We start from the raw sequence: 110,578 nt of genomic DNA on the forward strand, positions 1-110,578 counted from the left end.
CCTGATCCTCCGTTGATCAAGCTCCACGACCGGCACATGCGGCCCCGCGACAGTGCAGGAATAGTCGCCTGACCTGCAAGACCGCGACTTTGCCGAGACCCTGCCTTGATCGTAGGGAAGGAGGCCTTCACGGACTTACTCGCGCGTTCCCTTGCCTTTCACCGGCACCAGGGTCCGCGGCTCGAGTGCCGCCAGCACCCGAGCCGCGAACGGTCTGGTGGCCAGCCCCTTGCGCACCTCGCCGACCTCCTGCCAGGCCCGCCGGACGGCGCCGTCGCCGACCGGGACCCCGGACCACAGCGTCACGTCCAGCACCTTGGCCAGCCTGGCGACCGGCTCGCGGATCCCTTCGCCGGCGAGTGAACCCGCCGATTCCGCGAGATCGCGCGGGGTCATCCCGATCCGGAACGGCACCCCGTGCGCGCGCAACCGGTCGCGGATCTCGTCCCAGGCGCCGAGCACGCCCTCCTCGCCGGTCCGGCGGCGACGTCGGCGAGCGCGGACGGCCTTGGCCATCGGGACACCGGCGAGCCAGCCGAGTCCTAAAAGGACGATCGCGGCGGCGAGCGCCACCCACCACCAGGCCGCGCCGGCGTCGGCGCTCTGGTCTTCGGGCGCGTCCGGCGGGGTGCCCGGCGGCAGCTGCGGCGGCCGCAGTTCCTGTTCGGCGGGCAGCTGTGCCCTCGCCTTGGCGACCGCCTTGCCGGGACCGGCCTGCTCCTGCCCCGCCCTGCCCGCGCCGGCGGTCGGGTCGAGCGCGACCCAGCCCGCGCCGTCGACCGCGACCTCGGGCCACGCCAGGACATCGCGGTTGCGGACGACGTTCATCCCGCCGTCGGTCTCCGCCGAACCGCGGAACCCGACGACCAGCCGCGCCGGGATACCGCTCATCCGCGCCAAGACCACGTACGCGGCGGCGAACTGTTCGCTCGTCCCCCGTTTGCTCTCCAGCAGGAAGTTCCGCAACTGCGGCCAGCCGTGCCCGGTCGGCAGATCCTCCTTGCCCACCGCGACCTGATAGTTCTTGCCGAGGAAGCGCTCCAGCTGCAACGCGGACTGGAACGTCGGGCGCAGACCACGCACGGCGTCCTTGGCCACCTGCTCGACCTCCGGCGGCACCGCACCGAGACCGCCGAGCCCACCCGGAGCCCGCGCGTCGACCTCCCCCGCGCCGAGGTCGACCTCGGGCGAGGACCAGTTGAGCCGGTAGTTCCGCGCCGGACCCGCCGACGGCGAGTCCATCAGCAAAGTGCCCGCGTCCTGGTCCACCAACGGCGTCAGGCCGTCGACACCGGTGAGATCCGCGTGGCTCGGCAGCCAGGGTCCCGCGAGCCCGCGCACCCGGAGTTCGGCGGAGCCCACCGCACCTTCCGGCGCGCCGTCGAGACCCGCGCCGAGCCGCCGGAACCGGGAGTCGGCCAGCCAGTTCGCGCCGTCGAAACCGTTCAGCACGACCAAGCGCCACTGGTCGACAGGGAGGTCGCTGCGGTAGCGGAACACCTCCTCGTCCGGCCGGGTGAGCCGCTGGGCGATCTCGTCGAGCGGATTGCCGATCCTGCTCCGCGGCGGCGGCGCGGCTTGGGTGTCCTTGAGCGTCAGCGGATCGCGGCCGACCGGATCGAGTCCGGCGAGCGCGACGGCCCCCGCAATGAGGGCGACCACAGTGGACAGTGCGGGCCAGACCGCCGATCCCGTCAACCGCCACGAGAACCGCGGCCCGCCGGGTGCCCTGTTCACCGCCGAGGTGCGACGGCTCGTCCACAGCAGAAGCCCGGCGGGCACCGCGTAGCCCAGTGCCGCCGCCACCGCGACGACACCGGTCAACGCCTGGTACGCCTGCGCGAGCCCGGCGACAGCCAGGCTCGGTACCAGCGCCACCAGCGGTTTCTTCAGGCGCAGCACCAATTCCACGCCGAGGACGACAGCGAGCAACACCGTCAGCGGGACGAACAGCAGTTGTTCCGGGACGGGCCGCGCCGGCCAGGTGGACTGCAGGGTGAGCTGCCAGCCCTCGGTGAATCCGCGCGCCACCCCCCGCAACGAAGCCACCGTGGGCAGGAAGGCGAGCGTGGTCGAGGTCAGCACCGTCTCGATCAAGCCGAGAATGCCGAGCAGCGCCACGAGCAAAGGCCGGAAGGGGGCCAGCTTCGGGAACTTCGCGGCCAGTTCGACGCAGCCATAGCCGACGACGGCGACCACGAGTACCGGAACGAGTAACGACTTGATGCCGAACACCGGCGCGAACAGCAGTCCCGCGACCGCGGTCGCGCCGAGGAGCCCGGCGACCGCGAGCCGGTCGAATCCCGCGCTCATGCCGTCCCCGCCAAGGAATTCCCCTTGGTCGAATTCCACTGTGCCGCGGCACCGGCGGCGTCGACCGCGATGATCAGACCGCTGGAACCGGCCGACGGCCTGAGGTCACCGAGCCGGATCACCGTGTCCGGCCGCCAGCGTGCGGCGTGGCCGAGGTCGGCGTCCGGGCCGGTGATCACGACCAGTACCCCACCGGGGCGGGGAGCGGCGGCCAGCACCGAGGGCAGCAGCGGCGCGTTGTCGGCGGCGTCCTGGGTGACGAGCGCGAGTTCGTCCAGCAACGTCCTCGCCGCGCGCACCCCGCTGTCGGTCAGGGTGTCGGCGCCCGTCGCGGTGATGAACCTGCAGTGCTGCCCGGCGGACGCCGACGCGTAGAACAGCGAGGCGGCCACCTCTACGGCCTCCTCGAAAACGACCGGGCTCATCGCCGAACGTCGCGTGTCGAGTACAGCGGTGAACCGCGGCTGAGCCGGATCGGCGTATTCGCGCACCATGAGCCGTCCGGTCCGAGCACTCGCCTTCCAGTGCAGATGCCGGACCTCGTCACCGACCACGTACTCGCGCACCGCGCGCAGATCCGCCGAACCACGCAGCGGCGGGTCGGTGATCGGGCCTTCGTGGTGGTGCCGCGGATGGCCTGCCTGCGCCGGACGCACCGCGTGCCGTCGCGGGTGGACCCACAACCACGCGGTACCGCCGACGGTCTGATCGCCGCGGGCGAGGTCGAACAGATCCGGCCGGTGCACCACGAGCGGGCCGACCCGCAGCTTTCCGCGAACCGTCGTCGGCAGCTCGTAGTGGTACGTCGCTTCCGTGCCGGGGGCGAGCGGGCGGACACGCAGCCGATGCGTTTCGGCGCCGATCCCGTCCCCCGCGGCGAATCCTCCATGCCGGCGCGAGCCGGTGTTGCGGACGACGAGTGAGGCCAGCGCGGGCTTCCCGCGTTCGACCCGGTCCGGCTGGACGGTCCGGCCGATCTCCACCTTCGGCCGGAACCTGGTGGTGGCCAAGGCGATCAGCACCGCGCCCGCCGCGATCCCCGCGAAGGCACGGAAGAAGGTGTACCCGGCCAGCTCGCCGACGGCGTAGAACCCGGCGGCGAAGGCGAGCACGATGACGCCGCGGCGAGTGAGCCGCACGTCTACCGCCCCATCGCGGCCATGGGAGCCGCTGTCGCACCCAGGATTTCGTCGACGATCTCGGCGGTCCGCCGCTGGTTGAGTTCCGCGTCGGGCGTCAGCACGAGACGATGGTCGAGTACCGGGTGCGCGACGTCCTTGACGTCGTCCGGGGTGACGAAATCGCGGCCGTAGGTGGCGCCGAGTGCCTGTGCCGCCCGGATCAGCGCGATACTGCCGCGCGGGCTCGCGCCGTAGCGGACGTCCGGATGCGATCGGCTCGCCGCGGCGAGGCGGACCGCGTAATTGACGATTTCCGGTGCCAGATGGGACTTCCGGACCTCGTCGATCACCCGCTGGACGTCTCCGATGCTCAGCACCGGCTTCAGTTCGTCCGGGGTCACTCCGGCACAGTCGCCCATCACCACGCGCATCTCGGACTCGAGATCCGGGTAGCCGACGGAAATACGCATGAGGAAGCGGTCCAGCTGGGCTTCGGGCAGCCGGTAGGTGCCTTCCAGCTCGATCGGGTTCTGCGTGGCCACCACGAGGAACGGCCGCGGCACGGCCTGGCCGACCGAATCGACGGTCACCCGGCGCTCGGCCATCACCTCCAGCAGCGCGGCCTGCGTTTTCGGGGTACCGCGGTTGATCTCGTCGGCCAGTACCACGTTGGCGAAGATCCCGCCGGGGTGGAACTGGAACCGCTCGTTGTTCTGGTGGTAGACCATCACGCCGGTGATGTCGCCGGGCAGCAGGTCGGGGGTGAACTGGATGCGGTTCCAGCGGCCGCCGATGCTGGCGGCGAGGCAGCGCGCGATCGTCGTCTTCCCGACGCCGGGCACATCCTCCATCAGCAGATGTCCCTCGGCGAAGAGCGCCGCGACGGTGAGGCGGACGACTTCGGGCTTGCCGCGCACCACCGATTGCACGTTTTCGGCGATCTGCTCGTAGGCGACCCTGGGTGTGAGTGTCACAGAACTTCCTTGTCCTTCCGTCGGCGCAAGCCGACCAACGCTAGCGGGCCGAACCAGAACAGCGCGCCGCCGTTCACCGTCGGCACTCCCTGCCAGTTGTCAGACGCGGTGCCCGCGGAGGTCTTGATGGTGGCCGAGACCGGGATGGAGCCGATCCAGGTGACGTTCTGGATGGTCAGGGTCGCGGCTCCGGAGCAGGCCGTCGCCTTGGACTTCGTGCCCAAGAATTCCGCCTGACAGGTCGCGGACCCGCCCTTGCCGTCGGCTTTCACGGAAACGAGCAGCGAGCCGTCCTTGCTCCGTACACCGGTGATGGTGATCGTCGGTGGCCCCGTGGCCACCGGCACGGTGACCTTTTTGCTGCCGGCGGCCCCGGTGAGCGTGGGTCCCGAACCGAACTTCGTGACCGCGCGGACCGTGACGGTGGCCGCCCCGGTGACCCCGGTGAATTCCGTGGAGGTGGCCGAAAGCGTGCGCTCTCCCTTGCCCGTGGCGCTCACCAGATAGTGCACCAGCGTGCCGCCCCGGAGGTCGGGTTTGGTCCAGCTCACCGAGACCTTGCCGTCGGCACCGGCGTTCGCGGTGACGACCGGGGCTCCCGCCGGTTTACCGGCCGGCACCGGGGTCGCCCTGGCGCTGGCACCCGCTCCGATACCGGCCGAATTCTCCGCGACCACGGTGATCACGTACGCGGTTCCGTTCGCCAGCCCGAAAACGGTGGCCCCGCGCGCCGATCCGCCGACCCGCATGGATCCGCCGGACCAGGTCAGCCGGTAGCCGGTGACCCGCGCGCCGTTGTCGGCGGCCGGGCTCCACGAGACCTTGATCGAACCGTCCCCGGCGGTCGCGCCCACGTTCCGCGGCGCGCCGGGCGGGGTCGCCTTCGCCACCGGTGGCGGGAGGACCTTCTTCGTGTTCGGCGGCGGCTGCTGTGGCTGTTGGGGTTGTTGTGGCTGCTGTGGTGGTGCTTCGTTGCCGGGCTGCGGCTCCGGATCGGGCGCCGGTTCGCCCGCGGTCTGGCTGTTGGCGGCCTTGTCGACGTCGACGTCGAGCACCTTGCCGTCGTCACCGTTGACGACCAGCACATGCGAACCGTCGGAGCTGTCGACGTAGATCCGGTTGTCCTCACCCTTGGCCAGCCGCGGCGGCGTGCCCTGCCCGGGCACCTTCGTGGTGGCCTTGAGCGTGCCGCCGCCGTCGTAGGTCAGCACCTCGCCGCGGGTTTCGTCGACCATGGCGACGACGTTCGACGACGAGACCGGGCCGTTGAACCGGCTGCCCTTGGTCAGCTCGACCGAAATCGGTTTCGCGGACGGGCGGTCCTGGTCGAGGCCGCTGATGTCGATCAGGTGGAGCTGGTTGCGCTCCGGGTCGGCGATGGCCAGCCGGTCACCGACCGCGCTGTTGGCCACCTGCGCCGACGGCGAGAGCTTGATGCCGAGGGGAAGGCCCTCCCCGAGCCCGCCCCGGCCGACGCGGTGGAGGCTGTCGCCGGTGGTGTCGAGCACGACCGGCCGGTCGTCGACCAGCGTGAGCCCTCCGGTGTGTCCCGGCGGGAGATGCGCGGTGCAGGTCAGGACGGCGGCGCCCTTCGGCAGTTCGCAGAGGGAGCCGTTGTCGACGCGGTGCACCCACACCGTGCCGTCGGCGGTCGCGACCGGCCGGGACAGTGGCCCCCCTGCGGGCACCGTCGCGGTCGGGTCGCCGAGCCGCACGATCTGGCCGGCGTTGCGGTAGACCAGGTACGGGCCGCCCGCGATCTCCAGCACGAACGGCGTCTCCGGCGCGGGCGGCGGAGTGGACTCCTCCACGCTCAAGGTCGCCTTGTCGAACTCCGTGATGCGGTTCCGCTCGACGACGTAACCCGAATCGTCCCCCTGGACGACCTGGCTGCCGCGTTCGGCGCCGGGCACGCTCGCGCGCGCGTCGACGCGGTTGGTCGAGCCGTCGACGTGGAACGCCGACTGGGCGGCGTCGTTGTAGACCCAGTGACCGACCTGGACGAACTCCAGCCCGTCCGTGGTCGACGCCTGCCCCGTCACGGCCAGGCCGACCAGCGCCAGGCAGCCCGCGACCACCAGCGCCACGGCCGCCCGGGTCCGCGCCACCACGCTGAACCGCTTCGTGCCCTGCTCCTCGGTGTTCACGCGATCAAGCTAGAGACCGACCATGAAATTTCGATGAAACCGCCCGTCCCGGGCTTGGCGGCTCGTGTCATCGAAACCTCATGTTCGCCCGGCACGCTCGGGCGGACACTGTGTGAGGAGGCTCGACGATGTCCGATCCCGGCGCGGCCAGGACGGGCGGGCGGTTCACCGCGCCGCCCCCGCCGCTTCCCCGGCTGGCACCGGCCGTACCGCGGCCCGTCGCCCCGCCGGACCCGCTCGCCTACGCCGCGCCCGCCGCACGGGCCGCGGCGCGCGAGGCCGCACTCGCCGCACTCGCCGCCGCTCGCCAGACCGAGCAACGGCCGTCCTGGCAGGCCGCTCCCGCACCGGTGCACGGCGCGCCGCCCCCGGCTCCGCGCCCGAATCCGCCCGCGCCCGCCCCAGTACGGCGTCCCGGCCGCTTCGGCGGTATCGGCGTACCGCAGATCGTCTGCTGGCAGCTCGTCCTCGTCGCGCTCGTCCTGGTGGCGGGGCGGCCATGGCCGCTGGCGGCGGCGGTGATCACCGCGGCGGTGGTGACCGTGGCGCTGACGGCAGTGCGGATTCGCGGACGCTGGCTCTACGAATGGCTCGGTTCGGCGTCGGGATACCTGACGCGCGACCGCGACCGGGATCTCCGGAACGCGGGCGAGGCGGGCCGGGCGTTGCTCCGCCTGCTGTCGCCCGAAGCGGCGGGGATCACCGGCGAGATCGGCGACGAGACGGTGTTCATGGTCAGCCGCGCCGAGGGGATCACCGCGGTGCTGCAACCGAAATCCGCCGCTCGCGAGCGGCAGCTGCCGTCTCCGGAGACGTTGCTGCCGCCGGGAGAACAGGCTTTGGACGCCGCCGCGCAGATCATCCAGCACACCGGCGCGGACCGCTCGCGGCCACCACGCGGCTGGGTCGCGCTGCAGGCGCTGCGCACGGTCGACGTCCACCGTGACGCCGATGTGCGGCAGGCACTCGGGAACACGGTCCGGCGCGTGCGGCGGCAGCTCCGTCGCGACGGGCTGCCGGTGCGGGCGCTCGCCGAGAACGAGGTCCTCGGCGCACTCGCGTCGCTGGCGCACGTCACGGCGGGCCGGGCGCGGATCCGGGAGGACTGGCGGTTCTGGCACAGCGGCCCGATCTGCCAGGCGACGTTCCGGATCGAGGGCTGGGCCTCGCTGTCACCCGTGCTCGCGGCCCAACTGTCGCGCCGCCTGCTCGCCGCCGCCCCGGGTGCCGCGGTGACCCTCGCCGTGACCGCGCGCCGGGGTGCCGCCGAGACCGAACCCCGGATCAGCGCGACGATCCGGGTCGCCGCCGCGGGAGCTCGTGCGGTGGACCACGCGGTGCGGGACCTGGAACTCGCCGCCCGCCGGGCAGGGCTCACCCTGGACCGGCTCGACGGCAGGCACGCCAGGGGGGTGGCCGCCACGTTGCCGATCGGGGTCAGTTGAGTACGACGAGCCGGTCCAGTGTCGAAACATCCGAGTATCCGCAGGAGGACAGCGCACATGAACCACAGCCAGCCCGGCCCGTCTGGACAGCAGCCCCAGTACGGCGCCGCTCCGGGCGGCTTCCCGGCTCCGCCGCCCGCCCCCAAGAAGAAGACGGGCCTGATCGTCACGGTCGTGGTCGCCGCCCTCGCGGTGATCGCCGGTGGCACGTATTTCGTGCTCGCCCGTGACAGCGGCGAGGTGAGCAACAGCGATGTCGCCGACAGCACCAAGGGTTACCAGGTCGTCGCCCCCGCGTCGGTCAGCGACTACAGCCGGAAAGCCGACTCCCCCGGCGAACTGAATGCCGCGCAGAAGGAGAGAGCCGAGGGCCTCGGGATCAAGAACGTCCGGGGGACGTTCGGCCAGTACTACACGGAACCCATCGACCGCGACGCCCGGAACCAGCACGGCACGCGGACGGATATGGGCAATCGCCTGCACTTCCATGGTTTCTCCGGCGAGATCTCCGATCCCGCCAAGGCACTCGACAACTACTTCGCCACTGTTGAGAAGCAGGGCCTCAAGGGCAACGGGAAGATCCCCCAAGGGACTGTGATGCAGCGCGTCGGAACCGCCGAGGCGGTGAAACCGGCAGGCTTCGAAGGCGCGCTGATGAAGTGTCAGCTCATCAAGTACACCGACGCGAAAGGGACTCCGGAGGGCAATGTCAAGGAGATCGAGTTCTCCGTCTGTGCCTGGGCCGACCACTCCACCGTCGGCGGCGTTGACGTCGTCGGCTTGGCGCAGTTGACGATCGGCGGCAAGGGCCCCGCGCGGGACGAGGTCGCCGCGCTGACCGCCGAGCTCTACAAGACGGCCCGCCAGAAGGGCTGACCCGCCACGCACCGATGTGGCGATCTCGGCTGTGGCGCGCGTCACGGAATGACCGGCGATCTTCAGCGCTACAGAGAGATAAGACCCGTTCTTACCCAAGGGAGTGACATGTCCGCCACCGCCACGCCGGAAGAAACCGCTCTGGCCGTCCCCGCACTCGACGACTTCGACTTCCCGCTCACCGACGGCGCCGCTTGCCGCATCGACGACCCCGACTGCGAAGCCTGCCAGTAAGTCCGCGCGGAAGTCCGTGAAGGCCCCCTTCCCTACCTTGAGGGGGCAGGGAGTCGGCATCGTGCAGGTCGGGCACCTCTTCGTCAGGGCGCAGGCCGACGTCTCACCCGGTTGCGAAGCTTGATCAACAGAACTTCAGGGGCATGCCCCTGAAGCCGGTACACCTCGAGTGTGGAGGATTTGGGACGTTCACCGTCCCAAATCCTCCACACTCGAACCCCGCAGGCATCAGCGATGCCACATCCAGACCACCGAGAACAGTGCCGACCAGCAACTCTGCGACTTTGCCGGGCCCCTGACCTTGAGAGTAGGGAAGGAGGCCTTCACGGACTTGTGGGGTCAGCCGCCCTTAAGAAACCGCGACGGGGTGGATCACGATGTCGTCGAGCCGCGTACGGGCGTGGATCTTCACCTGCTCGTCGAACCGGCCGTGGTCCTGGACGGGCAGGGTGCTGCGCACGGTCCCCTTCGTGCTCTTCGCGTCCACCAAGGCGGAGGTGCCTTCGCTGACGCCGACCTCGATGCCGCCACCGGCGTTCGTCAGGTTCGCCTGGCCACGGGTCAGCCTGCCGATCCGGATCGGGCAGTTGCCCGTGGAGGCGAGGACGTCGCCCTCGGCGTGATCGATGTCGAAGCCGCCGCCGGAGCCGCCGAGTTCGACGTCGGACCGGGCGTGGCCGATCCAGACCTTCCCGGTCGAGCCTTCGTACTTGACGACGCCGCCGGCCTCGCCGATTCGCACTCCGGCCGAGCCGCCTTCGATGTCGGCGGTTCCGGCGATGTGCCCGATTTCGACCTCTCCGGTGGCGAGGTGCGCCCGGAGCGCGGAGACGCGGTCGAGCCGGATCCGGCCGGACGAGGTGTTCAGCTCGCAGTCGCCGAGCCGTCCCTCGGCGTGTACGTCGGTGGTCGCCGAGTTCAGAATCAGCTTGGAACCGGCGGGCACCTCGATCGTGATGGCGACGGAACCGTTCTTGTCGCCCGATTTGGTCGTCTTGATCGACAGTTCGCCGTCGGAGAAGGCGACCTTGGTGCCCTCGGCGACCTTCACGTTCGACTTGTTCGCGCCGTCGACGGGCTCGACGTGCACCACCGTGTCCGATCGCTCGCTCGCGGCGATGCGCACCCGTGCCCCGGCGGTGGTCAGGGTGGCGGTGATCGGCTCCGGCGTGGTGAAAACGGTCATGACGATGTCCCCTTGTCGTGTGATCCCTTTGCCGCTCAAGGAATTCCTGTGCGGCGGTTCGTTGTGACCACATTCGCCGACGGGACTGACACCGGGCTGACACGACACTGACACCGAAAACTCACGGCGAGGACTGGCGATCCCGCCGGTTGTCGACGGCGTCCCGCCGGACCTGATCGGTATGCGCGCCGATCTCCCCGAGCCGTTCGGCGAAGCCGGTGTGCTCGCGGGGAAGATGGGCGCGCAGGTCGGCCAGCGGCGCCAGGAGACCGGTCACGTCGTTCTCGCCGAGTGCCGTGCTGAGCCTGTCCGCGCTTTCCCTGGCCCGGGCGTTCAACCCGTCCAGCGCGCCCGCCTGTCCGGCCAATTGCCGCAGGATCGCCGAGTTACGCCGGGCCCACTCCGCCACCGCGCGATCGCCCGCCCGCCGCTCACGTTCCGCGTCGACCCGTGCCTCGCCCGTGTTCTCCCCGGTCACCGACGGCCGCAACCGCAGGAAGCGCCGCTCCGCCGCCTGACGGCTGGCGACTCCCAGCGCCGGCGCGATCGCGGTCCAGCTGGTCCCGTTCGCCCTGGCGGCCGCGATCAGCTCCGGCTCCCACGCGGCCAGTTCTTCGCGCACCGCGCGCAACGTGGTCAACGCCGCCAGCAGCCGGTCCGGCTCCGTGGCGCCGGATCGGGCCTCGGCCACGACGTCGTGCACGGTGCGCACCATCCGTGCCGGGTCTGCGTCCATAGTTGTCATCCAATCGACGACTCGGTGGTTGTCATCGTTTCGATGACATGTTAGAACAGTAGTGCGTGTTGACACCAGAGACAGTGACTCCAGGAGGTGGAACCCGATGTTGATGCGCACCGACCCGTTCCGTGAGCTGGACCGCCTCACCCAGCAGATGTTCGGCGCCGCGACCCCGGGAACGTGGTCCAAGCCGGCCACGATGCCGATGGACGCCTACCGCGACGGGGAAGAGTTCGTCGTCTGCTTCGACCTTCCCGGCGTCGCCGCCGACGCGATCGAGCTGGACATCGAACGCAACGTCCTGACCGTCAAGGCGGAACGGCGGCCGACCCCCGGCAAAGACGTGCAAATGCAGGTTTCCGAACGCCCGCTGGGGGTGTTCTCCCGTCAGCTGTTCCTCGGCGACGCCCTCGACACCGAGCGCATCGCGGCCGACTACCAGGCCGGCGTGCTGACCCTGCGCATCCCGATCGCCGAGAAGGCCAAGCCCCGGCGCATCGAAATCACCGGCGCCGACACCGACCGCAAGGAGATCCAGGCCTGAGCACGCCGTCCGGTCCGGGGCCGCCGCGCCCCGGGCCGGACGGCCGAGGAAGGAAAGGGCAGCTCGTTGACCGCCACGCTCACCATGCCGGTCCGCAACCCCCACCCCGCCCTCGACGCCGTGTGGGGATACCTCGCCGAGGTCACCGGCGCGCTCGGTGTCGGCCTCGAATCCTGCACCGTCGACCACGACAGCCCCGTCTCGGCCTACGTCGCGCTCGACGAGCGGCTCCCCGGCCACCCCGACCGCGACGTCGCCCTGCTGTGGGACGAAATCCACGGCTGGGCCGCGGCGATCGAGACCCACTCCGGCGAGGACCTGATCGTCCTTCGCTACCTCGGCGGGAAGAGCGTCGTCCCGCCGCCCGCGCGGGTCTCGAGGTTCGTCAAGGCCTTGCGCGAAGACGACCACGGCCTCGGTCGGCTCACGCCGCCGTCGCTGCGCACGGCGTCCGGTCTGGCCGACCTCCAAACCGTTCTCGACAGGCGCGCCTGCCCGGTGTAGAGGTGGCCGGATGAGCACACCGTCAAAGCAGCGACGGATCGGCTTGCTGTACCCGACCAGAGACTGCGGTGAGGATGATTTCCTCGCACTGGCGGGAAAACTGGACCCGGCCGTCGCCGTGGACTTCGCCTAGGTGCCGTCGTCAGCTGGGCCTGCTCCAGTTGCAGTTTCACGCGCGGACTGGACGGCGCGTACGAACAGGCCCGCGCACTCGGCGAACGGCTCGGCGTTCCCGCGAGCAGCACTTCGCTGGCCTTCCTCGCCGCGCTCACCCACCTCGGTGTCGATCGCGTGGCGCTCGCCTCCGTCTACCACCGCGACACGACCGCGAGCTTCGCCGGTTTCCTCGCCGAGGCCGGGGTCGCCACCGTTCATTCGGTCTCCGCCGACGCGCCGTCGGATCGGGCGCTGGCCGGTTGGGACGGCCGCCGGATCACCGAACTCGCGGCCGCCGCCGATCACGCCGGAGCGCGAGCCGTGCTCGTCCCGGAGACCGCCTTGCATACGACACCGCTGCTGGACGACCTCGAACGTGCTCTCGGCAAGCCCGTGCTGACGGCCACCGCGGTCACCCTCTGGGATGCCCTGCGCCGGATCGGCACTTCACCGATCCGGCGCGGAGGGCTCGGCACGCTGTTCGCGGGCGAGCGTGGATGACCGAGACTCAAGCCTCGGAGCCGTCGAGGCGACGGCGCAGCTCGTGCAGGGTCTTCGTGAGCAACCGGGAGACGTGCATCTGGGAGATACCGATCCGCTCGGCGATCTGCGACTGGGTCAGACCGTCGAAGAAGCGCATCGTGACGATCGCCCGCTCCCGTTCCGGCAGCCGGTTCAGCAGCGGGACCACGGTGTGGCGGTCCTCGATGAGTTCGAAGCGGGAATCCAGCTCCCCCACCACGTCGGACAGCGGAACCGAACCTTCGCCGTCGTTGACGGGCCGGTCCAGCGACGACGTCTGGTAGCTGTTCGCGGCGAGGAGGCCTTCGCGGACGGTATCGACGTCGAGGTCGAGGTGCCCGGCGAGTTCGGTGGGTGTCGGCGCGCGGCCGAGAAGCTGGGTGAGTTCCGTGGTTCCCCGCGACAGCCGGGTGCGCAGTTCCTGCATTCCGCGCGGGACGTGCACCGCCCAGCCGGTGTCGCGGAAGAAACGCCGTACCTCACCCATCACCGTCGGCACCGCGTAGGCCAGGAACTCCCCGCCCTGCTCGGGATCGAACCGGTCCACGGCCTTCAGCAGCCCGACCCGGGCCACCTGTACGAGGTCTTCCCTGGGCTGGCCGCGTCCGCTGAACCGCACCGCGATGTGTTCGGCGATCGGCAAGAGTTCGAGGATGAGCCGTTCGCGCAGTTCTCCCCGCCGCGGGTGATCGGCGGGCAAGGCCGCCAGTTCCTCGAACAGGGGGCGGCAGTGTGAATAGTCGTCACTACGCCGCGTCCGACGGCCCGCTGGGCCGCGAGGCGCGGGAAGCGGCGGTTCCTCTCTCAGAATGGGTTCGACGAGTTCCTCCATCAGGGACGGCATGTTCATCGGTCCCTTCGTCCCACGTGGACACGCGTGGGCCCCAAGCGCACCCCGGTGCTCAACGCCGGCATGGATCCACTCCCATCGTCTTCGTCTCCCTCGTAATACCCGGAGGTCGGGTCCCGCAAACACGCTCACGGCAGGCACCCTGGGCGGGTGACGTCACGGTTTGCCGGTGCGCCGAGGGGGTATCCGCAGGTCAAGACGAAGGAGGAGCGATGCCGGAACAGAGCTGGAGCGACAAGCGAGAACGGCAGTACAAGCACATCAAGTCCTCGCAGAAGAAGCGCGGGGCGAGCACTGACCGGGCCGAGGAGATCGCCGCGCGCACGGTCAACAAGAACCGTGCGCAGTCCGGCGAATCCCGCACCGCGAGCAAGAGTTCGACGCGGGACACTTCACCGCAGAAGCGTGGCGGCAAGCGCTCCGGCAACCGCCAGGGCCCCGGCGGGCCGACCAAGGACCAGCTCTACAACGAGGCGAAGAAGCGCAACATCAAGGGCCGCTCCAGCATGACCAAGAAGGAGCTGCAGAACGCCTTGGGCCGCTGAATCCCTAGTCGGCGATCGTCAAGGTCGCCAACAGGCCGGTGAGTTCGATGGCCCGACGCACCACCTTGGACGGCCGGATACTCAGCGCGATACCCGACTCCGTGCAGTAGCGGTTCAGCTGGATCAACACCGACAGGCCCGAGGAGTCACAGAATCCGACGGCGGTCATGTCGATCACCGCGGCGCCGGGCCGCCTTTCCAGCAGCTCGAGGGCCTTCGCCCGAAGCCGTGGGCTGCTCGCGGCGTCGACATCGCCCGCCACCTCGATGGTGATGGCATCGTGCGGGTGCTCCGCCGCGGTCACGGCGAGTGGTGCGGGCTGCGCGGCCTCGGTGTCGAACGCCATTCCACGACGGTAAAAGGCCGGTGGCCGCCTCGCAACCGTCAGGCCCGGGCGGCGGGCTGTCGCTGCTAATCTCGCGCCATGGCCTGCCGCATCACCGAACTGGTCCTCGATTGCGCCGATCCGGTCCGCATGGCGGAGTTCTGGTGCGAGGTACTCGGTTACGTCGAACTCGGCAAAGAGGGCGCCGACATCGAGATCGGCCCGCCCGGAACCGGATTCGGCGGCCCGCAACCCACCTTGGTCCTCAGCCTCAGCGAAGACCCCAAGCCCGGCAAACTGCCCCTGCACATCGACGTCAGCCCCACCGACCGCGATCAGGACGCGGAACTGGAGCGGTTGCTCGCCGCGGGGGCGCGGAAGGCCGACATCGGCCAGACCGGGTCCGAGTCGTGGCATGTACTCGCCGATCCCGAAGGCAACGTGTTCTGTCTGCTTCGCCGTCGGGTCGAACCCTGAACTGGACGGTGCCCGATGACAGATGAACGACTATGGCAGCTCGACAAGACCGCGTTCGCTTCCGCCGACGGCTCCGGCCCGGTCGCGCCGGGCCCGTTGTCCGAGCAGTTCGTCGAACTCACTCGCCTGTTGCTGACAGCCTCGACGCCGGCACAGGTCCTGCAACAGGTCATCGACGCCGCGTACCGCGTGGTCCCGGGCGCGGATCTGGTGTCGGTCACCCTCCGGGCACCGGACGGGACCTTCCACACGCCGGTCGCGACCGAGAAGGTGGCCGTGGAGCTCGACGCGGTCCAGTACCGCGCCGGAACGGGACCCTGCGTCGACGCCGCCGCCAGCGAGAGCCCCGGCCACGTCCGTAGCGACGACTTGGCGCACGAGACGAGGTGGCCCGAGTTCTCCCGGGCGACGGTGCGGCACGGTTTCACCGCGATCCTGTCGACCGTGCTGCTGCCCGAAGCGACTCCGCCCCGGCTTCCCGGGGCGTTGAACATCTACAGCCGCCGCCCGGACGCCCTCGGTCCGGTCGCCCAGGACACCGCGCTGCTGCTGGCCACGCACGGCTCGCTCGCGCTCGCGAGCACCAGCGCCGTGAACCGGGCGGACCTGGAGGCGCGCCATCTGCGGCGTGCCATCGAATCCCGCGACGTGATCGGCCAGGCCAAAGGGATTCTCATGCAGCGGCGCGGGCTGACCGCCGACGAGGCCTTCGACCTGCTGCGCCGCACTTCCCAGGATCTCAACGTCAAACTCGCCGAGCTCGCGAGCACCCTCGCCGCCCGGCATACGGAGCTCGACGGCCACTGAAATCGCGAACGGGCCCGGCCGAAGGATCGGCCGGGCCCGTCGACGTCTCGACTCAGTCGAGGTCGAACCGGTCGAGTTCCATGACCTTGGTCCAAGCCGCGGCGAAGTCGGCGGCGAACTTCTCACGGCCGCTCTGGCCCGAGTAGACCTCGGAGAGCGCGCGCAGCTGCGAGTTGGAGCCGAAGACAAGGTCGACCGCGGTGGCGGTCCACTTCACCGCGTCCGTGGCGGCGTCGCGGATCTCGTACACGTTCTCCTCGGACTCCGACACCTTCCACCGGGTCCCCGGCGAGAGCAGGTTGGTGAAGAAGTCGTTGGTGAGCACACCGGGCCGGTCGGTGAGAACACCGTGCCGGCTGCCACCGAAGTTGATCCCGAGCGAGCGCAGGCCACCGACGAGGACGGTCATCTCGGGCGCCGTCAGGTCGAGCATGTAGGCACGCTCGACGAGCAGGACCTCCGGCTGGAGCTTCTCGCCGGACCGCAGGTAGTTGCGGAACCCGTCGGCACGCGGTTCGAGCAGCTTGAACGACTCGACGTCGGTGTCGTCCTGCGTCGCGTCGGTGCGCCCCGGGTGGAACGGCACGGTCACCTCGGTGCCCGCGTCGCGCGCCGCCTTCTCGACGGCGGCCGAACCCGCCAGGACGATCAGGTCGGCCAGCGAGATCTTGGCGCCGCCGGCGTCGTTGAACTCGCGCTGGATGCCCTCCAGAGTCTCCAGGACACTCGCGAGCTGCTTGGGTTCGTTGACCTCCCAGTCGCGCTGGGGCGCGAGGCGGATCCGGGCGCCGTTGGCGCCGCCACGCTTGTCGGTGGAGCGGAAGCTCGCCGCGGCCGCCCACGCGGTGGTGACCAGCTGGGCGACGGTGAGACCGGATTCGAGCACCTTCGCCTTGAGCGCGGCGATGTCGGCGTCACCCACGAGATCGTGGTCGACCTCCGGCACCGGGTCCTGCCACAGCTGCGGTTCGGGGACCCACGGTCCCAGGAAGCGGCTGACCGGGCCCATGTCGCGGTGCAGCAGCTTGTACCAGGCCTTGGCGAACGCCAGTGCGAACTCGTCCGGGTTCTCCAGGAAGCGGCGCGAGATCTTCTCGTACGTCGGGTCGACGCGCAGCGCCAAGTCCGTCGTGAGCATGGTCGGCTTGTGCTTCTTGGCCGGGTCGTGCGCGTCCGGGATGATCGCCTCGGCGTCCTTGGCGACGTACTGCTTGGCACCACCGGGGCTCGTGGTGAGCTCCCACTCGTAGCCGAAGAGGATCTCGAAGAAGCGGTTGCTCCACTGCGTCGGCTTGTCGGTCCAGGTCACCTCGAGGCCACTGGTGATCGCGTCGGCGCCCTTGCCGCTGCCGTGGGTGCTCAGCCAGCCGAGGCCCTGCGCCTCGATCGGGGCGGCTTCGGGCTCCGGGCCCACGTGGTCGTCGGCGATGGCGGCGCCGTGGGTCTTGCCGAAGGTGTGGCCGCCCGCGATGAGCGCGACGGTCTCCTCGTCGTTCATCGCCATCCGGGCGAAGGTCTCCCGGATGAAATGCGCGGCGGCCGCCGGGTCCGCGTTACCGCGAGGTCCCTCGGGGTTGACGTAGATGAGGCCCATCTCGGTGGCGCCGACGTCGGGCACCATCTCCGTGTCGCCGGCATAACGCTCGTCACCCAGCCAGGTGTCTTCCGGACCCCAGAAGATCTCCTCGGGCTCCCAGGTGTCCTCTCGGCCGAAACCGAAGCCGAACGTCTTGAAGCCCATCGACTCCAAGGCGACGTTGCCCGCGAGCACGAGCAGGTCGGCCCACGAGATCTGCTGGCCGTACTTCTCCTTGACCGGCCACAGCAGGCGCCGTGCCTTGTCCAGGTTGGCGTTGTCGGGCCAGCTGTTGAGCGGCGCGAACCGCTGAGCGCCGTCACCGGCCCCGCCACGGCCGTCGTGGATGCGATAGGTACCGGCGGCGTGCCAGCTCATCCGGATCATCAGACCGCCGTAGTGGCCGAAGTCGGCGGGCCACCAGTCCTGCGAGGTGGTGAGCACCTCGGTGATGTCGCGTTTGAGGGCTTCGACGTCGAGCTTGGCGAACTCCTTGGCGTAGCTGAAGTTCTCACCGAGCGGGTTGGACTTCGAGGAGTGGGCGTGCAGCACCGAGAGGTCGAGCTGGTTGGGCCACCAGTCCTTGTTGGTGCGCGGACGGCCACCCGACTTCGGCGTCGGCGAGTCGATCGCCGGGTTCTCGCTCTCGCTTCCGTGCGCGGTCACGGAGTCGTGGGCCACCGGGCAGCCCTTGTCCGGGGTGTCGCTCATTTACTTCCTTCCGAGCAGGCGAATCATCGCTGGATGGGTTCGGCCGCGCAGCCAGGGCAAAGACCCCAGTAGACGACCTCCGCCTCGTCGACCACGAAACCGTGGCCGTCCGAGGCGGTCAGACAGGGGGCGTGGCCGACGGCGCAATCGACGTCCTCGATCGCGCCGCAGGAACGGCACACGACGTGGTGGTGGTTGTCCCCCACCCGGGTTTCATAGCGGGCGAGCGCACCGGCCGGCTGGATACGCCGGACCAGGCCGGTTTCGGTGAGCGCGCGCAGGACGTCGTACACCGCCTGGTGCGAGACCGTGGGAAGTTCGGCCCGCACCAGCGCGATCACCGTTTCGGTATCGACGTGCGGGTGGTCGCGCAGCGCGGCGAGCACGGCCAACCTCGGCCGGGTCACGCGCAACGAGACGGCCCGCAGCTGTGCCTCGAAGTCCGACATCACCGACGACGATAAGAGCTTGTCTGGAATCGGTCAAATCAGGGCGGGCAATTCACCCGTCACGGGCCGAGTTCCGCGAGCGCGGCCTTCGCCGATCCGGCGTGGTCGGCGATGTCCCGCCACGGATCGTCCTTACGGGACAGTCGCCGCCGGAGTTTCGCCGGGTCCCAGCCGTCCGGCGACGCCTTGCCGAGTTCTCGCCACTCGATCGGGGTGGCCACCGCCGCACCCGGCCTCGCCCGGAGTGAATACGGCGCGACGAACGTCTGCGCGTAGCCGTTCCGGTTGGCGTCGAGGAAGATCCGCTCGCCTCGGTTGTCCTTGCGCTGGGCGGTGGTGAGCCGTTCGGGGTCGGCTTCGGCGACCCTGTCGGCGATCCGGCGCGACAGGGTCAGCACGGTGTCGGTGTCGGATCCGGCGTCGAGCGGCGCGACCACATGGAAGCCGCGGCCACCCGTCGTCTGGACGAACGCCGTCAGCCCCGACTCGGTGAAGCGGTCACGGATCCGGCGAGCGGTCTCGCGCAGGGCGCTCACCGGGATGCCGTCCGGCGGGTCGAGGTCGAGGACGATCCGATCGGGGCGGTCCGGCGCGTCCACTGTGGACAGCCAGACGTGGAACTCCAGTGTGCCCTGGCCGACCAGGTACAGCAGCGTGTCGACGTCCTCGCAGAGCACGTATTCGTCGGTGCCACCGTCCTGGCGAGGCACCCTTCCGACGCGGATCCAGTCCGGGAAATGCTTGCCGGGGTGTTTCTGGAACCACCCTTCACCGTCGATACCGTCCGGAAACCGGCGCAGGGTCAACGGCCTGCCCCGCAGATGCGGGAGCATCGCGCCGGCGACCGTTCGATAGTGCTCGGCGACGTCCGCCTTGGTCAGCCCGTCGGCGGGGTAGAACACCTTGTCCCCATGAGCGATCATGGCCCCTCCCGTACCACGTCGGCCGGTTTCTTGTCGGTGCGCAGGCCGAGGAACCTCGGATGCCGGAGGCGGCCGTCCCTTGTCCACTCGGAGAAACCGATCTGCCCGACCAGTTCCGGGCGAACCCAGTGCACTCCGCGTTCGCGGACCGGGTCCGCGAACGACGGCTCCGCCGTCCCGAGTTCGCTGAGCCTCGCGTGCAGGGACGTCAGCAGGTTCTCGTCGAAGCCCGTGCCGACCTTTCCGGCGTAGCGCAAGCCCACGTCGTCGTAGTAGCCCAGCAGCAGCGCGCCGAAGCGGTCACGGGAGCCCTGTGGATCGGTATAGCCGCCGATGACGAATTCCTGGCCCCGCGCGCACTTGAACTTGAGCCAGTCCGGCGTTCGACCGGATCGGTAAGGCGAGTCGGCGCGTTTCGCGATCAGCCCTTCCCAGCCTTTTCGACAAGCCTGCTCGAAGAATTCCTCGCCGTCGCGGTTCCGGTGCGCCGAGAGCCGCAGCGGGTCCCGGAACTCGAACACGTTCCGTAACAGCGACTTCCGCTCGCGCAGCGGCATCGCCGCCACGTCGGTCCCGTCGTGATGAAGTAGGTCGAACAGGTAGTAATAGACCTTGACGCCGGTCGCGCGAGCACGCTCCGGGCTCGTGAGGTGGATACGGGGCTGAAGAGCGGCGAAACTGGTGGCGGCGCCGTCGAACGCGACGATCTCGCCGTCGGCGACGAATCGAGGCCCGCCCTGGTCGGCCAGCGCCTCCACGATCTCGGGGAAGGCGGCGTCCATCACCTTGTGATTGCGTGAATAAAGCGTCGGGGTGGCACCGTTCCGGACGGCGATCGCCCGGACGCCGTCGAGCTTCCGTTCGAAGATCCAGGCGTCGTCGGAGAAGCGCCGATCGGTGAGCGTGGCAAGGGTCGGCTCGCGCCAGGCAGGGCCGTTCGTTCGAGCCATCGTTCACCTCCGTCCCAGGGGTGTTCCCTGATCAAGACGGCGTAAACGTTCATGGTCCGCCGCGCGCCCAGTCACCCATACGACGCCATGGCGGGCCGCGCACGTTCAACACGGCCCAGACGACCTTCCCGCCCCACCAGGACCGGCTGCAGCCCCAAACGCGTGCCGTCTCGGCGACCAGTCTCAGTCCCATCCCCGGCACGCCCGCGTTCCGCCGTTCCAGCAGCACGGCCTCGTGCGGGTCGTCGTCGGCGACGGAAACGGACAGCGATCCGCGGCGCAGCTCCAGCTTGAGTTTCGGCCGCGAAACGGTGTGCCGGATCGTGTTCTCCACGAGTTCGGTCGCGATCAGCGCCACGTCGTCGGCGTACTCGGTCAGCCGCCACTCCTCGCAGATCCGGGCGACGAAGCGCCGGGCGAGCGCGGAAGCGACGTCCGTGGCGACGAGATCCTGCACCGCCTGCCGCCGCGGCGGATGATCCCGTTCCCGTTCGGCTGTCACGACATCGGGGTGAACGGCCACGAACCTGTCGACAGCCGTGGACACCAGCAGCACTCGGTGTGCCGGCGAGGAGGAGACGATCGCGAACGGGATTCCCGGCCAGTCGCTGATCCGGCGGGCGATCACCGCGAACACGTTCACCAGCGAACGGTCGCGGATGGTGAGCCCGTCGATGTCGGCGATCACGAACTCCGGAGATCCGGTGGCGACCTTCAAGAGCCCGTCACGCAGTTGAGAGCAGTTGGCCCGATTCAGCCTGCCGGTCACCGTGAGCACCGTCGACTCCGGGCGGCTCTCCGGTACCAGCAGTAGTTCACCGCCGGTAGCGCTCATCAGGCTGGTCCCATACTCCGGGGTAACCCGGATCACGTAACCCAAACGTGGCCGCCGCATAGTCGTCCCGATTCCGGGTACTCGCCGACCGGGCCCGAAAACACGCGGCCCCACGACACACCCTCAAGGAGGCGCAGATGACCGACCGAAGCGACGCGTCCGCCGAAGGCGTCAAGGGCGCCGTCGAGGACATCAAGGGCAAGGTCAAGGAGACCGCCGGCACCTTCACCGGCAACGACTCGCTGGAGCGCGAAGGCAAGGCACAGCAGGAGAAGGCGTCCGCGCAGGAGAAGGTCTCCGAAAAGGAGACACAGGCGGACCGCGCGAGGGCCGAGGCCGATCTGGCCGAGGCACGCGAGCGCAAGGAACAGTAGCCGCGTAGCCCGCACGCACAGCGGGGAGCCGCCGGGCGGTCCGCCCGGCGGCTCCCCGCGCCCTCGATTTGTTCCAGTACGACCGATGCCCGACACGGACCTGCCGTGCCGGGCATCTCTTTCGCGTCCGCTACTGGGACAAGCGGCTGGCCAAAAGCTTCTTGCCCTGTTCGGCACCCTTGCGGCTCTCCTCTTGCGCGCGGCGGAAGAATCCGGCCAGTTCCTCATCCCCGTCGCGGTCCGCGTCCTTCGCGTAGGCCTCCATGCGCAGCGCGTTGGACAGGCAGGCCTCGGTGAACCAAATGAGGTTGTAGTGCTTGTCCTTGGTGCCGGTGATCTCGCCGGTCTCGGTGTGCGTCACGATCGCTCCTTTCCTCTCAGACTTTCTCCCGAACCGACCGCGTACCCGGCATCGGCCGGTTTCATGCCGGACCGGCGCCGGAATTTCGATGCTGAACTCATTCAGCCCAGTCGCCCGATAATGCCGCTACGAATTCCGCACCGTCGAATAGCGGCTCGGTATCTATTTCCGGCCGACAGGAGTAGGGTCGGAATCGGTCGTTTCATCGACCACCGATGACCGCTTTCCAGCGGGACGTTTGAGCTTCTTGCTCCTCCACCATCGGTCTCGGATCCAGGAAAGTCGAAATGCGACACAATCGCACTGTTTCCACCCTTGCCGGCGCCATGGTCCTCGCGGCCGGATCGGCCGTTCTCCTGCCCCTTCCGGCGCAGGCCCGTACCGAATCCGTCGCCTGCACCGAAGCGGCGTTGATCACCGCGCTCGACGCGGCCAACGCGGCAGGCGGGGGCACCGTCACCTTGACCCCTGGCTGCACCTACACCCTCACCGCCGCTCATGGTGACGACGGCGTGCACGGCCCGGCCGGGCTTCCGATCATCACCACGCCCATCACCCTCGACGGCAACGCCAACACCATCACCCGCGCCTCGTCCGCGGCCGCGTTCCGCATCGGCCAGGTCGCTTCCACCGGGGGCATCACACTCAAGGCGGTCACCTTCGGCAACGGCCACGCGGCCACCGCAGGCAGCAACGACGGCGGCGGCATTCTCAGCTTCGGCGCGGTGACCCTCACCGGAAGCGCGTTGTCCGGCAACACCGCCAACGGCCGAGGCGGAGCCTTGTCCAGCAGCGGAACCTCGTCTGCGGCGACGTTCACCAGCAGCACGGTCGACGGCAACACCGCCGGTCAGGGTGGCGGTATCGCGAGTGTGAACGGGACGCTCACCCTCACCAGCAGCGTGGTCACCTCCAACGCGGCGACGACGAATCCCGGCGGGATCTATTACGCGGCGGGTTCGGCGAGCTTGAACACCTCCACGGTGACAGCCAACACCGCGACCAACTGCACGGGCAGCCCCTCGCCGGTCCCCGGCTGCATCGGATGACTTTCCGTTCTTTCGTGATAACGAACTTGGCTATTTCTCCAGGAAAGAAGAAATGATGCGAAGAAGCCGTAGCGTTCTGCGGACCGTAACCGGCGCCGCCATCCTGACCGGCGGAATGATCGCGTTGGCGCCGATGGCCCAGGCGACCACCATTCCCGTGGCATGCTCTGAAAACGCCCTCGTCGACGCCATCAACCTCGCCAATTCCACCGTCGACAAGGACACCCTGACGCTGGCGGGCGGCTGCACCTACGCACTGACGTCCGCGCACGGCGGACCCGACAACGGCCTGCCGGTCATCACCACGCCGATCGAACTGCTCGGCCCGGCGACCGTCACGCGGAGCGCGGTGCTCCCCTTCCGGATCGCCGAAGTCGGCGCGGCAGGCAACCTCACCCTCACCACCTCGGTCACCTTCGCCAACGGCAACGTGGTCGGCGCCGGAGGCGGCATCCTCAACCGTGGCGCCGTGACGCTCACCAGCAGCAGCCTGAGCGGCAACCAGGCCACTCTCGCGGGCGGCGGCCTCGCCAACGTCGACACCCCGTCCGGCACCCCGCCCGCCGCGTCGTTCACCAGAAGTGACGTCATCGGAAACACCTCGCTGCTCCAGGGCGGCGGCATCTACAACGGTCTTCGCGGCACCTTGACCACGACGGGTGTCACCGGCAGCCCGATGCTCATCAGCGGTAACACCGGCGCGCAAGGCGGCGGGATCGCCGCGGTCGACTCGACGGCCACGACCATCACCCAGACCGCCGTGACCGTGAACCACGCCCTCCTGACCGCGGGCGGGGTCTTCCGGAGCAACGGGACCATGACCACGAACAACGCGCCGATCACCGCCAACACTCCCGGCAACTGCGTCGGCAGCGCCCCGGCGGTACCCGGCTGCACCGGCTGACCCGGCCGCACCACCGAATAAGGCGAGGGACCAGCAGAAAGCGCCGATCATCGTGATCGGCGCTTTCGCGCTGTCACCAAGGGCCCGTCCCCGGTGCCGGATCCACGGTGGCCCGGCGACGCGGAGTTGGTCACCGTCAGCCGGAGAGCGTCGCCGATGTAGGTGAGGTCCACATGCGCGCCTCTGGAAGCTCCAACGTGCGAGAGAACTCACGGTGAAAAGCCTTTCGGGAAGGAGGACGGTCGTCGACCAGCCTTCCCGTCCTGACCCTCCGCGGCGTCAGCCTCCGGCGGTCATCGGCGTACCGCACCCGCGGTACCGCAGGCCGCGACCACTAGCCCGCGGTCGCCGATATTCTTCTTACGTCGCAACGATTCCGTCACATGACCACAGTGGACGACAGTGCGATCACCTCGGACCGCCGGTCGATCTGGTACCGGAAACAGCGGTAGCCGCGGAAAAGATCGGCGACGCGATGGCTTCCGCCGAAATGCGAAAAGTCCCGACCGGTTCGGTCGGGACCTTTCGGGTTGAAGCTGTACGTACCCCCGATGGGATTCGAACCCACGCTACCGGCGTGAGAGGCCGGCGTCCTAGGCCGCTAGACGACGGGGGCTAGGAATTTTCCTCCTGCGAGAGGAGGTTTTCAGTTGTTGACTTGCCGTGTTGCTGCGGAGAAACTTACCAGACCGGGTTTCCCGCCTTCGCAGGGGGGTCACTCTGTGTTTCACTCCGGAGAGTTCTCCAGCTGGGGTACCAGGACTCGAACCTAGACTAACTGGACCAGAACCAGTCGTGCTGCCAATTACACCATACCCCAGTGAGGTACCGTTCCGACCTTGACCGGCTCGGTGCCGCACGAGAAAGAATACTAGAGCACGCCGTTCCGGACCGTGAAAGCGGGGGTCTCCGTAGCGCGCTGGGCCGGGACGCCGAGCTTCGCGAACTCGGAAACGAGCAGCTCAGGCAGCTCGTCGAGGCCGGAGATCGTGTGCACGCCCGCCGGAGCGCGCTCGGCGATGCCGTCCCGGTCGAGCCAGACGGCCCCCAGGCCGGCGTCGCGCGCGCCGATGGCGTCGGTGTCGAGCTTGTCCCCGACGTGGACCGCTTGTGCCGGGTCACAGCCGAGACCGAGGCAGACCGAGTGGAACATCACCGGATCGGGTTTGGCTACTCCGAGTTCACCGGCGATGGCGACGTGGTCGAAGAACCGCGCGAGGCCGAGATCGGCGATCTTCTTGCGTTGATGCACCCCGGACGCGTTGGTGACGGCCGCGACGAGGACACCGGCGGCGCGTAGCCATTCCAGACACGGAAGGACATCATCGAACAATTGCCACGAACGCGCGAGAATTTCACGTCGGCGTCTTTCAAAGCCGGTGACCTGGTCTTCGTCGGCCAAAATGCCGATCTCCGCGAGGAAGCATTCAGTACGCTTGTGATGCATGGTCGCGTAATCGATTTCGCCCGCGACCACCAGCGCGACGTGCTCTTCGGTGATGAGATCCCACAGTGGCCACAGGTCGTTCTGACCGGTGAGCGCGCGCAGGCTGAGCCGGATCGCCGCCGTGCAGTCGATCAAGGTGTCGTCGATGTCGAGACACACCAACCGCAACTCCGGGGGCTCCCAAGGGGCTCCGTCCGGAACGGCGGGCGCGGTTCGTGACGGGGTCCGGGGCACGAGAGCGAAATCCACCAAGTGAGGCTAGGGCACCCAGCGCGATCGCGACTCTGCCGATGAGGTGATTAAAGCTGCTCTGTTCCGGCGCGGGCACTCTACTCCCAGTTGGTGAGATGTCGTGTTTTAGTTACCGGGCAACGCCGAACGACGACGACCGAGTGAAAGGTCACCGTTCGGCACATTTCGGGCCCGGGAGGTCGCGCACACCCCGTAACGGACACGAAAGCCTTACGGGACTTGGGACCCGGACCGTCCACAAGGGCACCTTCATCCGCGTCCCTCTTCGACCGTCCTTCCGGGACCGATCCCGCCGGACCGAAGTCCTATTTGGACGGTGAATCCCGGCCGCTCGCGGATCACCACCGCACCGCCCACGGCCGTCCCGCGCCCGATCGGCGGCTCCGTCCGGATGGCGCTTGACGCACCGGCCGGACAGGTGCATGCTGAGCTTATTCAACAGGTGATGAATAAGGGATTCGAAGGGGTGGGACGGATGAACGAACGCACGAACTGCGTGGTCGTCGGCGGTGGCCCCGCCGGCATGGTCACCGGGTTGCTGCTGGCCAGGGCGGGCGTCGAGGTCACGGTGCTGGAGAAGCACAAGGACTTCCTGAGGGACTTCCGCGGCGACACCGTGCACCCGTCGACGTTGACCTTGCTGGACGAACTGGGGCTCGGCGAGAAGTTCCTCAGCCTGCCGCACAGTGAGATCTCCTACGCCGGCTTCCCCGCTGAAGACGGCACGATGATGCGGCTGGCCGACCTGACCCGGCTGAAGGTGGCGCACCCCTACATCGCGATGGTCCCGCAGTGGGACTTCCTGGACCTGCTCGCCGACGCCGGCGCGAAGGAGGCCACGTTCACGCTGCGGCAGAGCACCGAGATGACCGGGCTGATCCTGGAACGGGGCAGGGTGACCGGGGTCCGCTACCGCGACGTCGAAGGAAAGACCGGCGAACTACGCGCCGACCTCGTGATCGCCGCCGACGGCCGCTGGTCACTGGCCCGGCGAGAGGCCGGGCTGGTACCGAAGGAGTACGGCACCCCGTTCGACGCGTGGTGGTTCCGGATCTCGCGGCGGGAGGGCGAAGGGGAGGGCATGCTGACCCCGAAGATGCGGAACCGCCGGTTCGCCGTGCCGCTGCCGAGGAAGGGCTACTTCCAGGTCGCCTACCTGGGCCCCAAGGGCGAGGACCTGCGGACCAAGGGCATCGAATGGTTCCGGGACAACGTGGCCGACGTCTGCCCCGAGTTCGCCGATCGCGTGGACGAGCTGAAGACGACCGACGACATCAAGTTCCTCGACGTCAAGCTGAACCTGCTGCGGAAATGGCATCTCGACGGGCTGCTGTGCATCGGCGACGCGGCGCACGCGATGTCACCGGTCGGCGGGGTCGGCATCAACCTCGCGGTACAGGACGCGGTCGCGGCCGCCACCCTGCTCGCCGAACCGCTGCGCCGGGGCAGGCCGTCCGCGGCGGACCTGGCGAAGGTCCGCAAGCGCCGTCTCGCGCCGACGATGATGGTGCAGGGGCTGCAACGGCTGTTGCACAAGAACATCATGCAGCCGGTCATGGCGGGCAGGCGCGACGGCCCGCCCGCCGTGATGGTGAAGCTGTTCAGGCGCTTCCCCGCGCTGTCCTACTTCCCCGCGCGGCTGCTGGGCCTCGGCCTCCGGCCCGAGCACGCCCCGGCTTTCGCGCGGCGGGCGATGGAGCCGGCCGGGAGCTAGGTCCCGGACGCCATGAAAGGTCCTTTCCTGGCAAATTTTGCGAGGAAAGGACCTTTCATGGCACTTGGTCAGACGGCCTGGACCGGATTCGTCAGGGTGCCGATGCCATCGATGGTGATCGACACCGACTGCCCGTCCTCGATCGGGCCGACGCCTTCGGGAGTGCCGGTCAGGATGACGTCGCCGGGCAGCAGGGTCATCACCCCGGACACGAATTCGACCAGCTCGGGGATCTTGTGCACCAGGTCCGACGTCCGGCCGTCCTGCTTGAGGACACCGTCCACCTCGGACCTGAGCGCGAGGTCGGCCGCGTCGATCGAGGTCTCGATCCACGGGCCCAGCGGGCAGAAGGTGTCGAAACCCTTCGCCCGGCCCCACTGGCCGTCGGCCTTCTGCAGGTCACGCGCGCTGACGTCGTTCGCCACGGTGTAGCCGAGGATCACGCTCGCCGCGCGGGCGGCCGGCACGTTCTTCACCGGCTGGCCGATGACGATCGCCAGTTCGCCCTCGAAGTCGACGCGGCCGATGCCGTCGGGACGACGGATGGGCGCGTTCGGGCCGATCACCGTGGTCGACGGCTTGATGAACAGCATCGGGTCCGCCGGGACCTCGTTGCCGAACTCGGCGGCGTGCTTGGCGTAGTTGCGGCCGACCGCGATCACCTTCGACGGGAGGATCGGCGCGAGCAGCCGGACGTCGGCGAGCGGCCAGCGCTTGCCGGTGAAGTTGGGGTTGCCGAAGGGGTGCTCGGCGATTTCCAGTACCTGGGCGTCGTCGCCGTCCCCTTCGATCGAAGCGAACGCGACACCACCGGGATGAGCAATTCGAGCTAGACGCACGCCCTCCACCTTACGGGTGCCGATCACGACCGGCTCCGAGTGGATACACCGAAAGCCACCGAAAGTGCACCCGTCCAGGTGCTGTGTGCCCGCCCCGCAAGCGGAACCATCGAAAGGCAGGCCGAGGCACGCCGGGCGAGGGAAGGCCGCGACATGACCGCCGACGCGTATCCCCCGAACCCGACGATCGTCCCGAGACAGCTGCCCTTCCCGCCGCCGTGGCTGGTCGGCCGCGAGAGCGAGACCGCCGTCCTGACCGAAACGCTGGGCCCGCTCGCCGACCCGGCGTCCGTCGTGGTCATCGAAGGGCCGGGCGGGGTGGGGAAATCGACCCTCGCGCTGCACTGGGCGCACCACCATCTGGACCGGTTCCCCGACGGCCAGCTCTACACCGACCTCGGTGGCTTCGACCGGCCCACCGAACCGCCGTCCGCGCTGTCGGTGTTGCACTCCTTCCTCGGGGCGTTCGGGGTGGCACCGGCCGCGCTCCCGACGGACGAGCGTTCCGCCTCGGCGCTCTACCGCAGCGTGCTCGCCGGCAAGAGGACGCTCATCGTGCTCGACAACGCCGCGGACCTCGCGCAGGTGGCACCGCTGCTGCCCGGCACCCGCTCCTGCGCCGTCCTGGTGACCAGCAGGACGAACATGGCCGGTCTCCGGCTTCGCGGCGCGACATCGCTCCGGCTCGACCCGCTGTCGACGCCGGAAGCCCATGACCTGCTGGCACACCAGATCGGCGCGGACCGGGTCCTGGCCGAACCGGAAGCGGCCGACCTCCTGCTCACCCACGCGGCGGGACTGCCGCTGGCCGTGTCGCTGATCGCGGCGCGCGCGGCGAGCAGGCCCGACCTGCCCCTTGCCGTGACGGCCGATGAACTGCGAGGCGGCAGCAGCCGCTTGGACGTCTTCGACGCCGGTGACGGATCGGCCGACCTGCGGACCGTCCTCTCGTGGTCCTACCGTGGGCTGGGGCTCGACGAGGCCGGTGGCTTCCGGCTGCTCGGTCTTCTCCCGCAGCCCGAATTCGACGAGGCGGCCGTGGCGAGCCTGCTGGCCTTGAGCACCGCCCGGACGACCGCGCTTCTGCGCTCCCTCGATCTCAAAAGCCTTCTGCACCAACACTTTCCGAAGCGCTATCGGATGCATGATCTCGTGCACCGGTACGCGGGTGAACTCGCGGAGCGGATCGATCCGACGGCCGAACTCATCTCGGCGAAAAGGCGCGCGGTGGACTTCTACCTCCACACCGCGCTGAACGCCGATCGCCTGCTTTACCCGTATCGCGGCAGGCTCGCGCCGCCCGTTCCCGGACGCGGGGTCGACGCCCTCGAGTTCGCCGGCGAAGCGGCCGCGCTGGAGTGGTTCGCCGCCGAGCACCGCACCCTGCCGGCCATGCAGCGGCTGGCCGCCGCGGAAGACCTCCCGGAGCAGGTGTGGTGGCTCGCCCGCGCGCTCGACACCTACCAGCACAGACAGGGCTTGGTCCACGACAACGTCGAGACCTCGCGACTCGGTGTCGACGCGGCCGAGCGCCTCGGCTCCCCCGTGATGCGTGTCCTCGCCCAGCGGCAACTGGGCAGGGCCTGCACCCGGGCGGGCGAACTCGACGAGGCGTTGAAGTGGCTGTCCCGTGCGCTGGCCGCCGCGGACGGGCCCGAGGAACAGGCGCACACCCACCATGACCTCGCCCGCGCCCACGCGCGCCGGGCGGATCCCGAGAACACCCTGTGGCATGCCGAACAGGCGCTCGAACTGTATCGCCGGGCGGGCAATCAGGTGGGCGAGGCGCACGCGCTGAACGCGGTCGCGCGGCAGTACACGGAACTGGGCGACCACGAACGGGCCCGCGAGTACGCGTCCAAAGCACTTTCCCTGCACGAAAGGCACGGCAACGGCAGCGGGGTCGCGGTCACCCTGGACAATCTCGGTTCCATCGCCGGCGGCGTCGGCCTCCCCCAGGAGGCGGAGCGCTCCTATCTGCGCGCGCTGGAACTCAGTCTGAGGCAGGACAACAGGTTCTTCGCCGCGGAGGTGACCGAACACCTCGCGGAAACGCAGTTCTCGAGCGGCAAGCTCGACGAAGCGGCGGAGCACTTCAAGCGGACCTACGAGCTCTACGTCGCCCAACACCGGCTCGCCGACGCCGAGCGGGTGCGGGAACGCCTGGCCGTCCTTCACCGCTGATCAAGCCTGACTGCGCAGCTTGCGCGCGATCTCCTTCCATTCGGAGCGCCGGGTCCAGCGCCCGCCGACGCGTTCCCCGATCCGGCGGCTCCGCTCCTCAAGGCCGCGCAACCGCACCCTCGGGTCCGCGAACAGACGCTCGCAGATCCGGATGTCGCCGCGTTCGACCCCGGCCGTCTCCGGTACGAGCCTGGCCAGCAGCCACCGGCAGGTCGCCGAGGCGTAGGGCAGCGAGATCTCGTCGAAGAACTTCAACGCCAGGCTGATATCCCTCGCCGCGTTCGCCGGGGCGTCACGACCGCTCTCCTTCAGTCTCAATTCGGCCCTGGCCAGATGCGCGGAGCCGAGCAGTTCGGTGTAGGAGGCGCCGTGGTCGGCGTGGCAGGCCAGCGACGTGAGCGCCTTGTCCACCAGTTCCCTCGCCCTGGGGAGTTCGCCGCGGGCGATGGAGATCCGCACCCGGAGGATGAGGAGTTCGTGGTATTCGCGGGTCCGGTCCTTGGGGAGATACGTGACGGCCTGCCCCGCCAGTTTGTTCGCCCGTTTCAAGGCCGAGCGCCGCCGGTCGAGGCGGTACTGCGTGAACCAGACACAGGCGAGGACGGTGCGGCAGGCCCCGTACTCGTCACCGGCGGGATCCAGCGCGTGGAACATCGCGCTCGCCGCCTTGGCGCAGTCCACCGCCTGTGCCAGGTGGTGCCTGCGGGCGTCCGACCGCGAAACCTCGGCCAGTTCGCCGTGCAGGGTCGCCAGCAGCCGCTTGCCGAAGGCGACCATCCAGCCGTCACCGCACTCCTTGGCCAGCCGGATCCCCTCGTCCACAGTGGACACCGCGGCGGTGAGTTCGTGCATGCGGTGCAGATGCCAGGCCTGGCAGTGCAGGAGCAGCCACGCCTTCGTCCAGCGGTCGTCGGCCGTGAGCGTCCCGTCGGGCAGAGCGCGCAGGCAGCATTCGGTCACCCGTCTCATCGCCTCCGCGTCCCCGGCGGCCTTGACGATCCGCTCGACCGCGGGCAGCGCGCGGACGAGGTCCGCACGGCTCAGCTCGGCGACGACGGCGAGCCAGTCGTGCACGAGCGCGGGTCCCGCGGCCGACGACGGCGCGGCCGCCTCGAGGTCGTGCACGAGCGCCAGTTCCTCGCCGACCTCGGGCGGCGGGTTCAGGGGCCGCGCCGCCGGTGGCACCGGGCTCAGCGCGAGCAGCCGTCGGACGATCTGCTCCAGGCCGTCCTCGGTGTCCGGGTCGAACCGCGAGATCACCAGGTTCTTCAGCACGACCGGGGCGAGGTCGGCGGAGAAACCGAGATCGGCGACCGGGATGACCGGACAGCCACCCGGCTCGGTGTGGTCGTAGATCCGGCGCTGCAGCACCCGGCTTTCGAACAGGACACCCTTGCGCGCGGCCGTGCCGTCACCGGCGCCGAACCTCAGCACGTAATCGGGTGACAAGACGCAGAGCACCGGGTAGGCCGTCACCGAGGTGACGATCCATTCCGGCAGGGAGACGGGATTCCCCTCGGGGAGATCGCGGTCCCAGAGCACGTCGACCCCACGCTTCCGCAGGGCTTCGGCCAGCGCTTGAGCGACCTTCCTGCCCTCGGTGTCGTGGGCATAGCTGATAAAGACCCTCATCTGGATCCTCCTGGAACGAGGCGGCGTCCTGCCGCTTCGTCGGACAAGGCCATTCACGGCCCGCCGGGTCCCTCGTGGCCGCGGCGCGCCCCTGTCCGCTCGGACAGGTGAACGCCGACGGCCACCGGGACGGGGGCAGCCTTCGGAGGCGATTAGGTCGTATGCTGACGATCCGGCAGTACGTCCACGCCTCGCTACGCGGTGAGTCCTGTGGGTATTGCCACTCGGGCGGCTTCTGTGCCAGCAGAAGCCGCCCTTTCACGTTCGGGCTATCTCATTCTTCCTCCAGCCTCGCCAGCGCCTTGTCGATCATGCGCGGGGTCTCTTCGGGCGGCAGGGCCGCCTCTTCGAGCTGGTAGAAGATCTTCAGGTACTCGCCACCCTTGTCCGCTCCGGCGGCTTCGTCGAAATAGACGTCACCCGAGGGCTGCTCGACGGTGAGGAAGTAGTCGTTCGCCTGGTCGGACAGCTCCATGAGCTGGAACGAGCTGCGCATCCCCCGCAGGAAACCCGCCGTGAACGGGAACACCTGCAAGGTGACATTGGGCTGCTCGGCCACTTTCCGCAGGTGGGTGAGCTGCTTCCGCCAGCCGTCCGCGTCGGTGACCCGCCGGTAGAGCACCGACTCGTCGATGATGAAGTGGTGCTGGAACTCCATGTCCTTCAGCCGCCCTTGCCGGATGAGGCGCACCTCGATCCCGCGCTCCACGGCCTCCGCCGTGTTCGGCCCCTTCTCCATCAAGGATCGGATGTACTCGGGCACCTGAAGCAAGCCGGGAACGAGCAGCAACTGGAACTGCCGGATGCCGACGGCCGAGGCCTCCAGCCCGAGGAATCGGACGAACTCCTGCCTGAACACCCGGCGGTACTCGTCCCACCACCCTGGCTGCCTGCTCTCCTTCGCCAGCTGGACATAGGTCTCGACGCGATCGCGGTCCGTGATGCCGTAGTGCAGGAGCAAGGCCTTCAGGTCGGTCGTGGACAAACCCACCGACCCGTTCTCGATCCGGATGATCTTCGAAACCGACCAGTCGAGTGCCTCCGCGACCTCCTTCTGCGTGAGCCTCAGCGTGTCGCGGGCCTCCCGCACAGCCGCCAGCAGGCGCCGCTGGCTGGTCACCGGAGTTTGGGCCCTCGTCATGATCTGCAGTCCTCCTGAGTTCTGGCAATCTGCCACCTGGCAGAACGGTACCATCCTCTATGACTTGAGTCACATCGGCCGGTGCAGACCGGAACCTGCCATAAGGCGAGGCTTCACTATGCTTCATCGCATGCGGCTACCCGCATGAATCCCGGCCGCGGCCCGAGCATGACAAAGTGGCCCCACCGCACGTGGTGAGGCCGTCAGGAAGGTCAAGCAGACTCAGGCGCCGAGGGGTCCCTCGATGAAGGCTTTCCACGCGGCGGGAGTGAAGCCGAGGGTCGGTCCCGGGGCTTTCGAATCACGAACGAAGACCACGTCACGAACGACAGTGACCTCAATACATTCAGGGTCGTTGGCTTCGCTGTATGAACTCTTCACCCACGTCAGCCGCGCGAAATCGGTTTCCGACGGCAGCCGGTCATCCCACGACGCCACATGTGCCCCCGATCCTCGGCAGGCACGCTCGACCGGGTCGCAGGCGAGACGGTACCTGTCCCCTTGCAGGCCACCGTTCAGGTTAGCGGCGGAGCGTGATCGTCATACACCGCCGACAGGCGGATTTTCACCTACCGTCGTCACTCGAGCGCGTGCCGCGCTCACGCTTGGGTAAGGGACTTGTGCACGAGCGCGTCGCACAGCGCGAGCCAGCTCGCCTCGACGATGTTGCCGTGCACGCCGACCGTGGTCCATTCCCGTTCACCGTCGCTGGTCTCGACGAGCACGCGTGTGACGGCGTCGGTGCCCGGATGGCCGGGCAGGATCCGCACCTTGTAGTCGGCCAGCTCGACACTGTCCAACCAGGACAGGTGCGGGCTGAGTGCTTCGCGCAGGGCGGCGTCGAGGGCGTGCACGGGGCCGTTGCCTTCGGCCGTGGCGATCACGCGCTGCCCGGCGACGTGCACCTTCACCGTCGCCTCCGAGACGACTTCGCCGTCGGAGCGGTGGTCCAGTACGACCCGGTACGACTCGAGTTCGAACGGCGGTTCGTCGAGGACGTCGTTCTGCGGGCCGTCGACCTCCCGCCGCAGCAACAGTTCCAGTGAAGCGTCCGCGGCCTCGAAGGACCAGCCTTCGGATTCGAGTTGCTTCACCTTGCGTACGGCGCTTGTCAGCGCTTCGGGCTGGCCGGCAAGGTCGACCCCGAGCTCACGTCCCTTGAGCTCCAGGCTGGCCCTGCCGGCCATCTCGGTGACCAGTACCCGCATGTCATTGCCGACAGAAGCTGGATCGATGTGGTTGTACAGCAACGGATCCACCTTGATCGCGCTCGCGTGCAGTCCCGCCTTGTGGGCGAAGGCCGACGCCCCTACGTAAGCCTGGTGGGTGTAGGGGGCGAGGTTGGCGATTTCGGCAAGAGCATGGGAGACCCGGGTGAGCTCGGCGGCGCCTCCGGTCGGGAGCACCTCCATCCCGAGCTTGGTCACCAGATTTCCCGTCACGGCGAACAGATCGGCGTTACCCGCTCGTTCACCGTAACCATTGGCGGTGCACTGGACGTGCGTCACGCCGGCCTGCACGGCGGCGACGGAGTTCGCCACCGCGCAGGAAGTGTCGTCCTGGCAATGGATTCCGAGCCGGAATCCGGTCCTTTCCTTGACCTCGCGGACGGTTTCCGCGAGGCCGAGCGGCAATTGGCCGCCGTTGGTGTCGCACAGCACGGCGACATCGGCGCCGGCGTTCATCCCCGCGTCGAGCACCTTCAACGCGGTGTCCTGGGAGAACGCGTAGCCGTCGAAAAAGTGTTCCGCGTCAAGGAAAACGCGGCGTCCTTCGCCGACGAGGAACGCGACGGTGTCCCGCACCATCGCGCAGGCTTCGTCGACGTCGACCCGCAGCGCGCGCTCGATATGGCGAAGGTCCGATTTGGCCACCAGCGTGATCACCGGCGCCTGGGAGTCGAGCAGGGCGCGAACCTGCCTGTCCTGCTCCGCCTTGGCGCCCGCCTTTCGCGTCGCGCCGAAGGCCACGAGCGCGGCGTGGCGGAGTTTCAGTTCGCCGGAAGCGGCGCGGGCGAAGAATTCCGTGTCCTTGGGCAGTGCGCCCGGCCAGCCGCCTTCGATGAACCCGACCCCGAGATCGTCGAGCAGCCTCGCCACCGCCAGTTTGTCCGTGACGGAGTAGGAGATCCCCTCGCGCTGCGCGCCGTCGCGCAACGTCGTGTCGTAGAGGTGGAATGCGTCGCCGAGCGGGGTGTCGGCGGGCTCCGTGCGAGTCACGGGGAACTCCTCGTGGTGGGGCGAAGCTGGTTCGGGCACAAAAAAACCTCCCGCATGGGTGCGAGAGGTTGCGCGCCGGGGGCTCTTGTGGAGCGGTTATCCGGCGCGCTCGGCGATAATGATGGTGCAGGAGGTCACGAACGCATCATGGCACATGCTCCGCCGGGCGTCCACAAGCCGGGCGGCATTTCCCACTTCCTGGGAGCCTCGGATGTTATGAACGGGACTTTCATTGCAAATTCTGCAATGAAAGTCCCGTTCATAACACGAACGACTACTGCGTGACCGTGCGCACGTTCGACGAAACGAGGGCCGCCAGCCGGTCCCCGATCGCGTGCGTCGCACCGGGCGACGCCTGGTCGCGGGTCGCGAGGTCGAAGGCCACCGAGGCCTCGATCCGCCGCGCCGCTTCCTTCTGTCCCAAGTGGTCCAGCAGCAACGCGACCGAAAGCACCGCGGCGGTCGGGTCGGCGAGACCCTGGCCCGCGATGTCCGGGGCACTGCCGTGCACCGGCTCGAACATGCTCGGGTTCCGCCGCGTGATGTCGAGGTTCCCGCTCGCCGCGAGCCCGATGCCACCGGTCACGGCGGCCGCGAGGTCGGTGATGATGTCGCCGAACAGGTTGTCCGTCACCACGACGTCGAAGCGGGACGGGTCGGTCACCAGGTGGATGGTGGCGGCGTCCACATGGGAGTAGGCGACCGTCACCTCCGGGTGCTCCAACGAGACCTCTTCGACGATCCGCGACCACAGCGAACCCGCGTACTCCAGCACATTCGTCTTGTGCAGCAGCGTCAGGTGCTTACGAGGCCGCGCCTCGGCACGGTTGAACGCGTCGGTCACCACACGCCGGACGCCGAACGCCGTGTTGACGCTGACCTCCGTCGCGATCTCGTGCTCGGTGTCCTTGCGCAGCAAGCCACCGTTGCCCGCGTACGGGCCTTCGGTGCCTTCACGCACGACGACCATGTCGATCTCGCCCGAATCGGCGAGCGGGCCGCGCACACCCGGGTACAACCGCGCGGGGCGGAGGTTCACATGGTGGTCGAGCTCGAACCGGAGCCGCAGCAGCAGCCCACGCTCCAGAATGCCGCTCGGCACCGTCGGGTCGCCCACCGCGCCCAGCAGGATCGCGTCGTGCTGCCGGAGTTCACCGAGCACGGACTCCGGGAGCAGCTCACCGGTGGAGTGCCACCGGGCGGCGCCGAGGTCGTAGTTCGTGATCTCCGCCGCCGGTACGACCTCACCGAGCACCTTGAGCGCCTCGGAGACCACTTCGGGCCCGATCCCGTCTCCTGGGATCACCGCGAGCCGCATCCACACACCTCCGTAGACCAGGCCACCGGCAGTCCGGATGGCCCATCCGCAAGAAAACGCCAGCAGCGGAAGGTTACCGGCTGTAGCCCGGTAGCCGTAGCCGCACCACCCTTATGCCGGAACCTCCCACAGAGCGAGACAGCCGAAAGGGTGAATACAAGAAGGGACGCCCTGGCGCACAGCTTGCCGCCAGGGCGTCCCTCACCTCATCGAACGTGGATCACCGCACTACGGATCAGCCCACCCCGATCGGCTGACGCCCGGTGTGCCGTCCGCCGTTGCCCGGCCGGTCGACGCCCGCGTTCCCGCCGCCGGCGTTCGCCTGGATCTTGACCACGTTCGCCCGGTTGCCCGAGGCGTTGTGGTGCTCGATCGCCAGCAGACCGAGGACGGTGTCCTGCGCGGCCGCGTTGCGGTTGACCACCAGCGCCGTGCCCGGCTTCGCGACGTAGCCCAGCGCGGAGTCGCCGCCGCCCTGGACCGTGTACGAGGGAGCCAAGGCGTCGAACGAAAGCGGCGTGCCGACGTAGTCGATCGTCGACGAGCCCGCACCCGGCGCCGCGTAGAACCCGGAGGTCCCGACCGTGTAGCTGATCTTGTGCGACGCGGCGTTCGGGTCGATGCCCAGTGCCGCGATGCTCACCGGCAGCACGACGGCGTTGGTGTCGTACACGTTGGTGTCGACGTCGCCGAGCTGACCGTTGACCGGCTGGATGTCCACCTGCGGGAAGCCCGGCTTCAGCGCCACGGTGACCGCCACGAGGACGTCGGTGGACGTCACCTTGGTCACATAGGTTTCGAAGTCCGGCTGCCCGTCGCCCGTGGTGTCGATGTCCACGAACGGCGAGGTGTTGCTGCCCATGTTGGCCAGATCGCTCCAGGTGGTGAGACCGAAGGCCAGCAACGCGTTCTCCGGCTGCCCCTGCGCCTTGGCCAGCGGAGCCGTGGACGCCGCGCCGACGTAGCGCAGGTCGCCGCCCTTGGCGGTCTGGTTCAGCGTGCAGTCGGTGGTGACGTCGCCGTCGCACTCGGGCAGCTGCGGGGATTCCGCCTGCAGTTCGAGCACGCTGATCAGCGAGCGGTACCGCTGCGGGCCGGTGCCCTGGTCCACGCCCTTGCCGGTCAGGTTCAGCACGGCCTGGTCCTGGCCGGCGCCGAAGTTGACGTTGCCCGGGGTGTTGATGGACGAGACGGGCTTCGGCGCGGAGTACACCGAGAGCCGCAGCGGAACGGTGGTGCCGCTCTTCGGGGTGAACGCGATCCGGCCGGAGGCGTCCGCCACGAACTGCCGGGCGAGGCCGACCTGCGTCGCCACCATGGTCGGGTCCATGACCTTGCGCAGCGCCTTGGGGTCGGCGATCTTCAGGGTCACCTTCACCAGCGCGACACCGCGCGGGCTCAGCTTCACCGTCGGCTTGTCCACTGTGTACTCGACTCCGGGGAGCGCGTTCACGGCTTCGTAGCCCACCGAGTACTCGACCGGCTTGATGCCCTTGTTGACCACCTTGACCGTCTTGGTCAGGGTGACCGGGCCGCCCGCTTCGACGACACCGAAGTTGACGGTGACGAAGCCGGGATTGTCGACGACGTAGGCCAGGACCTGGTTGTCCAGCGCGGCCTTCGCGTCGATCCGGCCGCTGCCGACACGCTGCGGTCCGTAGGTGCGGCCGGAGGCGTCGTGGATGTCGTGCCCGGCGGTGTTGATGACCGAGGCCTTGACCTCCTCGACCGACCAGTCGGGGTGCGCCTGACGGATCAGGGCGGTGATACCCGAGGTGTGCGGAGCCGCCATCGACGTCCCGGAGATGACCAGGCGTCCGGCACCGCTGCCCGCCAGCGCCGACGAGATCGAGTCACCGGGCGCCGCGACGTCCGGCTTGACCGCCGGACCACGCCCGCCACGCGAGGTGAACGAGCTCGGGGTGTCCACAATGGACTGATCGGTGGTCGGCACGGACACGCGGCCCTTGCCGGTCATGCGGATCTGCAGCGTGCCGGCGGCCAGCGCCGGGCGGACCGAGGCGGTCGCGCTGCCGGTGAACTGGAACGTCGGCAGGGCCGCGTTGCCCGCGATCCCGGCGGAGAAGTGCTCCAGCGTGGACGAGAAGAGCGCGCCCTTGGCACCGGCGGCCTGCGCGTTGTTCGAGCGGGCGCCCGAACCGCACGCGCGGGTCGCGTCGTTGTCGTCCCATTCGAGGAACACGATCTTGCCCGCGACCTTCGCCTTGTCGGCGTCGGAGTACGGCTTGCAGCCCGCGGCGTTGTCGGCCGAGATGGCGACCACCGGCGCGGTGACGTCGAGCGTGTCGTAGGCCGCGTAGTTCTGGCTGAACTGCCCGGTCTTCGCACCCTTGACACCGTCGGGAGCGACGGCTTCGACGGCGTCGCGCAGGACGGACGCGTCACGGCTGCTGGCGACGGTCAGCGCTTCGGGCGTGTTGCCCGGCGCGCCGCCGACGTCGTTGAGGTCGCCGCCGTTGCCCGCGGAGAACACCGGGACGACGTTGTTCGCGGCGATCTTGCGCACGAACAGCGAATCCGGGTCGTCCGGGGTGGCGAAGTCGCCACCCAGCGACAGGTTGACCACGTCGAGGTGGTCGGTGAAGTCGCCGTCACCGTCCGGGTCGAGCGACCAGTCGAGCGCCTGCGAGGTGACGTTGGTCGAGCCGTCGCAGCCGAAGACCTTGATCGCGTACAGCAGGGCCTTGGGCGCGGTGCCCGGGCCGATCTGCATCGCTTCGATCTTCTTCTTGTTGAGCTTCTTGTAGTCGCCGGTGAAGGTCTTGCCCGCTTCGTCCACACCGAAACCGGCGACCGTGCCCGCGACGTGCGTGCCGTGGTGGCCGCAGGCGAGCGGGTTGGGGTCCGGCTTCGGGACGTGGAGGGCCGGGTCGGCGCTGCCGGTGTCGTAGGCGTCGCCGACCAGGTCGATACCGCCGACGACCTTGTCGGTCGGGAAGGCGGTGGTGGCCTGGTCGCGGTTGATCGCCTTGTACGCCTCGGCCGTGCCCGGACCGCCGAAGTCGGCGTGGGTGTAGTCGATGCCGTCGTCGATCACGCCGACGCGGATGCCGTCGCCGTAACGGCCGGTCTGCTGCCACGAAGCGAGTGTGTTGGTCAGCTGGACCGCGCTGGAGTTGGTGCGGGTCTTCGGCACCACCTTCTTGACCGAGATGACGTCCGGCCGCTTCGCCAGCTCGCGGATCTTCGCCGCGTCGGCCGTGACGACCGCGCCCGCGACCGCGTTCGAGGTCTGGGTGACCAGCTGGGTGCCGGCGTCGGCGGCCTTGAGCTGACCGACGACCGAGTTCACCGTGGCGGCGGCGTCGGCCTTGGCGGCCTTCGCGGCCTGCTTGGCCTTTTCCTTGCCTGCGCCCTTGTTCTGCTCGGCGTTGAAGGCGTCGACGGCCGGCTGCTTGGCCAGCTCGACAAAGGCGGTGATCTGCCCCTGCGCGGCCTTGAGCTTCGGTTCGACCTTCCCCTGGAAGCCATTACGGTCGATCTTCGCCGGCGTGACGCCGTCCGCGAGCGGGACATCCTGTGCGGCTGCCGTCGCCCCGGTCACGGACGTCGCGAGCAGTGCGGCGAAGACCGCGGCCGATGAGCGGATGGCCCACCGGGGTACGCGGGATCTGTTCATGAGTACGTGCCCTCACTCGAGGCCTTGACTTCGAACCTGCCTGCCGCTCGAACACACCCCCGACGGTGAGCCCCGGCGCCGCGCCGTGCCCTTCACGACGCGATGGTTCGGCCTCGCCGCAAGAACCTATCCGGGGACCAGCCCGACTTCAGTAGGCATTTTTCACCGTTATTGAATCTTGCTCTGCATTCCGCGAACCCCGCACACACAACGACCACAGTTGGTCGACTAATCGCGGAAGTACATGAAGGCCCCCATCCTTGCGCCTACCGCAAGGATGGGGGCCTTCATGTACTACTTGGGAGCTCAGCCGAAGTTGACCGCGCGGATCGTGTGCGCGCCGACGGTGGCGCCGATCGGCTCCAGCAGGTGCGAGTCCACGGAACGGTCGACGCGCAGCAGCATCACCGCGTCCGCGCCGTCGGTGGTCTGGCTGATCTGCGCGGCCTCGATGTTGATGCCCGCCTCGCCGAGCAGCGTGCCGACGCGGCCCATGATGCCCGGGCGGTCCGGGTACTCGAGCAGCAGCACGTTGCCCTCGGCGCGCAGGTCGAAGTGACGGCCGTTGACCTCGACCAGCTTCTCGACGTCGTCCTTGCCGGTGACCGAACCGGACACCGACAGGGTCGCGCCGTCGGCGTAGACCGCGCGGACGGTGACCAGGCTGCGGAACTTGGGGCTCTCGGTCTCGGTGACCAGTTCGACCTGGACGCCCAGTTCCTCCGCCACCCGCGGCGCGTTCACGAAGGTGACCTGGTCCTCGACGACGCCGGAGAACACGCCGCGCTCGGCGGCGAGCGGCAGCACGCTGACGTCCTCGCTGGACAGCTCGCCCTTGACCACGACGGTGACCGAGGACGGCGCCTTCGGGTTGAGCGCGGTCAGCACGGTGCCGAGCTTCTGGGTGAGCGAGAGGTACGGCCGCACGAGCTCGCCGACCGTGCCACCGCCCGCGACGTTCACCGCGTCCGGCACGAAGTCGCCGCGCAGCGCGAGCAGCACGGACTTCGCGACGTCGGTGCCCGCACGATCCTGCGCCTCGGCGGTCGACGCGCCGAGGTGCGGCGTGACGACGACGTTCGGCAGCCCGAACAGCGGGCTCTCGGTGGTCGGCTCGGTGACGAACACGTCGACACCGGCGCCGCCGACGTGGCCGGAGCTGACCGCGTCCGCCAGCGCCTGCTCGTCGATCAGGCCGCCGCGCGCGGCGTTGACGATGATGACGCCCTGCTTGACCTTCTTGAGCGCCTCGGCGCCGATGAGGCCCTTGGTCTCCGGGGTCTTCGGCAGGTGGATGGAGATCGCGTCGGCGCGCTCCAGCAGCTCGTCCAGCGTGACCAGCTCGATGCCGAGCTGCGCGGCGCGAGCCGCCGAGACGTAGGGGTCGTACGCGATGAGCTTGGTGTCGAAGGCGGCGAGGCGCTGCGCGAACAGCTGGCCGATCTTGCCGAGGCCGACCACACCGATGGTCTTGCCCTGGATCTCGACGCCGGAGTAGGCGCTGCGCTTCCACGCGCCGCCCTGGAGGCTCTGGTCCGCGGCCGGGACCCGGCGGGCGACCGCGAGCAGCAGCGCGACGGCGTGCTCGGCGGCGGAGACGATGTTCGACGTCGGCGCGTTGACCACCAGCACACCGCGTTCGGTGGCGGCGGGGACCTCGACGTTGTCGAGCCCGACGCCGGCGCGGGCGACCACCTTGAGCGAGGTGGTCGCGGCGAGGACCTCGGCGTCGACCTTGGTGGCGGAGCGCACGAGCAGCGCGTCCGCGGTCTTCACGGCTTCGAGCAGCGCGGGGCGGTCCGTACCGTCCACATGCTGGACCTCGACCTCGTCGGAGAACACGCTCAGCACGGAAGGGGCGAGCTTCTCCGCGATGAGGACGACGGGCTTGTTCGGCTTGGTCACGATACGGCTCCCACTATCTGGTCCAGTGCCTCAGAACTACGGCCACGCCGTTGTGCCCGGTTGCGCCGCAGTTTAGACCTGGTGACAAGGGATTGTTAACTCGCCCGTAATCCGGCGAAAACGAGATCGAGGAGCCGGTCGAGGCCCTTGTCACCCGAAAGATATTCACTGGCCCAGGAAAGCGCGTGCAACAGCACCAGTAATTCGTGCGCTGTGACGTCCGCCCGGAGGTCCCCCGAAGCTTTCGCCCTTTCCACCAGGTGGGACACACCCTCCCGCATCGCGTGGCACGAGGCGTACAGCGGAGAGGTTTCGTCGTTGAGGACGTCGACCATCAGTTCGGGGAGCCCGCGATACCGCGCCGACTGTTCACCCATCCCGGCGAGCCAGGCCTTCAGCGCACCCAGCGGCTCCGGCGAGCCCAGTAGTTCGCGGGCCGCCGCCGCCTGCGCGTCGAACCCCTCGCGGAGCACGGTCTCGACCAAGGCCTCCCGGGTCGGGAAGTGCCGGTAGAGCGTCCCGATGCCGACGCCGGCCTGGCGGGCGATCTCTTCCAGCGACGCCTCGACCCCGTTCGCGGCGAAGGCGCGCCTCGCTTCTTCGAGGAGGCGCTCGTAGTTACGCCGGGCGTCCGCGCGCAGCGGTTTCTTCACGGTGTCCATCGCACTCCCGAGCCTAGCCTCGACAAATCGGAGGCAGCCTCCGTATAGTCCTGAAGGTAACCGGAGGCTCCCTCAGTTTAGCTGGAGAGACAAGAATGAACCTGATCGAAGAGACACGGGACCGCCTCGGGCCGGTCGGCGTCTGGTTGCCGCTGGGCATGGTCCAGCCACCACCCGACGAGGAGCGGCGCGCGACGCGACGACTGGAAGAGCTGGGCTACCGCACGGTGTGGGCAGGCGAAGGACCGGGGAACCGGGAACTGTTCGCGCACAGCGCGATCACGCTCTCCTCGACCGAACGAGTGGTGATCGGCACCGGCATCGCCAACATCTGGTCACGGCCCGCGTACACCACCCAGGCAGGCGGCCGGACACTCGCTCACGCCTTCCCCGGCCGGTTCGTGCTCGGGGTCGGCATCGGCCACGCCCACCAGGCGGCGAAGACGGGTTCGGCTTACCGGCCGCTCGAACAGACCCGTGAGTACCTCGCGAAGATGGACGAGGCCGCGGCCGAATTCCCTTCGCCGGTACCGTTTCCGCGCGTCCTCGCCGCCGTCGGCCCCAAGATGCTGGAACTCGCGCGGGACGCGGCGGACGGCGCGCATCCGTTCGCCCAGCCCTTCGAGCACACGCCGTACTCCCGCGAGATCCTCGGACCGGACAAGCTGCTCATTCCGACCCATTCGGTACTGCTCGGCGACCGGGAGCAGGCGCGGGCGAGCGTCGCGAACGACATCGCGCTGATGAAGCAGTACGACGTCCCGCATTACTTCAAGGGCTGGAAGCGGCTGGGCTACACCGACGCGGACATCGACGGCGTCAGCGACCGCCTCGTGGACGGACTGGTCGCCTGGGGTGACGAGGAGAAGATCGCGCGGCGGATCAAGGAACTCGTCGACGCCGGCGCGGACACCGTGCTCGTCAGCCCGGCCGGCTACGAACTCGAGGCACTGATGACGCAGCTCGAGCGGCTCGCCCCTGCCTTGACTGCGGTGACCCGATGAGCGTCGGTATCTGGACCTTTTCCTTCGACGGCAAGAAAATCGGCGAAGTCCGCGACGCCGCCTCCGAGGTCGAAGAACTGGGATTCGACACGCTGTGGTTCGGGGAATACCTGGGCCGGGAGGCGTTCACGCAAGCGGGTCTGCTGCTGGCCGCGACGTCCCGGCTGAACATCGCCACCGGCATCGCGCGCTTCGGCCACCGGGCGCCGATCGCCGCCGCGGCCGCCGAACGGACCCTCGGCGAGGCATATCCCGGGCGGTTCATCCTCGGACTCGGCGGGCATCTGCCCGGCGCGAAACCGCTGGAGGCGATGCGCGGCTACCTCGACGGGATGGACGAGGCGGAACTGTCCACACCGGACTCCCCGCGCCGCCGCGTGCTGGCCGCGCTGGGACCGAAGATGCTGGAGCTGGCGGCGGAACGCGCCGACGGGGCGCATCCGTACTTCGTCCCGGTCGAGCACACCGCCCGGGCACGGAAGATCATGGGCCCGTCGGCTTTCCTGGCCGTCGAGCAGGCCGTCGTCCTCGGCTCGGACCGGGAACCCGCCCGGCGGCACGTGTCGACGTACCTGGAGCTGGCGGCCCACCACCGGGCGAACCTGCGCCGGTTCGGGTTCACCGAACAGGATTACGGATCGGATCGGCTGGTCGACGCGTTGGTCGCCGTCGGGGAGGACGAGATCCACGACCGCGTGCGGGCGCATCTGGACGCGGGCGCGGACCACGTCTGCCTGCAGGTACTGACCGAGGACGACCGGATCCCGCTGGCGGACTGGCGACGATTGTCGGTGGTCGCCGGTAGCGTGCGGAAACGTGACGTCACCGGCTGAACTCGCCTTCGACAAGGCGCACGAACTGATCGACGCGCGGGATCTCGACGGGCTCGCGCGGCTGATCGGCGACCTGCCCACCCTGGTCCACGCGCACGGGAAGAATGGAAACGATCTGCTCGGCATGGCCACCGCGACCCGCGACGAGCGGCTGTGCCGGATCCTGCTGGAGCACGGTGCCGATCCCGCGTCGGCGAACGTGCACGGCTGGACGGCGCTGCACCAGGCCGGGTACGTCGGGCTGCCGCCGCTGGTCACGATGCTGCTCGACGCGGGCGCCCCGGTCGACGTGCCCGCCCGCGGCGACGGCGGGACACCCCTGGTCGTCGCGTTGTTCTGGGGCCACCGCGAGGCCGCCGAAGTGCTGGCGGCGCGCGAGGTGTCCCCCGGCAACCTGCGGGTGGCGGCGGGGCTCGGCCGGGCCGATCTGCTCGACTCCCTGATCGCGCCGGACGGGACGCTCGCCCCGGCGGCGGGCGCGCATCGCGAGTTCTACCGGCCGCACAGCGGTTTCCCGGAATGGCGGCCGAGTGACGAGCCGGCCGAGATCGTCGACGAGGCGCTTTCCTGGGCCGCGCGGAACGACCGGTCCGACGCGGTACGAACGCTGGTGGCGCGCGGTGCCGACGTGGACGCCGACGTCTATCGGGGGACCGCGCTGACGTGGGCCGCGGCGCAGGGGAAAGCCGAGGTGATCGGGACTTTGGCGGAACTCGGCGCGTCGGTGAACCATCGGGGGACGTTCGGCGGGCTTTCCCATGGCGAGGGTGTCACGGCGCTGCATTTGGCCGTGCAGGGCGGGCACGTGGACGCGGTCCGGGCGTTGCTGGCGGTGGGGGCGGATCCCTCGCTTGAGGATTCGCTGTACTCGTCGTCGGCCTTGGGGTGGGCTGAGCACTTCGGGCAGACGGAGATCTTGTCGGTGCTGCGATCCGCCTGAGCGCGCGCCATGAAAGGTCCTTTCCTTGCAAAATTTGCCAGGAAAGGACCTTTCATAGCATCCCGGCAACTCCACCCGCGCCTTGTCCCGATCCTGACGACGCGTGGCCCTCCCGAGCCTCGCCGAAGTACGACGCTCACCGAACACTGAACCCATGCGAGCGATCAGCCAAAACCGCCTGGGCGGCCCCGAAGTCCTCGAACTCGTCGACGTCGAGAGGCCCACGCCAGGCCCGACTCAGATCCTGGTCCGGGTGCACGCCGCGGGCGTCAACCCGGTGGACTGGAAAACCCGCGAGACCGGCGGGATCGGCCCGATGGGCGATCCGCCGTTCATCCTCGGCTGGGACGTCTCCGGCGTGGTCGAGGAGGTCGGCGCGGGCGCGTCCCTGTTCTCCCCCGGCGACGAGGTCTTCGGTATGCCGTCATTCCCGTTCCAGGCGGGGGCCTACGCCGAGTACGTGGCCGCGCCGAGCCGCCACTTCGCGCGCAAACCGTCCACTTTGGATCACGTGCACGCGGCGGCGGTCCCGCTCGCCGGGCTCACCGTCTGGCAGAGCCTCGTCGAGACGGCCGAAATCCAGCCAGGGCAACGAGTTCTGATCCACGCGGCGGCCGGCGGGGTGGGACATCTCGCGGTCCAGATCGCCAAGGCGCGCGGCGCGTACGTGATCGGCACAGCCAGCGCCGCCAAGCACGACTTCCTTCGCGGCCTCGGCGCGGACGAACTCGTCGACTATCGCACCGCGGACTTCGCCGAGGAGGTCCGCGACGTCGACGTCGTCCTCGACACGATCGGCATGGAGTACGGACCGCGGTCGCTCAAGACCCTGCGCCGCGGCGGCAGGCTGATCCAGCTGACCCGCACCAACGACGAGCGGCTGCCCGAACTGGCCGCCGCCGCGGGTGTCGCCTGCGGGTTCACGCTCGCCGAGCCGGATCGCACCGGTCTGCTGGCACTGACGGAACTGGTCGAAAGCGGACGGCTCAAGCCCACCATCGACACCGTGTTCCCACTGGCAGAGGCGGCGAAGGCGCAGGAACTCGTAGCCGCGGGGCGGACCACGGGCAAGGTCGTACTCGCCGTCGCCGAGTAGAACCGGTGGACAAACGGAGTCTGCAGTCCGTATCTTCGGAGGCGGACTACAGACTCCGTTTCGTCTGACTGGGAGGACCCATGACCACACCCCGCGACGTCTTCGACGAGCTTTCCGAACTCGTCACCACCCGACGGTGGGACGAACTGTTCGAGCTCTACGCGGAAGACGCCGTCGTCGAGAATCCACAGCGCCCGCCCGTGCCGTCCCGGTTCGAAGGTCGCGAGACGCTGCGGAAGCTCTTCTCCGGAGGATTCAACGTCCGCATGAACCGGGCGGATGTCCTGATTCACGGGACAACCGACCCAGAGGTGATCATCGCCGAGTATCGCAACGTCGGCGAGGCGCTCGACACCGGAAAGTCCTTCGACATCGCCAATATCCAGGTCCTCCGGGTACGCGACGGACTCATCGCGCACTCCCGCGACTACCACGACTACCTGCGCCTGACCGTGGCACGCGACGGCCTCGAAGAACTCGCCAAGAGCTACGAAACGGCGGAGCGAGAGATCACGCCGGTCCCGCCCCGGCCCGGATCGTCAGCGGATCCGAAGAGCCCGCGCGGCGTCTTCGAGCGGCTCGTCTACGGCGTCGCGGACGGCGCGTGGGGTGAATTGTCCGAGCTCTACGCCGAGGAAACCCATGTGACACATCCCTTCCTGCCAGGCGCGAAGACGCTGAGGAGCAGGGCGGATCTGCACGAGCATTTCAAGTTCGGCGAGGAGGGCAAGGTCCGCTTCCGGGTACGGGATCTGGTGATCCACGAGACCCTCGATCCCGAAGTGGTGATCGGCGAGTTCGACTACCAGGGCACGGCGGGAGACAGCCCGGAGTTTCGCGTCTCCAACATCTTCGTGCTGCGCGTGCGCGACGGGCTGATCGTCGAATCACGTGACTACGCCGACCATCTCGCCATCGCGGCCGCCACCGGGCGCCTGAAAGAACTGTTCGCGCGCGTGCGGGCCGAAAGCTAGGCGGGCAGGTTGAATTCGCCGTCCCGGACGCCCTTCACGAAGGCGTCCCATTCCGCCGGGGTGAACACCAGGACGGTGCCGTCCGGATTCGAGGACTGGCGCATCGCGGTGTAGGTGACGCCGTCGGTGTGCGGCACGAAGGCGTACTCGACGCAGTCGTCGAGGTCGGCGCCTTCCGGCTCCGCCCGGATCCACTTCGCGTCGCTCATGTCCAGTTCGTGCCGGATGTGGGCCTTGTCGTCCACCGGCTGCTTACTCATGGTGCCCACAGTATCGCTTTCCGCTGCGCAAAACGAAGGGGCCCTTCACGATGAAGGGCCCCTTCGCGGTGACAACTAGGCGGTCTCGGTGATCGGCCGGTCCACCCACGACATCAGGTCGCGCAGCTTCTTGCCGGTCTCCTCGATCGGGTGCTGGTTGCCCTGCTCCTCGAGCTTGGTGAAGTTCGGCCGCCCGGCCTCGTCCTCGGCGACCCATTCGCGGGCGAAGGTGCCGTCCTGGATCTCACCGAGGATCTTCTTCATCTCTTCCTTGACCGCCGGCGAGATGACGCGCGGGCCGCGGGTCAGGTCGCCGTACTCGGCGGTGTCGGAGATCGAGTAACGCTGACGCGCGATGCCGCCCTCGTACATGAGGTCGACGATCAGCTTCAGCTCGTGCAGCACCTCGAAGTAGGCGATCTCCGGGGCGTAGCCGGCCTCGGTGAGCACCTCGAAACCGGTCTGCACCAGCGCGGAGGCGCCACCGCAGAGAACGGCCTGCTCGCCGAAGAGGTCGGTCTCGGTCTCCTCGGTGAAGGTCGTCTTGATGACACCCGCGCGGGCGCCACCGATGGCGGCCGCGTAGGACAGCGCGAGCGCCTGCGCGTTGCCGGAGGCGTCCTGCTCGACCGCGATGAGCGCCGGGACGCCCTTGCCGTCGACGAACTGGCGGCGGACCAGGTGGCCCGGGCCCTTCGGCGCGACCATGGCGACGTCCACGTTCGACGGCGGCTTGATCAGGTCGTAGCGGATGTTGAAGCCGTGGCCGAAGAACAGCGCGTCGCCGTCCTTGAGGTGCGGCTCGATGTCCTTCTCGTAGATGGCGCGCTGCTTGGTGTCCGGCGCGAGGATCATGATCAGGTCGGCTTCGGCGCTGGCCTCGGCCGGGGTGAGCACGCGGAGACCCTGCTCCTCGGCCTTGGCCCGCGACTTCGAGCCCTCGGGCAGGCCGATGCGGACGTCGACGCCGGAGTCGCGCAGGCTGAGCGAGTGCGCGTGGCCCTGGCTGCCGTAGCCGATCACGGCGACCTTGCGACCCTGGATGATCGAAAGGTCCGCGTCGTCGTCGTAAAAGATTTCCACTGCCATGAGGGGTACTACTTCCTTTCCTGACTTACTGACTAAAGACTTTTAACGGGCGGAGGTGGCGGTGATGGACCGGGCGCCCCGGCCGACCGCGACCATTCCGGACTGGACCAGTTCGCGGATGCCATAGGGCTCCAGCATCCGCAGCAGGGCACCGATCTTGTCCGAAGTGCCGGTGGCTTCGACGGTGAGCGCCTCCGGGGACACATCCACCACTTTCGCGCGGAAGAGCTGAACTGTCTCGAGGACCTGGCTGCGCACGGTGTTGTCGGCCCGGACCTTGACGAGCAGCAGTTCGCGCTGCACGGCTGTGGACTTTTCCAATTCCACGATCTTGATGACGTTGACCAGCTTGTTGAGCTGTTTGGTCACCTGTTCGAGCGGTAGCTCCTCAACGGCGACCACGATCGTCATCCGGGACACCTCGGGGTTCTCCGTGGGCCCGACGGCGAGGGATTCGATGTTGAAACCGCGCCGGGAGAACAGTCCGGAAACCCGCGCGAGGACACCGGGCTTGTTCTCCACCAGAACGCTCAGGGTGTGCACGCTCATCGGGCGTCTCCTTCTGTGGCGGCGTTCAGCTCTGCCTCGGCGGCGACCTCGTCGTCGTCGAAGAGCGGGCGGATTCCGCGCACGGCCATGATTTCGTCGTTACCGGTGCCCGCGGCCACCATGGGCCACACTTGGGCATCCTTCCCCACCACGAAATCGATCACGACGGGGCGGTCGTTGATCTCCATGGCGCGCCGGATGGTGGCGTCGACGTCCTCTTTGGTCTCGCAGCGGAGCCCGGCGCAGCCGAGCGCCTCCGCGAGCAGGGTGAAGTCGGGGATGCGGTGCTTGTGGGTACCGAGATCGGTGTTGGAGTACCGCTCCGAGTAGAAGAGGTTCTGCCACTGGCGGACCATGCCCAGGTTGCCGTTGTTGATGACGGCGACCTTGATCGGCGCGCCTTCGATGGCGCAGGTGGCCAGTTCCTGGTTCGTCATCTGGAAGCAGCCGTCGCCGTCGATGGCCCAGACCTGCTTGTCCGGCATGCCGAACTTGGCGCCCATCGCGGCCGGGACGGCGAAGCCCATCGTGCCGAGGCCGCCGGAGTTGATCCAGGTGCGCGGGTTCTCGTACTTCACGAACTGCGCGGCCCACATCTGGTGCTGGCCGACGCCCGCGGTGTAGACCGCGTCCGGGCCGACGAGTTCGCCGATGCGCTGGATGACGTACTGCGGGGAAAGGGTTCCGTCCTCGGGCCATTCGTAACCGGCCGGGTAGTCGTCACGCCAAGCGCTCGCCTGCGTCCACCAGTCCTTCAGATCCGGCTTCGCGGACTTGTCGGTCTCGGCGCGGACGGCCTCGATCAGCTCGGTGATGATCTCCGCGCAGTCGCCGACGATCGGCACGTCCGCCTTGCGGTTCTTGGAGATCTCCGCCGGATCGATGTCGGCGTGGACGATGGCGGCGTCCGGGGCGAACGAGGACAGCTGCCCGGTGACGCGGTCGTCGAAGCGGGCGCCGAGGGCGATCAGCAGATCCGCCCGCTGCATCGCGGCGACGGCGGCGACCGAACCGTGCATCCCCGGCATGCCGAGGTGCTGCGGGTGCGAGTCGGGGAAGGCGCCGCGGGCCATCAGCGTGGTGACGACCGGGATCCCGGTCAGCTCGGCCAGTTCCATCAGCTGACGCGAGGCGTCGGCCTTGATCACGCCGCCGCCGACGTAGAGGACCGGGCGGCGCGACTTGCTGATCAGGCGGGCGGCCTCGCGGACCTGCTTGCCGTGCGGGCGCAGGGTGGGCCGGTAACCCGGCAGCCGCATCTCCGTCGGCCAGGAGAAGGAGGTCATCTCCTGCAGGACGTCCTTGGGGATGTCCACCAGGACCGGGCCGGGGCGGCCGGTCGAGGCGAGGTGGAAGGCCTCCGCGATGGTGCGCGGGATGTCGATCGGATCGGTGACCAGGAAGTTGTGCTTGGTGATGGGCATCGTGATGCCGCAGATGTCGGCTTCCTGGAAGGCGTCCGTGCCGATCAGCGCGCGGGACTGCTGGCCGGTGATGGCGACCACCGGGACCGAGTCCATGTTCGCGTCGGCCAGCGGGGTGACCAGGTTGGTCGCGCCGGGACCCGACGTGGCCATGCACACCCCGACCTTGCCGGTCGCCTGCGCGTATCCGGTGGCGGCGTGGCCGGCGCCCTGCTCGTGCCGGACCAGGACGTGGCGGACCTTCGTCGAGTCGAGCAACGGGTCGTACGCCGGGAGAATGGTGCCGCCGGGAATACCGAACACGACTTCCGCGCCCACCGCCTCGAGCGAGCGGACGAGCGACTGCGCGCCCGTGACCCGCACCGGGGTCCCGGCGGGCGGCGCCGGCTTGGGTCGGGCTCCGGCGGTACCGGAGTTCGCATCAGCTCGCGAGGTGGCACTAGTCATCGCTTGTATGCCTCGTCTTGTCTAGTCACTCGTTCGGGTATTCATTGGCTGGTTCGGCACTGAAACTCTATCCAGGCAACAAAAAACCCCCGCCGACCGGAGTGGTCGCACGAGGGTCGCGCGTCGACGCAGCGGAGACTTCCCTAAGCGTCGACGCGCTTGGGAAGTACGAGGCCGGTCTGCGTTGTCACGAGAGTGAAGCTAGCCGGTCGCCGTCAAGAGTGTCAACTCTGCGGGACGGCGATTCCGCATGCTGGACACCTTCGGGGCCTGGCGCGACCCGCGTTCGAGGCCAGGAAGGCGGCGGTGCACCATCTTTGACGTGGCAGAAGAAAAGCAGCGGGAACAGGCGAACGAGGCCCGTAAGGCCGTCTTCAAAATCCCGAACACGGCATTGCTGGCGATCGCTTTCCTCGTCGTTTGTGTGACGCCTGTCGCGTTCGGCGACGTGCCCTATCTCCAGTGGCTCTACCTCTTCCCGATCGCGCTGGCGGTGTTCGTCATCCGGACCCGTACGACCGCGACGGCGAAGGGGCTGGAAGTCCGCACGATGTTCGGACGGCGGGAGCTGCCGTGGTCCGCCCTCAAGGGCCTCGCCATCACCGACAAGGCGAAGGTGCAGGCGGTGCTGCAGGACGAGACCAAGGTCGCCCTGCCCGCCGTGCGCACTCGCCATCTCCCGGTGATTTCGCTGGTCAGCGCGGGTCACATGGCCGACCCGTCCGGGCTCACCGACGACGTCGACACGGCCGGGACGACGGCTCCGGAAAAGGCCGAGGGCGCCGGGGAGTAGATTGGTAGGACCAGTTTGGCCACCGGCCCCTCCGGCCGCGCCCTGGTCCCACCCCGAACCTTGGAGTCAGCCGTGCCCCCACTCCGTTCCCGGACCACCACCCACGGCCGCAACGCGGCGGGCGCGCGCTCGCTGTGGCGCGCCACCGGGATGACCGACAGCGACTTCGGCAAGCCGATCGTCGCCATCGCGAACTCCTACACCCAGTTCGTGCCGGGGCACGTGCACCTCAAGGACCTCGGCGAGATCGTGGCCGGCGCGGTGAAGGAGGCGGGCGGCGTCGCCCGCGAGTTCCACACGATCGCCGTCGACGACGGAATCGCCATGGGGCACAGCGGAATGCTCTACTCGCTGCCCTCTCGCGAGATCATCGCCGACTCCGTCGAATACATGGTGAACGCGCACCAGGCCGACGCGCTGGTCTGCATCTCCAACTGCGACAAGATCACCCCGGGCATGCTGAACGCGGCCATGCGGCTGAACATCCCGGTGGTGTTCGTCTCCGGCGGCCCGATGGAGGCCGGGAAGGCCGTGGTCGTCGGCGGGGTCGCGCAGGCGCCCACCGACCTGATCACCGCGATCGCCGCGTCGGCCAGCAGCGAGGTCGACGACGACGGTCTGTCCATTGTGGAGCGCTCCGCCTGCCCGACCTGCGGTTCGTGTTCGGGCATGTTCACCGCGAACTCGATGAACTGCCTGACCGAGGCGCTCGGCCTCTCCCTGCCGGGCAACGGCTCCACCCTCGCGACGCACGCCGCCCGAAAGGCGCTGTTCGAGGACGCCGGGCGCACGGTCGTCGAACTGTGCAAGCGCTGGTACGAAAACGACGACGAGTCCGCGCTCCCGCGCTCGATCGCGTCGAAGAAGGCGTTCGAGAACGCGATGGCCCTCGACATGGCGATGGGTGGTTCGACCAACACGGTGCTGCACATCCTCGCCGCCGCGCAGGAGGGCGAGGTCGACTTCACCATCGACGACATCGACGCCATCGGCCGCCGGGTGCCGTGCCTGTCGAAGGTCGCGCCGAACTCGGACTACCACATGGAGGACGTCCACCGCGCCGGCGGCATCCCGGCCATCCTCGGCGAGCTGTACCGCGGCGGGCTGCTGAACACCGACGTCCACTCCGTGCACTCGCCGGATCTCGAATCCTGGCTGTCCACTTGGGACATCCGCGCGAAGGCGCCGTCGGAGCGGGCGATCGAGCTGTTCCACGCGGCACCCGGCGGCGTCCGGACCACGGAGGCGTTCTCCACCGGGAACCGATGGTCCTCTTTGGACACCGACGCCGAGAACGGCTGCATCCACGACGTCGAGCACGCCTACACCAAGGACGGCGGGCTCGCGATCCTGCGCGGGAACCTCGCCGAGAACGGCGCGGTCATCAAGTCCGCGGGCATCGACGAGGCACTCTGGCGTTTCGAAGGCCCGGCGCGGGTGCTGGAAAGCCAGGAGGAGGCGGTTTCGGCCATCCTCAAGAAGGAGATCCAGCCCGGTGAAGTGCTGGTGATCCGGTACGAGGGTCCGGCGGGCGGCCCGGGGATGCAGGAGATGCTGCACCCGACGGCGTTCCTCAAGGGCTCCGGCCTCGGCAAGAAGTGCGCGTTGATCACCGACGGCCGGTTCTCCGGTGGCTCGTCGGGCATCTCGGTCGGGCACATCTCCCCCGAAGCCGCCGCGGGCGGGACGATCGGCCTCGTCCAGAACGGCGACCGGATCCTGCTCGACGTCCACGAGCGCCGCCTCGAACTGCTCGTCGACGCGGACGTGCTCGCCGAGCGGCGGGCGAAGATGGAGGCGAGCGAGCGGCCGTGGCAGCCGGTCTCGCGGGACCGGCCGGTCACCGCCGCGCTGCGGGCCTACGCGCGGATGGCGACTTCCGCCGACACCGGCGCCGTGCGCGACCCGAACAAGTAAGCCCGGGCGGAACGAGACGCATTTAGTCCTCTAAATGCGTCTCGTTTCGCGGGGTCAGCGGCACAGGACGATCACCACGACCGAAGCGGCCGCGGCCAGCAGGAGGCCGATCAGGCCGAACGGAAGCGGCCGCTTCCGCCACGGGGTGTTGACGTCCAGCGCGATCCGCCCGGCCCCCGCGAGCAGGACGGTCAGCGACGCGGCGCCCAGCAGGAGTTCGAACTCGAAGCCCTGCCCGTCCCGCTGGAAGAACCCGCCGCCGAACTTCACGTACACGATGTTCGCGCAGACCCCGAGCAGCGCGGCGGCACCGATCGGGGTGAACAGGCCGACCAGGACGAGCGCGCCGCCGAGCACCTCGCTGATGCCGGTGATCCACGAAAGCAGCGTGGTCTGGCTGGTGTAGCCGAAGTTGCCGAGCACCCTCGCGAAGCCGCCGACCCCGGGCCCGCCGAAGGCACCGAAGAGGTGCTGGAGCCCGTGCGCGCCCATGGTCACGCCGAGCACGACCCGCAGGACGAGCAGACCGAGATCGATCCCGCCCCTGGTCTCCACCGGGTTCGGGCCGCCGTCGGGTTCGGCCACGTCCGAGATCACGCTGGTCTGGTAGTCATCGCTCACGCGCGAAGAGTAGGGGAAACAGGCGCCTCAGGCGACTGACCCGCCACCGATTCACTGCGCCGGATCAAAACAGGGCCGGATCAAAACAGGGTCGCGGGCTCGACCGGTTCGGGTTCGGGCAGCGGGTCGAGACCGGGTACCAGGGCGCGGACGTCGTCGTGGAACCGGCGGGCGAGCGCCAGCGCGTCGTCGTTGTCGGGGGTGTGCACGAAGACCGTCGGCGAGCGGCCCGCGCGCAGCCACTCGGCGACCACCTCGGTCCACGGTTCCCACCCTTGCACGGTCTCCTCGGTCGAGTCCCGGCCGAGGTAGCGGACGATCGGCCGGTCGGTCAGCGCCCGCGTCCGCCGCGGCAGCCGGGGTTTCTTGGTCCAGGTCTCCCGCTCGATCTCGCTGGTCGGCGGGCGCTGGAAGAAGACCGTGGTATCGAACGGCACCCACTCGGTGCTCACGTCGGTGAGGGTCCTCTCCAGCACCGAAGTCGACTGGGCGTCGGTGTAGAAGCCGGGATGGCGCACCTCCACGGCGCGCCGGAGGCCGGCGGGGAGGCGGCGCTGGAAGCGGCCGAGGGTCTCGACGTCCGACGGGCCGAAGGAGGCGGGCAACTGCGTCCACAGGATGGCCCGATCGCCGAGGGGTTCGATCGCGTCCAGGAACGCCCGCATCTCGGTCTCGACGCCGGTGAGCCGCCGCTCGTGCGTGACGACCTTGGGCAGCTTGACCAAGAACCGGAAGCCGGGATCGGTCTGCCGCGCCCACGTCGCGACGGTGTCCCGGGCGGGGGTCGCGTAGAAGGTTGTGTTGCCCTCGACCGCGTCGCACCAACCGGCGTAGGCCCGCAGCCGCTCCCCCGCCGCCGTCGATCGCGGCACGAACCGCCCGGCCCACGCCTTGTGCGCCCACATCGCACAGCCGACATGAAGATTCGCCACGCTGCTCAGTATTCGCCGTGGACTAGGTTCTTCGGCAGCTCCCCGCCCAGATAGTGGCTCAGTTCGCGGGCCACCACCGCGTAGGCGCGCTGCCGCACCCCGCTCACCGCGCCCCCGACGTGCGGGGTCAGCAGCAGCCCCGGCACGTCCCAGAGCGGGTGCCCGTCGGGCAGCGGCTCGGGATCGGTGACGTCGAGAGCGGCGCGGAGGCGGCCCGAAGCCAGTTCGGCGACGAGCGCGTCGGTGCGCACGACCGGCCCCCGCGAGACGTTGACGAGGATCGCCCCGTCCGGCATCGCGGCGAGGAACTCCGCGTCGACCAGGCCGCGGGTGTGCTGCGTGAGCGGCACCATCAGGACGGTGGCGTCGTGTTCGGGCAGCAGCTGGGGAAGTTCACCGACGGCGTGCACACCCTCGCGGGAGGTCGCGCCGACCATCGTGCAGCGCACGTCGAACGTCTCCAGCCGTCGACGCAGCTGCCTGCCGAGGTCACCGGCACCGACGATGAGCACCCGCTTGCCCTGCAACGTGTCGGTGGTCCGGCGTTCCCACCGCTTCTGCCGCTGGCCGTCGGCGAAATCGTGGAGGCCGCGGTACATCGCCAGCAGGACCGCGACGACCCATTCGGCCGAGCTTCCACCGTGCGCGCCGCGGCAGGTCGAAAGCAGGACGCCGTCCGGCACGTTGCCGATCCAGTCCTCGGCTCCCGCCACCAGCAGCTGCACGAGTTTGACGTTCGGCAGTTCGCGCCACATCGCCTCGGTCGGCTGTCCACCGGTCACGAGGACTTCGGCCTCGGCGGCTTCGGCGGGAACCGGCTCTCCCTGTCGGTACACCACCGGACGCACGCCTTCGATCTCCGAAAGCGCGGTCACACCCTCTTCGTCGGGCACCAGCACGGTAACGGTCATGATCGCCACGGTATCCACTACCGCTTACCCCTGGCTCACGCATGCCCACCTAGGCTGGTCCGGTGCGTACCCGGTACCGGCGGAAATGGACTTCGCCGCTGGCTCTGCTGGCCTGCGGCGCACTCGTGCTCTCCGGCTGCGCCAAATTCGACGACACGGCGGCCAGGCAGACCTTCACGCCGGTGAATCCGCCGTCCCCCGAGTCCCCGCCGCAGGCCGGGCCAGGTGGCGACGCCGGCGACTCCGGTCCCGGCCGCGGCAGCGGACCGAATCAGACGCCCACCCCGGTTCCGCCGCCGCAGGGCTGCAAGGACTTCGACAAGATGGTGCTCGCGACCTGCCTGGACACCGCCGCTGCCGTCGCCGCGATCCCCGGCGACGGCAGCGCGCCCAGCGCGCTCGCGGGCGAACGCAAGAGCGGCCGCATCCTGCTCGCCGCCGCCGGTAAGGACCCGGCCGCCTGGGCCACCATCCCGGTGGACGGTTCCGGCGACGGCGGCCTCACCTCACTCGCCCTGTCACCCGGTTTCGCGGAAGACCAGCTCGTCTTCGCCTACATCACCACCCCGACCGACAACCGGGTCGTGCGGCTGGCGAAGGGTCAGGCGCCGAAACCGGTGCTGACCGGCATTCCCAAGGGCGCCACCGGCAACCGCGGCGCGATCGGCACCGACGCCAAAGGCGCGCTCCTGGTCGCCACCGGTGACGCGGGCAACGCCAGGCTCGCGGCCGATCCGGCGTCGCTGGCCGGGAAGGTGCTGCGGATCGACACCTCCGGCAAACCCGCGCCGGGCAATCCGACGGCCGGCTCCGCGGTCTTCGCGACCGGTGTGCACTCCCCCGGTGGCCTGTGCCGTGACCAGGCCGGTTCCCGCCTCTGGCTGACCGACAGGCTGGCGGACAAGGACGTCGTCTACCGGCTTCGCGCGGGTCAGCCGCTGACCACCCCGGCGTGGAGCTGGCCGGACAAGCCCGGTGTCGCGGGCTGCGCGGATTTCGTCGGCGCCGTCGGCTACCTGTACGTGACGACGTCGATCGCGGGGAACATGCAGAACCTTCCGGTCACCCCGGACGGCGCGGTGACCGGCAAACCGAGTGTGACCTTGGACGGCAAGACCGGGAAACCGCCGAAGACCTTCGGCCGGCTGTCCGCGATGAGCATGATCAACCCGCAGCTGGCCGTGGCCGGAACCGTCAACAAGGACGGCGGCACGCCGGTGTCGAGCGACGACCGCCTGATCCTCATCTCGCCGACGGTCGGTGGCGGCGGGGGCGGCAAGGACTGAACCACCCTGACCTCTTCCGCATTTAGAGGACTAAACGCGGAAGAGGTGGTCAGCGGCGGGTGCGGGTCTCGGCGCGCAGGACCCGGACGTCGAAGAAGGCGACCACCGCCGAGACGACGGCGGCGAGCAGGCCGAGGTGGCGGCCGAGGCCGGTCCCGATCTCGATCCCCGCCGCGGAGAAGATCCCCCGCTGGTCGGCGGTGAACTGCCAGTCGAGGGTGACCCAGCCGAGCAGCAGCAACAGCAGCGCGCCGATGGCCGCCATCAGCCAAAGATGCGGCAGGCCCGCGCGGCGGACGGCGTCGACGCGGCCGAACAGCACGACGGCGAGACCGGGCAGGAACAGCAGGAAGCACGGCGCCCAGGCGAGGAAACCCGCGTGCCACGCGTCCCGCGTGACATCGTCGGCAGGCAACGTCGTCAGCGCGTCCTCGATTTCCGGGCGCGCCGCGGTCAGGGTCGTCCACGGCAGGAACAAGGCCACCAGCGCGAGCAGCCCGGCCGCGAGGCCGAGCCACTCACGCCAGGTGACCTTTTTCAGTGCGAGCTCAGGCACCGACTCGCTCGACGATCAGTTCGCGCACGCGCTTGGCGTCGGCCTGTCCCTTGGTGGCCTTCATGACCGCGCCGACGATCGCCCCGGCCGCAGCCACCTTGCCGCCGCGGATCTTCTCGGCGATGTCCGGCTGCGCGGCCAGCGCCTCGTCGACCGCCGCGATGAGCGCGGAGTCGTCGGAGACGACCTTCAGGCCGCGCTTCTCGACGACCTCGGACGGCGAACCCTCGCCGGCGAGTACGCCCTGCACGACCTCCTTGGCCAGCTTGTTGGTCAGCTCACCGGAGTTGACCAGCGCGATGACCTCGGCCAGCTGCGCCGGGGTGATCGCCAGCTCCGCCAGTTCGATCTCGCGGGAGTTGGCTTCCTGCGCCAGCGTGTTGACCCACCAGCTCCGGGCCTCGTCCGGGGTGGCGCCCGCCTCGACGGTCGCGGTGACCAGGTCGACCGCGCCGACGTTGAGCAGGTCGCGCAGCGCCTCGTCGGTCAGGTTCCACTCGCGCTGGATGCGCTTGCGGCGCTCCGACGGCATCTCCGGCAGCGTCTTGCGCAGTTCCTCGACCCATTCGCGCGACGGCGCGATCGGCACCAGGTCGGGCTCCGGGAAGTACCGGTAGTCCTCGGCGGTCTCCTTGGTGCGGCCGGGCGACGTGGTGCCGTCGGCCTCCTGGAAATGCCGCGTCTCCTGCTTGATCGAGCCGCCCTCGGCGAGGATCGCCGCCTGGCGGGTCATCTCGTAGCGCACGGCGCGCTCGACGCTGCGCAGCGAGTTGACGTTCTTGGTCTCGGTCCGTGTGCCGAACTCGGTCGCGTCCTTGGCCATCAGCGAAACGTTCGCGTCGCAGCGCAGGGAACCCTGGTCCATGCGGACGTCGGAGACGTCGAGTGCCTGCAGCAGATCCCGCAGCGCGCTCACGTACGCCCGCGCGACCTCGGGAGCGCGCTCACCGGTGTGCTCGATCGTCTTGGTGACGATCTCGATCAGCGGCACGCCGGCCCGGTTGTAGTCGAGCAGCGAGTGCTCGGCACCGTGGATCCGGCCGGTGGCACCGCCGACGTGCAGCGACTTGCCGGTGTCCTCCTCCATGTGCGCGCGCTCGATCTCCACGCGCACGACCTCGCCGTCGTCCAGCGTGACGTCGAGGTAGCCGTTGAAGGCGATCGGCTCGTCGTACTGCGAGGTCTGGAAGTTCTTCGGCATGTCCGGATAGAAGTAGTTCTTCCGGGCGAAGCGGCACCATTCCGCGATCTCGCAGTTGAGCGCGAGGCCGATCCGGATCGCGCCCTCGACCGCCTTTCCGTTCAGTGCGGGCAGCGCACCGGGCAGGCCGAGGCAGGTCGGGCACACTTTGGTGTTGGGCTCGCCGCCGAACTCGTTGGCGCAGCCGCAGAACATCTTGGTGTTGGTGTTCAGCTCGACGTGCACCTCGAGGCCCAGCACCGGGTCGAACCGCTCGATGACGTCGGCGTAGTCCATCAACTCAACCACGGCGGTCACTTCTTTCCTCCCAGCTCCGGAACCTCGTGCACCAGCGAGCCACCGTTGGCGGCGTCACGCGCGACCTCGTAGGCGGCGCCGACGCGGTACAGCCTGTCGTCGGCCATCGCCGGGGCCATGATCTGCAGGCCGACCGGCAGGCCGTCCTCGTGCGACAGTCCACTCGGGACGCTCATGGCGGCGTTGCCCGCGAGGTTCGACGGGATGGTGCACAGGTCCGCCAGGTACATCGCCATCGGGTCGTCGACCCGCTCACCGATCTTGAACGCGGTGGTCGGCGTGGTCGGCGAGACCAGCACGTCCACCTTTTCGTAGGCGGCTTCGAAGTCCCGCGTGATGAGCGTGCGGACCTTCTGCGCCGAGCCGTAGTAGGCGTCGTAGTAGCCGGAGGACAGCGCGTACGTGCCGAGCATGATGCGGCGCTTCACCTCGGGGCCGAAGCCCTTCTCGCGGGTGAGCGACATGACCTCTTCGGCGCTGTGCGCGCCGTCGTCGGACACGCGCAGGCCGTAGCGCATGGCGTCGAACCGCGCGAGGTTCGACGAGCACTCGCTCGGCGCGATCAGGTAGTACGCGGGCAGCGCGTAGGTGAAGTTCGGGCACGAGACCTCGACGACCTCGGCACCGAGCGAGCGCAGCTGCTCGACCGCGGCCTCGAAGGACCGCAGCACGCCGGGCTGGTAGCCGTCACCGGCGAATTCCTTCACCACGCCGACGCGGACGCCCTTGAGGTCACCGGTCAGGCCCTGGCGGGCCGCGGCGACGACCGGCGGGACCGGCGCGTCGATCGAGGTCGAGTCCATCGGGTCGTATCCGGCGATGACCTCGTGCAGCAGGGCGGCGTCGAGCACCGTCCGCGCGCAGGGACCGGCCTGGTCCAGCGACGACGAGAAGGCGACGAGACCGTAGCGGGAGACACCGCCGTACGTCGGCTTCACGCCGACGGTGCCGGTGACCGCGCCGGGCTGGCGGATCGAGCCGCCGGTGTCGGTGCCGATCGCGATCGCGGCCTCGAACGCCGCGATGGCCGCCGAGGAGCCACCGCCGGAACCGCCCGGGATGCGGGCGTGGTCCCACGGGTTGTGCGTCGGGCCGAACGCGGAGTTCTCCGTGGAGGAGCCCATCGCGAACTCGTCCATGTTGGTCTTGCCGAGCACCACGACCCCGGCCTCGCGCAGCTTGCGCGTCACGGTGGCGTCGTACGGCGGGATCCAGTTCTCCAGGGTCTTCGAACCGACCGTGGTCGGGATGCCCTTGGTGGTCAGCACGTCCTTGAGCGCCAGCGGGACACCGGCGAGCGGCGACTTCGGCGCCTTGCCCTCGGCGACGTCGGCGTCCACCGCGCGGGCCGCGTCGAGCGCGCCCTCGGCGTCGACGTGCAGGAACGCGTGGATGTGGTCGTCGACCTCGGCGATCCGGTCCAGGTGGGCCTTGGCGACCTCGACGGCCGAGACCTCACGGGACTGGATCTTGTCCGCCAGCTCGGCGGCGGTCAGTTTGATGAGTTCGGTCACTGTTCTTCTCCCAGAATCCGCGGCACCCGGAAACGACCCTCTTCGGCGGCCGGCGCACCGGCCAATGCCTGCTGCTGGGTCAGCCCCTGTCGGACGACGTCGTCACGGAAGACGTTGGTCAGCGGCACGGCGTGCGACGTGGGCGGGACATCCTCGCCTGCGACCTCGCTCACCTTGGCCACCGAGTCCAGGATCTGGTCGAGCTGGCCTGCGAAGACGTCCAGCTCCTCCTCGGTGACGGCAAGCCTGGCCAGCTTGGCGAGGTGTGCGACCTCGTCGCGGGAAATGTTGGGCACGCGGGTGACTCCCGGGGTGTGCTGTGCGGGTTCTGTCGGAAGCTGCAAGTCTATGGTGGCGGCGTCGGCAGACTCGACTGGGTTATGCCGCGGCCCGCACTCCTGCTCGGGGTAGGGCACTTCAGGTAAGGAGTGCCTGGTTCGTTATCCCGAAGACCGGATGGCAGGCACCATTACATCGTCGGAGTCTGTCACAATCGGCGCCCGGCGTAGCGCGTTCCACGGCGAGGCTGGAACGCCTGAGGCGAGAGGGGCGCGTGTGTCGTTCCTGATCCGGGTCCAACTACCGGACACCCCGGGGACCCTCGGTGCGGTCGCCACCGCGCTCGGCACCGTCGGAGCCGACATCCTGAGCGTGGACGTGGTCGAACGCGGCGGCGGTATCGCCGTCGACGACCTCGTCGTCGAAATCCCCTCCGGCAGGCTGCCGGACGCGCTGATCACCGCCGCCGAAAGCGTCGACGGTGTCGAAGTCGACGCCGTCCGCCCGTACGCCGGGGTCCTGGACACCCATCGCGAACTCGAACTGGTCGAGGAGATCGCCGCGAAGCCCGCCGCGGGGCTCGAGATCCTCGCCGAAGGCGTGCCGCGGATCATCCGGGCGGGCTGGGCCGTCGTCGTCGAACACGCCGAATCGGGCGCGATCCGGCTGGCGTCGTCCAACGCCGCGCCCGAGACGCCGATCACCGACCTGCCGTGGCTGCCGCTGGAACGCGCCACCATCCTCGACGCCGAGGAGGCGTGGATCCCGGAGACGTGGAAGGAACTGGGCACCGAACTGGCGGCCACGCCACTCGGGAAGCCCGGGAAGGCGCTGCTGGTCGCCCGGCCGGGCGGGCCGAACTTCCGTGCCGCCGAGGTGGCGCGCTTGGCGCACTTCGCGGGGATCGTCGCCGTCGTCCTGGACAGCTGACCTTCGCATTTCGTCCTCTGAATGCGGTACTTGCGTGTGCCATGAGTCAGGGCGGGCTCATGAGTCGAAGATCGCCTCGGCGCGGAGCTCGGGGACGACCTCGGCGATACGCACGTAGTCGACGTCCTTGTGGATCAGGACGGCCTTGTGCCGTACCGCGACCGCCGCGATGAGGCAATCCATCGAAGAACGAACCTTGTGGCCGTCCGCCCGGACAGCCCGAGAGATCTCCGCGGCACTCCGGAAGTCGATCGCGGGATCCACGCCTAGGTTCACGAAACCGGCAAGCGTCCTTTCGAGGCGAGGGAGCGCCTCGGCGTTCGCTCCCGCGAGCAGCTCCATCACGATGGGCTCAGAGGTGACGATCATCTTCGGCTGCGCGGCAAGCTCGACGACCAGATCCCGCGCACGCGTGGCCCGCTTGCGGAGGAAATCGATCCACACCGAGCTGTCGATGAGGCAGCGTTGCTCAGGAGGCATCGCGCCACTTACGGTCCGCGGGGTCATCGCGCATCTCGTCCAGATCCGCTTCCCAGCCGACACCTTCCAGCGCCAGGATGTCGGCGGTGGTGATCACCGGCGCCGCTTTCCGCAACGCGAAATCCACGGCGTCCTTCTTGGTCTTGAACCCATAGCGCTGCATTACGGCGGCGACCAGCTCGTCGTCTATGTCGATATTGGTCCGACTCATACACAAACCATACACCAACTAGGTGTATCGATTTAAAGTTCCAGGCCGTAGGCGATCAACGTGATGCCGGGGTGCGGCTCCCAGTCCCGCTCGGGCATCCGCACGAAACCGAGCCGCTCGTAGAGCCGGTGCGCCCGTTCCATCGTGAGCATGCTGCACAGCACCACCCGGTCCACGCCCACCTCCCGCGCCCGCTCGATGACCGCCCTGGTCAGCGCCTCGCCGATACCGCGTCCGGTGGCCGACGGGAGCACGCCGAGCATGCGGAACTCCAGTTCGCCTTCGCGGGACAGCTCGGCGAAGGGCGTCCCCGGCCGCACGATGGTGACCGTGCCGACCAGCGTGCCGTCGCCGTCCACCGCGACCAGCAGTTCGGCCAGCTCGGCGCGTCTGGCGGCGTCGACGAGTTCGGACGCGTAGCCGACGCCCTCCGCGAGAACCTGTTCCGCGGAGTACGCGGCCAGAGTGAGTTCCCCGACCACCTTCAGTTCGCCTGCGCGGGCGGGCCGGATCTCCAGGTCACTCACCACTTGTCTCCTCGTCGGTCGGCAGCGCGAGTTCGGCGGCGGCCTCGGGGCCGCGTTCCAGCAGCACCCGGAAGCCGTTCTCGTCGAGCACCGGCACCTTCAGCTGGACGGCCTTGTCGTACTTCGACCCCGGCGAGTCGCCGACGACGACGAACGCCGTCTTCTTCGACACTGAACCGGCCGCCTTCCCGCCACGGGCCATGATGTACTCCTTGGCCTCGTCACGGGAGTAGTCGTTCAGCGAACCGGTGACGACGATCGACAGCCCTTCGAGGTTGCGCGGGATGGACTCGTCGCGCTCCTCCTCCATCCGCACGCCCGCCGCGCGCCACTTCTCGATGATCTCGCGGTGCCACTCGACCTCGAACCATTCCTTCGCGGCTCGCACGATGGTCGGGCCGACCCCGTCGACACTGGCGAGCTCCTCCTCGGAGGCGTTCTCGATCCGTTCCAGCGAGCCGAATTCCCGCGCGAGCGCTTGCGCGGCCGTCGGGCCGACGTGCCGGATCGAGAGCCCGACGATGACCTTCCACAGTGGACGGTCCTTGACGGTTTCGAGGTTCTCCAGCAACTTGCGGCCGTTGGCCGACAGGTCCCCCGCCTTGGTGCGGAACAGCTCCACCTCGAGCAGCTTTTCCTCGTCCAGACCGAAGATGTCACCTTCGTCGTGCACCACACCGGCGTCCAGCAGGGCCACCGCGGCCTCGTACCCGAGCACCTCGATGTCGAAGACGTTCCGGCTCGCGAGGTGGAACAGCCGCTCCCGTCGCTGCGCCGGGCAGAACCGGGCGTTCGGGCAACGGATGTCGATGTCGCCCTCCTTCTGGTACGCCAGTTCGGTGTCACAGTTGGGGCAGCGCAACGGCATGACGAACTCGCGCTCTTCGCCGGTGCGGGCGTCGGCCACCGGGCCGAGCACCTCGGGGATGACGTCGCCCGCCTTGCGGATGACGACCTTGTCCCCGATCAGCACACCCTTGCGTTTGACCTCTTCCTGGTTGTGCAGCGTCGCCATCGCCACCGTGGACCCGGCCACCTTCACCGGCTCCATCACCGCGAACGGCGTGACCCGGCCGGTGCGGCCGACGTTGACCTGGATGTCCAGCAGGGTGGTGATCGCCTCTTCCGGCGGGTACTTGTAGGCGATCGCCCAGCGCGGCGCGCGCGAGGTCGTCCCGAGACGGCGCTGCAGCGCGACCTCGTCGACCTTGATGACGACACCGTCGATCTCGTGCTCGGCGTCGTGACGGTGTTCGCCCCAGTACTTGATGTGCTCCAGCAGTTCCTCGCCCGAACTCAGCACCTTGCTGTGCGGTGAGACCGGCAGGCCCCACGCGGCCAGCGCGTCGTACGCCTCGGACTGGCGCTTCGGTTCGAAGCCTTCGCGTTTCCCGAGCCCGTGGCAGATCAGCCGCAGATTCCGGGACTTCGTGATCTTCGGATCCTTCTGCCGCAACGATCCGGCCGCGGTGTTGCGCGGGTTCGCGTACGGGTCCTTGCCCGCCTCGACCATCTTCGCGTTGAGCGCCAGGAAGTCCTCGACGCGGAAGTACACCTCGCCGCGGACCTCGACCAGCGCCGGAACCGGGAATTCGTCAGTGCTCTTCAACCGCTCCGGGACCTGCTCCAGCGTGCGGACGTTGAGCGTGACGTCCTCGCCGGTACGACCGTCGCCCCTGGTCAGCGCGCGGGTGAGGCGGCCGTTCTCGTACAGCAGGTTGATCGCGAGCCCGTCGATCTTGAGCTCGGCGAGGTACTTCGTCGCGCCGATCTCCTTCTGGACGCGCTCGACCCAGGTCTCGAACTCCTCGGTGTCGAACACGTTGTCCAGGCTGAGCATGCGTTCGAGGTGGTCGTGGGCGACGAACTCGGTCGAGAACGTGCCGCCGACGTTCTGCGTCGGCGACTCCGGCGTCACCAGTCCCGGATACTCGTCCTCGATGGCCTGGAGTTCGGTGAGCAGCTCGTCGAACTGACCGTCGGACACGATGGGTGAGTCCAGCACGTAGTACCGGAACTGGTGCCCGCGGATCTCCTCGGCCAGTGCGCCGTGTCGTTCGCGGACCTCCGCCGGGACGTCGGTGACGTCCTGCGCGACGTCGGCCGTCTCGAGGTCTGAGGGGGTAAGTTCGCTGCTCACGGTAGGGAGCCTAGTCGGGGGTACCGACATTTCCCGGCGGCCACGAGCCGAGTCGGCCGACCAGTTCGCGGAGCTCCAGCAGGGTCAGTTGCCCGTCCCGCGCCTCGGTCACCAGCTCGACCCGGCCCAGCCGTTCGGCCGCGACGCGCTCACCCAGCGTGGCGTCCAGTGGCAGGAAGGTCATGGTCGTCCGCGTCTCCGGCCGGAGTTCCTCGATCAGCGGATGGAACACGGTCACGTCCACCCGTCCGGCTGATTCGTCCACCTTCGCGGTCACCCGGACGTCGGCGAGCGCGATCCGGGTCTCGCCGAGGTTGACGGTGACCTCACTCGGATCGGGTACCGGCGGCACGGAGTCGTGGTACTCCCAGATCGCGTCCTCCGGCGGCGCGGCGGCCTTCCACGCGTCGGTGTACGGGCGCAGTTCCGGATCCTCCTGGCCGGTGAGCACCAGCGAGTAGATCGCGCGGTGCCCACGATCGAGGGAGAAGTGCAGCCTCGGATGCAGTGCCTCGACGATGGTGCAGAGGTCGTGCTCCACGCGGCGCGGTTCACGATCGCCGAGCGCCGCGCTGACCTCCGGCAAGAGCTCGAACCACGCCTCCCAGAACTTCGCCGCCGCGGCCGCCGCGTCCTCGGGGACCGGCTGCTCCGGCCAGGCGGTGCGGGGGTCGGGAACGTCCTCGGACTTGCGGGAACGGCGGAACAAACGCATCGAAATCCTTGCTGGTCGGCTTCCCCGACACGCTACCGCGCCGGTCACCAGCCTTCAGGCGGTTCGACGAAAGCCTTGCCCGCCTCGCGGCTGAGCGTGAGCGCGCGGCGCATCCACTCGGGGGTCGCGCCCGCCAGGCCGCACGCCGGGGTCGGCACGACCTGTCCGGCGAGGATCTCGCGGGGGAAGCCGAGCCGGTCGACGAGTTTGAACACGGGGGTGACCAGGTCGCGCAACGTCACCGGAACGCCGGGATCGGTGGTGGGGACGAGCCCGAGCATCAACGTCGTGCCGTCGTCGAGCGCCTCACCGATTTCGTCGAGCTGTGTGGGCGAAGCGCCCTTCAACAAGGAGAAGTCGAAGGCGATCGCCTTCGCTCCCGCCGCGCGCAACAACGAGATCGGCGGTTTCGCGGCGCAGCAGTGCACCGCGACCGGCTGGCCGGTGATGCGCTCCGCCCCGGAAATCACCGTCGAGAGCAGGTTCCGGGCCTCCGGCGCGGGGACCGCGGGAACGGTGCCGTAGCCGGACACCGTCGGCAGATCGCCGCCGAGGACCTCGGGCAGCGACGGTTCGTCGAACTGGACCACCACCGGCGCGCCGAGGCGCGACTTCAGTTCGGCGACGTGCTCGGCCAGTCCGTCCAGCAGGGAAGCGGTGAAGTCGCGCAACGCGCCCCGGTCGGTGAGGATCCGGTGCCCGCGCGGGAGTTCGACGTTCGCGGCGAGCGTCCACGGTCCGGCGACCTGCGTCTTGAAGACCGGCGGCGCGGCACCCGCCTTCTCCCTCGCCTCTTGGACGGCGTCGAGGTCCCAGTTCATCAGATCGACGGCACGGCGGTGGTCGTGACCAGGGCGGCCGGCGACCCGGTAGCCGCTCGGCACCACCTCCACGGCGAGATCGACCAGCAGCGCCGCCGTCCGGCCGATGATGTCGGCACCGACGCCGCGGGCGGGAAGTTCGGGCAGACACGGGAATTCGGGCAGTTCGCCGAACACGATCGAAGCGGCCTCGACCGGATCGGTACCGGGCAGGGAACCGATCGCGGTGGCCGCGCCTACAGGCCAAGGTCGTTCGTTCACATCCGGATTCTCCCCTTGGTCGGACTCCGCGGGGCGGCGGGGCCGGGGAGGACACGGACATTCGCCGCAATTGCCGTCGACGGACCCGCGAGGGCGCCGAGCGCATTACGCTGACCTGCCATGACGAGCTCTCCACAGCCCGCCGGCTGGTATCCCGACCAGCAGAACCCCCGGTTCCACCGGTGGTGGGACGGGCAGGCCTGGACGGCCGACACGCGGCCGTCCCACGACGCCGAGATGATCGAGCTGGACATCGAAGGCGCGCACGACCCGAACAAGATCCGGGCGCAAGTGGCGAAGGGGACCCAAGGCCGGGGCGGTGCCGTCACCGGCGGCGGGACGCTGTTCTCCGAACCCGTGCTCGTGGTCAACCAGCGCGCCAAACTCATCGAGATGTCCAACGAGTTCGGGGTCTTCGACCAGAACGGCAACCGGCTCGGCGGGGTCGTGCAGGTCGGGCAGAGCACGTTGAAGAAGGCCATCCGGCTGCTCACGAACTACGACCAGTTCCTGACCCACCGCTTCGAAATCCGCGACGCGAACCACAGCACCGTGCTGAAGGTGACGCGACCGGCGAAGGTGTTCAAATCCCGCTTCCTGGTGACGAAGGCCGACGACTCGCCGATCGGGGAGATCGTGCAGGAGAACGTCTTCGGCAAGATCCGGCTGGGTTTCCTGGTCAACGGCCAGAAGGTCGGCGGGATCTTCGCGGAGAACTGGCGGGCGTGGAACTTCGTGATCAAGGACCACGCCGACGTCGAGATCGCGCGGATCACGAAGACCTGGGGCGGTTTCGTGAAGGCCGCGTTCACCACCGCCGACAACTACGTCGTCGAGATCCACCGGCCGCTGCGGGATCCGCTGGCTTCGATGGTGGTCGCTTCGGCGCTGACCATCGACACCGCGCTGAAGCAGGACGACAACTGACCTCTCCTGAGTGACACGGGTCTCACCCGCATAAGTGGACACTCGGCTTCCGGCGGCTCAAGGTGGAGGAACTGGGCGGCACGCTGGAGTGCGTCCGGGACGGAGGTCACCATGGAGCCGTTGCCAGAAGACGGCGAACGGGACTGGGCCGAGCCAGGCGTCTACACGGTCGCGCCGGGGGTTCACCGGATCCCGCTGCCTTTGCCGCACGACGCGTTGCGCGCGGTCAACGTCTACGTCGTCACCGACGGCACCCGCCTGGTCCTCGTCGACTCGGGCTGGGCGCTGGAGTCGGCACGCGAGCGGCTCTCGCGGGGGTTGAAGGCGCTCGGCGCGGACCTCGGCGACATCGACGAGTTCCTGATCACCCACGTCCATCGTGATCACTACACGCTGGCCGTGGAGCTGCGCCGTGAATTCGGCGGCAAGGTCGGGCTGGGGAAGCTGGAAGAGCCTTCGCTGGCGCGCTCCGGCGATCCGGACCGCTTCCCGATGGAGGCGCAGGTCGGCCTGCTCGAACGCTGTGGCGCGGGCCCCGTGGTCGAGGAACTCGCCAAGGCCTTCGGCGGCGTCCGGCACACCGAGGCGCATCTGTGGGAGCAGCCCGACGAATGGCTCACCCCCGGCAGGCGCACGATCGTGCCCGGCCGCGAGTTCGACATCGTGCACACGCCGGGCCACACGGCCGGGCACGTCGTCTTCGTCGACGACGAGGCGGGGCTGGTGTTCTCCGGCGACCACGTGCTGCCGCACATCACGCCGTCCATCGGATTCCAGCCGGTGCCGGTCGATCTGCCGCTGAGCGACTACCTCGACTCCCTGCGCCTGGTCCGCGAGATGCCGGACCGGCGCATGCTGCCGGCACACGGCCGGGTGACCGACAGCGTCCACGCCCGCGTGGACGAACTGCTGGAACACCACCGCGACCGGCTCGAGGTCATGGGTGCCGAGATCACCGCGGACGTCACGACGGCGTACGAGGTCGCGCTGCGGCTGGGCTGGACGCGCAAACTGCGCAAGCTCGGCGAGATGGACCCGTTCAACCAGATGCTCGCCGTCCTCGAGACCGGTTCGCATCTGGATCTGCTGGTGGCGCAAGGGAAACTCACCGCGACCGAGACCGAGGGCGTGCGACACTACGCCGCATGATCATCCGTCCAGCGCGCCGGGAGGATATCGCGGCGATCGTCGAGATGCTCGCCGACGACCAGATCGGCGCGACCCGCGATTCGACCGACGACCTCACGCCGTATCTCAAGGCCTTCGAGGAGATCGACGCCGATCCCGCGCAGCTGCTGATCGTCGCCGACGACGACGGGGAGGCCGTCGGCACGCTTCAGCTGTCGATCATTCCCGGCCTGGCGAGGAAGGGCGCGCTGCGCGGGCAGATCGAGGCTGTCCGGGTCCGGGCGAGCCATCGCGGCACCGGGCTCGGCGGTGAGCTGATGACGTGGGCGATCGACGAATCCCGGCGGCGGGGTTGCGCGCTCGTGCAGCTGACGTCGGACGTGAAACGCGAGGACGCGCACCGGTTCTACGAGCGGCTCGGTTTCGTGGCGAGCCACACCGGCTTCAAACTCAAGCTCTAGCGGGTCCCCGAGATCTTCGCGCTTCCCAGCACCAGGTCGCCTTCGGCGGCGTCAGGGCGGTACAGCACGACGACCTGGCCGGGCGCGACCCCGCGCAGCGGCTCACGAAGCTGGACGGTCACTTCGTCACCCGAAACCTCGGCGACGGCCTCGACGATCCCGCCGTGCGCGCGCACCTGGACGACGCATTCGGTCGGGCCGTCCAGCGGACGCTCACTCGGCCAGATCGGGCGGTCCGCCTCGATCACGTTCACGCCGAGATCCCGCGCCGAACCGACCTTCACCGTGCCCGAAACCGGCTCCAGCGAAAGCACGTAACGCGGCCGCCCGTCCGGCGCGGGCGCCTCGATGCCGAGTCCCTTGCGCTGGCCGACGGTGAACCCGTGCACGCCGGTGTGTTCACCGAGCACGGCGCCGGTCTCGGCGTCGACGAGCTGGCCGGGACGCTGGCCGAGCCGCTTCTCCAGGAAGCTCTTGGTGTCGCCGTCCGGGATGAAGCAGATGTCGTGGCTGTCCGGCTTGTTCGCCACCGACAGGCCGCGGCTCTCGGCCTCGGCACGGACGTCGGTCTTCCGCGAATCACCCAGCGGGAACAGCGAATGCCGCAGCTGCTCCGGGGTGAGCGAAGCCAGCACGTAGGACTGGTCCTTGCCGGAGTCGACGCTGCGCCTCAGCTCCGGCACACCGTCCACAAGGGACAGGCGGGCGTAGTGCCCGGTGGCGACGGCGTCGAAACCGAGCGCCATCGCCTTGTCCAGCAACGCCTCGAACTTGATCTTCTCGTTGCAGGTGACGCACGGGTTCGGCGTCCGGCCGGCGGCGTACTCGCCGACGAAGGTCTCGATGACCTCTTCGGTGAAGCGCTCGGCGAAGTCCCAGATGTAGAAGGGGATGCCGAGGATGTCCGCCGCGCGGCGCGCGTCACCCGAATCCTCGATCGTGCAGCACCCACGGGAACCGGTGCGCAGCGTGCCGGGCTTCGCCGACAGCGCCAGGTGCACGCCGACGACCTCGTGCCCGGCGTCCACGGCGCGCGCGGCGGCCACCGCCGAGTCCACTCCCCCGCTCATCGCGGCCAGTACGCGCATCTTCCTCACACCTCTTGCTTCTGCGTCTGCTTGCGCATTCCGGCCAGTCCCGCCTGCCTCGCCCGGTCGACGACGCCGGCGATCTCCCTCGAAACCGCTTCAACGTCTTCCACCGTCGAGGTATGCCCGAGCGAGAACCGCAGCGACCCGCGCGCGGCCGCCGGATCGGCACCCATGGCCAGCAGTACGTGACTCGGCTGCGCGACACCCGCCGTGCACGCCGATCCAGTGGAACATTCGATGCCCTTGGCGTCCAAGAGCATTAACAGGCTGTCACCGGCACAACCGGGGAAAGTGAAGTGGGCGTGCGTCGGGAGGCGCTCGCCCTCGCCGCCGTTGAGCACCACGTCCGGCACCTCGCGCCGGACGGCCTCGATCAGCTCGTCCCGCAGCTCGCCGACGCGCTTGGCGTACTCCTCACGACCTTCGACCGTGGCCTTGACCGCCGTCGCGAACGCGATCACCGCGGGCACGTCGAGCGTGCCCGAACGCACACTGCGTTCCTGGCCACCGCCGTGCAGAACCGGGACGCACGCGGTGTCGCGGCCGAGCAGCAGCGCGCCGACGCCGTACGGGCCGCCGAGCTTGTGCGCCGTCAGTGTCAACGCGGCGACCCCGCTCGCGGCGAAGTCGACCGGTACCGCGCCGACGGCCTGGACGGCGTCGGTGTGCAGTGGGATCTCGTGCTCCGCGCAGACGGCGGCGAGTTCGGCGATCGGGTTGACCGTGCCGACCTCGTTGTTCGCCCACATGACGGTGGCCAGCGCGACCGTCTCGGGGCTGTCGCCGATGGCGGCGCGCAGCGAGTCCGGGGACACCCGGCCCGCCTGGTCGGCCTCGACCCAGACCACCTCGGCGCCCGCGTGCTGTTCCAGCCACTCGACGGAATCGAGGACGGCGTGATGCTCGACGGCACTGCACAGCACCCGAAGGCGCTTCGGGTCTTCGCCGTGGCGGGCCCAGAAGATGCCCTTGACCGCGAGGTTGTCGCTCTCCGTGCCGCCACCGGTGAAGATCACCTCGGACGGCCGGGCGCCCAGCGCCTCCGCGATCACCTCGCGGGCCTCTTCGACCCGGCGACGGGCCCGGCGTCCCGAGGAATGCAGCGCGGAGGCGTTGCCAACAGTGGACAGCGCCTCGGACATCGCCGCTACGGCTTCGGGCAACATCGGGGTGGTCGCCGCGTGGTCGAGATAGGTCATCGCACCCACCAGGGTAGACCGCTCCGGGCCGTGACCAAGCCCACCCTCATCCGGCGGTGGCCTGGGTCATCCCTTCCGGCCACCGCCCGGTCAGCCGCACGCCCAGCAACGCGAGCCCGGTCAGCAGCACCGCGAGCACCAAGATCGCCACCGTAGGCTCCTTCGCCGAGGCGATCGAGGCGAGCAGGACACCGCCCAAACCAATGGTCAGCGCCGAGCCGACCCAGTCACCCAACTGCAGCGCAGAGGTGTTGAACCCGCGTTCGGCCTCGGGCGAGTAACGCAGGAGCAGGACCGAGATCGCGGGCATCGCGATCCCCATCCCGGCGCCGCCGACCGCCGACGCCACGAACGCCATCCAGCCGGGGAACGAGGGCAGCGGAACGAAGGCGAAAATCGCCAGACCGGTCGCCACCAGCGCGAACCCGGTCCGCAGGGACGCTTCACGGGACCAGTCGAGGAACCGGCCCTGCAGCATCGACCCCGCCGACCAGCCGAGCGCGGTCACCGTCAGCGGCAGACCCGCCAGCGCGGGGCTGTAGCCGTGGACTTCGCTCATCGTGAGCGGCAGGTAGGCCTCCATCCCCGCGTACGCGCCCGCGATCAGCCCGCGGGAGGCGATCACTGTCGGCAACCCCGGTCGCGACGTCAGCGTGCCCGCGGGGAGGAGTTTGCGGAGCGCGTACGCCAGCGCGAGCAGTCCGGCGGCCCCGTAGGCCAGCGCCGGCAGCGACGGATGCTGTGCCGCCCAGGTGAGCGCGGCGACGCCGAGGGCGGCGATCACCGCGGGCACCACCCCGGCGTGGTTCGCGGACGTGCCGGGCACGTGCCGGGGCAGCTTGCGCGTGACCACGACCAGCAGCGCGAGGCCGATCCCGGTCAGCGGGATCAACCCGAGGAACACCCAGCGCCAGCCGACGCTCACCGTCACCACTCCCGCGATCGATGGTCCGATCACCGCGGGCAGCACCCACGCGGCGGCGTTGGCGGCGTAGATCACCGGCCGTTCGCGGTCGCTGAAGGTGAGCGCGATCAGCAGGGACACCGAAACCAGCAGCAGCCCGGAACCGAACCCCTGCAAGGCGCGGCCCAGCAGAAGCAACGGCATGTCGTGCGAGAGCCCGGCGACCAGCAGCCCGACGGCGAACAGGCCGGTACCGGCGAGCAGCGCGGGCGCCGGGCCCTTGCGGTCGCCGAGGCGTCCGGAAAGGACGGTCGCGACGACGCTGGCGACCAGGAACGTGGTGAAGGGCCAGGCGTACAACGCGAGGCCGTCGAGATCGGCGACCATCGTCGGCATCGCGGTGGCGACACCCATGCTCTCGAACGCGATGAGCGTGACCATGAGGAGCAGCCCGATCGTGGTCACCCGGTGCTCCGGTGTCCAGAGCACACCCTTCGGCTTCGTCTTGTCCCCCGTGATCGTCATGCCACGAGCCTGCTACCTCCAGTTCGGTGGAGGTCAAGCGCTGACGGACTCCAGGCGCAGCTCCCGCGCCAGCATCGCGGCTTCGCCCCGCGACGTGACTTCGAGCTTCCCGAGGATCTTCCGCACGTGGAATTTCACCGTGTGCTCGGTCAGCGTCAGCTCTTCGGCGATCTGCCGGTTCCGCTTCCCGCGCGCGATCCCGGCGAGGACTTCGAGTTCACGCGGGTTCAGCCGGTCCAGCGGGCGCAGTTCCGGCGTCTCCTGGACACCCAGCGGCAGGACGGCGGTGATCGTGGCGCCCCAGCCGGGTACGGCGTCGACCTCCCAGCGGCCACCGAGCGGCGTGATCCGCTCGGTGAGGCCGGTGGCGGGCGCGGCGTGGGCGACGTCCTGGCCGTCGTCGCGCACGGTGACCCGGAGCGCCTGTCCGTCGAGCTGCCAGGACGCCCGCACCCGGTTGCTGCCCCGCTCCAGCGCGGTGAGCACGAGGCCGCGGGTGACCGTGCGCGCGGTGTGCGCGATGTCCTGCGGCAGCGGCCGTTCGTCACCGGGCCCGGCGAGGTCGACGGTCACGTCGCTGTGGCGTACCAAGGGATCCAGCTGCGCGGCGAGGGTGTCGAACGCCGCCGACGCCGGTTCCGCCGAAAGCTCCTGATCGCGGTCGGCGACCGCGCGCAGTTCGATCAGCGCGGCCGCGGCGAGATCGGTCGCGGTCCGCCGGGCGGCGTCGTCGCCGAGCCGCCGGGACCGCAGCACCGAAAGCAGGGACGCGAGGGTGGTCGCGTGCGTCTGCCCCAGATCGGTGATCGCCCGCGCCCGCGCGGTCGCCGCCGCGATGTTGCTCTCCAGCACGGCGGGCTCGGGGTCGGTGGCGCGCTGTGCGGCGTTCACGCTGACGAGGTCCCACAGTTTGGCGGCGATTTCGAGCGCGCGGCCCGCGGGCGCGTCCTCGCCTGCGACGAGCGCGATCGTCGCGCCCTTGCCGATCACCGGGGCCGAGGTGAGGACGACGAGTTTCCGGAGCCGCCCACCGAGCGTCTCCTCCACCACCACGGCCTCGCCGGGGACGCCGAGCGCGGCGAGCTTCCGCAGTTCCGCGCTCGTGACCGCGCCGGTGATCGCCGGATCGCCGTCGACCTTGATCGGCAGGCGGGAGCAGTCACCGGTCTCCATGGCGGCGGCACGATGCGGCAGGACGGCGGCGGCCGTCGCGGAAAACCGAGGCAACAGCTCGGGGCGCGGGGCGGCGAGCATGTACTCGACCTGGCTCAGCACGTACAGCGGATCCGACCACTCGTCCATGACTCCACAGTAAGCGCGTTCTCCCACGGGCACGCTGCTCGCCCGGCTAGCGAACACTGCTCGTCCGAGCGGTTCGGCCGGGGTGCGCCCGCCGGTTGACTGATCGTCAGCGAAGAAATCCGATGAGGAGTGAACATGCGAGCGATCACCATCACCCAGTACGGCGAAGCGGACGTCCTGCACCTGGCCGAGGTCCCGCTGCCGGAACCCGGCCCGGGCCAGGTCCGGGTCGCGGTCAAGGCCGCCGGGGTCAATCCGATCGACTGGAAGATCCGGTCGGGCGCGATGGCGGAGGTCCGCCCGGTCGAGTTCCCGCACATCCCCGGCCTGGAACTGGCGGGCGTGGTGGACGCGGTGGGCGAAGGCGCCGGATTCGCCGTCGGCGACGAGGTCTTCGGCTGGTCCGGCACCGGCGCGTACGCGGAGTACGCGCTGGCGACCAACATCGTCCGCAAGCCCACCGGGCTTTCGTGGGCCGAAGCCGCCGCGCTGCCCATCGCCGGGGAGACGGCGTTGCGAGTGCTGGGCGAACTCGAGGTCAAGCCGGGCGAGACGATCGTGATCCACGGCGCGAGCGGCCAGGTCGGCCGGTTCGCGACCCAGGCCGCCGTCGCGCTGGGAGCCACGGTCATCGGACTCTCCGGGGCTTCTTCACTGGATGACGTCAAGGCTCTCGGCGCGGTGCCGGTGCGGTACGGCGACGGCTGGGTTTCGCGGGCTCGCTCGGCCGCGCCGGACGGCGTCGACGCGGTGTTCGACGCGGCGGGCTTCGGTGTCTTGGGTGACTCCGTCGAGCTGCTCGGATCACCCGACAGGCTGATCACCATCGCCGACCCGGCGGCGTACGCGCAGGGGCTGAAGTTCTCCGCGGGTGGCGAGGAAAGCACCGCGGTGCTGGAGGATCTGGTGTCGCGTGAGCTGAAGATCAAGCTGGGGTCGAGTTACGCGCTGGCGGATGCCGCCGCGGCGCACCGGGAGAGCGCGACGGGGCACGCGGGCGGGAAGATCACGCTGACGGTGGACTGACGCCGCCTGCCGCAGCGGCGGCGGGTGCGGGAGCCGGCGCGGGAACCGGACGGCGCCGCAGCTGTGCCGGGATCTGCACCCGTCCGAGCGCCGCCTGCACCGCGGATTCCGCGAGCCCGGCCAGTTCCCGCCGGTCCGCGGCGCGGCCCGGCGCGATCTCCGGGCACACGTGCACCTCCAGCACCAGCCCGCGCAAGGCGGCGACCCGACGCAGTGAGGCGATCAGCGACTCCGGTCCGATGAACGCCGGCTGCGTCGTCTCCCGTCCGTCGGCGAGCCGGAAGCGCAAAGCCAGCGGCCGCACCGGGACACCGCCGTCGATCGCGGCCTGGAAGGTCGCCGGGCGGAACCGGCCCGAGCCGAGACCGCACCAGGTGGTGCCCTCCGGCGTCACGCTGACGAGGGATCCGCCGCGCATCGCGTCGGCCAGTTCGGCCATCGTTCCGGGCAGGCTCCGCAGGTTTTCGCGGTCGAGGAAGATGCTGCCGCCGCGGCGGACCAGCAGGCCGAGCACCGGCCAGGCGCCGACCTCTTTCTTCGCCAGCGCCCGCATCGGCTGGATGGCGTTGACCGCGATGATGTCCAGCCACGAGATGTGGTTGTTCACCACGAGCGCGCCACGGCCGGGCACGGCGCGGAAACGCTCGTCACCGAGCACGCGCAGCTTCACCCCGAACGAGCGAAGGATCCCCGCGAACAGCAGGCGCACCAAACGTTCCCGGGGTATGCCGCGCAGCACGAGCACCATCGGCGCGGCCAGGAAGGCCGCGCCGATGACGCCGATCGCGGCGGTGAACCGCAGGACGCGCCGCGGGAAAGCGACCGTCGGTGCCCCTTCGCTGAGGCATCCGTCGCCGCACGGCGACTTCGGCATCCAGGCGTGGCTCATCCCTGCACCCCCAGGAAGAACTTGAGGTACCGCTCGTCGACGTTGTGCAGATCCAGCAGGACGAAGAAGTCCGCGACACCGAAATCCGCGTCGAGCGCGGGCGGGCCGTAGATTTTCGCGCCCAGCCGCGTGTACCCCTTGATGAGCGGCGGCAGGATCGCCCGCGTCGGCCGCTCGACGTCCTCGAGACGCCACGGGTTCAGCGGCGTCACCCGCAGCGACTCGTCCGCGTAGTGCTTGGCGCGCAAGACATCCCAGACGCCGGCCGCGTAGCTCCCGCCATCGGTCAGCGGCACGGACGCGCAGCCGGCGAGGTACCGGTGCCCGGCCAGCAGCATGTACCGCCCGATCCCCGCCCAGACGAGACTCACCACGGCACCGCTGCGGTGGTCGGGATGCACGCACGAGCGGCCCGTCTCGACCAGCGAAGGACGCAGTGCGTCGAGCGCGGTCAGATCGAATTCGCTGTCGGAGTACAGCTTTCCCGCCAGCGCGGCCCGATCGGGCGGCAGCATCCGGTATGTGCCCACGATCTCGCCGGTGTTGTCGTCACGCACCACGAGGTGATCGCAGAACTCGTCGAAGTAGTCGACGTCGAGGCCTGGTTCGGGCGAATTGAGCTTCGCGCCCATTTCCTCGGCGAAAACCTGATGACGAAGGCGTTGCGCGGCAACGACTTCTTCGTTTCCGTTGGCGACGAGGAGTGAGTAACGCGGCGCGTCTGCCGGGAGTTCGACACCTGCCTGGTCAGTACTGACGAGGAGCTGTGACGTCGTCATAACCAAGGTCTACCCCTCGGGGGGTACCAACGACGATGCGCCCGATGGCCGATTAGTGCACGTTCAGTTAATTGCGGGTTCTCAGGGTTCTCTCAGGCTGGAAGATCACTTCCGGGTCACAGAAAAGGGGCCGCCCGGGAAAGAAATCCCGGGCGGCCCCGCTTCGAACGAAGGACTCAGCCCTTGCGCTTCTGGACCTCTTCGGTCAGCTGCGGCGCGACGTTGAACAGGTCGCCGACCACACCGAAGTCGGCGATCTCGAAGATCGGCGCCTCGGCGTCCTTGTTGACCGCGATGATGGTCTTCGAGGTCTGCATACCCGCCCGGTGCTGGATCGCACCGGAGATGCCCAGCGCGATGTACAGCTGCGGCGAAACCGTTTTACCGGTCTGGCCGACCTGGAACTGCGCCGGGTAGTAGCCCGAGTCGACGGCGGCGCGGGAAGCACCGACGGCCGCGCCGAGCGAGTCGGCGAGCGCCTCGACGACGTCGAACTTGTCGGCCGAGCCGACACCGCGCCCACCGGAGACGACGACCGAGGCCTCGGTCAGCTCCGGCCGGTCGCCACCGACGATCGGCTCGACGCCGGTGATCTTGGCGGACTTCGCCGGGTCACCGGCGGGGACCTCGACGGTCTCCTCGGCGGCGGCACCGTCGGCCGGGGACGCCTCGACCGCGCCGGGGCGGATCGAGATGACCGGGGCACCCTTGGTGGCCTTGGACTTCACGGAGAACGCGCCACCGAAGATGGACTGGTCCACGCTGCCGTCGCTGTTCACGCCGACGGCGTCGTACAGCAGACCGGAGCCGAGGCGGACCGCGACCCGGGCGGACACCTCCTTGCCCTCGGCGCTGGCCGCGACGAGCACGGCCGCCGGGGAGGTCCGCTCCGCGAGCGCGGTGAGGACGTCCACCTTCGGGGTGACCAGGAAGCCGGTGGCGTTGTCACCCTCGGCGACGTACACCTTGGCGGCGCCGTGCGCGGCGAGGGCTTCCTTCGCCTTGGCGGCGGTGCCGGTCGGGCCGACGACGACCGCGGACGGCTCACCCAGCTCGCGAGCGGCGGTCAGCAGCTCGAGCGTGACCTTCTTGACTTCACCGTCGACGTGGTCGACGAGGACGAGTACTTCAGCCATTTCCCTATTCCTCCTCGAACCTGTCTCAGATGAGCTTCTGCGCGACCAGGTAGGCGGCCACCTTGCTGCCGCCGTCACCCTCGTCCTCGACGCGCTCACCGGCGGTGCGCGGCGGCTTCGGGGAGGCTTCGAGCACGGACGACCAGGCGTTGCCCAGGCCGACCTCGCCGGCGTCCAGGCCGAGGTCCGCGACGGTCAGCGTCTCGACCGGCTTCTTCTTCGCGGCCATGATCCCCTTGAAGGAGGGGTAGCGCGGCTCGTTGATCTTCTCGCCGACGCTGACGATCGCGGGCAGGCTCGCCTCGAGGTGCGTGACACCGTCCTCGGTGTAGCGGTCGGCCTTGATCGAGGTGCCGTCGACGGTCAGCTCGTTCACGTGGGTCAGCTGCGGCAGGCCGAGCAGCTCGGCGATGATCGCCGGCACGGCGCCACCGCGGCCGTCGGAGGCCTCGTTACCGGTGATGACCAGGTCGTAGCCTTCGACCTTGCCGATCGCGGCGGCCAGCACCTTGGCGGTGGCGATCGCGTCGGAGCCGTGGAGAGCCTCGTCCGAGACGTGGATGGCCTTGTCGGCACCCATGGACAGCGCCTTGCGGATCGCGTCGGTCGCGCGGTCGGGACCCACCGAGACGACGGTGACCTCTCCTTCGCCGGCTTCCTTGATCTTCAGGGCTTCTTCGACGGCCTTCTCGTTGATCTCGTCGAGCACGGCGTCGGCGGATTCGCGGTCAAGAGTGTTGTCGGCACCGGAGAGCTTCCGCTCCGAGTAGGTGTCCGGTACCTGCTTGACCAGGACAACGATATTCGTCATGGGTCTACTTCGACCTCCCGTTAGTGGCCGGCGTCGGCCACGGGGCAACAGCTCTACTGGCCGGTAGATTAGGGCCATTTCGGCGCCGCGGCCCGCCGAGGTGACCTCATTCACCTGGATGCACGTTTTATTGAGACCATCGTCCAGGTTTTTCACCCGGAAGTGAGTGTAACCGCGCGACTAACCCGAACGGACGTACTCGGGAGTACTCCCCGTAGAGCGACGGGTTAATCTGCCGCACCATGCGTTCCTTTCCCGGCCCCGTCGCCGTGATCACGGACTCGACCGCCTGCCTTCCCACCTCGGTCGCCGAACGCTGGGGTATCCGGGTCGTCCAGGTCCAATTGCAGGTCGGAGACCAGTTCGAAGAAGAGAACCGCTGCGACCGCGAAGACATCATCCGCGAACTGCGCGCCGGTACGCCGGTGAGGACGGCGCCGCCCGAGGTCGCCGCGTTCTTCTGGGCGTTCCAAGACGCCGCGAGCAAAGGCGCCTCGGCGATCGTCAGCGTCCACATCTCGGGCCGGATGTCGGAGACGGTGAACGCCGCCCGCGAGGCCGCCAAGCAGGTGAGCGTCCCGGTCCACGTCCTCGACAGCGGGACCACCGGGATGAGCCTCGGTTTCGCGGCGACCTCGGCCGCCAAGGTCGCCGCCGCGGGCGGACAGGCCACGCGGGTCATCGACGCGGCCGAACGCCGGTTCCGCGGCAGCCGGGAGATCCTCTACGTCGACACGCTGGAATTCCTGCGTCGCGGTGGCCGGATCGGCGCCGCGCAGGCGTTCCTCGGCTCCGCGTTCTCGATCAAACCCCTGCTGACGCTGAAGAACGGCGAGGTCGCGCCGCTGACGCGGGTGCCCGGTCAGCGGCGGGCGCTCAACAAGCTCGTCGACCTCGCGGTGGAATGCGCGGGTGATCAGGAGGTCGAGATCGCGATCACCCGGTTCGGCCCGGACGAACGCGACCTCGAGATCGGCGGACGGCTGCGCGCACGCGTGCCGCATATCGTCGACAGCACCCTGGTCGAGGCGAGCATGATCCTCGGCGCCCACCTCGGCCCTGGCGCCATCGGCATCACGGTGTCGCCGGTGTAACCCGCCTGCCCGGGATCAGCGCCAGCACCACCGGCAGCACCGCGCCCAGCGCGGTCGTCACGATGATGAGCACCTGGTCCACCGGCTCGAAATGCGAGACGTGGCCCAGGTGGTAGAGGAAGTGCGGCAGTCCGAAGCAGAAGGTGGCGAGCGCCGCGAGCCTGGCCACCGCGGTCGTCCCGATCACGGCGGCGCCGATCAGGATGGCGGCGAGGGCCAGGTTGAGGCCGCCGAAATCGCGGAGCAGGTGCTCGTTGAAGGGGCCGTCCATCGCCACCCAGCCGGTGCGGAATCCGGGGAAGTCCTGGTAGAAGCCGCTGGGGCTGACCAGCGGCCAGAGTCCGACCGGCAGTTCGATCAGGCCGAAGACGACGAGCAGTACGCGGGTGATTGTCCGTTGCATACCTTCTGGACTGGACAGCGCCGCGAAACGTGACACACGAGCCGAAGTGACCCACCGGTAGGGTCGCGACGTGACCACCCCAGCCACCAGGGCCGAAGCGCTGCACCTCACGGGTGAACGCACCGTGCCCGGCATCGCCGCGGAGAATTACTGGTACCGCCGTCACGAGGCCGCGTATCAGCAGCTCCTGCCCCTGTGCGCGGGCAAAACCGTCCTGGAGGCGGGCTGCGGCGAGGGCTACGGCGCCGGGCTCATCGCCACCGTCGCCGAACGGGTGCTCGCGCTCGACTACGACGTCCCCACCACCGAGCACGTCGCCCGGCGCTACCCCGGCATCGGAGTGGCCAGGGCGAATCTGGTGTTCCTGCCGCTGCGGGACGCCTCGGTCGACGTCGTCGCCAACTTCCAGGTGATCGAGCACCTCTGGGACCAGGGCGCCTTCCTCGCCGAATGCCGCCGCGTGCTCTCCCCCGGCGGACGGCTGATCGTCACCACCCCCAACCGGCTGACCTTCACCCCGGACAGCGACACCCCGCTCAACCCGTTCCACACCAGGGAACTCGCACCGTCCGAACTGGACGAACTGCTCCGCGAGGCCGGTTTCGCGGTCGAGACGCTGCACGGCCTCCACCACGGTGAGGGCGTGCGGAAACTCGACGACAAGTACGGCGGCTCCATCATCGACGCCCAGCTCGACGTCGTCATGGGACAGCTTCCCGGCCAAGCGACCTGGCCACCCGGACTGCTCGCCGACGTCGAAGGTATCCAGGCGGCGGATTTCGCCATCCACGGCGAAGACCTCGACGCCAGCCTCGACCTCGTCGCCGTGGCGGTGCGCGCATGAGCGAGTACGAGGGCACTTTCTGCCTCGTCGTGCACAGCCATCTGCCGTGGCTGCCGCACCACGGCTCCTGGCCGGTCGGCGAAGAATGGCTTTACCAGGCCTGGGCCCATTCCTATCTGCCGATGGTCGACCTCCTGCGCCGCTTCGCCGACGAGGGTCGCGAAGACGTTCTCACCCTCGGCATGACGCCGATCCTCGCCGCGCAGCTCGACGACCCCTACTGCATCGACGCCTTCCACGACTGGCTCGGACATTGGCAGCTGCGCGCCTGGCACGCGTCCACGCTCTGGCGCGGAGACCCCTTGCTGCGCGAACTGGCCGCGAGCGAGTACCGGACCGCGACCAAAGCGTCGGAAGAGCTCGAAACCCGCTGGCGCCACGGCTTCTCCCCGATCCTCCGGTCCTTTGTGGACTCGGGAACGATCGAGCTGCTCGGCGGACCGCTGGCGCATCCGTTCCAGCCGCTGCTCGATCCGGCGGTCCGCGACTTCATGCTGCGCGGCGGTCTTGCCGACACCGCACTGCGGATCGGACAGCGTCCCGAAGGCATTTGGGCACCTGAATGCGGTTACGCGCCCGGCATGGAAACCGCGTACGCCGCGGCCGGTGTCCAGCGTTTCATGGTCGACGGCCCGTCCCTGCACGGCGACACCTCGGCGGCGCGGACCGTCGGTGACTCCGACGTCGTCTGCTTCGGCCGCGATCTCGAAGTCACCTATCGTGTTTGGTCGCCGAAAGCCGGCTACCCCGGCCACGCCGCCTACCGCGATTTCCACACGTGGGCGCACGAAGTCGGCCTCAAACCGTCCCGGGTGACCGGCAAGACCATCGAGCCGCCGGACAAGGCGCCGTACGACCCGGCGATGGCGGCGGGCACGCTCGGCGGCCACGTCCAGGATTTCGTCGACACCGTCGTCGCCCGGTTGCGCTCGCTGAAGGCCGAACACGGCCGCGAATCGCTCGTCGTAGCCGCTTACGACACGGAATTGTTCGGGCACTGGTGGCACGAGGGACCAGCGTGGCTCGAAGGCGTCCTGCGCGCGCTGCCCGAGGCCGGTGTCCGCGTCACGACACTCAAGGGCGCGCTCGAAGCCGGCCATCTCGGCGGGAAGGTCGACCTGCCGGCGTCGTCGTGGGGTTCGGGCAAGGACTGGCGGGTCTGGGACGGCGAGCAGGTCGCGGACATGGTGCGGGACAACACCGCGTTGCAGCACCGGATGCTCGACCTCGTCGCCGGGATGGACACCACGACCCGTGACTCGGTCCGCGATCAGGCCGTCTCCGAAGCGATGCTGGCACTTTCGAGTGACTGGGCGTTCATGGTCACCAAGGATTCCGCCGCCGACTACGCGCGGCGGCGGGCGAAGGTGCACACCGATCGGTTCGACACACTCGCCGGATTGGTCCACGAGGGCTCACACGAGCGAGCCAGGCAGACCGCGGCGGCGTACCGGCGTGACGACGGGCCGTTCGGCCACGTCGACGCGCGGGACCTGCTGAGGAAATGACGAAAGGGGAACCATGGGCATCCACGACATTCCGCTGAAGACGCTCGCGGGCGAGGACACCACGCTCGGCGCGCTCGGCGGCAAGACCCTCCTGGTGGTGAACGTCGCTTCGAAGTGCGGGCTGACGCCGCAGTACACCGGCCTGGAGAAGCTGCAGGAACGCTACGCGGACAAGGGGTTCTCCGTCGTCGGGTTCCCGTGCAACCAGTTCGCGGGCCAGGAGCCGGGTACCGCCGAGGAGATCCAGACCTTCTGCTCGACGACGTACGGGGTTTCGTTCCCGCTGTTCGAAAAGCTGGACGTCAACGGGGAAGGCCGTCACCCGCTCTACACCGAACTGACCAAGGCGGCCGACGCGGACGGCGCCGCGGGCGACGTGCAGTGGAACTTCGAGAAGTTCCTCGTCGCGCCGTCCGGCGAAGTGGTCGGCCGGTTCCGCCCGCGTACCGAACCCGAAGACGACGAGATCACCAAGGCGATCGAGGCGACGGTCGGCGCCTGAATCGAGATTTCCCGACAGCGGGCGGCTCGCCGGAACAATCCGGTGAACCGCCCGTTTCTTTTTCCGTAAAAGAAGGGACCAAAGTCCCTGCAATGCTTCACCCGCTGCCGCGATGGCCGGGCGGTAGATCACAAACCCTTGCGCCGCAAGGGAAATTACGATGTCCGGCGGTGAACCGGTCTACCCGATTGCGCTATGGCGTCCCCGCGGACGCAGGAGAAGACTCGCTTCCCGGGACTCCCTGCCAGCCATCCGAAATCGCGGAAAAGTGTGGTCGACATGATCGAAAACAATATGATCCCGGATGAATTCCTCTCACTCGCGAGCGTACAGGCGGCCGAGGAGGACGCGCTGTTCGCCAGGCAGAACGTCGTGGGTGTCGCGCTCGGCACCAAATGGTCGGGCGGGCGGGACACCGGCGAGAAGGCGATCACCGTCCTGGTCGACACGAAGATGCCGCACGAAATGCTCCGCGAGGACGACCTCGTCCCCGCGACGCTGGCCGGGGTGTCCACCGACGTCCAGGAGGTCGGGGTGCTGCAGGCCGGCCGGAGCATCGTCGCGCCGAAGGTGAACGGCAGCGCCACGATGATGGACGAGCCGCAGGCTCCGACCCTGACCCGGCCCGATGAACTGGCCCGTGAGCAGGTCGGCCCGTTCACGCTGGCCAAGCGGTTCCGTCCGGCGTTCGGCGGGCTGAGCGTCGGTCACTTCAAGATCACCGCCGGCACGTACGGCACCGCCGTCTACGACGCGACGGCACTGCCCGGCAAACCGGCCAGGTACTACATCCTGAGCAACAACCACGTACTGGCGAACTCCAACGCCGCCGCCATCGGCGACCCGATCCTGCAGCCCGGCCCGTTCGACGGCGGGGTCGTTCCCACCGACGTCATCGCCAGGCTGAGCCGGTTCGTGCCGATCAAGTTCATCCAATCCGGACAGCCGGTCCCGCTGAACTTCGTCGACGCCGCCATCGCGGAAGCCCAGTTCCACGACATCGACCGGCGGATCTTCTGGGTCGGCGACCTCAAGGGCACCAACGTCGCGCCCGCCGTCGGCACGATCGTGCAGAAGACCGGCCGGACGACGAACTGGACGACCGGGCGGATCACGAACATCAACGCCACCGTGGACGTCAACTACGGCGGCGGCCGGGTGGCCCGGTTCGGTCAGCAGCTGCTGACCACCGACATGTCGGCCGGCGGCGACTCGGGCAGCATCGTGGCGGACCTGAGCGAGAACGCCGTCGGCCTGCTGTTCGCGGGTTCGCCGGTGGTCACCGTGCTCAACCGGATCACGCTGGTCGAGGCCGCGCTCGGGATCAGGGTGCATCCGTAGTGGCCGACCAGTCCGATAGCGACACCGTCGACGCCGCGCTCATCGCGGCGTCGCGGTGGCTCGACGACGTCCCCGGGGTGGTAGGGGTCGGACAGGGCGAGGCCGAGGGGTCACCCACGATCGACGTGTGGATGACCCCCGGCCACGACCACGGGCGGCTGCCTTCGCAGCTGCTCGGGGTGCCGGTCCGCGTCCGGGACTCAGGTGGCCCGGTGGAGGCTCAGCCCGGGTGACCGGCCGGTCGCCCGCCACCGGCTTCACCTGCGGGGGTGATCGCCCCGTCCCGGTGTCGACCGACTCACGAGTAACCTCCACCCATGCGCGTGCTGATGTTGTCGTGGGAGTACCCACCCGTGGTCGTCGGAGGACTCGCACGGCACGTCCATGCCCTGGCCAGGCATCTCTCCCGGCAGGGCCACGACGTGGTCGTCCTGTGCCGTCACACGGCGGGCACCGACGCCGAGACCCATCCGCGGACCGATCGCGTGGTCGACGGTGTCCGGATCATCCGGGTCGCCGAGGATCCGCTGCACGTGACCTTCGAACGCGACCTCGTCGCGTGGACACTGGGCATGGGGCACGCGATGATCCGCGCCGCGAACGACCTGCTGCGCACCTGGCAGCCGGACGTCGTGCACGCGCACGACTGGCTGGTCACCCACCCCGCGATCGCGATCGCCGAGGCCGCGCGGGTCCCGCTGGTCGGTACGATCCACGCCACCGAGGCCGGACGGCACTCCGGCTGGCTCTCGCATCCGCTGAACCAGCAGGTTCACTCGGTCGAATGGTGGCTCGCGAACCGCTCGGACGCGCTGATCACCTGTTCGCAGGCGATGCGCCGCGAGGTGGCGCATCTGTTCGAGGTCGACGGCGACGCGGTCACCGTGATCCACAACGGCATCGAGGAACGCAGCTGGCAGGTGCCCGCGGAAGAGGTCGCGCACGCGCGCGAGGTCTACAGCCCGTCCGGCGCGCCGCTGCTGCTCTACTTCGGACGGTTGGAATGGGAGAAGGGCGTGCAGGATCTGCTCGCCGCGCTCCCCCGGATCCGCCGAGCCAAACCGGGTACGCGGCTGGTCGTCGCAGGCAAGGGCAGGCATCTGGAGGAACTCGTCGACCAGGCGCGGAAGCTGCGTATCCGCCGCGCGGTGGACTTCGTCGGGCATCTGTCCGACCGCGAACTGCGTGCCGTACTGGCCGCGGCCGACGCCGTCGTGCTGCCCAGCCGGTACGAACCGTTCGGGATCGTCGCACTGGAAGCCGCCGCCGCGAAGGCGCCGCTCGTTGCGTCCACCGCGGGCGGGCTCGGCGAGGTCGTCGTCGACGGCGAGACCGGACTGGCGTTCAGCCCCGGCGACGTCGAGGCCCTCGGGGACGCGGTCGAGGCGGTGCTGAACGACGAGGTCGCCGCGGCGCGGCGGGCGCTGACCGCGCAGTCGCGGCTGGCCGCGGACTTCGACTGGGGCCGGATCGCGGAGGCGACCGTCGCCGTCTACCGGCGGGCTCGCGTCGGGGAACCGGTGGAGCTGGGCCGCCCGAAGATCGCGACGGGCAACGCCTTCGAACCGTGAGTCTCTCCCCGCGCATTTGGAGGGCCGCATTTAGAGGACTAAATGCGGCGGCGGGGTCGCGTTTAGTCCTCTAAATGCGTTGAGGGTGGAGGGAGAGCCGGGCGTCGGGGTTCCCGGATCCCCCTCCACGAGCGTCGCGGGTCGCGAGGGGCACGACCCCCGTGTCTGCTCTAGGTGGCGAAGATCAGAAGTGGCAGGGCCGGACGCAGTCCGGCTGCACCGAGACCGCCGTCGAGACGGATAACGCCGGTGCGGCGAGGACGACGGCGAGGACGACGGCGAGGACGACGGCGAGGACGACGAAGGCTGCGGCCAAGACGCTTCTCAACTGCTTCTTCATGGTGGCTCCTCGGGAATTCGGGCGGAAATTCACCCGGGGCAGAGCATCCGCGCGCCGCGCGAAGGAAACAACGGGGGTATCGCTAGGTACCCCTACCTATTCGCGGTCCGTGACCGGTATGTCGGGTGGTCGTGAGCGGCGATTCGGGTTGGTACGCGAATCGTTGCCGGTGGGCTCGCGTGTCCCGAACCAGTGCGACAGATGCGGCGAAGGAACCCGTCGGCTGGGTCGGCCGCGGGGATCGTTGCGTGTGGGGTCGATGTTCTTGGTGGGACTTCAGGGTGCCGGTTTGGCGCGGCGATTCACATCAACCCATGAGCGGGCGCGCCAGCGCCCATCTCAAGTTCTGACCCGAATCGCCCTCACGATCCGCGGACGCATCACGCATGGTCTGCCCCTGCCCGGTGGTCTATGTCCTGAGGTGCATGGTGTTGCGTCTCGGTTCCCCGGTGGGGTCGAGGTAGGCGGGCGGAGTGAACTCTGGCAGTCCGTCCTGAGCGATGACGACTTTCCATTCGCTGTGGTGGATCAACCGGTGATGCTTGGTGCAGAGGAGCACGAGATTGTCGATTTTGGTTTCGCCGTGGTGTCGCCAGAAGACGATGTGGTGTGCGGTGCAGCGGGGTACGGGCATGTCGCAGCCGGGGAAGGCGCAGCCTCCGTCGCGGATGGTGAGTGCGTACTTCTGGGCGAGGGAGACGGTGCGTTTGGATCGGCCGATGTCCAAGGGTTCGCCCGCGGTGCCCAAAACACCGGGGCGGACGCGGGCGTCGCAGGCGAGGATGCGGGCGTCGGTGGCGCTGATGGGCCCGACCAGATCCAGGTGCGCTTCACCGAGGTCGTTGATCAGGTCCTCATACGACATGGTGACGAGGATGTGGGTGGCTTCTCCGGCTTGGCCGGGGAGATTCCGGCTGGTGGTTTTCAGTCGCACGTAGTCGGTGAAGGCGTCGCCGTAGCGTTCGTCGTGAGTGCGGGAGTCGCGGACTCCGTCGATGGCTTTGTGGGGTTTGGCCATCGGGTCGAGGTCGGACTTCAACCGCGCATACGTTTCGAGATCCAGCCTGGCCTTCAGCCCGAGAGTGCCGTCACGGTGTTTGACGAACCGTAACTCCGGCCGGGTGTCTTTCGGGTCCTCACTCCGCGGCTCTTTCCCGTCGGGATCCAGCTTGTCCAAGAGCCTCCGCCCGGCTCGGGCGATCTGCCGAGGCCCCGCCCGGCGCGCCAGATCGACGAGGATCTTCTCCCCGCCTCGCACGTCCTCTTCCGGGACGGTGGAGGGGATGCGCGACAGGGTGCGGATGATCGCGTCGATCTGGCTGCCGCCGATCGCACCCTCCGCGGCGGCTTCGGCCGTCAACGGAGCCAACGGCGGCTGGGGATCTCCACCGATAGATGGCCCCGGATGCAGGGCCAGAACCCGGTCCGCGCGGACTCCGGCTTCCTTGTCGGTCACCTGGAAGTCTTCGAAGATCAACGCCGCCAGCGTCGAATGACCCGAGCATCCACGGACACCGCGGGAATTGATTTCCGCCAGGATCGCGTACTGCTCCGCCTCCAACTGCCGCTTCAGAACCTCGATTTCCTGCTTACGGGCATGCAGCGTCGCAGTATCGGCACGCCACCACTCGGAGCGCACCGCCTGAGGACTGTTTTCGCTGGCCACGACCTCAACGATACCCGCGCTCGAACACCTGTGCTATCGCATATTCAGACTACAAGGGAGCGAACTGCGGCCAAGAAACTGCGCGGAGCACCAAACTTAAAGACGCGTAGCGCATGTAGGCACCTTTGCCACGAAAGCCTTCTGGCGATGCGCCGAGGGGATGTCCCCATTGAGGGGTAAGGCAAACGTGGCGCGTTCGGGCGGGGTGGTGCCTGGGTGACGTGGCACCGCACTCACGACCACCCGCACCGAAGCCGAAAAGCCGCGAAGACCCCGCCCACGGTGGTGTGGTGTGGCGGGGCCTCCGCGGACAGCGCGCGCTCGACAGGCGCCACCGGAGGAGCGCGCGCGTGAAGCGGGTCCGGCGGCGGGGAGCCTCCGCCGCCGGACCCGATGGGCCACACCGTCCCAAACCGGTGTGGAACCCGGCCGCCCCGCGTCAGGTAGGGGCGGCCGGAGCCTCTTGTCAGTGCGTGGTCAGGTACCGCGCGTACGCGCCGGTGGTGAGGAAGCTCGGCAGCTTCTCGCCCAGCGCGGTCTCGGTGAAGATCTCGTAGGCGTCGCCGAGCCGGTTGCCCTCGCCCAGTTCGGCGCGAACCGACGCCAGCTCTTCGTCCAAATAGGACACGGCGAGTTCGTGGGTGAGCGCGGTGCCGTCTTCGAGCTTCGTGCCGTTGCGGATCCACTGCCAGATCTGGCAGCGGGCGATCTCGGCGGTGGCGGCGTCCTCCATCAGGTTGTGGATCGCCGCCGCGCCGGTGCCGCGCAGCCAGGCGTCGATGTAGCGCAGCGCGACGTTGATGTTGGCGCGGACACCCGCCTCGGTGACCTCGCCGCCGGCGCTGGCGACGTCGAGCAGGTCCTCGGCGGTGACGACGACGTCCTCACGGAGTTTGCCGAGCTGGTTGGGCCAGCCGCCGAGCACGCCGTCGAAGACCTCGCGGCACACCGGGACCAGACCGGGGTGGGCGACCCACGAACCGTCGAAGCCGTCGTTCGCCTCGCGTTCCTTGTCCTGGCGGACCTTCTCCAGCGCGGTCGCGTTGATCTCCGGGTCCTTGCTCGGGATGAACGCGGCCATGCCGCCGATCGCGTGCGCCCCACGCTTGTGGCAGGTGCGCACCAGCAGTTCGGTGTAGGCCCGCATGAACGGGACGGTCATCGTCACCTGCGCGCGGTCCGGGAGCACGAAGTCCGCGCCGTGCGAGGAGAAGTTCTTGATGACGCTGAAGATGTAGTCCCAGCGGCCGGCGTTCAGCCCGGAGACGTGCTCGCGCAGTTCGTAGAGGATCTCCTCCATCTCGAACGCGGCGGTGATCGTCTCGATCAGCACGGTGGCACGGACGGTGCCGCGCGGGATGCCGAGTTCCCGTTGCGCCAGCAGGAAGACGTCGTTCCACAGCCGCGCTTCGAGGTGGTTCTCGAGCTTCGGCAGGTAGAAGTAGGGGCCGCTGCCGCGGGCCAGCAGCTGACGCGCGTTGTGGAAGAAGTACAGGCCGAAGTCGACCAGGCTCGCCGAAACCGGGCGGCCGTCGATGCGGATGTGCTTCTCCACCAGGTGCCAGCCGCGGGGGCGGGCGACGATCGTCGCGGGTTCGTCGCCGATCGTGTAGCGCTTGCCGCCCGCCGACGTACTCCCTCCCGCGGAGGCGGCATTGGACACAGCGGTGGTGAAGTCGATGTTGCGGCGGATCGCGTCGAACAGGTTGAGCTGCCCGTCGATCACGTTGTGCCAGGTCGGCGAGGTCGCGTCCTCGAAGTCGGCGAGCCAGACCTTCGCGCCGGAGTTGAGCGCGTTGACCGTCATCTTGCGGTCGGTCGGACCGGTGATCTCGACGCGGCGGTCTTCGAGACCGGGCGCGGCCGGGGCGACCGACCAGCTTTCGTCTTCGCGGATCGAGCGCGTCTCGGGCAGGAAGCCCAGCGGCTTCTCACCGGATTGCAGCTCCTCGCGGCGCGTGCGGCGGGCGTCGAGCAGCTCGCGGCGACGGCCGGCGAACGCGTTGTCGAGTTTGGCCACGAAGTCCAGTGCGGCCGGGGTGAGGATCTCGTCGAACCGGTCACCGGTGGGTCCGCAGACGTCGATCCGGTAGTTCAGCTTCTCAACCATGGTGTGCCTCCGCTGGGCTTCGCGAGTGTTGGCGGGGAGAGGGGCGGTGGCGGTCTCCCGCTGGGGGTCGGGAGACCGCCACCTGGCACCTACTTGCGAGGGATCAGAACTGCTCGGCCTCGGTGGAACCGGCGAGCGCGGTCGTCGAGCTGGCCGGGTTCAGCGCGGTCGCGACGTTGTCGAACCAGCCGGTGCCGACCTCGCGCTGGTGCTTCGTGGCGGTGTAGCCGCGGTCCTCCGAAGCGAACTCGCGCTCCTGCAGGTCGACGTAGGCGGTCATGCCTTCGCGGGCGTAACCGTGCGCCAGGTCGAACATCGAGTAGTTCAGCGCGTGGAAACCGGCCAGGGTGATGAACTGGAACTTGTAGCCCATGTGGCCGAGCTCGCGCTGGAACTTCGCGATCGTCGCGTCGTCCAGGTGCTTCTTCCAGTTGAACGACGGCGAGCAGTTGTAGGCCAGCATCTGGTCCGGGTACTTCGCCTTGATGGCCTCGGCGAACTGGCGGGCGACCTCGAGGTCCGGCTTGGAGGTCTCCATCCACAGCAGGTCGGCGTACTGGGCGTAGGCCAGGCCGCGGTCGATGCAGGGGTCGATGCCGTTGGTGACGGTGTAGAAGCCCTCCGCGGTGCGCTCACCGGTGGTGTACTTCTGGTCGCGCTCGTCGACGTCGCTGGTCAGCAGGGTCGCGGCCTGGGCGTCGGTGCGGGCGATGATCAGCGACGGCACGTTCAGCACGTCCGCGGCGAGGCGGGCGGCGTTCAGCGTGCGCTCGTGCTGCTTGGTCGGGATGAGCACCTTGCCGCCGAGGTGGCCGCACTTCTTCTCGGACGCGAGCTGGTCTTCCCAGTGCACACCCGCGGCACCGGCGGCGATCATGCCCTTCATCAGCTCGAACGCGTTGAGCGGGCCACCGAAGCCCGCCTCGGCGTCGGCGACGATCGGGGCGTACCAGTCGATGTCGTTGTTGCCCTCGGCCCAGTTGATCTGGTCGGCGCGGCCCAGTGCGTTGTTGATGCGGCGGACGACGGCGGGCACCGAGTTGGCCGGGTAGAGGCTCTGGTCCGGGTAGGTCTGGCCGGACAGGTTGGCGTCGGCGGCGACCTGCCAGCCGGACAGGTAGATGGCCTTGAGGCCGGCGCGGACCTGCTGCACGGCCTGGTTACCGGTCAGTGCGCCCAGCGCGTGGATGTAGTCCTCGTTGTGCAGGAGGTCCCACAGCTTCTCGGCGCCGCGACGGGCCAGCGTGTGCTCTTCGACCACGCTGCCGCGCAGCTTGACCACGTCAGCCGCGGAGTACGACCGCTGCACGCCCGCCCAGCGGGGGTCGCTCTCCCACTGCTTGGTCAGTTCGGCGGCCGCCTGCTCCAGCTGCTGCGCGTGCTCAGTCATCGGATTCTCCCGGTATTGCGAAGTTTGCGAGTGATCGCCTTGCCTGACCAGACCCTGACACGACAGGGGAAACCCGATCCAGGCCTCCAATTTGCCAATTTCTGCGAAGCTTCCGTAGCATTCTGCAAAGGTTGCGAATTACAGGTTCGCAAGCTGGACGAAAAACCACGGGCTTAACCGTTCACTGAATCGTTCAGGCCCGGAAACCTTGCGGACAGAGAGGCCTGCGTGGACAAAACCTTCGCCGGAGCGAAGCTTCGGCATCTGCGCGAAAGCCGGTCGATGAGCCAGGCCGATCTGGCTCGTGTGCTGGAGATCTCACCCAGTTACCTCAATCAGATCGAGCACAACTCACGCCCGTTGACCGTCCCGGTGCTGCTTCGCATCACGCAAGCGTTCGGAGTGGACACCGAGTTCTTCGCGAACAACGACACCGCGCGGCTGGTCGCGGACGTGAAGGAGGCGCTGCTCGACGAGGTCCTCGGCGTGGACGTCACCACCAGTGAGCTGAACGACCTCGCCACGAACCTGCCGACGATCGCACAGGCCCTGGTCAAACTGCACCGCAGTTATCGCAACGCCGTCGAGAACACCGCCGCGCTGACCACGGAAAACGGCCTCGGCCTGCACGGCAGCGCCGCCACCGCCCTGCCGCACGAAGAGGTCCGTGACTTCTTCTACGAACGGGAGAACTACGTCGCCGAGCTGGACGAACGCGCCGAACGGATGGCGCACGACATCCCGTTGCAACGCGGTCAGGTGCTCGCGGCGCTGAAGGAAACGCTGACCCAGCGCTACGGCGTCGACGTCACGAACGAGGGCATCGACGAGTCCAACGGCGAGCAGCACCGGTACGAACCGGGGCCGAGGGTGCTGCGGCTGGCGCCGAGCCTGCGCGTCGGGCAGCAGGCGTTCCGGATGGCCTCGCAGATCGCGCTGCTCGAATACGACGACCTGATCACCGAACTCGCCGACTCGTGGGCGTTCTCCGGCCCGGCGGCGCGTTCGCTGGCGAGGGTCGGGCTGGCGAACTACTTCGCGGGCGCGTTGATCCTCCCCTATGGACCGTTCCTGTCTTCGGCGGAGCGCTTCCGCTACGACATCGAGCGGCTGTGCGACCACTTCGGCGTCGGCTTCGAGACCGTCTGCCACCGGCTTTCGACCTTGCAGCGGCCGAAGAACCGCGGAGTGCCGTTCTCCTTCGTGCGCGTCGACCGGGCGGGGAACATGTCGAAACGCCAGTCCGCGGCCGGTTTCCACTTCTCCCGCGTGGGCGGCGCCTGTCCACTGTGGAACATCTACGAGGCGTTCACCCAGCCCGGCAAGATCCTCACCCAGATCGCGACCCTGCCGGACGGCAAGAGCTACTTCTGGGTCGCGCGGACGGTGTCCCGCAACATCGGCGGCTACGGCAGTCCCGGGAAGACGTTCACCGTCGGGCTCGGTTGCGAATTACGGCACGCGAAACGGCTCATCTATTCGACCGGTCTCGATCTCGACGACCGGGCCGCGGCCACGCCGATCGGCATGGGTTGCAAAGTCTGCGAACGCCCGGCCTGCACGCAGCGCGCGTTCCCGACGATCGGCAAGCAGCTGACCGTGGACGAGAACACCAGCACCTTCGTCCCGTACCCGGCGGTGCCCAAAGCGCCTTGAGCCCTCTCGGTCTCCCTGGCAGGGTTGCCGACGACGGCCGCCGCCGGTGACTGCGGCCACCACACTGGGGAGATACCGAATGATCTTGGTGACCGGAGCAGGCGGGAACGTCGGCTCGGAACTGACCGGAATACTGTCCCGCGGCGGACATCCCGTCCGGGCGTTGGTCCGAACGCCGCGGCCGCTGCCCGACGGCGTCGAAGGCGTGCCGGGCGATCTCAACGATCCGGCGAGCCTGAAACCCGCGCTGGAGGGTGTGCGCGCGGTCTTCCTGCTCGGCGGCTACGACGACATGCCGGGCGCGCTCGCGGCGATGCGGGACGCGGGCGTCGAGCAGGTCACGCTGCTCTCGTCGCGGTCGGTCGTCGGCGGGCACGAGGACAACGCCGTCGCCGGGATGCACATGGCGGCCGAGGCGTCGGTACGCGCGTCGGAGCTGGCCTGGACGTTCGTGCGGGCGAGCGGGTTCATGTCGAACACGCTGCAGTGGATTCCGCAGCTGAAGGAGGGCGACGTCGTCCGCGAGCCGTTCGCGAACGTGCCGGTGGCGACGATCGATCCCTACGACATCGCGGCCGTCGCGGCGGAGTCCCTGACCACGCCGGGACACGAAGGGCGGGCTTACGCGATCACCGGACCGGAGGCCCTTCGGCCCGGCGACCGGCTGCGAGCCCTGGGCGAACTGCTGGGGCGGGACCTGCGACTGTCGCCGCTTTCGGACGCCGAAGCCCGCGAGACGATGAGCGCGGAAATGCCGGAGAAGTACGTCGACGCGTTCTTCCGCTTCTTCGCCGACGGCGAGTTCGACGACTCCGAGGTGACTTCCACCGTGCGGGACCTCACCGGACGCGACGCGCGGCCGTTCGCCGACTGGGCGCGGGCGCACCTGGCCGCGTTCCGCCAGCCCCGCGTCTAGACCAGGAAGTGGAAGAGGGGGCTGCCCGGTTCCACCCGCTCCACCTGCAGCGGGCTCACCTCCAGCCGGTGCAGCAACCCTTCCAGGTCACCGGGCCGCGCGAGTTCGATGCCGATCAGCGCCGGCCCGGTCTCGCGGCTGTTGCGCTTCACGTACTCGAACCGCGTGATGTCGTCGTCCGGGCCGAGGACCTCGTCGAGGAACCGCCGCAGCGCGCCGGGCTCCTGCGGGAACCCCACCAGGAAGTAGTGCTTCAGTCCTTCGTGGATCAACGACCGTTCGAGCACTTCGCCGTAGCGGCTGACATCGTTGTTCCCACCGGACACGAGGCATACGACGATCTGCCCGGGATCGATCTTCACCGTCGTGCCGAGCGCGGCGGTCGCGAGCGCGCCCGCGGGTTCGGCGATCACGCCGTCGGACTGGTACATCGCGAGCATTTCCGTGCAGATCGCGCCCTCGGCGACCTCGGTGAGTTCGACACCGCCGTCGCGGACCAGCGGATAGGTCACCGACCCCGCCAACGCGACCGCGGCGCCGTCGACGAACGTGTCGACGGCTTCGAGCCGCACCGGCTCCCCGGCCGCCAGCGCGGCCGCCATACAGGCCGCGCCCGCCGGTTCGACGCCGACGATCCGCATCTCCGGCGCGCGTTCGGCGGCCCACGCGGCGATACCCGCGAGCAGCCCGCCGCCGCCGACCGGCACCACCATCACGTCCGGGATGAACCCGAGCTGCGCGACGACCTCCATCGCGACCGTGCCCTGTCCGGCGACCGTCTCCGGCGCGTCGAACGCGGGGACAAGCGTCGCGCCGGTGCTCTCGGCGTCCTGCTTCGCGGCGGTGAAGGCGTCTTCGTAGGTCTCGCCGACGACGATGACCTCGATATGCGAACCGCCCAAGGTCGCGATCCGCTCGCGCTTCTGCCGGGGTGTCGTGCCGGGGACGTAGACGCGGCCGTTCGCGCCGAGACGGCGGCACGCGTACGCGACGCCCTGCGCGTGGTTCCCCGCGCTCGCGCAGACGACGCCGCGTTCCCGCTTGTCCGCGTCGAGCTGGACGATGAAGTTGTACGCGCCGCGGATCTTGTACGAGCGCACGGTCTGGAGATCTTCGCGTTTGAGCCAGACCCGGGCGTCGACCCGCGCCGAGAGCCGCTCGTTCGGTTCGAGCGGCGTGCGGGTCACCACCCCGGCCAGTCGTTTCGCGGCCTCTTCGACCGTTCGGGCGCTCACCGTTTCGATCCCTTGCACGAATGCTGAATGTACTGACCACCCCGGGCCACGACGGAGAGTGGTCTCCAGTCCAGTGCACGGGTTGTCGGTGGTCTGTGGTCCACTGGTCGTCATGGTGAGCAAGGTCGACGGAGTCCGGAGTCTCGATGCGTTGCGCGAGCTGGTCCACAGTGGCGCGGAGCCCGAGTACCAGCTCTTCTACGGCCACACCCCGCTCAAGAGCGGCCGGGTCAACGCCGCCTGCCTGAGCCAGTGGTGGGTGGCGCCGTTCGTCGCGGGCGGCGAGCGCTACCCAACGGCCGAGCACTACATGATGGCGGGCAAGGCCGAATTGTTCGGCGACTACGACGCCGCGCGGGCGATCCGGGAGGCGCCGGACCCCAAGACCGCCAAGATCCTCGGCCGCGAGGTCGCGAACTTCGACGCGGAGAAATGGGAGCGGCACCGCTTCGACATCGTCGTCGACGGCAATCTGGAGAAGTTCCGCCAGCACGCCGAACTGCGCGAGTTCCTGCTGAGCACGGGCGACAAGGTGATCGTCGAGGCGTCCAAGATGGACCTGATCTGGGGCAGCGGCGTCGCCCGTGACGACAAGAACGCCACGCGCCCCGACTACTGGCGCGGGCAGAACCTGCTGGGCTTCGCGCTCATGGAGGTCCGGGAGCAGCTGCGCGGCTAGCCGTCGACGCCGAGCGTCTTCTGAAGCGCCTTGTTCGCCTTACGCGCCATATCCGCGACGGCTTCGCGACGCGCGGCGTCGGCGGCGTAGTCGTCTTGCCGGTTCCGCACGACGCGGGCCGGTGAGCCGACGGCGATCGAGTAGTCCGGGATGTCACCCCGCACCACGGCGTGCGCGCCGAGGACACAGCCGCGGCCGACCCTGGTGCCCTTGAGCACGGAGACCTTGGTGCCGATCCAGGTGTCCGGACCGATCCGCACCGGCGATTTCACGATGCCCTGGTCCTTGATCGGGACGGTGATGTCGGTGGTGACGTGGTCGAAGTCGCAGATGTAGACCCAGTCCGCGACGAGCGTGGCCGCGCCGAGTTCGATGTCGAGGTAGCCGTTGAGCACGTTCTGGCGGCCGAACACGGCTTTGTCGCCGATGCGCAGCGAACCTTCGTGGCAGCGGATCGCGTTGCCGTCGCCGATGTGCACCCAGCGGCCGATCTCCAGGCGCCCGTAGCCGGGACGGCAGTGGATCTCGACGTCCTTGCCGAGGAACACCATGCCACGCAGGATGATGTGCGGATTCGCGATCCGGAACTTGAGCAGCCGCCAGTACCGGACCAGGTACCAAGGTGTGTAAGCGCGGTTTCGCAGCACCCAGCGCAGCGAATCCGCGGTCAGGAACTTCGCCTGCCTCGGGTCGCGACGGGCCTGGCCCCAGGCGCGGAGCCTCGACAACGCGGGCGCACCCCACATGGACGTCATACCGGTGACCGTAACCTGTGATCAGGCCGCTGACCGCAAAGGGGAGCACGCGTATGGGCACCAAGCTGATCATCGACACCGACCCCGGGGTCGACGACGCTTTCGCGCTGGCGCTCGCCGCGCGGTCCGACGACGTCGACCTGCTGGGCGTGACCACGGTGTTCGGCAACGTCCCGCTGAGCCACACCACCGCCAACGCGCGGCGGCTGCTGCGGCTGTTCGGCCGTGACGACGTGCCCGTCGCCGCCGGCGCGGCGCGGCCGCTGGTCTACGACAACGCCAGAGCCGCCGGCTTCGTCCACGGCCAGGACGGCCTGTCCGGGCACGCCGGGCTGCTGCCGGAGGCGACGCGCCCGCTCGACGGACGCGGCGCCGTCCGTCTGCTGGCGGAGCTGCTCGAAGCCGCCGACGAACCGGTGACCATCGCCCCGATCGGCCCGCTCACGAACATCGCGCTGCTGCTGGCCGCCCATCCGGAACTGCGCGAGAAGATCGGCCGCCTCGTCATCATGGGCGGCGGCGTGACCAAGGGGAACTCCACCACGGCCGCCGAGTTCAACATCTGGAGCGATCCCGAGGCCGCGCGCCGGGTACTGGCCGACGAGGACATCCCGACGGTGCTGGTCCCGCTGGACATCACGCATCAGTGCACGGTCGACACCACCTGGCTCGGCAAACTCGCCGCGTCCGGCCCGCTCGGCGCGGCACTCGAAGCGTTCACCCCCACCTACGTCGAGCACTACAGCCCGATCCTCGGTTTCCCGGGGATGGTCATGCACGACGCGGTCGCGGTCGCCGAAGCGATCCGGCCGGGGATCCTCGACACCGAGTCGTATCCGGTGGACGTCGATTGCGGCTTCGGCCCCGCGCGCGGGGCGACCCTCGTCGACCGGCGAAGGCTGCGAAGCACCGATCCGCAAGCCGTACCGGGGCGCGTCATCGACGTCGCGCTGACCACCGACGTCGAGGCCTTCCGTGACTTCGTTCTCGGCCGTATCATCGGCGGCCGCTGATGGAACACGAAACCTCGCGCCGCCGCAGACTTCCGGTGATCGTCGCCGCGGTCGTCGTCGCGGGCGCCGCACTGGTCGCCGCCATCACCTTCGCGCCGAAGGACGACACCAAGCCGGAAGCCGCCGCTGTCCAGTCCTCGGTTCCGCCCGCGCCGCCGTCGTCGTCGGCCCCCGCGGAGATGCCGAAGGAACAGCCGAAGGTCCCGCAGCAGATGGGGCAGGAGTTCGACGCCTGGGTGTCGAAGACCAGCGGCTGGCTCGACATCCCGCTGCGCGCGATGACCGGCTACGCGAAGACCACCGTGACGCTGAGCAAGGAAACGCCGGGCTGCCGGCTGTCGTGGGTGACGTTGGCGGCGCTCGGGAAGATCGCGTCGGACCACGGCCGGGCCACCGGTTCGAGTATCAACGCCGACGGCGTGATGACCGTGCCGCTCGGGATGATCGAGGTCCGCGACTTCTACAACAAGGTCGTGTCCGTCCAGAACGCGAGCGGGCCGCTGCAGCTGGCGCCCGCGATCTGGAGCCGGTTCCAGGCTTCGGCGAGCGGCGGCAAACCGGATCCGCAGAACATCGACGACGCCACCCTCACCGCCGGCCGGGCGCTGTGCGCGGGCGGTCGCGACCTCGGCCAGGGCCAGACCTGGTGGAACGCGGTGAGCACGCTGCAACCCGCGCCGCTGCTGATGCACCGCACGCTCGCGACGGTGAACGTCTACGGCACCGTCGGCCAGAGCCCGCAGCCGCCGAACGCCGCGGCGCTCAGCGCGGTCAACTTCGCCATCGACAAGATCGGCCTGCCCTACGTCTGGGGCGGAAACGGCACCGGCGGCGGCGACCCCGGTTTCGACTGCTCCGGCCTGACCACGGCCGCGTACGCCAGTGCCGGTGTCAAGCTCATGCGCACCGCCCACACGCAGTACCACAGCGTGACCAAGGTGACCGATCCCCAGCTGGGCGACCTGATCTTCTACGGCGAGCCGAACACGAAGATCCACCACGTCGGGCTGTACATCGGGAACCAGCAGATGATCGACGCCCCGCAGACCGGACAGGCGGTGCAGGTGCACACCTACCGGAAGCAGGGCGACGACTACGCCGGGGCGGGGCGCCCGGCCACCTGACGCACTCCGTGGTCAGCGGCGGAAGGCGTCCGCGTTGTCGCGTGCCCACTCGGCGAAGGTGAGCGCGGGGCGGCCCAGGAGGTCTTCCACGGTGCCGGTGGTGGGGCCGGGGCGTTCGTTGTAGTCGGCCAGGGAGCCGAGCAGGCGGGCGGGGACCTCCTCGGGCAGTCCTTGCGCGAGCATGCCCTGCCGTACTTGTTCGGGCGGAAGTTCCTGGAAGGACAGCGTCCGATCGACGGCGTTGCCGATCATCCGCACCTTCTCGTATTGGTCCAGCGACTGTGGACCGGTCAGCGTGTACTCGGAATTCGCCGGGATGCCACCGCGAAGGGCTTGTACGGCGACCTCGGCGATGTCGGTTTCGTGGATCGGGGAGGTGGCGGCTCGGCCGTACGCGCCGCGCACCACATCACCCGCTTTGAGCTGTGGCGCCCAAGCCAGCGCGTTGGCGGCGAAGTCGGCAAGGCGCAGGATCGTCCACTTCAGACCCGAGCCGGTGACGAGGTCCTCGGCGGCGGAGAATTGGGCGGCGAAACGGGCTTCCCCTGCCGGGTACTCCACGGTGGTGGCCGAAAGCAGCACTACGCGCTGTACGCCTTGTCCCGCGGCCAGCTTCAGTAACTCGCCGAGGCCAGGGCCGGTCGCGCGCGGGCTGATCTGTATCGCCTCGACGCCTTCGAGCGCCGCCTCTATCCACTGTGGACGGAACAGGTCACCAGTGACGGCTTTCACGTCGCCGGGAAGCGGCGCACCGCCAGGGCCGCGAGTGACCGCGGCGACGGCGGCACCCTCGCGCAGCAGCAGATTCATCACCTGACGGCCTACGACGCCGTTGGCTCCGGTGATCAGCATCATGATGGTCTTTCCTTTGCTCGATCGAGGGATGCGGCGGCGGACTCTCACACGGTGATCGCGACGGGCTCTTCGGCCGGGATCACGTGGCGGCGACGGGTCGGGGCCATCGACGTCGGGTGCGAGATGCTCCAGGCCGCGGACTTGCAGATCAGCTCCTTCAGGCGGGCCGCCGTCTTGCCGGTGAGCGCGGAGGGTTTGGGCTGGTCGTCCGGCGTCACCCACTGCACGATGGCGTCGCGGCGGCCGAGGCTGACGCACTGGCCGGTGTAGCCGATCTTGTTCGGGGGAATCGGGCCTCCGGTCAGCCGGGCGGCGATGGCGTCGGCCGCCAGGTGGGCCGAGGGAACGCCCGAAGCGCACGACATCCGCAAGGTGTCGCCGCTCGCGCCCGGTGCGAACGCGGCGTCGCCGACGGCGTACACGTCGGGGTGCGAGACCGACCGCATGGTCTCGTCGACGACGATCTGCCCGGTAGCGGAAACCTCCAGGGTCGTGGCCGCGGCGATGGGGTGGACGGCGAAGCCCGCCGTCCAGACGGTCACCTGGGCCGGGATCGCGCGGCCGTCGGCGGTGACCACGCCGGTCGGCTCGACGCCCGCGATGTCGGTGTGCTCGTGCACGGTGATGCCGAGCCGGTCGATCGCCTTGCGCAGGTGGCCCTGCGCCTTTTCGCTCAGCCAATCGCCGAGGCCGCCTCGGGCGGCGAGTGAGACCTCGAGGTCCGGCCGGGCTTCGGCGATCTCGGTGGCGGCCTCGATGCCGGTGAGACCGCCACCGACGACGAGCACGGTGCCGCCCGCGGTGAGGTCGGCCAGCCGCGCGCGCAGCCGCAGGGCGGACTGCTTGCCGGCGATGTGGTGCGCGTGCTCGGCGACGCCGGGAACGCCGTGATCGGCGGCAGTGCTGCCGAGGGCGTAGACGAGCGTGTCGTAGTCGATCTCGCCGGAACCGTCGGCGAGGGCGACGGTCTTGCGCTCGGCGTCGACAGCGGCGACCCGTGCGATCCGCACCTGCACACCCGTACCGGCGAAGACTTCGGCCAGCGGGCGGGGCTTCAGGTCCTGGCCGGTCGCGAGCTGGTGCATGCGGACGCGCTCGACGAATTCGGGGTCGGCGTTGACGAGGGTGATCTCGGTGTCGGCGGGGTGCAGCCGCTTGGCCAGACGCCCGGCGGCGTTGGCTCCGGCGTATCCGGCCCCGAGGACGACGATGCGGTGCTTCATGGTCTCGCTCCTGTCTGGTCGGTGTTCGCTTCCTGAACCGGACAGCGGCACGAAACCTGACAGATGCGAGTTGTGATCCAGGTCACCAGTTGGTGACGAGTGATTCCCCGTGGTCCGAAGCGGCCCATCGGCGGGCCGCGCGGTCGAGTTTGGCCGGGTTCGCCTGGGTGTGGACGGCCGCGATGCCGTCGGTGGTCACGTCGAGGGTGAGGACGATGACGACCCGGCCGCCGACCGTCAGCACCAGCGTGGGCATCCCGTTGGCGACCGCGGCGAACAGGACGGGCCTGCCGCCGATCAGCTCCCATCTGGCCGCGCTGGGCTGGAACAGCCCGCGCAGGAACCTCGCCACCCGGAGCGCACCGGTGATCGGCCGCGGCAGCGAGAAGAACACACCACCGGCGTCGCCCGCGTGGATCGCGTCGTCGGTCAGCATCCGCACCAGGGAGTCGGTCTTGCCGCTGAGTGTCGCGGCGAGGAACTCCTCGACGATCTTCCGGGCCGCGGCCGCGTCGACCTCCACCCGGCGCCGGTCGGCTGCCAGATGCTGCTTGGCCCGCCGGTAGATCTGCTGACAGTTCGACTCGGTGAGGTCGAGCACCTCGGCGATCTCGCCGTGCGAGTAACCGAACGCCTCGCGCAGCACGTAGACGACGCGTTCCTTGGCAGAGAGCCGTTCCATCAGGGTGAGCATCGCGATCGAGACCGACTCACGCTGCTCGACGGTGTCGGACGGGCCGAGCATCCGGTCACCGGCGAAGACCGGCTCGGGAAGCCATTGGCCCACATAGGTCTCCCGCCTGGCCCGCGCCGAGGTGAGCCGGTTGAGACAGAGGTTGGTGAGCACCTTCGTCAGCCACGCCTCGGGCGTCTCGATCAGCTCCCGATCGGCGGACTGCCAGCGCAGGAACGTGTCCTGCACCGCGTCCTCGGCGTCGCTCGCGGACCCCAGCAGGCGGTACGCGATCGCCTCCAGCCGCGCCCTCGCCGCCTCGAATGCCTCGACCTCGTGCGTTCCCACCAGCATGGTTTCCAGTTAACCATCCCGAACAGGCCGCGACGGAGCTACCGCCGCGGCCATCGGCCGAGGCTCAGGACGCGCGATCCCCGTTCCCGAACAGGTCGAGCAGCCGCGCGGGAGGCTCGTCACCGAACAGGCTCTCGATGAGGAAGTCCTCGTCGATCGGGGTTTCCCAGCGCGTGAACATGGCCTCCTCGTATTCGGCGAGCGCGGCTTCGACGTCGCCGGGACGGGCGGCGAGGGCCTTGCCGAGTTCGGCGCCGTCGAGCATCGCCAGGTTGGCGCCTTCCCCGTTCGGTGCCCCGAGGTGCGCGGCGTCGCCGACGAGGGTCACCCCCGGCACGCGGTTCCATCGACGCCCGGTCGGCAGGGCGAAGAACGGACGATGGATCGGCGCGATGTCGCTTTCGGTGATCAGCGCGAGGAGTTCCGGTGCCCAGCCGTCGAACTCGCGCGCGATCCGCGCGGTGGCCGCGGCGGTGTCGGTGAAGTCGATGGCTTCGAACCAGTCCAGCGGTTCGGTGATCTCCACGTAGGCGTGCAAGGTGTCACCCCGCTCGCGGTGCGCGTTGATGCCCTTGCCCGGGGTGGCCCCGCTCCCGAACATCGAGCCGCCGCCGACCGCCTTGGCCGCGGCGACGTGCCGGGTGTCGGCGTCGAACAGATAGGTCTCGACGACGGACGTGCCGGTGTACTCCGGTGTGGCGTCCGTGAGCAGCGGCCGCACCCGTGACCAAGCGCCGTCGGCGCCGACCAGGAGACCGGTGACCGTGGTGGTGCCGTCGGCGAAGGTCACTTCGTGGCGGCCGTCGTCCAGCGTCCGGGCACCGACGGCTTTGCCCGACCACCGGACGGTGCCGTCCGGAAGCGAGTCGAGCAGCATCTGCCGCAGTTCGCCGCGGTACACCTCGGGACGGCCACCCGTACCGTCGTCGCCCTTCTCGAACAGGACGGTCCCGTCCGAATCGAGGACGCGCAGCGCCTGGCGGCCTTCCAGGATCAGCCCGCGGAACTCGTCCATCAGGCCTGCCGCCTCGACGGCGAGCTGGCCGTTGTAGTCGTGGATGTCGAGCATCCCGCCCTGCGCCCGCGCCATCGGCGAGGGCTCGCCCTCGTGGACGACGGCCGGAATCCCGTGAACGTGCAGCACCCTGGCCAGGGTGAGGCCGCCGAGCCCGGCGCCGATGATCGTGACAGGAGTGTGCATGGTGTGCCCCTTGTGCCTCGCGACTGGAATGACATTCCAGATGTTGTCGCGGGTGGCTGGCAGGCAACGCACACGGCGCTGGCACGGGCCTGACAGGCACTGTCAGCCGGCGCGGCTCAGGACCTGGGACTCACCAGTGTCTCCGGTTTGAACGCGTAGACGGCACCGTCCTGGACGAGCACATGCCATTCACCGCAGACCTTGTCGGTCCGGCTTTCCTGGCCTTGCGGCCACCACGGGGCGATCAGCGTGGCCGTCTGAGGCGCGGCGGGACCCGGCACGCAGAGGTCGGGCAGTTCCCCGCCGGTGAACCGCAGGAGCCGCTCCGAACCGGTGGTCCGGATGACCTCGGTGACCGACGCGGCCTTGTCCGGTACCCACTCCGGCAGCCGGGCGTTCTCGTCCCGCTTGCCTTCCGCGCCGGTCGGGTAGCCGACCGTCTTGACATGACCGTTCGCCTTTTCGGTCAGGCCTTCTTTGAGACCGCATCCGGTCAGCGCGACCGTCGCCGTCGCGGCGGCGAGCGCCGTCGCCGTGATCTTCATGTTCATACGATCGAGTCAAGCGGACGGAAATGGCGGCGGGATCGGTCTTTCGGCCCCGCCGGGCGACCATCCGGCCGATCTTCACGGCGAAGTCTTCGACATGGTGGCGTGGCCGTTCCATCGGGACACCGCGGCGATCGCGGCGGCCTGCACGAACTACCATTCCGCGGATGACCGCCTACCACGATCTTGACGTGTTCGAGGAAGCCGCTTCCCTGCCGGAGCGCCAGCAGAAGATCCTGCTGACCATCCGCGATTGGGTGGTCGAGCACGGGTACTCGCCGAGCACGCGGGAGATCGGCGAAGCGGTCGGGCTGCGGTCAACGTCCTCGGTCTCGAAGCATCTGGCGGCCTTGGAGGAGAAGGGTTTTCTCCGCCGCAGCAGCTCGATTTCCCGGCCCATCGACGTGCGCGCGTTCCTGCACGGCACGCAGTCGCGACAGTCCACAGAGGACTCCGTGCCGGTTCCCGTCGTCGGTGACATCGCCGCGGGAACACCCATCTCGGCCGTCGAGCACGTCGACGACGTGATGACCCTTCCGCGTGAACTTACCGGTCGCGGGAACGTCTTCGGGCTGCGGGTGCGCGGTGATTCGATGATCGACGCGGCGATCTGCGACGGCGACATCGTCGTGGTGAAGCAGCAGCAGGAGGCGCATTCCGGCCAGATCGTCGCCGCGATGATCGACGAGGAGGCCACGGTCAAGGTGTACCGCCGCCGCGACGGCCACGTGTACCTCGAACCGCGCAACCCCGCCTACGACGTCATCGACGGGGATCGCGCGGCCGTGCTCGGCGTCGTGGTCTCGGTGCTGCGCAGCGTCTGAGTTTCCGTCGGTGGGCCGGTGTAGCTTCCGGCCCATGTACGAAATCGACTTCGTCGAGTTCCCGTCGAACTCGGCAGACGACTCGGGCCGGTTCTTCGAGAAGGCCTTCGGCTGGACGGCGACGCCGTACGGTCCGGAATACAGCGACGTCCAGAGCGGCGGCGTGGTCTCGCTCGGCTTCCAGCAGGACGCCGCTCAGCAGCCTGCGGCGCCGCTCGTGACGATCCGCACCGACGACCTCGGACGGGCGAGGGATTCCGTCGAGGCGGCGGGCGGAGTCGTCACGGTCGAGCCGTTCGCCTTCCCCGGTGGGCGCCGGTTTCACTTCCGCGAGCCCGGCGGCGCCGAACTGGCGGTGTGGTCCCGGGACGCCTGACCTCAAACGGCGAACCCGAGCACCAGTGACGCGGCCACGGGCGCCAGGTACATCAGCGGGAAAGCGACGTGCGAAGGCCAGTGCGCGCGGAGCACGGTGATCACGGCGCCGGTGAAGTAGAGCACCAGGCCGATCCCGGCCGCGACCCCGATCACGGGTACCCACAGGCCCGCGATCAGGCCGAGCGCGCCCGCGGCCTTGGCGACACCGAGCAGGTTCCACCAGGAGTGCGGGACGGCGTAGTCGGCCAGCGGCTGCACGACCCACTTGGCGCGGAAGAAGATCGAGGCGGCCGAGAAAGCGGCCATGAACGCTCCGACGACGGTGACGATGACGTAAGCGGTGGACATTTCGGTTTCTCCCTTGGTTCTCGGTGCTTCGTCGGGTTGACCCCGGCCACCGGACCGATGTGACAGCGCGGCGCGTGAACCACGTCACAGCCCGCGACGGCCACGTTCGCCGACCTAAGGCCCGAAGCGGCCAGGATGCTCCTCACCGTCAAGAAGGAGCACCTGCTCGGCCCGCAGGTCCCGGAGGATCTCGCTGGCGACCTCCTGACACTCGACAAACGCCTGGTCGCACTCCTGATCAGGCTCGCCGAGCGGCTCTGGGACCGGCGGGACGCCCAAGCCGTCGAGGTGCTCACGACCTGCGTGGTCGACCTGCCGACGGCCCTGTTCCGCCGCGCGTTCACCGCGGGCGAGCCCATTTCCGAACACTCCGCGATGAAGCCCGGTGTTCGTGCTCGACCTCGGCGACGCGCGAGACCTCGGGCTCGTGGACGCCGTCGCCGAGGAGCCGGCCCTGCTGGAGTACGCCGCCGACGTCGTCCGTCCGCTCGCCGGAAAGGATCGCGGCACCATTTCCGCGATCAAGACCACGATGTTCACCCCGGCCGTGACGGCACTTCGCACCGCGTAAGGGCACAATCGTCGATCGTGAGCGAAGATATTTTGCGCGCCGAGGACCCGGACATCGCCGAAGCCCGCAATGGGGACGCCGCGGCGTTCAATCGCCTGGTGGAGCCGCTGCGCCGCGAGTTGCACGCCCACTGCTACCGCATGCTCGGCTCGCTCCACGACGCCGACGACGCCTTGCAGGACGCGCTCCTGCGGGCCTGGCGAGGACTGGAGCGGTTCGAGGGCCGCAGCTCGATGCGTACGTGGCTCTACACCGTCGCCACGCGCACCTGTCTCGACACCGCCGCCGCACGCGGTAAACGCGCCCTGCCGATGGATCTGGGCCCGTCGAGCGAACACGCAGTACTTGAGCACGTGCCGGTGACCGAGGTCGCGTGGCTCGGCCCGTATCCCGACGGGAGCCTCGGCCAAGGCCCTGCCGGACCCGACACGCTGTACGAACAGCGCGAGACCGTCGAGCTGGCCTTCGTCGCCGCGTTGCAGCATCTGCCCGGCAACCAGCGAGCCGCGCTGCTGCTCTTCGACGTCCTCGGCTTCTCCGCCGCCGAGATAGCGTCCACAATGGACACTTCGGTCGCGGCGGTGAACAGTGCGCTGCAACGCGCGCGAGCCATCGTGGCCGAGAAGGTGCCCTCGCCCAGCCAGCAGCAGACCCTGCGAAAGCTCGAGGACACCCGGGTCCGCGGGATCGCCGCGGACTTCGCCTCCGCGCTGGAGCGCGGTGACGCCGACGCGCTCGTGGCGTTGTTGACCGAGGACGTCACCTGGTCCATGCCGCCGCTCGCGCACTGGTACCGAGGCATCGAGGCCGTCACCGACTTCGCCGTCGAGGTTCCGCTCGGCCGGTGCCCGAGCTGGCGCAGCGAGATCATCACCGCCAACGGCCAGCCCGCGGTGGCCTGTTACGTCGGAGAGTCGGCCGAAGCCACGCACCACGCCTGGTCGATCAACGTGCTCTCGCTGCGGGACGAACGGATCCGCGAGATCACGTCGTTCCTCGACCCGACCCTGTTCACGAGGTTCGGCCTTCCGCCGACAAAGCCCTGATCGCCTGAGGCTCAGCCTCGCCGCGCGCTCCCGCGCAGTGACAAGGAGTGGCCGGGATTGAGCTTGCGGCCGAGGCGGTCGGCCTTGGGCCACCGGACGTCGGTCGCCCAGCCTGCCTTCTCGAACAGCCAGATCAGCCGCGCGGAGATGTCGAGCTGACCGCGTCGGACACCGTGCCGGGCGCCGGTGGGGTCGGCGTGGTGGGAGTTGTGCCAGGACTCGCCCATCGAAGCGATGGCGAGCGGCCAGAAGTTCGCGGACTTGTCGCGGGCGGCGAACGGGCGGTCACCGATCAGGTGACACAGCGAGTTCACCGACCACGTCACGTGGTGCAGCAGCGCGACCCGGACCAGGCTCGCCCAGAAGAACGCGGTCAGCGCACCCCACCACGACATCGTGATCAGCCCGCCGAGCACGGCCGGGGCCAGCAACGTCACGAGGGTGAGCACCGGGAACAGGCGATCGATCCGGGCGATGTCACGGTCGGCCTGCAGATCCGGCGCGAACCGTTCGACGTTGGTCTTCTCGCGGTCGAACAGCCAGCCCATGTGGGCGTGCCAGAAACCGCGGGCCAGCGCGGCCGGGGTGGTGCCGAACCGCCACGGGGAGTGCGGGTCGCCCTCGCGGTCGGCGAAGGCATGGTGACGCCGGTGGTCGGCCACCCAGCCGATGACCGGACCCTGCATGGCCATGCTGCCGGTGACCGCGAGCGCGATCCGCAGGCCGCGGTTGGCCTTGAAGGCACCGTGGGTGAAGTAGCGGTGGAAACCGATGGTCACCCCGAGGCCGGTCAGGAAGTAGAACCCGACGGCAAGGCCGAGATCCACCCAGCCGAGTCCCCAGCCCCACGCGAAGGGGACGGATGCGGCCAGTGCCACCAGTGGCACCACCGCGAACAGCTTGACGAGAAGGTTTTCGGTGCGGGACTGCTCACCGGACAACAGTGGTTGCGGCGCTTGCCGCTCCACGCTGTCCGGAGGGGTGAGAACTGAGGTCATGTCGTCGTTTCTTGTCGATGGCCGGGACTTGTACCGGCTGGATCAGCCGGTGACACGGCACGACGCGAAAAGGCGACGCCCGCGACGAATTCTGCGCGAGCGTGCTGGACAACACGACACCCAAAACGTTGAGCTACCCGTTCAACGAACAGTGTCGTCCGAAGGTTCCTGGGTGGGGTAGGAGGGCTCGCGAAACAGATCGTCGTATCGCTCGCCCTGAGGGGCCGTGTGGTCGTGTCGCTCGACCTGAGTGTCGAGCGGGTGACTGAACAGCGCACTGTCCATGCTGTGAGTTTTGACGGTGAAACCTTTCGAATGGGGACCGCTCATCCGCGGTCTTCGGCGAGGCCGGGGGCGAATTCCGCCCGTCTCGTGCCGGATCGGCGTCACGCTGGAAGAGCGGCGCCACCTCTGAGGATACACGCCCCGGGGCCGGAACCCCAGGGCGTCCGCCCTCGATCAGCCGTTTGACGGCGCCGTCACGTTCAGCGCCGCGACGACGGCTTCCTCCTCATCGGCGAAATGCGCTTCGAGCCTCCCCGCGAGCGCGTCGAGGTCGTCGCGCAGCCGGACCGGGTCACTCTCGCCGTGGACGTACCCCTCGACGAGGTCGCGGATCCGCTTCTGCAGCGCCGCGACGACGACGTGATCCTCCTCGAGTTTCTCCAACGTCGGCGCGAGCGCGGGAAACCGTTGTGCCAGCATCGGAAACGCGCCCATGTCCTCGCCCGTATGATGTTTGGTCAGCGCCTCGCAGAACGAAACACAGTGCGCCCGCAGGGTTTTCCCCATACTGAGCGAAGTCGCGCGGCCGGCGACGAGGTCGTCGACTCCGGCGCGCAGTGTCTTGAGCTCCCCGCGCAACCACTCGTGGACCTCCACCAGGAAATCCCCCATTCCTCGCACCCGGTCGTCGATCCGGTGCAGGATCAAGACGGGTAGTTCCCGCGACGTTTTCGCCTGGTATTCGGCGAATCCCGGTTCCGCGGCGACGACCTTCGCGAACAACGCGTCACGCTCCGCCCCGGGCGGAATGGCCGCGATCGCCTCGTAGGTCTCGGTTCCCGTCTCGATCGTGACCCTGTGGTCGTGCCGGATGTTGTGATACCAGCCGGGATGCTTCGGCGCTCCCATGTTCGAGGCCACGACGACGGTCTTGCCGTCGATCTCGAGGTACGCCAACGGATTCGTCCGTCGCTCACCGCTCTTCGCTCCGGTGGTGGTCAGCAGGATCAGCTCCCACTCCTCGAACTTTCCCTTGTGCTGCCTGAATTCTTCGATAACCCTGTCGTTGAAGCCGGTCAACGCGTTCCTTTCCCATCACTATGTCGACAGGAGAGCGGAACCGCCACCGGAAAAAGGCACGACGACGATGA

Annotated in this window: 107 protein-coding genes, 2 tRNA genes and 1 pseudogene; 44 read left to right on the forward strand and 66 right to left on the reverse strand. The window is 69.0% G+C overall.

Annotation, left to right across the window (positions count from 1 at the left end; translation table 11 throughout):
- Positions 1–135: 135 nt before the first annotated feature.
- From ACZ7KI_RS30395 to ACZ7KI_RS30410, 4 genes are read right to left on the reverse strand one after another with little or no spacing between them, the layout of a single operon-like run.
- Entirely contained in the window at positions 136–2,313 is a 2,178-nt protein-coding gene (locus ACZ7KI_RS30395; RefSeq protein ID WP_470276489.1) for a transglutaminase TgpA family protein, read from the reverse strand.
- Positions 2,310–3,452: a DUF58 domain-containing protein gene (locus tag ACZ7KI_RS30400; protein WP_470276490.1), complete on the reverse strand. Its 1,143-nt coding sequence runs from the start codon at positions 3,450–3,452 to the stop codon at positions 2,310–2,312. The genes ACZ7KI_RS30395 and ACZ7KI_RS30400 overlap by 4 nt, the downstream gene beginning before the upstream one ends.
- Before the next feature lie 2 nt (positions 3,453–3,454).
- Complete coding sequence (locus tag ACZ7KI_RS30405) at positions 3,455–4,408, reverse strand: AAA family ATPase (RefSeq protein WP_465501459.1); 954 nt, start codon at positions 4,406–4,408, stop codon at positions 3,455–3,457.
- Positions 4,405–6,555 (reverse strand): fibronectin type III domain-containing protein, encoded by a 2,151-nt coding sequence (locus ACZ7KI_RS30410; RefSeq protein ID WP_470276491.1) that lies wholly within the window; start codon positions 6,553–6,555, stop codon positions 4,405–4,407. Before ACZ7KI_RS30410 ends, ACZ7KI_RS30405 begins: the two co-directional genes overlap by 4 nt.
- A gap of 128 nt (positions 6,556–6,683) precedes the next feature.
- On the opposite strand from ACZ7KI_RS30410, the gene ACZ7KI_RS30415 reads away from it, so the two are divergent.
- The 3 genes from ACZ7KI_RS30415 to ACZ7KI_RS30425 all read left to right on the forward strand — a co-directional run bounded on the left by ACZ7KI_RS30415 (position 6,684) and on the right by ACZ7KI_RS30425 (position 9,110).
- On the forward strand, positions 6,684–8,000 hold the full coding sequence (locus tag ACZ7KI_RS30415) for a type VII secretion protein EccE (protein WP_470276492.1): 1,317 nt from the start codon (positions 6,684–6,686) through the stop codon (positions 7,998–8,000).
- Positions 8,001–8,057: 57 nt separating this feature from the next.
- Positions 8,058–8,876: a hypothetical protein gene (locus tag ACZ7KI_RS30420; protein WP_470276493.1), complete on the forward strand. Its 819-nt coding sequence runs from the start codon at positions 8,058–8,060 to the stop codon at positions 8,874–8,876.
- Between the two features lie 108 nt (positions 8,877–8,984).
- A complete protein-coding gene (locus ACZ7KI_RS30425; RefSeq protein WP_007031507.1) occupies positions 8,985–9,110 on the forward strand; it encodes a hypothetical protein in 126 nt (41 codons plus the stop codon).
- Between the two features lie 349 nt (positions 9,111–9,459).
- On the opposite strand, the gene ACZ7KI_RS30430 is transcribed toward ACZ7KI_RS30425, so the two are convergent.
- Both ACZ7KI_RS30430 and ACZ7KI_RS30435 read right to left on the reverse strand, forming a co-directional pair.
- Positions 9,460–10,296 carry a DUF4097 family beta strand repeat-containing protein gene (locus tag ACZ7KI_RS30430; protein WP_470276494.1) on the reverse strand — a complete coding sequence of 279 codons (837 nt, stop codon included), beginning with the start codon at positions 10,294–10,296 and terminating at the stop codon, positions 9,460–9,462.
- A 121-nt stretch (positions 10,297–10,417) separates the two neighbouring features.
- A complete protein-coding gene (locus tag ACZ7KI_RS30435) occupies positions 10,418–11,032 on the reverse strand; it encodes an HSP18 transcriptional regulator (protein ID WP_470276495.1) in 615 nt (204 codons plus the stop codon).
- A 106-nt stretch (positions 11,033–11,138) separates the two neighbouring features.
- On the opposite strand from ACZ7KI_RS30435, the gene ACZ7KI_RS30440 reads away from it, so the two are divergent.
- The 4 genes from ACZ7KI_RS30440 (at position 11,139) to ACZ7KI_RS30455 (ending at position 12,740) form a co-directional block, all read left to right on the forward strand.
- Complete coding sequence (locus ACZ7KI_RS30440) at positions 11,139–11,579, forward strand: Hsp20/alpha crystallin family protein (protein WP_470276496.1); 441 nt, start codon at positions 11,139–11,141, stop codon at positions 11,577–11,579.
- 84 nt (positions 11,580–11,663) lie between these two features.
- Positions 11,664–12,083 (forward strand): DUF6292 family protein, encoded by a 420-nt coding sequence (locus tag ACZ7KI_RS30445; protein WP_470276593.1) that lies wholly within the window; start codon positions 11,664–11,666, stop codon positions 12,081–12,083.
- 10 nt (positions 12,084–12,093) lie between these two features.
- The gene (locus ACZ7KI_RS30450; RefSeq protein ID WP_470276497.1) at positions 12,094–12,216 is read left to right on the forward strand and encodes a hypothetical protein; all 123 of its coding nucleotides are present in this window, start codon (positions 12,094–12,096) and stop codon (positions 12,214–12,216) included.
- A gap of 47 nt (positions 12,217–12,263) precedes the next feature.
- Positions 12,264–12,740: an aspartate racemase/maleate isomerase family protein gene (locus ACZ7KI_RS30455; protein ID WP_470276594.1), complete on the forward strand. Its 477-nt coding sequence runs from the start codon at positions 12,264–12,266 to the stop codon at positions 12,738–12,740.
- A 7-nt stretch (positions 12,741–12,747) separates the two neighbouring features.
- On the opposite strand, the gene ACZ7KI_RS30460 is transcribed toward ACZ7KI_RS30455, so the two are convergent.
- Positions 12,748–13,611, reverse strand: coding sequence for a SigB/SigF/SigG family RNA polymerase sigma factor (locus ACZ7KI_RS30460; RefSeq protein WP_470276498.1), 864 nt, complete (start codon positions 13,609–13,611; stop codon positions 12,748–12,750).
- Positions 13,612–13,823: 212 nt separating this feature from the next.
- Between ACZ7KI_RS30460 and ACZ7KI_RS30465 the strand changes: the two genes are divergently transcribed.
- A complete protein-coding gene (locus tag ACZ7KI_RS30465; protein ID WP_465501449.1) occupies positions 13,824–14,156 on the forward strand; it encodes a plasmid stabilization protein in 333 nt (110 codons plus the stop codon).
- Positions 14,157–14,160: 4 nt separating this feature from the next.
- On the opposite strand, the gene ACZ7KI_RS30470 is transcribed toward ACZ7KI_RS30465, so the two are convergent.
- A complete protein-coding gene (locus tag ACZ7KI_RS30470; RefSeq protein WP_470276499.1) occupies positions 14,161–14,502 on the reverse strand; it encodes an STAS domain-containing protein in 342 nt (113 codons plus the stop codon).
- 78 nt (positions 14,503–14,580) lie between these two features.
- Between ACZ7KI_RS30470 and ACZ7KI_RS30475 the strand changes: the two genes are divergently transcribed.
- On the forward strand, positions 14,581–14,958 hold the full coding sequence (locus ACZ7KI_RS30475) for a VOC family protein (RefSeq protein WP_470276500.1): 378 nt from the start codon (positions 14,581–14,583) through the stop codon (positions 14,956–14,958).
- Positions 14,959–14,973: 15 nt separating this feature from the next.
- Entirely contained in the window at positions 14,974–15,765 is a 792-nt protein-coding gene (locus tag ACZ7KI_RS30480; RefSeq protein WP_470276501.1) for an ANTAR domain-containing protein, read from the forward strand.
- A gap of 52 nt (positions 15,766–15,817) precedes the next feature.
- On the opposite strand, the gene katG is transcribed toward ACZ7KI_RS30480, so the two are convergent.
- From katG to ACZ7KI_RS30505, 5 genes are read right to left on the reverse strand one after another with little or no spacing between them, the layout of a single operon-like run.
- The gene (gene katG, locus ACZ7KI_RS30485) at positions 15,818–18,052 is read right to left on the reverse strand and encodes a catalase/peroxidase HPI (protein WP_470276502.1); all 2,235 of its coding nucleotides are present in this window, start codon (positions 18,050–18,052) and stop codon (positions 15,818–15,820) included.
- A gap of 23 nt (positions 18,053–18,075) precedes the next feature.
- Positions 18,076–18,501, reverse strand: a complete 426-nt coding sequence (locus tag ACZ7KI_RS30490; protein WP_465461097.1) for a Fur family transcriptional regulator — start codon at positions 18,499–18,501, stop codon at positions 18,076–18,078.
- Between the two features lie 59 nt (positions 18,502–18,560).
- Positions 18,561–19,424: a non-homologous end-joining DNA ligase gene (ligD, locus tag ACZ7KI_RS30495; protein ID WP_470276503.1), complete on the reverse strand. Its 864-nt coding sequence runs from the start codon at positions 19,422–19,424 to the stop codon at positions 18,561–18,563.
- The gene (gene ligD / locus ACZ7KI_RS30500; RefSeq protein ID WP_470276504.1) at positions 19,421–20,374 is read right to left on the reverse strand and encodes a non-homologous end-joining DNA ligase; all 954 of its coding nucleotides are present in this window, start codon (positions 20,372–20,374) and stop codon (positions 19,421–19,423) included. Before ligD (ACZ7KI_RS30500) ends, ligD (ACZ7KI_RS30495) begins: the two co-directional genes overlap by 4 nt.
- 49 nt (positions 20,375–20,423) lie before the next feature.
- Positions 20,424–21,209, reverse strand: a complete 786-nt coding sequence (locus ACZ7KI_RS30505) for an ATP-binding protein (RefSeq protein WP_470276505.1) — start codon at positions 21,207–21,209, stop codon at positions 20,424–20,426.
- A gap of 137 nt (positions 21,210–21,346) precedes the next feature.
- Between ACZ7KI_RS30505 and mbp1 the strand changes: the two genes are divergently transcribed.
- Positions 21,347–21,583, forward strand: a complete 237-nt coding sequence (gene mbp1 / locus ACZ7KI_RS30510; RefSeq protein WP_470276506.1) for a microaggregate-binding protein 1 — start codon at positions 21,347–21,349, stop codon at positions 21,581–21,583.
- Between the two features lie 130 nt (positions 21,584–21,713).
- Here mbp1 and ACZ7KI_RS30515 read toward each other — a convergent pair whose 3' ends face one another.
- Positions 21,714–21,944, reverse strand: coding sequence for a hypothetical protein (locus tag ACZ7KI_RS30515; protein ID WP_208616240.1), 231 nt, complete (start codon positions 21,942–21,944; stop codon positions 21,714–21,716).
- A 287-nt stretch (positions 21,945–22,231) separates the two neighbouring features.
- Between ACZ7KI_RS30515 and ACZ7KI_RS30520 the strand changes: the two genes are divergently transcribed.
- Both ACZ7KI_RS30520 and ACZ7KI_RS30525 read left to right on the forward strand, forming a co-directional pair.
- Positions 22,232–22,993 (forward strand): hypothetical protein, encoded by a 762-nt coding sequence (locus tag ACZ7KI_RS30520; RefSeq protein ID WP_470276507.1) that lies wholly within the window; start codon positions 22,232–22,234, stop codon positions 22,991–22,993.
- Positions 22,994–23,045: 52 nt separating this feature from the next.
- A complete protein-coding gene (locus ACZ7KI_RS30525; protein ID WP_470276508.1) occupies positions 23,046–23,897 on the forward strand; it encodes a hypothetical protein in 852 nt (283 codons plus the stop codon).
- A 543-nt stretch (positions 23,898–24,440) separates the two neighbouring features.
- Here the strand turns inward: ACZ7KI_RS30525 and ACZ7KI_RS30530 are convergent.
- The 3 genes from ACZ7KI_RS30530 to ACZ7KI_RS30540 all read right to left on the reverse strand — a co-directional run bounded on the left by ACZ7KI_RS30530 (position 24,441) and on the right by ACZ7KI_RS30540 (position 25,503).
- Positions 24,441–24,513, reverse strand: a tRNA-Glu gene (locus tag ACZ7KI_RS30530).
- A 132-nt stretch (positions 24,514–24,645) separates the two neighbouring features.
- Positions 24,646–24,717, reverse strand: a tRNA-Gln gene (locus tag ACZ7KI_RS30535).
- Positions 24,718–24,768: 51 nt separating this feature from the next.
- Positions 24,769–25,503, reverse strand: a complete 735-nt coding sequence (locus tag ACZ7KI_RS30540; protein ID WP_470276595.1) for an HAD family hydrolase — start codon at positions 25,501–25,503, stop codon at positions 24,769–24,771.
- Between the two features lie 568 nt (positions 25,504–26,071).
- Here ACZ7KI_RS30540 and ACZ7KI_RS30545 point away from each other — a divergent pair.
- Positions 26,072–27,310, forward strand: a complete 1,239-nt coding sequence (locus ACZ7KI_RS30545; RefSeq protein ID WP_470276509.1) for an FAD-dependent oxidoreductase — start codon at positions 26,072–26,074, stop codon at positions 27,308–27,310.
- A 68-nt stretch (positions 27,311–27,378) separates the two neighbouring features.
- On the opposite strand, the gene ACZ7KI_RS30550 is transcribed toward ACZ7KI_RS30545, so the two are convergent.
- Positions 27,379–28,149, reverse strand: coding sequence for a fumarylacetoacetate hydrolase family protein (locus ACZ7KI_RS30550; RefSeq protein ID WP_465461107.1), 771 nt, complete (start codon positions 28,147–28,149; stop codon positions 27,379–27,381).
- 153 nt (positions 28,150–28,302) lie between these two features.
- On the opposite strand from ACZ7KI_RS30550, the gene ACZ7KI_RS30555 reads away from it, so the two are divergent.
- A complete protein-coding gene (locus tag ACZ7KI_RS30555) occupies positions 28,303–30,333 on the forward strand; it encodes an ATP-binding protein (protein ID WP_470276510.1) in 2,031 nt (676 codons plus the stop codon).
- Here the strand turns inward: ACZ7KI_RS30555 and ACZ7KI_RS30560 are convergent, their stop codons facing one another.
- From ACZ7KI_RS30560 to ACZ7KI_RS30595, 8 genes are all read right to left on the reverse strand, one after another.
- Positions 30,334–31,965, reverse strand: a complete 1,632-nt coding sequence (locus ACZ7KI_RS30560) for a toll/interleukin-1 receptor domain-containing protein (RefSeq protein WP_470276511.1) — start codon at positions 31,963–31,965, stop codon at positions 30,334–30,336.
- Positions 31,966–32,239: 274 nt separating this feature from the next.
- Positions 32,240–33,106, reverse strand: a complete 867-nt coding sequence (locus tag ACZ7KI_RS30565) for a helix-turn-helix domain-containing protein (RefSeq protein WP_470276512.1) — start codon at positions 33,104–33,106, stop codon at positions 32,240–32,242.
- A gap of 222 nt (positions 33,107–33,328) precedes the next feature.
- Entirely contained in the window at positions 33,329–33,544 is a 216-nt protein-coding gene (locus ACZ7KI_RS30570; protein WP_470276513.1) for a DUF397 domain-containing protein, read from the reverse strand.
- 161 nt (positions 33,545–33,705) lie between these two features.
- Complete coding sequence (gene cimA, locus ACZ7KI_RS30575; RefSeq protein WP_470276514.1) at positions 33,706–35,325, reverse strand: citramalate synthase; 1,620 nt, start codon at positions 35,323–35,325, stop codon at positions 33,706–33,708.
- Between the two features lie 274 nt (positions 35,326–35,599).
- Positions 35,600–36,643, reverse strand: coding sequence for a 3-isopropylmalate dehydrogenase (locus ACZ7KI_RS30580; protein WP_037304890.1), 1,044 nt, complete (start codon positions 36,641–36,643; stop codon positions 35,600–35,602).
- 235 nt (positions 36,644–36,878) lie between these two features.
- Entirely contained in the window at positions 36,879–40,283 is a 3,405-nt protein-coding gene (locus tag ACZ7KI_RS30585; RefSeq protein ID WP_470276515.1) for a S8 family peptidase, read from the reverse strand.
- 306 nt (positions 40,284–40,589) lie between these two features.
- A complete protein-coding gene (serA, locus tag ACZ7KI_RS30590) occupies positions 40,590–42,188 on the reverse strand; it encodes a phosphoglycerate dehydrogenase (protein ID WP_470276516.1) in 1,599 nt (532 codons plus the stop codon).
- Between the two features lie 95 nt (positions 42,189–42,283).
- Positions 42,284–42,850: a TetR/AcrR family transcriptional regulator gene (locus tag ACZ7KI_RS30595; RefSeq protein ID WP_470276517.1), complete on the reverse strand. Its 567-nt coding sequence runs from the start codon at positions 42,848–42,850 to the stop codon at positions 42,284–42,286.
- Between the two features lie 95 nt (positions 42,851–42,945).
- Here ACZ7KI_RS30595 and ACZ7KI_RS30600 point away from each other — a divergent pair, with 95 nt between their 5' ends.
- The 5 genes from ACZ7KI_RS30600 to ACZ7KI_RS30620 all read left to right on the forward strand — a co-directional run bounded on the left by ACZ7KI_RS30600 (position 42,946) and on the right by ACZ7KI_RS30620 (position 47,697).
- On the forward strand, positions 42,946–43,854 hold the full coding sequence (locus ACZ7KI_RS30600) for a TIGR03620 family F420-dependent LLM class oxidoreductase (protein ID WP_470276518.1): 909 nt from the start codon (positions 42,946–42,948) through the stop codon (positions 43,852–43,854).
- Positions 43,851–44,687 (forward strand): TIGR03620 family F420-dependent LLM class oxidoreductase, encoded by an 837-nt coding sequence (locus tag ACZ7KI_RS30605; RefSeq protein WP_470276519.1) that lies wholly within the window; start codon positions 43,851–43,853, stop codon positions 44,685–44,687. Before ACZ7KI_RS30600 ends, ACZ7KI_RS30605 begins: the two co-directional genes overlap by 4 nt.
- Positions 44,671–45,627: an ankyrin repeat domain-containing protein gene (locus tag ACZ7KI_RS30610; RefSeq protein WP_470276520.1), complete on the forward strand. Its 957-nt coding sequence runs from the start codon at positions 44,671–44,673 to the stop codon at positions 45,625–45,627. The genes ACZ7KI_RS30605 and ACZ7KI_RS30610 overlap by 17 nt, the downstream gene beginning before the upstream one ends.
- A gap of 154 nt (positions 45,628–45,781) precedes the next feature.
- Positions 45,782–46,723, forward strand: a complete 942-nt coding sequence (locus ACZ7KI_RS30615) for an NADP-dependent oxidoreductase (protein WP_470276521.1) — start codon at positions 45,782–45,784, stop codon at positions 46,721–46,723.
- Positions 46,724–46,803: 80 nt separating this feature from the next.
- Entirely contained in the window at positions 46,804–47,697 is an 894-nt protein-coding gene (locus tag ACZ7KI_RS30620) for a nuclear transport factor 2 family protein (RefSeq protein WP_470276522.1), read from the forward strand.
- Here ACZ7KI_RS30620 and ACZ7KI_RS30625 read toward each other — a convergent pair.
- The 4 genes from ACZ7KI_RS30625 to ACZ7KI_RS30640 all read right to left on the reverse strand — a co-directional run bounded on the left by ACZ7KI_RS30625 (position 47,694) and on the right by ACZ7KI_RS30640 (position 51,382).
- Positions 47,694–47,957: a DUF397 domain-containing protein gene (locus tag ACZ7KI_RS30625; protein WP_470276523.1), complete on the reverse strand. Its 264-nt coding sequence runs from the start codon at positions 47,955–47,957 to the stop codon at positions 47,694–47,696. The genes ACZ7KI_RS30620 and ACZ7KI_RS30625 overlap by 4 nt on opposite strands.
- Before the next feature lie 75 nt (positions 47,958–48,032).
- Positions 48,033–49,046: a ketol-acid reductoisomerase gene (gene ilvC / locus ACZ7KI_RS30630; protein ID WP_125786780.1), complete on the reverse strand. Its 1,014-nt coding sequence runs from the start codon at positions 49,044–49,046 to the stop codon at positions 48,033–48,035.
- Between the two features lie 42 nt (positions 49,047–49,088).
- Positions 49,089–49,595: an acetolactate synthase small subunit gene (gene ilvN / locus ACZ7KI_RS30635; protein ID WP_034315713.1), complete on the reverse strand. Its 507-nt coding sequence runs from the start codon at positions 49,593–49,595 to the stop codon at positions 49,089–49,091.
- The gene (locus ACZ7KI_RS30640) at positions 49,592–51,382 is read right to left on the reverse strand and encodes an acetolactate synthase large subunit (protein WP_470276524.1); all 1,791 of its coding nucleotides are present in this window, start codon (positions 51,380–51,382) and stop codon (positions 49,592–49,594) included. The genes ilvN and ACZ7KI_RS30640 overlap by 4 nt, the downstream gene beginning before the upstream one ends.
- Before the next feature lie 406 nt (positions 51,383–51,788).
- Here ACZ7KI_RS30640 and ACZ7KI_RS30645 point away from each other — a divergent pair, with 406 nt between their 5' ends.
- Positions 51,789–52,259 (forward strand): PH domain-containing protein, encoded by a 471-nt coding sequence (locus ACZ7KI_RS30645; RefSeq protein WP_470276525.1) that lies wholly within the window; start codon positions 51,789–51,791, stop codon positions 52,257–52,259.
- A gap of 72 nt (positions 52,260–52,331) precedes the next feature.
- Entirely contained in the window at positions 52,332–54,176 is a 1,845-nt protein-coding gene (gene ilvD, locus ACZ7KI_RS30650; RefSeq protein WP_470276526.1) for a dihydroxy-acid dehydratase, read from the forward strand.
- Between the two features lie 54 nt (positions 54,177–54,230).
- Here the strand turns inward: ilvD and ACZ7KI_RS30655 are convergent, their stop codons facing one another.
- The 3 genes from ACZ7KI_RS30655 to ACZ7KI_RS30665 all read right to left on the reverse strand — a co-directional run bounded on the left by ACZ7KI_RS30655 (position 54,231) and on the right by ACZ7KI_RS30665 (position 56,640).
- Positions 54,231–54,773, reverse strand: coding sequence for a DoxX family protein (locus tag ACZ7KI_RS30655; protein WP_470276596.1), 543 nt, complete (start codon positions 54,771–54,773; stop codon positions 54,231–54,233).
- A 104-nt stretch (positions 54,774–54,877) separates the two neighbouring features.
- Positions 54,878–55,702, reverse strand: a complete 825-nt coding sequence (locus ACZ7KI_RS30660) for a DUF72 domain-containing protein (RefSeq protein ID WP_470276597.1) — start codon at positions 55,700–55,702, stop codon at positions 54,878–54,880.
- A gap of 32 nt (positions 55,703–55,734) precedes the next feature.
- Complete coding sequence (locus ACZ7KI_RS30665) at positions 55,735–56,640, reverse strand: 2-hydroxyacid dehydrogenase (protein WP_470276527.1); 906 nt, start codon at positions 56,638–56,640, stop codon at positions 55,735–55,737.
- 62 nt (positions 56,641–56,702) lie between these two features.
- Between ACZ7KI_RS30665 and ACZ7KI_RS30670 the strand changes: the two genes are divergently transcribed.
- Positions 56,703–57,926, forward strand: a complete 1,224-nt coding sequence (locus tag ACZ7KI_RS30670) for a PQQ-dependent sugar dehydrogenase (protein ID WP_470276528.1) — start codon at positions 56,703–56,705, stop codon at positions 57,924–57,926.
- Between the two features lie 49 nt (positions 57,927–57,975).
- Here the strand turns inward: ACZ7KI_RS30670 and ACZ7KI_RS30675 are convergent, their stop codons facing one another.
- Genes ACZ7KI_RS30675 through gatC form a run of 4 tightly spaced genes read right to left on the reverse strand, consistent with a single transcriptional unit; the run spans position 57,976 to position 61,790 of the window.
- Positions 57,976–58,482 carry a hypothetical protein gene (locus ACZ7KI_RS30675; RefSeq protein ID WP_470276529.1) on the reverse strand — a complete coding sequence of 169 codons (507 nt, stop codon included), beginning with the start codon at positions 58,480–58,482 and terminating at the stop codon, positions 57,976–57,978.
- The gene (gene gatB, locus ACZ7KI_RS30680; protein WP_470276530.1) at positions 58,475–59,980 is read right to left on the reverse strand and encodes an Asp-tRNA(Asn)/Glu-tRNA(Gln) amidotransferase subunit GatB; all 1,506 of its coding nucleotides are present in this window, start codon (positions 59,978–59,980) and stop codon (positions 58,475–58,477) included. Before gatB ends, ACZ7KI_RS30675 begins: the two co-directional genes overlap by 8 nt.
- Entirely contained in the window at positions 59,977–61,494 is a 1,518-nt protein-coding gene (gene gatA / locus ACZ7KI_RS30685) for an Asp-tRNA(Asn)/Glu-tRNA(Gln) amidotransferase subunit GatA (RefSeq protein WP_470276531.1), read from the reverse strand. Before gatA ends, gatB begins: the two co-directional genes overlap by 4 nt.
- The gene (gene gatC / locus ACZ7KI_RS30690; protein ID WP_061982060.1) at positions 61,491–61,790 is read right to left on the reverse strand and encodes an Asp-tRNA(Asn)/Glu-tRNA(Gln) amidotransferase subunit GatC; all 300 of its coding nucleotides are present in this window, start codon (positions 61,788–61,790) and stop codon (positions 61,491–61,493) included. The genes gatA and gatC overlap by 4 nt, the downstream gene beginning before the upstream one ends.
- A gap of 259 nt (positions 61,791–62,049) precedes the next feature.
- Here gatC and ACZ7KI_RS30695 point away from each other — a divergent pair, with 259 nt between their 5' ends.
- Positions 62,050–62,703, forward strand: a complete 654-nt coding sequence (locus ACZ7KI_RS30695; protein WP_470276532.1) for an ACT domain-containing protein — start codon at positions 62,050–62,052, stop codon at positions 62,701–62,703.
- A 57-nt stretch (positions 62,704–62,760) separates the two neighbouring features.
- On the opposite strand, the gene vapC is transcribed toward ACZ7KI_RS30695, so the two are convergent.
- Genes vapC through ACZ7KI_RS30725 form a run of 6 tightly spaced genes read right to left on the reverse strand, consistent with a single transcriptional unit; the run spans position 62,761 to position 67,858 of the window.
- The gene (gene vapC, locus ACZ7KI_RS30700) at positions 62,761–63,183 is read right to left on the reverse strand and encodes a type II toxin-antitoxin system VapC family toxin (protein ID WP_470276533.1); all 423 of its coding nucleotides are present in this window, start codon (positions 63,181–63,183) and stop codon (positions 62,761–62,763) included.
- Positions 63,173–63,394 carry a type II toxin-antitoxin system VapB family antitoxin gene (locus ACZ7KI_RS30705; RefSeq protein WP_470276534.1) on the reverse strand — a complete coding sequence of 74 codons (222 nt, stop codon included), beginning with the start codon at positions 63,392–63,394 and terminating at the stop codon, positions 63,173–63,175. The genes vapC and ACZ7KI_RS30705 overlap by 11 nt, the downstream gene beginning before the upstream one ends.
- A gap of 32 nt (positions 63,395–63,426) precedes the next feature.
- Complete coding sequence (locus tag ACZ7KI_RS30710; RefSeq protein WP_470276535.1) at positions 63,427–63,921, reverse strand: GNAT family N-acetyltransferase; 495 nt, start codon at positions 63,919–63,921, stop codon at positions 63,427–63,429.
- On the reverse strand, positions 63,914–66,061 hold the full coding sequence (gene ligA, locus ACZ7KI_RS30715; RefSeq protein WP_470276536.1) for an NAD-dependent DNA ligase LigA: 2,148 nt from the start codon (positions 66,059–66,061) through the stop codon (positions 63,914–63,916). The genes ACZ7KI_RS30710 and ligA overlap by 8 nt, the downstream gene beginning before the upstream one ends.
- A gap of 10 nt (positions 66,062–66,071) precedes the next feature.
- A complete protein-coding gene (locus ACZ7KI_RS30720) occupies positions 66,072–66,776 on the reverse strand; it encodes a hypothetical protein (RefSeq protein ID WP_470276537.1) in 705 nt (234 codons plus the stop codon).
- 44 nt (positions 66,777–66,820) lie between these two features.
- Positions 66,821–67,858, reverse strand: a complete 1,038-nt coding sequence (locus ACZ7KI_RS30725; RefSeq protein ID WP_470276538.1) for a methionine synthase — start codon at positions 67,856–67,858, stop codon at positions 66,821–66,823.
- A gap of 120 nt (positions 67,859–67,978) precedes the next feature.
- Between ACZ7KI_RS30725 and ACZ7KI_RS30730 the strand changes: the two genes are divergently transcribed.
- From ACZ7KI_RS30730 to ACZ7KI_RS30740, 3 genes are all read left to right on the forward strand, one after another.
- A complete protein-coding gene (locus tag ACZ7KI_RS30730; protein ID WP_470276539.1) occupies positions 67,979–68,785 on the forward strand; it encodes an LURP-one-related family protein in 807 nt (268 codons plus the stop codon).
- A 111-nt stretch (positions 68,786–68,896) separates the two neighbouring features.
- The gene (locus tag ACZ7KI_RS30735) at positions 68,897–69,934 is read left to right on the forward strand and encodes an MBL fold metallo-hydrolase (RefSeq protein ID WP_470276540.1); all 1,038 of its coding nucleotides are present in this window, start codon (positions 68,897–68,899) and stop codon (positions 69,932–69,934) included.
- Entirely contained in the window at positions 69,931–70,374 is a 444-nt protein-coding gene (locus ACZ7KI_RS30740) for a GNAT family N-acetyltransferase (RefSeq protein WP_470276541.1), read from the forward strand. Before ACZ7KI_RS30735 ends, ACZ7KI_RS30740 begins: the two co-directional genes overlap by 4 nt.
- On the opposite strand, the gene mnmA is transcribed toward ACZ7KI_RS30740, so the two are convergent.
- The 4 genes from mnmA to ACZ7KI_RS30760 are packed head-to-tail and all read right to left on the reverse strand — an operon-like array spanning position 70,371 to position 75,395.
- A complete protein-coding gene (gene mnmA / locus ACZ7KI_RS30745; RefSeq protein WP_470276542.1) occupies positions 70,371–71,462 on the reverse strand; it encodes a tRNA 2-thiouridine(34) synthase MnmA in 1,092 nt (363 codons plus the stop codon). The two genes, ACZ7KI_RS30740 and mnmA, sit on opposite strands and share 4 nt — an antisense overlap.
- Before the next feature lie 5 nt (positions 71,463–71,467).
- Entirely contained in the window at positions 71,468–72,664 is a 1,197-nt protein-coding gene (locus ACZ7KI_RS30750) for a cysteine desulfurase family protein (RefSeq protein WP_470276543.1), read from the reverse strand.
- A 46-nt stretch (positions 72,665–72,710) separates the two neighbouring features.
- Positions 72,711–74,093, reverse strand: a complete 1,383-nt coding sequence (locus tag ACZ7KI_RS30755) for an MFS transporter (protein WP_470276544.1) — start codon at positions 74,091–74,093, stop codon at positions 72,711–72,713.
- 33 nt (positions 74,094–74,126) lie between these two features.
- Positions 74,127–75,395, reverse strand: coding sequence for a helix-turn-helix transcriptional regulator (locus tag ACZ7KI_RS30760; RefSeq protein ID WP_470276545.1), 1,269 nt, complete (start codon positions 75,393–75,395; stop codon positions 74,127–74,129).
- Positions 75,396–75,530: 135 nt separating this feature from the next.
- Between ACZ7KI_RS30760 and ACZ7KI_RS30765 the strand changes: the two genes are divergently transcribed.
- Positions 75,531–76,421, forward strand: a complete 891-nt coding sequence (locus ACZ7KI_RS30765; protein WP_470276546.1) for an NADP-dependent oxidoreductase — start codon at positions 75,531–75,533, stop codon at positions 76,419–76,421.
- Here ACZ7KI_RS30765 and ACZ7KI_RS30770 read toward each other — a convergent pair.
- The 4 genes from ACZ7KI_RS30770 to ACZ7KI_RS30785 all read right to left on the reverse strand — a co-directional run bounded on the left by ACZ7KI_RS30770 (position 76,402) and on the right by ACZ7KI_RS30785 (position 80,036).
- Positions 76,402–77,310 (reverse strand): lysophospholipid acyltransferase family protein, encoded by a 909-nt coding sequence (locus ACZ7KI_RS30770; protein ID WP_470276547.1) that lies wholly within the window; start codon positions 77,308–77,310, stop codon positions 76,402–76,404. The genes ACZ7KI_RS30765 and ACZ7KI_RS30770 overlap by 20 nt on opposite strands.
- Positions 77,307–78,089: a GNAT family N-acetyltransferase gene (locus tag ACZ7KI_RS30775; RefSeq protein ID WP_470276548.1), complete on the reverse strand. Its 783-nt coding sequence runs from the start codon at positions 78,087–78,089 to the stop codon at positions 77,307–77,309. The genes ACZ7KI_RS30770 and ACZ7KI_RS30775 overlap by 4 nt, the downstream gene beginning before the upstream one ends.
- Positions 78,090–78,265: 176 nt before the next feature.
- Entirely contained in the window at positions 78,266–79,225 is a 960-nt protein-coding gene (locus ACZ7KI_RS30780) for an electron transfer flavoprotein subunit alpha/FixB family protein (protein ID WP_061982077.1), read from the reverse strand.
- Positions 79,226–79,250: 25 nt separating this feature from the next.
- Positions 79,251–80,036 (reverse strand): electron transfer flavoprotein subunit beta/FixA family protein, encoded by a 786-nt coding sequence (locus ACZ7KI_RS30785; protein ID WP_061982078.1) that lies wholly within the window; start codon positions 80,034–80,036, stop codon positions 79,251–79,253.
- 242 nt (positions 80,037–80,278) lie between these two features.
- Between ACZ7KI_RS30785 and ACZ7KI_RS30790 the strand changes: the two genes are divergently transcribed.
- Positions 80,279–81,130 carry a DegV family protein gene (locus ACZ7KI_RS30790; RefSeq protein ID WP_470276549.1) on the forward strand — a complete coding sequence of 284 codons (852 nt, stop codon included), beginning with the start codon at positions 80,279–80,281 and terminating at the stop codon, positions 81,128–81,130.
- On the opposite strand, the gene ACZ7KI_RS30795 is transcribed toward ACZ7KI_RS30790, so the two are convergent.
- On the reverse strand, positions 81,111–81,533 hold the full coding sequence (locus ACZ7KI_RS30795; protein ID WP_470276550.1) for a hypothetical protein: 423 nt from the start codon (positions 81,531–81,533) through the stop codon (positions 81,111–81,113). The two genes, ACZ7KI_RS30790 and ACZ7KI_RS30795, sit on opposite strands and share 20 nt — an antisense overlap.
- 70 nt (positions 81,534–81,603) lie before the next feature.
- Between ACZ7KI_RS30795 and ACZ7KI_RS30800 the strand changes: the two genes are divergently transcribed.
- The 6 genes from ACZ7KI_RS30800 to ACZ7KI_RS30825 all read left to right on the forward strand — a co-directional run bounded on the left by ACZ7KI_RS30800 (position 81,604) and on the right by ACZ7KI_RS30825 (position 87,299).
- Positions 81,604–82,377 carry a class I SAM-dependent methyltransferase gene (locus ACZ7KI_RS30800; protein ID WP_470276551.1) on the forward strand — a complete coding sequence of 258 codons (774 nt, stop codon included), beginning with the start codon at positions 81,604–81,606 and terminating at the stop codon, positions 82,375–82,377.
- The gene (locus tag ACZ7KI_RS30805) at positions 82,374–83,885 is read left to right on the forward strand and encodes a 1,4-alpha-glucan branching protein domain-containing protein (RefSeq protein WP_470276552.1); all 1,512 of its coding nucleotides are present in this window, start codon (positions 82,374–82,376) and stop codon (positions 83,883–83,885) included. Before ACZ7KI_RS30800 ends, ACZ7KI_RS30805 begins: the two co-directional genes overlap by 4 nt.
- A 13-nt stretch (positions 83,886–83,898) precedes the next feature.
- A complete protein-coding gene (locus ACZ7KI_RS30810; protein WP_470276553.1) occupies positions 83,899–84,387 on the forward strand; it encodes a glutathione peroxidase in 489 nt (162 codons plus the stop codon).
- 279 nt (positions 84,388–84,666) lie between these two features.
- Entirely contained in the window at positions 84,667–85,728 is a 1,062-nt protein-coding gene (locus ACZ7KI_RS30815) for a chymotrypsin family serine protease (RefSeq protein WP_470276554.1), read from the forward strand.
- Positions 85,728–85,961: a hypothetical protein gene (locus ACZ7KI_RS30820; RefSeq protein WP_470276555.1), complete on the forward strand. Its 234-nt coding sequence runs from the start codon at positions 85,728–85,730 to the stop codon at positions 85,959–85,961. The genes ACZ7KI_RS30815 and ACZ7KI_RS30820 overlap by 1 nt, the downstream gene beginning before the upstream one ends.
- A gap of 84 nt (positions 85,962–86,045) precedes the next feature.
- Entirely contained in the window at positions 86,046–87,299 is a 1,254-nt protein-coding gene (locus ACZ7KI_RS30825; protein ID WP_470276556.1) for a glycosyltransferase family 4 protein, read from the forward strand.
- Positions 87,300–87,483: 184 nt separating this feature from the next.
- Here ACZ7KI_RS30825 and ACZ7KI_RS30830 read toward each other — a convergent pair whose 3' ends face one another.
- The 4 genes from ACZ7KI_RS30830 to aceA form a co-directional block, all read right to left on the reverse strand.
- Positions 87,484–87,639, reverse strand: a complete 156-nt coding sequence (locus tag ACZ7KI_RS30830; RefSeq protein ID WP_470276557.1) for a hypothetical protein — start codon at positions 87,637–87,639, stop codon at positions 87,484–87,486.
- 409 nt (positions 87,640–88,048) lie between these two features.
- Complete coding sequence (locus tag ACZ7KI_RS30835) at positions 88,049–89,305, reverse strand: HNH endonuclease signature motif containing protein (RefSeq protein ID WP_470276558.1); 1,257 nt, start codon at positions 89,303–89,305, stop codon at positions 88,049–88,051.
- Between the two features lie 466 nt (positions 89,306–89,771).
- The gene (gene aceB / locus ACZ7KI_RS30840) at positions 89,772–91,415 is read right to left on the reverse strand and encodes a malate synthase A (RefSeq protein ID WP_470276559.1); all 1,644 of its coding nucleotides are present in this window, start codon (positions 91,413–91,415) and stop codon (positions 89,772–89,774) included.
- A 103-nt stretch (positions 91,416–91,518) separates the two neighbouring features.
- A complete protein-coding gene (gene aceA, locus ACZ7KI_RS30845; protein WP_470276560.1) occupies positions 91,519–92,805 on the reverse strand; it encodes an isocitrate lyase in 1,287 nt (428 codons plus the stop codon).
- Between the two features lie 228 nt (positions 92,806–93,033).
- Here aceA and ACZ7KI_RS30850 point away from each other — a divergent pair, with 228 nt between their 5' ends.
- On the forward strand, positions 93,034–94,461 hold the full coding sequence (locus ACZ7KI_RS30850) for a short-chain fatty acyl-CoA regulator family protein (protein WP_465501379.1): 1,428 nt from the start codon (positions 93,034–93,036) through the stop codon (positions 94,459–94,461).
- Between the two features lie 79 nt (positions 94,462–94,540).
- On the forward strand, positions 94,541–95,377 hold the full coding sequence (locus tag ACZ7KI_RS30855; RefSeq protein ID WP_470276561.1) for an NAD(P)H-binding protein: 837 nt from the start codon (positions 94,541–94,543) through the stop codon (positions 95,375–95,377).
- On the opposite strand, the gene ilvA is transcribed toward ACZ7KI_RS30855, so the two are convergent.
- Positions 95,374–96,630, reverse strand: coding sequence for a threonine ammonia-lyase IlvA (gene ilvA, locus ACZ7KI_RS30860; protein WP_470276562.1), 1,257 nt, complete (start codon positions 96,628–96,630; stop codon positions 95,374–95,376). The two genes, ACZ7KI_RS30855 and ilvA, sit on opposite strands and share 4 nt — an antisense overlap.
- A 94-nt stretch (positions 96,631–96,724) precedes the next feature.
- On the opposite strand from ilvA, the gene ACZ7KI_RS30865 reads away from it, so the two are divergent.
- A complete protein-coding gene (locus tag ACZ7KI_RS30865; protein ID WP_470276563.1) occupies positions 96,725–97,291 on the forward strand; it encodes an NADAR family protein in 567 nt (188 codons plus the stop codon).
- Here the strand turns inward: ACZ7KI_RS30865 and ACZ7KI_RS30870 are convergent.
- Complete coding sequence (locus ACZ7KI_RS30870) at positions 97,288–98,046, reverse strand: acyltransferase (RefSeq protein WP_470276564.1); 759 nt, start codon at positions 98,044–98,046, stop codon at positions 97,288–97,290. The genes ACZ7KI_RS30865 and ACZ7KI_RS30870 overlap by 4 nt on opposite strands.
- A gap of 53 nt (positions 98,047–98,099) precedes the next feature.
- On the opposite strand from ACZ7KI_RS30870, the gene ACZ7KI_RS30875 reads away from it, so the two are divergent.
- Both ACZ7KI_RS30875 and ACZ7KI_RS30880 read left to right on the forward strand, forming a co-directional pair.
- A complete protein-coding gene (locus tag ACZ7KI_RS30875) occupies positions 98,100–99,059 on the forward strand; it encodes a nucleoside hydrolase (RefSeq protein WP_470276565.1) in 960 nt (319 codons plus the stop codon).
- Positions 99,059–100,183: a C40 family peptidase gene (locus tag ACZ7KI_RS30880; protein WP_470276566.1), complete on the forward strand. Its 1,125-nt coding sequence runs from the start codon at positions 99,059–99,061 to the stop codon at positions 100,181–100,183. The genes ACZ7KI_RS30875 and ACZ7KI_RS30880 overlap by 1 nt, the downstream gene beginning before the upstream one ends.
- A gap of 12 nt (positions 100,184–100,195) precedes the next feature.
- On the opposite strand, the gene ACZ7KI_RS30885 is transcribed toward ACZ7KI_RS30880, so the two are convergent.
- From ACZ7KI_RS30885 to ACZ7KI_RS30905, 5 genes are all read right to left on the reverse strand, one after another.
- The gene (locus ACZ7KI_RS30885) at positions 100,196–101,038 is read right to left on the reverse strand and encodes an NAD(P)H-binding protein (protein WP_470276567.1); all 843 of its coding nucleotides are present in this window, start codon (positions 101,036–101,038) and stop codon (positions 100,196–100,198) included.
- A 44-nt stretch (positions 101,039–101,082) separates the two neighbouring features.
- Positions 101,083–102,261, reverse strand: coding sequence for an NAD(P)/FAD-dependent oxidoreductase (locus ACZ7KI_RS30890; RefSeq protein WP_470276568.1), 1,179 nt, complete (start codon positions 102,259–102,261; stop codon positions 101,083–101,085).
- 82 nt (positions 102,262–102,343) lie between these two features.
- Positions 102,344–103,288 carry an RNA polymerase sigma factor SigJ gene (gene sigJ, locus ACZ7KI_RS30895; RefSeq protein ID WP_470276569.1) on the reverse strand — a complete coding sequence of 315 codons (945 nt, stop codon included), beginning with the start codon at positions 103,286–103,288 and terminating at the stop codon, positions 102,344–102,346.
- Between the two features lie 64 nt (positions 103,289–103,352).
- The gene (locus ACZ7KI_RS30900) at positions 103,353–104,489 is read right to left on the reverse strand and encodes an FAD-dependent oxidoreductase (RefSeq protein WP_470276570.1); all 1,137 of its coding nucleotides are present in this window, start codon (positions 104,487–104,489) and stop codon (positions 103,353–103,355) included.
- 116 nt (positions 104,490–104,605) lie between these two features.
- Positions 104,606–105,034 carry a hypothetical protein gene (locus ACZ7KI_RS30905; protein WP_470276571.1) on the reverse strand — a complete coding sequence of 143 codons (429 nt, stop codon included), beginning with the start codon at positions 105,032–105,034 and terminating at the stop codon, positions 104,606–104,608.
- 170 nt (positions 105,035–105,204) lie between these two features.
- Here ACZ7KI_RS30905 and lexA point away from each other — a divergent pair, with 170 nt between their 5' ends.
- Together lexA and ACZ7KI_RS30915 are read left to right on the forward strand one after the other, a co-directional pair.
- Positions 105,205–105,861, forward strand: a complete 657-nt coding sequence (gene lexA / locus ACZ7KI_RS30910) for a transcriptional repressor LexA (protein WP_470276572.1) — start codon at positions 105,205–105,207, stop codon at positions 105,859–105,861.
- A gap of 34 nt (positions 105,862–105,895) precedes the next feature.
- Positions 105,896–106,237 carry a VOC family protein gene (locus ACZ7KI_RS30915; protein WP_465501366.1) on the forward strand — a complete coding sequence of 114 codons (342 nt, stop codon included), beginning with the start codon at positions 105,896–105,898 and terminating at the stop codon, positions 106,235–106,237.
- Between the two features lie 2 nt (positions 106,238–106,239).
- Here ACZ7KI_RS30915 and ACZ7KI_RS30920 read toward each other — a convergent pair whose 3' ends face one another.
- A complete protein-coding gene (locus tag ACZ7KI_RS30920; RefSeq protein ID WP_470276573.1) occupies positions 106,240–106,587 on the reverse strand; it encodes a DoxX family protein in 348 nt (115 codons plus the stop codon).
- Between the two features lie 406 nt (positions 106,588–106,993).
- Between ACZ7KI_RS30920 and ACZ7KI_RS30925 the strand changes: the two are divergent.
- Together ACZ7KI_RS30925 and ACZ7KI_RS30930 are read left to right on the forward strand one after the other, a co-directional pair.
- Positions 106,994–107,158: pseudogene (locus ACZ7KI_RS30925) on the forward strand (enoyl-CoA hydratase/isomerase family protein); the annotation flags it as partial.
- 17 nt (positions 107,159–107,175) lie between these two features.
- Positions 107,176–108,204, forward strand: coding sequence for a sigma-70 family RNA polymerase sigma factor (locus ACZ7KI_RS30930; RefSeq protein ID WP_470276574.1), 1,029 nt, complete (start codon positions 107,176–107,178; stop codon positions 108,202–108,204).
- 11 nt (positions 108,205–108,215) lie between these two features.
- Here ACZ7KI_RS30930 and ACZ7KI_RS30935 read toward each other — a convergent pair whose 3' ends face one another.
- Positions 108,216–109,202 carry an acyl-CoA desaturase gene (locus tag ACZ7KI_RS30935; RefSeq protein WP_470276575.1) on the reverse strand — a complete coding sequence of 329 codons (987 nt, stop codon included), beginning with the start codon at positions 109,200–109,202 and terminating at the stop codon, positions 108,216–108,218.
- Between the two features lie 459 nt (positions 109,203–109,661).
- Positions 109,662–110,507, reverse strand: a complete 846-nt coding sequence (locus ACZ7KI_RS30940; RefSeq protein WP_470276576.1) for a nitroreductase/quinone reductase family protein — start codon at positions 110,505–110,507, stop codon at positions 109,662–109,664.
- Between the last annotated feature and the right edge of the window lie 71 nt (positions 110,508–110,578).

Source organism: Amycolatopsis sp. NPDC039088 (assembly GCF_055598845.1).

What these genes read in the sequence shown, in the direction of transcription:
- ACZ7KI_RS30815 (WP_470276554.1), top strand. Translation starts at nt 84,667, where the DNA reads ATGATCGAAAACAATATGATCCCGGATGAATTCCTCTCACTCGCGAGC.
- ilvC (WP_125786780.1), bottom strand. Translation starts at nt 49,046, where the DNA reads ATGGCAGTGGAAATCTTTTACGACGACGACGCGGACCTTTCGATCATC.
- ACZ7KI_RS30560 (WP_470276511.1), bottom strand. Translation starts at nt 31,965, where the DNA reads ATGAGGGTCTTTATCAGCTATGCCCACGACACCGAGGGCAGGAAGGTC.
- ACZ7KI_RS30415 (WP_470276492.1), top strand. Translation starts at nt 6,684, where the DNA reads ATGTCCGATCCCGGCGCGGCCAGGACGGGCGGGCGGTTCACCGCGCCG.
- ACZ7KI_RS30775 (WP_470276548.1), bottom strand. Translation starts at nt 78,089, where the DNA reads ATGACGACGTCACAGCTCCTCGTCAGTACTGACCAGGCAGGTGTCGAA.
- ACZ7KI_RS30855 (WP_470276561.1), top strand. Translation starts at nt 94,541, where the DNA reads ATGATCTTGGTGACCGGAGCAGGCGGGAACGTCGGCTCGGAACTGACC.
- ACZ7KI_RS30555 (WP_470276510.1), top strand. Translation starts at nt 28,303, where the DNA reads ATGACCGCCGACGCGTATCCCCCGAACCCGACGATCGTCCCGAGACAG.
- ACZ7KI_RS30475 (WP_470276500.1), top strand. Translation starts at nt 14,581, where the DNA reads ATGGCCTGCCGCATCACCGAACTGGTCCTCGATTGCGCCGATCCGGTC.
- ACZ7KI_RS30810 (WP_470276553.1), top strand. Translation starts at nt 83,899, where the DNA reads ATGGGCATCCACGACATTCCGCTGAAGACGCTCGCGGGCGAGGACACC.
- ACZ7KI_RS30900 (WP_470276570.1), bottom strand. Translation starts at nt 104,489, where the DNA reads ATGCACACTCCTGTCACGATCATCGGCGCCGGGCTCGGCGGCCTCACC.
- ACZ7KI_RS30905 (WP_470276571.1), bottom strand. Translation starts at nt 105,034, where the DNA reads ATGAAGATCACGGCGACGGCGCTCGCCGCCGCGACGGCGACGGTCGCG.
- aceA (WP_470276560.1), bottom strand. Translation starts at nt 92,805, where the DNA reads ATGACTGAGCACGCGCAGCAGCTGGAGCAGGCGGCCGCCGAACTGACC.
- ACZ7KI_RS30460 (WP_470276498.1), bottom strand. Translation starts at nt 13,611, where the DNA reads ATGAACATGCCGTCCCTGATGGAGGAACTCGTCGAACCCATTCTGAGA.
- ACZ7KI_RS30740 (WP_470276541.1), top strand. Translation starts at nt 69,931, where the DNA reads ATGATCATCCGTCCAGCGCGCCGGGAGGATATCGCGGCGATCGTCGAG.
- ligD (WP_470276503.1), bottom strand. Translation starts at nt 19,424, where the DNA reads ATGATCGCTCATGGGGACAAGGTGTTCTACCCCGCCGACGGGCTGACC.
- ACZ7KI_RS30790 (WP_470276549.1), top strand. Translation starts at nt 80,279, where the DNA reads ATGCGTTCCTTTCCCGGCCCCGTCGCCGTGATCACGGACTCGACCGCC.
- ligD (WP_470276504.1), bottom strand. Translation starts at nt 20,374, where the DNA reads ATGGCTCGAACGAACGGCCCTGCCTGGCGCGAGCCGACCCTTGCCACG.
- ACZ7KI_RS30430 (WP_470276494.1), bottom strand. Translation starts at nt 10,296, where the DNA reads ATGACCGTTTTCACCACGCCGGAGCCGATCACCGCCACCCTGACCACC.
- ACZ7KI_RS30615 (WP_470276521.1), top strand. Translation starts at nt 45,782, where the DNA reads ATGCGAGCGATCAGCCAAAACCGCCTGGGCGGCCCCGAAGTCCTCGAA.
- ACZ7KI_RS30730 (WP_470276539.1), top strand. Translation starts at nt 67,979, where the DNA reads ATGACGAGCTCTCCACAGCCCGCCGGCTGGTATCCCGACCAGCAGAAC.
- ACZ7KI_RS30755 (WP_470276544.1), bottom strand. Translation starts at nt 74,093, where the DNA reads ATGACGATCACGGGGGACAAGACGAAGCCGAAGGGTGTGCTCTGGACA.
- lexA (WP_470276572.1), top strand. Translation starts at nt 105,205, where the DNA reads ATGACCGCCTACCACGATCTTGACGTGTTCGAGGAAGCCGCTTCCCTG.
- mnmA (WP_470276542.1), bottom strand. Translation starts at nt 71,462, where the DNA reads ATGCGCGTACTGGCCGCGATGAGCGGGGGAGTGGACTCGGCGGTGGCC.
- ACZ7KI_RS30490 (WP_465461097.1), bottom strand. Translation starts at nt 18,501, where the DNA reads ATGTCGGACTTCGAGGCACAGCTGCGGGCCGTCTCGTTGCGCGTGACC.
- ACZ7KI_RS30705 (WP_470276534.1), bottom strand. Translation starts at nt 63,394, where the DNA reads ATGAGTCGGACCAATATCGACATAGACGACGAGCTGGTCGCCGCCGTA.
- ACZ7KI_RS30565 (WP_470276512.1), bottom strand. Translation starts at nt 33,106, where the DNA reads ATGACGAGGGCCCAAACTCCGGTGACCAGCCAGCGGCGCCTGCTGGCG.
- ACZ7KI_RS30450 (WP_470276497.1), top strand. Translation starts at nt 12,094, where the DNA reads ATGAGCACACCGTCAAAGCAGCGACGGATCGGCTTGCTGTACCCGACC.
- ACZ7KI_RS30545 (WP_470276509.1), top strand. Translation starts at nt 26,072, where the DNA reads ATGAACGAACGCACGAACTGCGTGGTCGTCGGCGGTGGCCCCGCCGGC.
- ACZ7KI_RS30825 (WP_470276556.1), top strand. Translation starts at nt 86,046, where the DNA reads ATGCGCGTGCTGATGTTGTCGTGGGAGTACCCACCCGTGGTCGTCGGA.
- ACZ7KI_RS30505 (WP_470276505.1), bottom strand. Translation starts at nt 21,209, where the DNA reads ATGAGCGCTACCGGCGGTGAACTACTGCTGGTACCGGAGAGCCGCCCG.
- mbp1 (WP_470276506.1), top strand. Translation starts at nt 21,347, where the DNA reads ATGACCGACCGAAGCGACGCGTCCGCCGAAGGCGTCAAGGGCGCCGTC.
- ilvN (WP_034315713.1), bottom strand. Translation starts at nt 49,595, where the DNA reads ATGAGCGTGCACACCCTGAGCGTTCTGGTGGAGAACAAGCCCGGTGTC.
- ACZ7KI_RS30525 (WP_470276508.1), top strand. Translation starts at nt 23,046, where the DNA reads ATGATGCGAAGAAGCCGTAGCGTTCTGCGGACCGTAACCGGCGCCGCC.
- ACZ7KI_RS30765 (WP_470276546.1), top strand. Translation starts at nt 75,531, where the DNA reads ATGCGAGCGATCACCATCACCCAGTACGGCGAAGCGGACGTCCTGCAC.
- ACZ7KI_RS30920 (WP_470276573.1), bottom strand. Translation starts at nt 106,587, where the DNA reads ATGTCCACCGCTTACGTCATCGTCACCGTCGTCGGAGCGTTCATGGCC.
- ACZ7KI_RS30465 (WP_465501449.1), top strand. Translation starts at nt 13,824, where the DNA reads ATGCCGGAACAGAGCTGGAGCGACAAGCGAGAACGGCAGTACAAGCAC.
- ACZ7KI_RS30480 (WP_470276501.1), top strand. Translation starts at nt 14,974, where the DNA reads ATGACAGATGAACGACTATGGCAGCTCGACAAGACCGCGTTCGCTTCC.
- ACZ7KI_RS30720 (WP_470276537.1), bottom strand. Translation starts at nt 66,776, where the DNA reads ATGCGTTTGTTCCGCCGTTCCCGCAAGTCCGAGGACGTTCCCGACCCC.
- ACZ7KI_RS30795 (WP_470276550.1), bottom strand. Translation starts at nt 81,533, where the DNA reads ATGCAACGGACAATCACCCGCGTACTGCTCGTCGTCTTCGGCCTGATC.
- ACZ7KI_RS30625 (WP_470276523.1), bottom strand. Translation starts at nt 47,957, where the DNA reads ATGAGTAAGCAGCCGGTGGACGACAAGGCCCACATCCGGCACGAACTG.
- ACZ7KI_RS30830 (WP_470276557.1), bottom strand. Translation starts at nt 87,639, where the DNA reads ATGAAGAAGCAGTTGAGAAGCGTCTTGGCCGCAGCCTTCGTCGTCCTC.
- ACZ7KI_RS30875 (WP_470276565.1), top strand. Translation starts at nt 98,100, where the DNA reads ATGGGCACCAAGCTGATCATCGACACCGACCCCGGGGTCGACGACGCT.
- ACZ7KI_RS30890 (WP_470276568.1), bottom strand. Translation starts at nt 102,261, where the DNA reads ATGAAGCACCGCATCGTCGTCCTCGGGGCCGGATACGCCGGAGCCAAC.
- ACZ7KI_RS30735 (WP_470276540.1), top strand. Translation starts at nt 68,897, where the DNA reads ATGGAGCCGTTGCCAGAAGACGGCGAACGGGACTGGGCCGAGCCAGGC.
- ACZ7KI_RS30420 (WP_470276493.1), top strand. Translation starts at nt 8,058, where the DNA reads ATGAACCACAGCCAGCCCGGCCCGTCTGGACAGCAGCCCCAGTACGGC.
- ACZ7KI_RS30935 (WP_470276575.1), bottom strand. Translation starts at nt 109,202, where the DNA reads ATGACCTCAGTTCTCACCCCTCCGGACAGCGTGGAGCGGCAAGCGCCG.
- ACZ7KI_RS30805 (WP_470276552.1), top strand. Translation starts at nt 82,374, where the DNA reads ATGAGCGAGTACGAGGGCACTTTCTGCCTCGTCGTGCACAGCCATCTG.
- ACZ7KI_RS30580 (WP_037304890.1), bottom strand. Translation starts at nt 36,643, where the DNA reads ATGCGGCTCGCGGTGATCCCAGGAGACGGGATCGGGCCCGAAGTGGTC.
- ACZ7KI_RS30660 (WP_470276597.1), bottom strand. Translation starts at nt 55,702, where the DNA reads ATGTGGGCGCACAAGGCGTGGGCCGGGCGGTTCGTGCCGCGATCGACG.
- ACZ7KI_RS30520 (WP_470276507.1), top strand. Translation starts at nt 22,232, where the DNA reads ATGCGACACAATCGCACTGTTTCCACCCTTGCCGGCGCCATGGTCCTC.
- ACZ7KI_RS30620 (WP_470276522.1), top strand. Translation starts at nt 46,804, where the DNA reads ATGACCACACCCCGCGACGTCTTCGACGAGCTTTCCGAACTCGTCACC.
- ACZ7KI_RS30435 (WP_470276495.1), bottom strand. Translation starts at nt 11,032, where the DNA reads ATGGACGCAGACCCGGCACGGATGGTGCGCACCGTGCACGACGTCGTG.
- ACZ7KI_RS30605 (WP_470276519.1), top strand. Translation starts at nt 43,851, where the DNA reads ATGAGCGTCGGTATCTGGACCTTTTCCTTCGACGGCAAGAAAATCGGC.
- ACZ7KI_RS30595 (WP_470276517.1), bottom strand. Translation starts at nt 42,850, where the DNA reads ATGGACACCGTGAAGAAACCGCTGCGCGCGGACGCCCGGCGTAACTAC.
- katG (WP_470276502.1), bottom strand. Translation starts at nt 18,052, where the DNA reads ATGAGCGACACCCCGGACAAGGGCTGCCCGGTGGCCCACGACTCCGTG.
- ACZ7KI_RS30885 (WP_470276567.1), bottom strand. Translation starts at nt 101,038, where the DNA reads ATGATGCTGATCACCGGAGCCAACGGCGTCGTAGGCCGTCAGGTGATG.
- ACZ7KI_RS30760 (WP_470276545.1), bottom strand. Translation starts at nt 75,395, where the DNA reads ATGGACGAGTGGTCGGATCCGCTGTACGTGCTGAGCCAGGTCGAGTAC.
- ACZ7KI_RS30750 (WP_470276543.1), bottom strand. Translation starts at nt 72,664, where the DNA reads ATGACCTATCTCGACCACGCGGCGACCACCCCGATGTTGCCCGAAGCC.
- aceB (WP_470276559.1), bottom strand. Translation starts at nt 91,415, where the DNA reads ATGGTTGAGAAGCTGAACTACCGGATCGACGTCTGCGGACCCACCGGT.
- ACZ7KI_RS30780 (WP_061982077.1), bottom strand. Translation starts at nt 79,225, where the DNA reads ATGGCTGAAGTACTCGTCCTCGTCGACCACGTCGACGGTGAAGTCAAG.
- ACZ7KI_RS30665 (WP_470276527.1), bottom strand. Translation starts at nt 56,640, where the DNA reads ATGACCGTTACCGTGCTGGTGCCCGACGAAGAGGGTGTGACCGCGCTT.
- ACZ7KI_RS30585 (WP_470276515.1), bottom strand. Translation starts at nt 40,283, where the DNA reads ATGAACAGATCCCGCGTACCCCGGTGGGCCATCCGCTCATCGGCCGCG.
- ACZ7KI_RS30470 (WP_470276499.1), bottom strand. Translation starts at nt 14,502, where the DNA reads ATGGCGTTCGACACCGAGGCCGCGCAGCCCGCACCACTCGCCGTGACC.
- ACZ7KI_RS30785 (WP_061982078.1), bottom strand. Translation starts at nt 80,036, where the DNA reads ATGACGAATATCGTTGTCCTGGTCAAGCAGGTACCGGACACCTACTCG.
- ACZ7KI_RS30600 (WP_470276518.1), top strand. Translation starts at nt 42,946, where the DNA reads ATGAACCTGATCGAAGAGACACGGGACCGCCTCGGGCCGGTCGGCGTC.
- sigJ (WP_470276569.1), bottom strand. Translation starts at nt 103,288, where the DNA reads ATGCTGGTGGGAACGCACGAGGTCGAGGCATTCGAGGCGGCGAGGGCG.
- ACZ7KI_RS30865 (WP_470276563.1), top strand. Translation starts at nt 96,725, where the DNA reads ATGGTGAGCAAGGTCGACGGAGTCCGGAGTCTCGATGCGTTGCGCGAG.
- ACZ7KI_RS30770 (WP_470276547.1), bottom strand. Translation starts at nt 77,310, where the DNA reads ATGAGCCACGCCTGGATGCCGAAGTCGCCGTGCGGCGACGGATGCCTC.
- vapC (WP_470276533.1), bottom strand. Translation starts at nt 63,183, where the DNA reads ATGCCTCCTGAGCAACGCTGCCTCATCGACAGCTCGGTGTGGATCGAT.
- ACZ7KI_RS30870 (WP_470276564.1), bottom strand. Translation starts at nt 98,046, where the DNA reads ATGACGTCCATGTGGGGTGCGCCCGCGTTGTCGAGGCTCCGCGCCTGG.
- ACZ7KI_RS30880 (WP_470276566.1), top strand. Translation starts at nt 99,059, where the DNA reads ATGGAACACGAAACCTCGCGCCGCCGCAGACTTCCGGTGATCGTCGCC.
- ACZ7KI_RS30445 (WP_470276593.1), top strand. Translation starts at nt 11,664, where the DNA reads ATGCCGGTCCGCAACCCCCACCCCGCCCTCGACGCCGTGTGGGGATAC.
- ACZ7KI_RS30440 (WP_470276496.1), top strand. Translation starts at nt 11,139, where the DNA reads ATGTTGATGCGCACCGACCCGTTCCGTGAGCTGGACCGCCTCACCCAG.
- ACZ7KI_RS30425 (WP_007031507.1), top strand. Translation starts at nt 8,985, where the DNA reads ATGTCCGCCACCGCCACGCCGGAAGAAACCGCTCTGGCCGTCCCCGCA.
- ACZ7KI_RS30395 (WP_470276489.1), bottom strand. Translation starts at nt 2,313, where the DNA reads ATGAGCGCGGGATTCGACCGGCTCGCGGTCGCCGGGCTCCTCGGCGCG.
- ACZ7KI_RS30915 (WP_465501366.1), top strand. Translation starts at nt 105,896, where the DNA reads ATGTACGAAATCGACTTCGTCGAGTTCCCGTCGAACTCGGCAGACGAC.